This is a genomic window from Lederbergia galactosidilytica (assembly GCF_017873565.1).
Classification (GTDB): Bacteria; Bacillota; Bacilli; order Bacillales; family Bacillaceae_C; genus Lederbergia; species Lederbergia galactosidilytica.
Genome location: NZ_JAGGKH010000008.1, coordinates 1 through 115,343, shown reverse-complemented (window position 1 = coordinate 115,343; position 115,343 = coordinate 1). Strand labels below are relative to the sequence as shown.

Genomic DNA, 115,343 nt, shown 5'->3' with positions numbered 1-115,343 from the left:
TGGATTTATTTGGATATTAATCTAATCGCCGCTGTCCTGTTGATTACGGGTCAATTAACGATGAATGGTATATTTATTCAACCAACTGGGGGATTTTCCATCCCATTGCAGGGGCCTATTACGGGAGGGAGGCGCTTAGTTGGCAAATCTAATTCGAAAGTATCCACTTTTATAGTTGATTCCATTGACTTTATAATCGTCCTCTTGCTGATTTTTGGGCAAATCAGTGTTAGGGGTACATTAATTTCATCAGGCTATTTTTCTATTATCGTAAGTGGACCTATATTTGGTGCTCCTAAAACAGAAGTTTCAGAAGAGGCAAAGAAAGAGTTTTTTGAACATCTTGGGGTCTTTTTTAAGGGCGAACGGTCTTAACTTTGATCGTTAATGAAAGGAGGAAAAGGGTATGGCACTAACAGATATGCCGACGATAAAGCCATCTAAAGAGGCGCTATTTCTCGCGGCTGGTCTTTTAGCGTTTTTCTTATTTTTCTTTACTGATTACAAGGAATCTGATACAGAGCTTTCAAAGCATCAATGAAATTTTGGTTAGGTTTTATTAAAAGCTACTTTTGGTGCTTTTTCAAACCTTTGATAACTCACTTTTTATTGATCGCTCTGGCTCAATTTCATATTGGCAAAAACAGTTTCGAACCCATTTTCCAAAGGATGGGTTTTTTACACTTTCGGAATAAGGAGTGGCGCATATTCTACTAAAGGTTATTTATATTATTTTATTTGGAGGGGTTTATTAGTGGAAAAAGTAGATCCAAATCCATCAAAGCTTTGTCAGGAGTTCGCGAGAATACTTGGCTCCACCCCAAGTGTGGTCAATGGTGTCTGTACTGCAACTCGTTCCAGAACGAATCTTCATCCTGTTGTATTGGGTAGACCTGCAGAATCTTTCATGTTTGTTCCCCAGGCATTTTCATTTGAAAATATGAATAAAAGCGGAAAAGCGTTGTGTCTTGGAGAAACGGTTCTTCTCCAAGAAGAGGTCAATCCTTTTATGAGTAAGCTTCGTAAGCACGGCATTATTGTGACAGCTACACACAATCACTGGCTTTTCGATAAACCGCGTCTTATGTATATGCACTTTGAATCTGTCGAAGAGCCGCTCACTTTTGCCCGAAAAGTGAGGGATGCGATGCGAGTGTTGACTACGAAACAAATCAAGGTTGAATCTAGTTCCTATAAAGTTGAAGCAGATGCATCCGAATTTAGTTCCCATGAAATGGAAAGTAAAGATGACCATGATATGCAGGTTCAGATGGGCGGACCGTCTGATAGCAGCCTTTGTGATCAGTTTAGCCGAATTCTTAAAGGAGAAATGCATACATTTGAAGATGGTATATGCCTAGTGATGAGATCACGACATAATATTCAACCGGTCGTTTTAGGTAGACAAGGCCGCTCCTTTTTGCTCATTCCGCAGATGTTTACCTTTGAGTCTATGTCTGCAGATGGACGGGCACTTTGCGCCGGTGAAACTGTTATTCTCCAAGAGGAGCTCAATCCTTTTATCAGCAAACTTCGGAAACAAGGCATATTTGTCACCGCGTTCCATAATCACTGGTTATTTGAACATCCAAGACTCATGTATATACACTGGTTAGCCATCGATCACCCGCTGGATTTTGCCAGGAAAACTCGTAAAGCATTATGTGTACTCACTAATCGGCCGGTAAGGTTCAGAACTAGAACAGCAAAGAGGAGAAAATAAGCACCCCCACACATTCATTTTTAATTTATAGCAGCCCTATGAATACAACCAGCGAAGATGAGTGGACATGGATAATCATTCTATTTTTCAATCAAAATATATGCCGGTTTTCTCATAAAATGGGATGAGTCGTCCATTTATCTTTTAAACCTAAAACTATGCTGTCCAATAGCCAAAGCGGTGATATATGGCATTGAACTTTTATACTTACCGTTCAGGGCGAATAAGTCAGGTGAAAGGTGACTTTTACGGTTTTAAGCGCCCTCTTTATACAATCATACCCTCTCTTGCAGCATCTATGAAAGCTTGGATGATCGGGGAAAGCCATTTGTCTTTATGCCATCCCATTTGTGTGTAAACGTGCAAGTCAGGGATTTGCCATGGAAGGGCAACGAGTTCGCCTCGTTCGACTTCAGCTTTTGCTGTTATTTCTGGAAGAAAGGCAATGCCAATTCCCGTCATCGCACATTGTTTAATGGCTTCAGCATTTTGAAATTCCAGATGTGTAATAGTATCAATGCCCTCTTGCTCAAAGGATCGGTCAAACATAGTTCGATAGGTACAACCTTTTTCATTCGTCAAAAATACTTCTCCGTGAAAGTCTTCCAGCTTTAGTTCTGTTCGTTTTGTGAGTGGGTGGTCTGGGGCAGCGAAAAAACGGAAAGTTTCTTCCACCAATGGTTCGACTGCAATTCCTGTTGAGCGAATCGGTTCATCTAACATAAAGACGACATCTGCGGTTCCGTCAAAAAGCGTTTGTTTGAGTTGCTGATTAGGAACAGAGCGGAAGATAAGCCGTACTCCTGGGTAGCGTGAACGAAATAGCTGAAAGACAACTGGAAGCCGGTAGGCGCAAAGCACTTCGTTGGCACTGATCGTGATGGTGCCACTTAGGTCTTCATTGTCTAGAACAACACTACGAGCTTCGTCTAATTTGTTAAGAATGTCTTGGATATGAGTTAAAAAGCGTTCACCTGCCGTTGTGAGGACAAGCTGTTTACCTAAGCGATCAAAGAGACGAACACCCAGTTCTTCCTCTAATGCTTTTATTTGCATTGTGACATTGGAAGGAACATAGTTCAGGGCTTCCGCTGCTCGGGTGAAATTTAGTGTTGTTGCGACTGTGCGGAATGTGTTCAGTTGGCGCAATTCCATCATACTTCCTCCTTTATCTTCAATATTTTTGAATGCTACTTTGATTTTCCTTCACTTTTTTTGAGAGTAGCACAGGACTATACTAAGTACAAGAAATAATTTTAAATCTGTTTTATTTTGAAGGGAGCGAACAGTAATGATAGATTATGAAGTTTTTGATTTAGGTGACGTAAACTTGCAATCAGGTGGGACATTACCGAATGCATTTCTCGCTTATAAGACATATGGCAAATTAAATGAAAAGAAAGATAATGTTATTGTCTATCCAACTGCTTTTGGTGACCAACATGTTCAGAATGAATGGTTGATTGGAAATGGCATGGCCCTAGATCCGCAAAAATATTTTATTATTGTGCCCAATCTACTTGGTAATGGGTTATCTTCATCACCCAGTAACACGCCACCGCCATTCGATCGAGCCCATTTCCCACAGGTAACTATCTATGACAATGTCCAATTTCAGCAGCGGCTAGTGACCGAAAAATTTGGCATTCAAAAGATTGCTCTCGTAGTTGGCTGGTCAATGGGCGGCATTCAATCATTCCAATGGGGGGTAAGTTACCCAGATATGGTGGAACGGATTGCCCCTTTCTGTGGAGGAGCAAAGACTTGGCCGCAAACATATGTGGTCTTGGACGGAATGAAAGCTGCACTTATGGCGACAATCGGCTTCGATGTAAATAAACGAAACAACTTGACCCCGACAGATATGCGCGCTGTTGGCCGTGTCTATGCGGGATGGGGCGTATCACAGGCGTTTTACAGAGAGGAACTTTATCGGGAGCTTGGATATGATTCGTTGGAAGGCTTTGTGGCTGGGGTTTGGGAAAAGAGTTTTATGAAGATGGACCCACATAATGTTCTGGCGATGTTATGGACAGGGCAATTTGCAGATATTAGCGCAAATCCAACCCATAACGGAGATTTCGTTAAGGCCCTTAAAGGTATTAAAGCTCGTACCTGCATCATGTCTGGGAGTACCGACCTTTTCTGTACAGCGGATGAAAACAAATACGAAGCCAAGCATATCCCGCATGCGTCATTTCATCTTATCGAGTCGAATTGGGGCCATTTTGCTGGTCGTGGGATTAACGAAGCGGATAATAAATGTATTGATGACAACCTAAAACAATTATTGGCACTTAGTCCAAACGAATAGGTGATCGTTAAGCATTGGAGTGTCTTGCTAGGACGAATAGAAAAGTTAGTGTATGAATATATCAAGTTAAAAATATATTTAGTTGCTATATTTGCTTTGAAGGTCAATCAGATATTTTTGATTGGCTCTTTTTTATACATATAATTAAGGTCTTAGTTCCAATAAATGCATGAGGTGTCCTTGAACCATTCTCCTAATCTAAGTGTATGATTCACTACCTTGCTAAAACGAATGACCCAAATAATTTAGGAGGAAGTGGTTGTAGAATCCAGCGGGAGGAAAAACAGCGAAAATGAAGCTATATATGGGTTTCATAACTACAAGAATAAGCAGTAATGTTTATCCTGTCTTTTTTGCCTCTTTATCACATGCTAACAATAAAAGGAGATTTAGGGGAAAAGAAGAGGGAGTCTGGTACCATAAATAGCTCGAATCCTTATGTAAGAATCATTAATTATTATAATTAAAGTGTGAGTGTTGAGGCAGCCAGTTCAATCAGGATTATCGTAAATGTTATAATTGATATACTATCGATTCCTTCCATTATGATCATAATTCCGAAAAATGCTGGTAAAGTATCCGATACTTCATTAGCAAAAACAGCTCAAACACTGAATGAGGTTGCTCATTCATAAACTAGGGTATAAATAGAAATAGGATTTAATTCATTTTTATAATTTGGTACAAAGTGGAGGATTTCTTCATTCTTTACCGGGAAAAGGAGGCGAACTAGATGAAAAGTGAATTAATGAACATGCTAGAATCACGTAAAGAGGAAATCATTCATATCCGCCGTTCTTTACATGAAAATCCTGAGCTCTCATTTAAAGAGGAGAAAACAGCTCAGTATATTGCAGATTTCTATAAAGGAAAAGATGTTGAGATCCAAACGAATGTAGGGAATGGATATGGGGTGATCGTCACCATTAAGGGAGGCAAGCCTGGAAAAACAATTGGCTTACGTGCAGACTTTGATGCTCTTCCTATCATAGAAGAGACAGATGTTCCGTTTAAATCAAAGAATGAAGGGGTTATGCATGCCTGTGGTCATGATGGACATACAGCATACTTATTAGTTTTAGCTGATTGCCTCACTCAGCTAAAGGATTCAATTCCAGGTACAATTAAAATCATTCATCAACATGCGGAAGAGGTCCCACCAGGTGGTGCGAAAAGTATCGTTGAGTCTGGTTTAATTGATGATCTAGATGCTGTTTATGGGATTCATTTGTTACCAATGGGCCCTGCAGGGACAGTTGGCTACCATCCTGGGTTCTCTTTTAATGGACGAGCCTATATGAAATTGAAAGTGCAAGGAAGAGGTGGACATGGCTCATCTCCTCACTTGGCAAATGATGCGATTGTTGCGGCTTCCCATTTTGTTACAGCAGCTCAAACCATTATAAGTCGCAGATTAAGCCCTTTTGATATCGGCGTCATTACCATTGGATCTTTCGATGGAAAAGGCACATTCAATGTGATCAAGGATAGTGTGGAACTTGAAGGCGATGTTCGTTATATGACAAATGAAACAAAAGAAACGATTGAGCGAGAAATGAAGCGAATTGTCCGCGGGATTGAGGAGGAATTTGGCGTCAAATGTGAACTTACTTATACACCAGATTATCCACCATTATACAATGACCCTGAGCTAACGGCGAAGGTTGCAGCGAGCTTACGAAGCATGAATGATCCAGATATTAAAGAAGTGAGAGAATTTCCAGCATTGGCTCCATCGGAGGATTTTGCTTACTATGCTGAAAAATTCCCAGCCTGCTTCTTCTATATTGCCTGTACGCCAAAAGGAGTAAAAGATCCTTACTTTAATCATCATCCGAAATTTGATATTGATGAGGATGCCCTTCTTGTTGCGGCAAAAGCTGTAGGGCAAGTTGTTTGCAGTTATTATGAATTAGACTAATATGAAAATAACGCCAGGCGTAAAAACAAATGTGAATGTTTTTACGCCTGGCATTTTATTAAGATTGTTTTTGGAAAGCTAAAGTTTTATTTAAAAGCAAAGGAGTGTAAAAAGCGACGGTATCACTTAATGGCAGTACTTCGTCCGCAATATTTATATTTAAAACTTCTTTTAGATATTTTCTTCTCGTTTGAATTCTCTTCCAAACCTCTGGATAATTGTCTTTTAACTCAGATTGGAGAGCCTCATCTGCAATCGCAATCGGTTCTTCACACGATGCTCCTGCATACCCGGGAACACTAGGAATAATATCGACTTGAAATAATTGGCCGCTTTTAATAATGGCAGATGAATCTTCTGTAAATGGCGATGATAACCATTCCTCATCACCAGTAAAATGTCCTGGGTTTAACCACCAACCATAGTCTTCTTTAGGAAAGATATTTTCTATACGAGCGTACATATCTTTTCCGACTAATCCTATTTTAATGGTTTCTAACCAAGTCGCATAAGCAGTAAAATATGGTTTAGCTAAACGTTCAATATAGTCTTTTTGTTCATTAGGCAATTGTCCAGGCTCTTCCACAATATAACCAACACGACTACTTAATCCGCCTTTATAGCCGACAGTCAATGTAAAATTATCTTGAAAATCGACTTTCTTATCCCGTGGATAGATGATCGCATTTGTAAATCTATCACCTGTAGCGGTAATGGTTGTGACGGTGTTAGGTTGGCCATCCATTGCTAGGAAGGAGGCAATCTCCTTTTCGGTTTTTCCAACCTCGATATTTTGTAATGCTTGATATAAACCAGCTCCAGCTAAAGATGCCCCGTATTCATAATGGGCAATTTCGTTTGCATTATATAAGGTGCGAATGCCATCAATGGGTGATAGAAGTGCCGGTGAAAAATTGATTACTTTTCCTTGTGTAACATACTTTTTCAATTCATTTACGAAATAATAAGGGATATCGAATAAATCGCCATTTTCATAAACGGTGCTCGTAAATAACTTCCAGCCAATTAAGCCGATTTTTGAATCTGGGGAGATGTTTGCTTCTTCAAAATATCGCGCAAATTCCTTTTCGTTGATCATCGGTTGATTAGGCAAAGAGAAGTATGGAACGTGAATAGAATCTGCTTTAACTCGAGATTTGCTCGCTAACTTTAAATTTTCATTTCCTAGCAATAAATAGCTTTCTCCATTGTCATGAAGAACAAGGCAAGCTTCTTCAAAACGAGGAATAAATCCAGTAAAATATTCAAAATTGGCGCCATGTTCACGATCCGCATAAATAATCGCTGTATCTATCTGATATTGCTTCATTTTCTCTAAAAAGTTTTTGTGGCGTTTAGCTAAAGTCTCATCCGTTAAAATAACAGATTGAATATTAGTATGAATTTTTGGGGAAGTTACTTTCGATAATTGAATATTCATTTTCAGTCTCCTTTTATTCATCTACTGAGATGATATTGGTAACTTGACTCATTTTCTTGAAACTTTCATGATCCTTTGGCAAATCCGTTATGATATAGTCGAAATCTTTCACATCATTTATCTTATAAAGATGAGCTATCCCAAACTTAGACTTATCAGCAACCAGAACAACTTCTTTTGCTTGTTTGATAATCGCCTTTTTTGTATACGCATCGATCTCATCTGGAAGGGTAACACCTTGATCAAGGGTAATCCCTTCTGTTCCGATAAAAACAAGATCAAATTGAAAGTTTTTTATATAATCAATTGTTTGTACGCCTAAAAATCCTTGCGACAATTCTCTATACTCTCCAGGAACACTGAATAAAGAGATGTCTTCATATTTTGACAGAGTGGAAAGGACCATCAATGAGTTTGAGTAAAAAGTGCAATTCTCGGCCCTGAATATTTCCTGAGCGACAGCAAAAGTGGTTGTCCCTGTTTCGATAAATATAGATGAGTATGGTTTCACAAGCTGCTTACAATATTCACCTATAAGCTTCTTCCCATGTGCATTTACTTCACTTTTGATCGTCATCGGATACTCGGATAAATCCCTTTTTTTATACACAGCACCTCCATAAACGAGTTCCACATCGCCGCTTTCTGCCAATGCCTTTAAATCTCGATTAATGGTCATTAGGGATACATTTAACTCTTCTGCTAAATGCTTAGAAGTAACCTCACCATTTACTTTTACTTTATCTAAAATAAACACTTGCCTTTTTGTTTGGTTCAACATTTCCATCTCCATGACTATATACGCTTAATAGGTAATAAAAATAATTGCTTGAAACAGCTTTTTGGTTACCATTTGTAAAACTATTTATATTGATATTAACACAAGTTAACATAGTTATCAATTATATAAGTGAAAAACCATGAATAAACAACAATCAGTGTTATGTTTTGTTATAAGTAATCTATGAAGGTATAGATTGCTACACAAATCATTCCTTAAAAGATAGGGCTAAAGCAAAAAAGGAACAGCGCACTAGTCGCCGTCCCCGTTGCAGATGTGAAAGCAAAAAGTTGACCTAGCCACACATCTCAATTGTATATATTCAAATGCTCCTTACATTCTCGCCAGCAGTCAATATTCTAAAATGCCGCTAGGTAAAACATTGTCTGTCCCTAGCATTACTAGAATATTATACCTTCTGCATGACTCCAATCACCTTGCCATTAATTAATACATTATCTGCATCCATTGAAATTGGCTCATATTCTTTGTTTGCAGGAAGTAATAGAATCTGGCTACCCATCGGCATATATTTCTTCATGGTCGCATTTTGGTCAATGACAGCAATGACAATATCACCAGGATCTGCTGTCTGTTGGCGATGGACAAGGACGAAATCTCCTGGTCGGATGCCTTCTTCGATCATGCTATCGCCTGTTACTTGTAAGACAAATGTTTCCTCTGTTTGAATAACCCAATCCTCTGGAACATAAAGGAAATCTTGGTATTCCTCAACAGCCTCGATAGGAATACCGGCTGCAACATTTCCGATGATTGGTACTTGAATTGGCTGCCCCGGATCTTGCATTAAGTCGGTCGCTTGATCTTTAATTTCAATTATTTCAAGATCTTCTTTGTCCTGGAGATAATCATATACCTTATTGTTTCGTAAGTTTTTATAAATGCTTTTATATTTCGTTTCAGGTAAAAAGATTGGCTGACATTTTGGTATATCGTTAATTTCCTCGCCATTACGATCAATGATCATGGTATTGACTCCATCTGTTACGATACCATATTGAACATGCTTGGAAGTATTCATATAGCTAATCAGTTGATCCTTTGCATCAGCAATCCCAACCCCGAATTTTTTGACCTCAACAAAAATATAAGGTAGTTTTTTGTCGTTAACATGGATCATCACAGCGATATCTACATATCCACGCTTGGAAAATTGTTGTACCCCATACTCCACCTCAAGAAGAGAATCAGGGTATTGGTATGTCTGAATCAGTTGTTGAATCATCCACTGCCGAATCAATTCCTCTTTGCTATTCACATCTGCAATCTTATCGGCAAATTTGTATTCAGAAATAGCAATTGGTTGAAAAGGCCTTAACGCTGTATCGCGATTAAATCGTAACTGATTTGCATCAATCTCCTGCAAAAATTTGGATGGTGCTTTTACTGCACTCATATATAATAATTCATTTGCCCGCGTCATCCCTACATACAATAATTTACGTTCCTCGGTATTCACGGTTTCCTCATCTTCAACATCAACTTGAGCGGTATTAGGCAAGACACCATCATCTAAATGTGCGAGAAAAATGACTTTAAATTCTAATCCTTTGATCGAATGCATTGTGACCAAATTCACCGCTTCTTTTGCAAAGTCAGGCTTCCGATCATGCAAAATTTTAGTTGGAATTCCTTCCTTTTCGAGCCCGATGGCAATATCTTCAATAAGTCGTTTTTCCTTGGCGACAATGCAAATATCTTCTAGTCGATATTCCTGTTTTAATTGATTAATTTCTTTTTTGAAAAATTGCAGTTGATCCTCATTATTTAAGAAGAAACGATAGATTGGCGCATGTCCATGGCGATCGATTAAAGCTGGTTTGACATAATCAATGTTTCCAAGGATTTGCTCATCATGCTCAATAAGACCATAAGCTGCTTTGGAAATTTCAGTGGTGGTACGGTAATTTTTTGTTAATACACGCGCTCTACCACTCATATCATAGCCGATCGTTGTATATGCCCTACCTTTACCTAACCATGAATGTGAATAAATACTCTGCGTATTATCTGCTACAAACGTAATTGAACCATACGGTTTTTTAGCATGAATGGTTGTTAAAAATTGTAATTGGATTTTCGTTAGATCTTGGCTCTCATCAATGATAATATGCGTGTATTTCTTTCCTTCAACTTCCTCGGCTTGTCGTAATGCTAATAGATTCATTGTTTTAAAATCTACTAATCCCTTTGCTTCCAATAACTGATCATAGCGTTCTTTTAATTTGAAGATCGCCTTTCTTGTTTGTGAATTCTTCGTTAATTTTTGTGGTGTGTTTTGACCACCGGTTGATCGTCCGATCCGATCGATTTGTTGATATGTATCTTCATCAAGGATGCCGCATGATTTGATCCAATCAATCTCATCCAACAAAAAACTATTATATTTACGGGCAAGTAATTTTATATTAGAAAATTCCTCTTGCAATTGATCGATCGCCTGGTCGATGGTTGCATATATTATCCGACTGTCTAAAGTAACTTCAAGTCCAAGATTATGACGCTTCTTATAGCTATTAAAATAGCCAATCATAATCTGATTAATTGTTTTAATAGCAATATTCCGATTGCCATTTATCCATGTAGCAATATCGCCCTTTTCCTCATCTTCTAGTTTCTTATATTGGTATTCGATATAATTAAGTAGTGTCCGATTAAACGTAACAAGCAAAATATTATCATCATTTTCTTGACAATGATGTGTTTGTAAAAAGGAAATTCTTCGGAGCGCAACGGTTGTCTTGCCAGACCCAGCTACCCCCTTAATCAACATATGCCCATTAGGCTCTAACTCCACAATCTTTCGTTGCTCGACATTCAACTTCATCAGTATTTACCTCCAACAACAAAAACACAGTTTTATCCTAATTCTACCATAAGTAGGGTTAGGATAAAGGGGAGAATGGTGAGTAGGGGGCGGTATCAGACTGAAGGACATTCATAAGTTCTTATACTCTAACAATAGAATTTAAAGAAGTCTAAGAACAGATGTTAATATTGAAAGAAATTTAAATCTCTATTACCCCCTTTCAGGTAATTTGGAAGTCCCTTTTTTAACTAGAGGAACGACAATATTTGGTGTAAACTAGCTTTATATAGAGGTAGGTTAAATGAAGGGGATTGCTAGAGTTAACAATTAGTCAGGAAAGGATAATTTGACCGTTCTGTTTAAATATCCATCTTAAGTCAATAAACAAATCTTTGAAAATTCTATTTGAATGCGGATAATGATATTTTGAACTTTTTAGTTGCAACTTTATGAATGGGCTTTCTGATTGCTAAATTCAGCTACCTTCAAATACTTTTATAAAGTATTTTTAGAGCGGATTAAAATTGGTGGAAAACTCTATTGAGTGGAAGATACAAGCATTTAATATGAGTAAATATAAATTTAATACCTTGTAGAAAATGACAGCAGTGAAGGTGGCAATTATGATTCGCAACTCATCATTTTGGAATTCTCTTATTGTAAAGTTATTTTTAAGCATTTGTTTAATCCTAGTGCCTCTTATCGTAATTCTTATCATTAATAGTTTATATTCTGTTGATGTTATAAGAAATCAAGTTGCTCAATCTAATAAAAAAATGTTAAATCTGCATAAGAATGAGATTGAAAAGCAATTAGAAAGCATAGGTAATTATGTATACCAACTTTCTAATCAAGCAGAACTTTTAGTGCTTCAGGAAAATGAAAATACTGAATACAATGATTATGTGGAAGCAAAGCTTCGATTATATAGAATGATTTCTAATCAGGCGAATTTCTCTAGTCCAGTTGATTCTATATTTATTCATGCCCCATATTATGATGACATGATTTACACACAAAAATTTGGTGATAGCTATACAGAAAGATTCGAGGTATCAAATGAAGTAAAGCATTTATTAAATCAAGAAAGTGTTCCTAATGGCAAATGGAAGCTTTGGCAAGGGGAACAGCAAAATTATTTACTTTATATTATTCAAAACGAAGATGTTTCTGTTGGAGCATGGATCCATGTTGATAAATTAATCACACCTTTTAAGCATATTAATTATGGTGAGCTAGGGAGAACAATACTGACGACATTGGATTTTCAACCAATCAATCATGAAAAGTTTCTGCAAGCGGAAGAGGTTAAATTAAAGGAAAATTTACAACCTTACTTAATTAAAGGGAAACATGACAGATTTATTGTATTAAGTGAGCCATCATCATATGCTGATTTTAATATTGTGGCTTTAATCCCTGAACAAACTATTCTTCAAGAATTGCCTTTTATTCATCGTATCTCAATATATATATCAATTGGAGCTATTTTATTTTTAATATTCTTTGTTGTACTAATGAGAAATATAATTCTTACTCCTGTTTTGCAAATAGTCCGAGCAATGAAAAGGTTGCGTGAGGGCGATTTAAAGGTCCGCCTTCCCCAAGCAAAAAGCTCAACAGAATTTGAGATGATAAACGATTCTTTTAACCGAATGATCTCGGATATTCATCATTTGAAAATTGATGTATACGAGCAGAAGATAAATTTGCAAAAAACAGAATTAAAGCATCTGCAGTTACAAATTAATCCGCATTTCTTTTTGAACTCTTTAAATATCATATATAATTTAGCAACAGTAAAGGATTTCACTTTAATTCAACAGATGTCACAATCCCTATCAAATTATTTTCGTTTTATGTTTAAAAGTAATACATATTTTGTAAGCTTGGAAGATGAGATTGAACATACAGTAAATTATTTAAAGATACAGGAATTAAGATTTCCTGATGCATTCACCTATCATGTGGACATTCACCTTAAGTGGTATAAAGTTAAAGTACCGCCGCTGATTATACAGTCACTTGTAGAAAATACAATCAAATATGGATTAAATTTAGACGATTCCATAAAAATTATGATTAAAGTCTGGCAAAGAAGTTCTGAGGATGATTATATTATTATTCAAATTGCCGATACTGGTGAAGGCTTTTCAGATGAGGTCTTATCAATGCTAAAAAAAGACCATCCTTATATTACGGAAAACGGTGATCGTGTTGGCATCTGGAATATAAAAAGAAGATTAGAATTACTATATGATAGAAACAAAGCGAGTATTGACTTTGAAAATCAATTAGGTGCAACAATAACAATCAAATTGCCATTTAATTCGCGAGATTTAGATAGCGGAACTTCACTATAAACCACACAACATAATTAATTACTGAGTAAGAAAATGGCCTTTTCAAATTAGCCTTTTTATAGAAGGAACGGAAAATATTCCTGAAATTTAATTTTGTGCGAGGAACAGTCTGAAATAATTTTACCGCGGTCTAAGCCTTATAAGTAGCAGTGGAGTTACAACTTTTAAGATAACATTCTATGGTTTTAGAAAAGGTAGTCTTTTAGCCCTTAAGTTAAGGAAAAATACCAGCCCTTCACATAGCAAAGTTTATTTTACATAAATCCTGGGGGGATAAGAAATGAAAGGCTTTAATGTGCTTATTGTGGATGATGAAATCCATGCAGTAAGGGGAATCGTGGCAGGGATTGATTGGGAGGGATTGGGAATCTCGTCTTTATATACTGCCCATAATAAGAAGCAAGCACAATCTGTGTTTATGAATCATCATATTGATTTACTATTAAGCGATATAGATATGCCAAAGGGGTCAGGAATTGAGTTGTTATCATGGGTTAGGGGAAATTATCCTGAAACTGAAGCCATTTTTATTTCTTGTCACTCTGATTTTACATTTGCAAAAGAAGCTTTAAATTTAAAAACGTTAAATTATTTTTTAAAACCAATTGATTATCATGAATTAGAATTAGAAATAAAAGAAGGGCTTAGTAAAATACAGTCTAATCGGGACATGAATCAGGTAGAGGAGTCATATTTAAATCTTCAAAAAGTATATAAGTCAAATCAGGAGAAAACATTTTGGAAAAAGCTTGTTGATGGAGTTATCCCATCATCAGAAGACAATCTGAAAGAATATTTAGGAAGGTATGATATAAGTTTTGATGGACAAACACTCTTTCTACCTGTTTTAGCCCATATACGTTGTTCGAATAATGGTAAGTACTCAAATAAAACAAGGGATGAGAGGCCTTTTATCCGCTTTATCCGAAAAGAAGTAACTAAAAGTCAACTGGCAAAGACGATTATTCAATTGTCACCCAACCATTTATTATTCATTATACAAAAACCAAAAGTGATGAAAGACGAAGAGCAGATGATGAGTCAATTTGAACACATTGTCTCGCAAACCCAAGGGTTCCCGAATCACAGTGTGTGTCTTTATGTAGGAAGACAATCTCCTTTACATAAACTTGTTTCGGTTATTGATGAATTAAAAGAGCTAGATAAAAATAATATAGTCTATAAAAATAAAATAATTAGATTAGATGATTATAATGAGGGCTATTTTATACCAGAGCTGCCAAAATCTATTTGGATGGAACGGATGAAAACTGGTCCAAAGGAGAAAATTTTAGCTGATATTCAAAAATATATCGCATCATGGGAAACGCAAAATGTACATGTAACATGGAAATCCTTTCACCTATTTTATCAAGATTTTCTACAAATCATCTTTTATCTATTACAAACAAAAGGATTAGAAGCGAATAAAGTTTTCTCAAATAATTTATTGTTAAATGGCCTTGAAAATATAGATAGTGTAGAAGAATTTAAGGAGCATATTCAATTTATTTTAAAATTGTCTATGGAACAGATTCACCCACAACCAGATAATAGCAATTCAGTCATTGAACAAGTAAAGAAATTTATTGAAGAGTATAGCGGTGATCACAAATTAACAAGAGATGATATTGCAAATCATGTATATTTAAACCCAGATTATTTGACAAGGATTTTTAAAAAGAAAACTGGGTGTTCCATCTCGGCATATTTGCAGCGTGTAAGAATGGAAAAGGCCAAACACCTACTTATACACACTGAACTTCCAATCAGTACAGTATCTTTAGAATGTGGTTATGCTAATTTTTCTTACTTTTCTACACTATTCAAAAACTCAACTAACCTGAATCCGAAAGAATTTCGGAAAAAAGTTACTGGAAGAGATGCGTAATTAAAAAAGTGCGTGCCAACCTATAGGTACGCTTTTTTTGTTGTGCTGTGAGAAAAGTCTCAGTAAAAATTCATAATCTTCTAGTGATTTTGTCAAAAGGTCTGAAAAACAAAAGATAAATGTCGGATTATGAAAAGTGTATTGTTAGAAAACTTGCTATAGTTGTACAAAAGAAAACGCATTAAAGTTAGGGGGAATCTAAAGTGACACAAATTTTAAAATTTAGGAAAGTATTGTTTGCGATGCTCCTTGTGTCAGTATTGGTTATTTCGGGGTGTGGTGCATCTGAAGGCTCAAAATCACAAGGAAATGGTGAAAAACCTTACGAATTAACAATGGCATATATCGCATCTTCGAATGTAGAAGATGTTGAAAGTGTTCAGGAAGAAATTAATAAAATTACAAAAGAGAAAATCAATGTGAATGTAACATTATTACCTATCAGCGGGGGTGCATGGACGCAACAAACAAACCTTATGCTCACAGGTACAGAAAAGCTTGACCTCATTGTATCTTCATCATTTTATAACTATACAAGTCAAGCGGTAAAGGGGCAGTTGCTTCCATTAGATGAATTGCTTGAATCACATGGCAAGGGAATAACAGAAGAGATTCCAGAACATATGATTAATGCAACAAAAATCGACGGGAAAATTTACGGAGTTCCAAGTGTTAGAGACTGGGCATCAGATCATGGCTTCATTATGAGAAAGGATTTAGTAGACAAATATAATATTGATCTTTCTAAAGTGAACACAATTGAGGATATGGGAGAAATCTTTAAAATTATAAAAGATAATGAATCAAACGTAGATCCGATTGTTAATACGGGTGATTTACTTTCAACTGTTGAAACATATATTTATCCACATTTTGACCAAATAGGCAATAATATTGGCGTACTGGAAATGAAAGAGGATAACTGGACAGTGGAAAATCTATACGAACATCCAATTTATGAAGAAGCTGTCAATTTAGCAAGAGATTGGTATAAAGCTGGTTATATTATGAAAGATGCTGCTACTTCTGATGAAGTTGGCTATAATATCGTGAAATCTGGCAAAGGATTTGGATATTTTACAAATATGAAGCCTGGATTGGAAACTCAAGAGACAATCCGCTCGGGACATGAGATGGTTGCTATTAGATTTACGGAACCGTATCAATTCACGACTTCTGCTACAAGCTTTATGATGTCATTAGCAAAAAATAGTGAAAACCCTGAAAAAGCAATGGAGTTTATGAACCTTCTATACACTGATGCAGATATTATGAATTTATTAACATTGGGAATTGAGGGTAAACATTATGAGCTGAATGATGAGGGATTTGCTGAACAACTTGAAGATGGAAGTAACTACGTCTTTAATCAATGGTTAATTGGCAACAACTTCCTTACCCATGTTTGGGAAGGAAATGACAAAGATTATTGGAAAGAATTATCTACATTTAATGAAAGTGCAGTAATTTCTCCAGCATTTGGATTTAGCTTTAATGCAAATCCAGTAAAAACAGAGATAGCAGCCACGGCAAATGTTTTAGAACAATATCGTAAGGGATTAGAAACAGGTACATTAGATCCTGAAAAAGCATTACCAGAATTTATTAAGAAATTGAAAGCTGCTGGATCAGATAAGATTATCGAAGAAAAGCAAAAACAACTTGATGAATGGAGAAAGAACCAGTAAATCAAGTAAGAATGATACAAATAATTTAGAAAGAGACTGGGACATAATTAAAATGTTAACCTCCAAAGACGAACAATGCATTACCTTAGCGGAATATATTTTCGAGGCGGGTTATATGCACCATAGTAGTTCAATTTTTCCTTTGGTGAAGACACTTTTGTCCCAGCCTCTTTTATCTAAATACGGTTGATTCTATTTTGAAGAGGAGGTATGCGCCTTGGAACAAGTTTCAGTGATAAAACCTAAAAATAAAGAGCTATTAAAAACAAAACCCCGAAGAAGAAAAGCGAATTTTATTCGGTATCTTCCTTTATTCATTATGATGTTACCTGGAATAATTTATCTTCTACTAAATAATTATTTACCAATGCTTGGTTTAGTTATTGCATTTAAAGATGTAAATTATTCTGTTGGAATACTAGCTAGTGACTGGGTTGGTTTTCAAAATTTTAAATACTTATTTAGTACGAGAGATGCTTTTATCATCACGCGTAATACGATACTGTATAACGGTTTATTTATTGTTCTTAATACAATATTTGCTGTAGCTGCGGCGATTATGTTAAACGAGATTAAAAATAAATTTGCAGCTCGCTTTTATCAAAGTGCGATTTTATTGCCATTCTTAATTTCTATGGTCATTGTTAGTTATTTAGCTAATGCATTTCTAAGTACAGAAGTAGGCTTTCTAAATAAAACGGTACTTCCATTGCTTGGAATAGAGGATATTTCTTGGTATACGGAAGCTTCCTATTGGCCATATATCTTAACTTTTGTAAGTACTTGGAAAGGTGTCGGATTTTTATGTGTTATTTATTTAGCTGCCATTGTAGGGATTGATGAGGAATATTTTGAAGCAGCAACTTTAGATGGTGCTAATAAGTGGCAACAAATTCGTTTTATTACGATTCCATTAATTATGCCAATTGTTATCATGATGACCTTACTTGCAATTGGAAAGATTTTTTATTCGGATTTCGGGCTGTTTTTCCAAGTGCCAATGAACTCAGGAGCTATATATGATACGACAAATGTGATTGATACTTATGTTTACCGAGGGCTAATTCAGCTTGGGGATATTGGAATGTCTGCAGCTGCTGGGCTTTATCAATCAATTGTCGGTTTTATACTTGTATTATTATCAAACTGGGCAGTTAGAGTAAGAAGTAAAGATAATGCATTATTTTAATAAGAGGGTGATCAAATCATGGTAACATCAGACCGCATGACCCAGTTGGTTTCACATATTTTTTTGGCAATTCTTGCAGTTATTAGTATTATTCCTTTTATCATCTTAATATCTTCGTCTTTTACTAGTGAAGAGTTTATTTTAAGGGAAGGTTATAATTTTATTCCAGCTGAATTTAGTCTATCAGCATATGATTATTTGATGAACAATTCAGGGAATATTTTAAGAGCCTATGGAATTACAATTTTTGTTACGGTAGTGGGAACAATTGCAAGTTTACTAATTACGGCAATGCTATCTTATCCACTTTCAAGAAGAGATTTGCCATATAGAAATGCTTTAGCATTTTTCGTTTTCTTTACGATCTTATTTAATGGTGGGCTTGTGCCAACATACTTAGTTTACACTCAAATGTTTGATGTGAAAAATACTCTATGGGCATTAATTATTCCAAGTTTATTGGTAAATGGTTTCAATGTATTACTTATGAGATCTTTCTTTATAACATCCATTCCAGAACCTGTTATAGAATCAGCAAGAATAGACGGGGCGGGAGAGTTCAGGATATTTTTTGCTATTGTTCTTCCATTATCTTTACCGATTCTTGCAACAATCGGTTTATTACAAACAATTGTATATTGGAATGATTGGTTTAACGGTCTTATATATATTACAGACCCAAAAATGTTTAGTATTCAAAATATGCTAAATAGGATGCTCAGTGATATACAATTTTTAGCGGAGGGCAGTTTAGGCACAAATGCGAGTGAGGCGGCATCTCAAATCCCCAGTACCTCGGTAAGAATGGCAATTGCTGTAGTTGGGATATTGCCTATTATTGTGGCATATCCATTTTTCCAGAAGTATCTTGTAAAAGGAATTGCATTAGGCGCGGTAAAGGGCTAACCATTCAATTGATCGATACAAGTATCCATCATCAAGTTAAGTTTTAAAATTAAGCGGAAATATCGGAGGTAAATCGTTATGGGTTTGGAGTTTGGTTTACAATTATTTTCAGTGAGAGATGAATTACAAAAGGATTTTATTGGCACTTTAGAAAAGTTAGCTTTAATTGGATATAAAAATATAGAATTATTTTTTCATGGTGATGATCTAAAGGCTACGATTGGAAATTTGGAACCTGCAATTTTGAAACAGGAGCTTGATCGACTGGAGTTAAAGGCAGTTTCCGCTCATATAGCAGAAGAACATTTAGAGGTAAATAATGGAGAGAAAATAATTGGGTATTCAAAATTGCTCGGAGTTCAATCATTAGTTATTGCAATTGCCTATTTTAAAAATAAAGAAGAGGTTTTGGCCTTCTCTAAGAGGTTAAATGAATTTGGGAAATTGCTAAAAACGCATAATTTACAACTTTATTATCATAATCATTTTCACGAATTTCAGGAATTTGATGGTGAGTATGTGTTAGATACAATTCTCAAAAATACAAATGAAGATTTAGTAAAAGTGGAATTCGATACATATTGGTGTCTTAGAGGTGGGATAGACCCTCTTGAATATTTAAAAAAATTAGGTGGAAGATGTGACCTTATTCATCAAAAAGACTTATCTGCAGAAGTTGATACGATTAACTTATTTAATAAAGTTGGAAATGATTCGGTCCTTAATAGAGAATCTATGGTGAATGTGCGGAATACCGATGACTTTACAGAAATGGGTCAAGGAATCATGGATATCCCAGGTATCATAGAAACGTTTAGAAACAATCCAGAAGCAAAATATATTTTTGTTGAACAGGATTGGACAAAGCGGAGCCAAATAGAAAGTGTAGAGATAAGTTATCGGTATCTTTCCAAGTTTTTTAGTGAATAAAAATATATATTAAATATGTGGAGGCCGGGACTAATTAAAATGTTAAGTATCAAGGAAGAACGATGCATTACGATAGCGTAGAAATATTCGTAGGCTCTTGCAGGAGGGGGCGCGTCCTGTGGCCTACGCTGACACTAGAACATCGTGTTCGTCGAAAAGACATTGGTGAGATCGCGAAGCGGGATATATGCATTATTAGTTCGGTTTATCTCTGGTGAAAACACCTTTGTCCCAGCCTCTTCTTTAATTATTTGGGCATACAACCACCCTACTATTTTTACCTTCACCCATCTCTGCCCCTCTGTTATATTCCGTGTCCTATATAGTTGTAAGTAGTATAAATTTCGTTGTTCATAATCCTTTATAGACTTGTATCAGGACCAACTCCTTTATGATATCGACTTTACTATATTGAAATCCATCAATAGAAAGCGATTTTTGAAAAATTTTTTAGTATCTTCTAACATCCCCTTGTACATAAGGTAAAAACGTATTATAATAAGTATGTGATAAATATCACATACTTATTTCGCGTAAGAGATGTTTAGATACTGATCAGTTTTTTGTAAACATCTTTGAATGCAATCATTAGTCTTATTCCTCTGGTTGATTATTTTTGAATTTAGTAAGTTTTTCTTAAGATGTTGAGGGAATATTGCAAGTAAAGCTGTCTCCCACTGCATCTGTATAATGGTTGGACATAATTAGGTGGAATATGGAGGATAGCGGCTAAATATTAACATGCAAAGGAGTGTCATTCTCTCTTAAATGCAATATGGCAACAGCGTGAGAAGTTAATATTTTTAGATTAAAAGATCGGAATTTTTAAAGAGTTAAGTTTATTGGATAAGCCGGTAGGTCAGCAGTATTAATTTAGACATAATCTGGATTTATTATTTTACTAATCTTGCGATGTACATACTATTGGAAAGGAGCAATAAAATGTTGAATTTATTAGGTATAGTCGGAACAAACTCAGATCATTCTACGAATCGTCGATTGCTACAGTTTATTCAAAAACATTTTGCCGATCAGGCGAATATTGAAATCTTCGAAATAAAGGATTTGCCTGCTTTTAATAAGCCGAAGGATAGGAAAGGCCCTGTTGAAGTTCAACAACTTGCAGATAAAATTATTGCAGCAGATGGAGTGATTATTAGTACTCCGGAATACAACCATTCCGTACCAGCGATATTAAAGAGCACTTTAGAATGGTTATCCTATACGACTCAACCACTTATTGATAAACCAGTCATGATCACAGGGGCTTCATATGGGAAGTTAGGTTCTTCCCGTGCTCAAAGTCATCTGCGGCAAATATTGGATGCACCGGAATTGAAAGCACGAATTATGCCGAGTTCCGAGTTTCTAGTAGGATATTCATTACAAGCCTTCGATGAAAATGGTCATTTGAATGATGCGAATAAAATAGAAGAGCTTGAGGGTATTTTCCATGACTTTACACAATTTGTGGAGATTACGAATCAGTTAGTTAGCAAGAATCACTCCTATAAGAAAGTACAAAGGTTTTCATGGGAGGACAATTAATTAACTAGGAGGTTTATAGATGAAACTCGTTGGAATTGTTGGATCAAATGCTGATTTTTCATATAACCATCAATTATTAAATTACATCGCTCATAATTTTAAAACATTGGTTGATGTTGAAGTTGTGGATATTAAAGATGTACCAATGTTTAACCAATCAAATGATCAAACAAACAGTGCACCGATTCAGTATTTAAATGAAAAAATTATGGGAGCGGATGGTGTCATTATTGCCACACCGGAGTATAACCACTCTATCCCATCTGCATTGCAAAGTGTCCTTGAATGGCTATCGTTTAAAATCCATCCACTTGATGGGAAGCCGGTGATGATTGTCGGAGCGTCTTACGATGTTCAAGGATCTTCACGCTCTCAATTGCATTTGCGACAAATATTAGATGCACCTGGTGTGAATGCTGTAGTGATGCCAGGTAATGAGTTTCTGTTAGGTGAAGTGCATAAAGCATTTGATGAAGACGGAAATTTAAAAGATGGGGAAACAGCGAAATTTTTGGAAGGGTGTATTAAAAAGTTTATTCGCTTTATCAATGTTGTCAATATCATTGATGCACCTGAAGGCATGAAAGATCTCTCAAGTACAGAAGATTTATATGCTACTGGATCAATTGAGACAACGATCCAAGGTATCGACATGATGGCCGATGACTGGCTAGAGCAAGCTGCTGAAGCTACTGGTGCAGTCGAAGGTAATACGTATGTGAAACTAGATCGCGGTATTTTGACCGTAAATCAATTAAATCACTTTTTAAATTCAATGCCAGCGGAGTTAACTTATGCTGATAGCAATAACCAATTCTTGTACTATAATCATAAGATTGAGGCAGAAGACATGTTGGCATCTCGCCGACCGGAACAAGTTGGTAATCCGTTAGCAGAATGTCACCCTAAACAAGCTTTTAGCGGGGTGTCTTGGGTCATTCAACAATTGCGTAAAGGAAAACAAGATGTCGTCAAAACCCATGTACCAACACACGGACCAGACAAGTTTGTTGTTCATAACTATCAAGCCATTCGTGATGAAGAAGGTAATTATCTTGGAATTAACGAGTATGTACAAGATATTAAACCAATTATTGATTGGTATTTAGAACAAACAGGGCAACAATTAACAGGTGGTGACGTTGATGCCGTATCAGGTGCCACGTCTAAAGTAGATACCGTTTCAGGAGCAACGGCTAAAAATTAAGAACGAATAGAAAAGAGAGGTCTTTATGGCCTCTTTTTTCGAATTTATTACCGAGGTATAGTTACCTTTCGATTATCAAAGTATCCTTATACGAAGGGGGAGCATTATCACCATGCAAAATCGCGAAATACATATGATGGGAACGATTATCCAATTAGCGGTTCAACATCAGTATGCCAATTTTGTTTTGGATGAGCTGATTATGCAATTGAAAGAATATGAGCAACGCTTTAGTGCTCATGATCCTGCTTCAGAGTTAATGGAAGTAAATAAACATGCAGGAATTAAGCCGGTAAAAGTAAATCCTAGTTTGTATGAATTAATTAAAATCGGAAAGAAACATAGTACAGCTGCGGGGAGCTCTTTAAATATTGCGATTGGTCCCCTTGTGCAAGCATGGCGGATCGGATTTGAGGATGCCCATATTCCTTCAGAAGAGACTATTCAATCTTTGCTTAGCAAAACAAGCGCCCATGACATCAAGCTTGATGATGAAGCGCAAACTGTTTTTCTAAAACATACTGGTATGTTTATTGATTTAGGTGCTTTAGCAAAAGGATATATTGCTGATCTGCTTATCAATGATTTGGAATCTATGGATGTTCAGGCAGGATTAATTAATTTAGGTGGAAACGTCATGACCTATGGGAGGTCTCCAAATCAGGAGGATGGATACTGGCGAGTAGGAATTCAGCATCCTATGCTTCCCCGTGGAAATTATATTGCGGTTTTAAAAGCATTAGACCAATCTGTTGTGACTTCAGGAATTTATGAAAGGAAATTCACGACTAATAATCAAACCTACCATCATATTCTAAACCCCCATACAGGATATCCGATTCAATCAGACATTGCAGGATTAACCATTGTATCCAAAAAATCAGTTGATGGAGAAATATGGACGGGTCGTTTATTCGGACAATCACCCGACCAAATCATTGATACATTAAAACATGTAAAAGATGTAGCAGGAATTATCGTCACGAATACTGGCGAGCTTTATTATTCGAAATCGCTTGAACCTTATTTAATGGAAACAACCTCATAATCTAAATCTTTGTTAGGTTAGAAGGGGAAAACACAAAATCTCCAGATTCATTTTAGCGAAGATCCAATCAACTCACGAGAATTCAAGTATAGGAGAATTGGATACTTGCGTGTGTTGGGGGAGACCCCAACATTTAGATAAAGTCTAAAAATGTATAATATTAGTAAATAAAGAAGGGAGAATCTTTGAAAGTTTTCCATTCAATTCAATGTAAATAGACTTTAAACGATTGTAGCAATGGGCTGTCTGGTGACTTTTACTTGATAAAAGGCAATTTTATTCGAGATGATATAATCCGGTCTTCCACCTTTATGGGAATGTGCTTGCTTGAAGGCATCACTGTTTTTCCAGTTGTTAAAGGATTCTTGAGAGTCCCATCGCGTGCTGATGGTTACTTCATCATAATCCCGTAGTTTATCAGTAATCATTACTTCCAAGCCTAAAAATCCTTCCATGCTTTCAATTTTTCCTGTTTTGTCAAAGCGTTCTACTAATTTAACCTTCCCCTTTTTTAATTTTGGTTATATTATTTACGATAATCATCTATTTTCCTCCTTGTTTTTGGGATAATGAGTGGGAATCCCTCTTCAAATAAGACCCGTGCTTCTATATCATAAACGTCGCGCAGGAATCCAGATGTCAGCAATTTTTCTGGTTTCCCGCTATTCACAACATTTCCTTGTTTCATAGCAATCATAAAGTGACTGTAGGATACGGCCTGTTGCAAATCATGTAATACCATAATAATAGTCATTTGGTATGTTTCATTAATTTGCTGTAACAGTTCCATAAGTTCGTATTGGTGTGCGATATCCAAGTAAGTAGTTGGTTCATCGAGTAGAATAAGATTTGTTTTTTGGCCCAAGGCCATCGCTATGCGTACCTTTTGTTGCTCAACTCCCGAAAGGCTATGAAACATGCGGTCTGATAACCTCATTGTATTGGACATTTCCATAACCTCATCAATAATATTCTTATCCTCATTATTGAAACGCTTTGATAGAAGGCGCTTATAAGGGGCTCTTCCAAATGAAACAAGTTCTCTGACTGTAAGATCTGGTAACATCCCTTTAGATTGCGGCAACATTGCAAGTGTTTTAGCAAACTCCTTCGTCTTGTACTCTTTAGCAAGTTTTTCATGTATGTAAACAGAACCATCATCCGCCATTAGTAGTAGTAGCAGATGAAGTTCGCAAACTTGCTGAACAATCCAATCATTCGGCATTGCAGATCAATACAATCATTAACGATATTGAAAATGGAATTGAAGATTCATTGAGTTTTGTAAATCAAGGGGCAAACTCAACGAAAGATGGCCTAATACTTGTTAATGAAAGTGGAAAAGCCTTTGGAGAAATTAAGGATGCAGTTCTTGATGTCACAACAAAGATATCTGAAGTCACGATTGCAATGGATAATATGAAAAATCACATTGCGGAAGTTGTAACTCACATAGAGGAAGTTTCGCAAACTAGTATAGAGGTAAATGAATATTCGCAAAATGTTGCAGCATCTTCAGAAGAGATGAGTGCTTCAATGGAAGAAGTTTCATCAGTTTCCCAAGAGTTGGCTAGAATGTCAGTAGAATTAGAAGATGTTATCCAGCGATTTAAGTTGTAAAAGTATTATTAGGAAACAGCATTATTTTTAAAAGTGATTTGGCTGTCAAATGAACTATTTTTGTTTTAGACCACCTGCTTAGACAGGTGGTCGCTTATATTTTATGATTTTTGTACCCTTCAATCCTATAACCATGGGAATTCTTGAACTTCTACCGTTCCGTGACGGTAACTAGTGTTATGGTAGGAGGGCAACGCCCGATCCCTTATTTCCTCACAACAGGAATCCACATCTCACCAAAAAACAAGCCGTTTTGTTGTCCCATTTCAACTGTTGTATTTGGTCCGCCAACATAGGCAACATCTTTCGCCTCCAGTAATGCTTGACCAAAGGCAATACCAGTTAGCTTTTGACTCAGCTCCTCAGATGTTTCTCCTTCTCCTTTCACAACAAGGTATTCTCCTTGAGGAAATTGGATCAGTCTAGTTGCCTCTGGCAGGGATACTTCTGTCATGACACCAGCATAATGCATCATCTTGTTATTAACTGCTTCGTTCACTGCAAAAATGTAGTTGTTTGTCGCTATCGATTTTAAAGTATCGAGCCTACCATCTTCTCGAATAGCCTGCCAAAAGTCGGCCTTTTCCTTATTAATGCCTGCAAAGTCTGTGTAGTCACTTTTAAGCTCAGTTCCGAAACCTAAAACGGTAAAGCTGTCTTTTTCTACTATCGTATAATCTGCCATATTCAAAACCTACCTTTTTTAAAATTTATTCCGAATTAACTGGTAGTTAGACCTCACTTCAAAAATTTGGAGGAAACAAGATGATAAATGGGGTCAAACGTCAGTAAATCCTTGATTTGTACAACGAACTTTCAGTGGGGATGAAAAAACGTCACTCTCATTACCAAATGATTTGTCTTTCCACTTGATGAGTTTATAATAAGCTTAAATCATGTCAAAAAGTGATACTATTTAGGAGGCACGATGAAAAAAACTGAACGAATTAATATTATGATGCGGTATATAAACAATCGCGCCCACTTTACCGTTTCTGAGCTCATGCAAGAATTTAATATCTCTCGTTCAACCGCTATTCGAGATATTCGAGAAATCGAGGCGATGGGGATGCCACTTACCGCCGAAGTTGGAAGGGATGGCGGTTATTCTGTCTTACATAATGCTGTTTTACCCGTTGTACGCTTTACGGATAATGAGGTCAAAGCGCTTTTTATTGCCTTTATGGCTACAAGGAACCAACAACTTCCTTATTTAAAAAGTCGCCAATCTTTGGCTGAAAAATTATTAGGCCTCATTTCGGAGAACCAGCAAGATCACCTCGTTGTCTTAAATCAAATTTTGCTTTTTGCTGGGACGAACCCCTATAATCCTGACGTACTTGAACTTTCAGACCTGCCGCATCCCATGTTAGAGAAGCTTATCCAAACCCTTCTTTTGGATCGCTATTTATGGATAACCATCAAAGAAAAGAAGGGAATGAAGTCTTATCCCATTTACCTCTTGCATCTTTATCAAGAAAAAAGCCATTGGCTAATTGAGGGCATTGACTTAAAGAGAGACAAGGAAGAAATTTTCCCTGTTGATGATCTTACTCATGTCGAGCTCTACACGCCGAAAGAAAGATTAAATAGGGAAAAGCTTTTAGAAAAGTTAAGTAAGCAAGATGAAGGAATGAACCTTGTCCTTGAACTGGGCCCAAAGGCCATTACTCAGTTTAAAAAATACCATCCTTTAAAAGTTTCGCTCTCTTATACGAATCCCTACCAAACTACGGCTATTCTAAAGACGTATGTGAATGTTGACCATCTCGAGGATTTGAGCGAAATAACAAATTGGCTACTTTTTCTCGGAGATGATATTAAAGTCAGAGAAATACCCAAAGAGGTCTTAGGAAATTTACAAAAGAGAATAGATTTATCGCTGTGTAACTGGCAGTAAGACCCCCACTTCAAGAATTCGAAGGAAATGAAGAATTGTAAGTGGAGATCAACTGCCAGTAACGGCCCGATTGGTTCGGGCCTACAGGATGTAAGTCACGAGGGCGTTGCGACAGGACGTCGCGACTTTAGCTTTTGTACACCATCTATCAGTGGGGGGATGAAGAACCCCCCACTGATTGAAGTTTCTCTTTATTTTGCCCATAACCATTCACAGTTAAAAGTAAAATCTTATTTGACCATAAGTTGTTTCCCTTTTTATTAGTTGTAAACCAGAGGGGATAAAGAATGCTTATTTCCAATATAGGGGAGGACTAGTTAAAGTAGCACCTTGATTATATGTAAATTTTATTGGGGATTATAATGGAATAAAGGAGTAATTAGTTAAAGAATCCACTTTGAAAAAAATTAATCAAATCGGATTCTCTTTTTGTAATTTATATACTTTGTCTATAATAGGGTTTGCAATTGGCCTTCCATAATGACACCCGTTACTGTTAGGCCCTTTCTATTCGTTAATTATTTTTCTTATCCATCTTGCTGGAAAACGATATCATTAAAACCATAAAAACAGGCAATAAACTCCACAGGAGAAAGTTCCAATTTTGTGTTATTAAAGATAATACCAAGAAGACAAGGATTATAACTGAAACATACAGAGCGATTTTTCGATTTTTATTCACCATGCACCACCTCCCTTTCTAAACAATCAAAATGTTTCTTATTCATTTTAACACATACTTTTCCAATAATTGTTTTACTATATAAAAAATCCAATCTACTCTCCAGGATTGGCCCTATACTTGAATAAGATTAGCTAATCCTTAAACTAAGCAAAAAAAGGGAAACCTCGCAATCGGCAAGATTTCCTTTACATTTGAATTATAACTAGCAATTTTATTCAAAAGAACCGCTGAAATCTTAGCTTTTAAAAAGTTGTTTAACTATCACCATTCTACTGGTTCGTAATTTAATTCCTTAAATAACCGGTTTTTCTCCTTTTTAGTTAAATCTCTCCATTGTCCAATTGGAAGATTTCCTAAGTGGATATTCATGATCCGAATTCTTTGTAACCTGTATACCTCATAACCTAGCTCTGCGCACATACGTCGTATTTGCCGATTTAGTCCTTGTTTTAAAATGATTTTGAATTCATATTTCGATAGTTGTTCTACCTCACAGGGGAGGGTTTTTGTATTCAGTATTTTGACACCCTCAGACATTTTCTTCAAAAACTCAGGAGAAAGAGGCTTGTCAACAGACACAATATATTCCTTCTCATGCTTATTCTCAGCACGTAAAATTTCGTTAACGATATCACCATCGTTTGTTAGGAGAATCAAGCCTTCTGAATCTTTATCGAGACGCCCAATATTGAATATTCTTAATGGATGGTTCACTAAATCCACAATATTTCCCTTTACACCTTTTTCTGTTGTACTTGTTATGCCCACTGGTTTATTCAAGGCGATATAGACGTGATTTCTCGCGACATGAATAGGTTGTCCATTGACTAAAACGCGGTCCCCAGGATGAACCTGACTCCCGACAGTGGCACGTTTTCCATTAATCATTACATTTCCTTCTTCAATTAACCGATCTGCTCCTCGTCTTGATGTCTTCCCCGAGTCACTTATATATTTATTTATTCGCATTTTATCCAACCTTCATAAGATTATTGTTTCATTAAAATATAACAATACCCTACTTTTTAAAAATTATAAATCATTATTTGAAATTTATGGACTGCATGACCATTTCGACCTCTTGAATCATTATGGACAAAGTGACAAGTTTTGAAAAATTATAGATATGGCATCGGAGTAATACCTTATTTTCCAAAATTACCTGAAGAGAATTGCCTATTGCTGGCACTATCAGAAAAATGCTTGGATAAAATCCAAGCATTCGGATATTAATGCGTTGTACCACCAATTTCCTTTATATCTTCTTTTTCTTTAGCGGCAACGATTAGGGCTGTTTTTAAACCATGGACAATGGTATCAAGACTTAAGGAAGGTGCGCCGTTTTCCGTTGTTTGTTCGGGAATATACGGGATATGAATAAATCCTCCCCGAATAGTAGGCGCATGATTAGTTAAATAATGCATAAGTCCATAGAATATATGATTGCAGACGAAGGTGCCAGCTGTATTTGAGACGGCTGCCGGTATACCCGCGTTTTTCATTTCAAGAACCATCCGTTTAACGGGCAAGGTTGTAAAGTAAGCAGCAGGGCCATCTTCATCAATCGGTTCATCGATTGGTTGGTTTTGTTGATTATCAGGGATGCGGGCATCATCCACGTTAATGGCGATCCGTTCAGGAGTGACTTGTGTGCGTCCGCCTGCTTGACCTACGCAAATTACAATATCTGGTTGATGTTTTTCGATGGCTGAGATGGTCACTTCGATCGATTCGCGAAAAACTGTTGGCACTTCTTGGGCAATGATTTCGACATCATCAACAATGATCCCATCTAATTGTTTTACAGCTTCCAACGCTGGATTGACTGTATCTTTTCCAAATGGATCAAAACCTGTAATTAATACTTTTTTCCTCAATTGTTATACCTCCCATTTGATTAGAAAATACATAAGCACGATATTAAAGGCAAGCACACATAAAGCTGTCGGGATTTGTATACGAATAACATGGTTTTTATCTTTTAAATCCAATAATGCTGCTGGAACAATGTTGAAGTTCGCAGCCATTGGTGTCATCAATGTTCCACAATAGCCGGCAAACATCGAGATAGCGGCGATATGGTTGGGATCTGCATGAAATTGATGAATCAAAAATGGCAAAGCAATCCCAGCTGCCATAACCGGAAACGCCGCAAAGGCATTTCCCATAATAATAGTAAATATAGCCATACCCATACAAAATACGAATACAATCATAAATAAGTTGTTTTCTGGAATCATTTTCGTGATAAGATCAGCGACAACCGTTCCAACCCCAGCTTGTGTAAAAATCATCCCCAATGTAGCTAGAAGTTGCGGAAGTACGACGGCCCAGCCAATCGCTTCTAATAGTCGGCGTGATTCTTTTACAGCTGTGACGGGTGTATTTTTTGTCATGAACATTGCCACAATCATGGCGATGATACAGGCGATTCCTAATGCCACCAAGGTTGGATTAGAAGGATCTAATATGGCTAATGAGCCAATATTGCAGGGCCATCCTCTATACAAACAATTTAAAGAGGAAATTGAAGATGCTAAAATCCTACTAAACAATGAAGCTATTAAAGCTACAACGGCTGAAACAAAGCCATTCAACTATTATTCTAATGAAGAGTACTCTAAGTTATTTCAAATGGACGATAAGAATATCAAAAGTATCCGCAATAATGGGGGCCACTATAGTAGCGCTGTAATAGAAAAGGCCATTGATGGGGATTTAAAAACGTATTGGGAAACAAATAGAGGTAATTCCCAAGACTTCGTAAATGAAGTAGAAGTAGAGTTTAAAGAAGCTGTTGAAGTGAACCGTATTATATATGGAGCAAGGCCATCTGATAATAAAGGTTTTGCGGAAGAGTTTGAAGTCCATGGTTCTAAAACGTCTAAAGGAGATACATATCAACTTGTATCAACTGGAAAGCATAAGATGGTAAGTGGCTTGGTAGAGGCGAAATTCAAACCTACTACACTGAAGCGTGTTAAATTTAAGTTTAAGAAGTCTAATCAAAATTGGGCAACTTTATCCGAGTTAACATTTTATAAGAAAGATGTTATAGCGGATCAAATAGACGATCTATTTACAGACGGTTTAATGAATGAATTAAAGCCTGAGTATGCTTCCAAGAGCAAAATGGAGCAATTGGAAAAGGAAATTGCCAACCATCCATTGAAGAAAGAATTACAAGTAAAACTAGATATCGCTAAAAATATCCTGGATAGCGATAATGATGGTAATGAAGCCATCGTAGTAGCCTCTCAGCGAGGGGATCCTTCGGTAACTGCGCAAGCACACCAAATTGCTAGAACATCATTCTCTCTTGATACGTTTGGTAGATATGCAGCACTTGGAGAAACCATTCAAGTTTTTGTCGATGCAGATAAAAATGGCGTAATGCCGAATCTAGTATTAAGGCAAATAGCTCATAAGGATGGGTGGAGAAGATATCCATTACAACCAGGCTTGAACACAATTACTGCGCCAAGTCTCGAACAAATGGGTACTTCCGCAATTTATGTGGAAAACCGAGCTTTACCAAGTGAACAAGCTTTTGCTTCAAGAGTTCGATTGGTGGGTGGAACTAGTTTTCCTGTTTATTATCACGGAAAAACGGATCCAGTTCAGTTTAAAAAGGAATTAGAAAAGTACTTCAAAAAATTAGTACCGATGATAATGATTTTGCAAACGGCAAACCGAAGGACCTTGTCTACAATGTTGCAGAGCTTGTTTCCGAAAACAATACGATTGCAACTAGCGCCGCCGGTGCATTACAAGGGATAAAAGAAATGGAGGCAGTAGGACAAACCGTTTCCGATACGATGGATGGATGGGAATTAATGTGGACAGAATTCCAAAAAATCAGCGGAAACGTAGAGGATGATCTGGATCCCAGAAATCAATATTTTCCTGCAAAGTTTACTTCTCTAGTATTTATAAATGGCTCTTATGCCTGGTCCGGCGGAGGATACACTGGGTATAACGGAGGAGATACACCTAAAAGAGATAGTGGATTCTTTAAACAAATCGTGAAACCATTAGCCCTTGGAAATGACTGGGGTTATTACCATGAATGGGGTCATAACATTAATAACTCTAGGATGGAACATGTTGAGGTAACGAATAACCTTTATGCGGTAATCATGAGAAAAAAGATTAGTAACAGTAATGATGATCGAGCAGATTGGAATTTATTATTTAAAAGATTCCAAGGTGAAGAAGTAAATCACGGTTATTTTACGTACCTGGGTGTACTCTTACAACTTCAATTTTACTACGGAGAAGATAGTTATGGTAAGGCTTCAAGTGTTGCTAGGACTAACCCTGACGGAATTATGGATGGGCTAGATAATAATATGCAACGACTAGTCATCGGTTTTTCTGTAGCAACGGAAACAGATTTAACAGCATTTTTCGAAGACTGGGGATATGTACAAGCCACCGAAAAAATGAAAGAGAAAGTAGCTCATTTACCTAAACCTGAAGTGAAATTAGAGTATATGCATAGTTTAGGAAGGGATTATAAAGGGGCTGGCTTTTCGAAGGACGCAAAATTAACTGTCCATGCTGTAAAAACTGATACAGAGAACAAACAAATTACAATCACATATGGTGTCGATAAAGCGAATAGAGATGCCGCAATGGGTTATGAAATCATTAGAGATGGAGAAGTTATCGGCTATACAACGAACACATCGTTTGTTGATAAAAATGTTGATCTGGATAAAGTCTACCATTATGAAGTAGTAGCTTACGATAAAAAATTAAGTAGTTTAAAACCGGAAAAGGCAAATTCGAAGAAACCAATTTTATCTGTTGAAGATTATGTAACATTAAAATTGCGACAAGCTTATGATCCAATGGATTATGTAAAAGCAGCATCGTATTTAGGTAACGATATAACAAAAGATGTAAAGATAAAATCTAATAATATCGACATTACTAAAAGGGAAACTATAAAATTGTTTACGAAGTAGAAAATGCAGGTGTTAAAGAAACCAAAGCAGCAAATGTTAAGGTAACGAGTGATTATGCTTATCTCTCAGATATGAATGAACAGTCGGCTAAGATCGGATGGGGCGGTTTAAAAAAGGACTTAGCTCCTGCTGGAAGTGCCATTACGCTTCTTAGACAAGGATTAGATGCAACCTATACTAAAGGGTTAGGGACACATGCTCATTCAGAAGTTATCTATGATCTTCAAGGAGAAGACTTTGACTTCTTTGAAAGTTATATCGGAATTGATCAAGCTGTCAAAGCTCAAGCCTCCTCAGCAACATTTGAAGTCTGGGTTGATGGTAAGAAGAAATTTACGAGTGATGTATTTAGAGCAAATACTGAACGTGAATTTATCCGGGTGCCAATAACCGGTGCTAAAGAGATAAAACTAGTTACGACAGATGCGAAACAAAATGGAAATACAGCGGATCATACCGTATGGGGAGGTGCTAAGTTTACCTTAGAAAGTAGTAAACCTACACTTACTATACCTAAATCTGTTGCAACAAAAGTCGGTGTTCCAATTGATCTTCAAGCTTCTTATGAAGCAATAGACCCGGAAGATGGAGATTTAACAGACAATGTAAAAGTAAGCGGGATTGATAAGGTAAACTTTGATAAACCTGGGAAATATAAAATTACTTATTCTGTAACCGATAGTGATGGTAATAAAGTATCCAAGAAAAAAACAATTTCCGTAGTTAATATGGAGGATTTCGTGTACCTATCTGATATTGATTGGAAATCTACCCAAAATAGCTATACGGCACCTAAAAAAGATATTTCTATCAGCAATAACCCATTGAGATTAACGAATAAAGATGGAAATGAAATTGCCTATAAGAAAGGAATAGGGGCCCACTCTAATTCAACAATTGTCTATGATTTAACCAATGTGGATGCAGCCTACCTTAGCGCTTTTGTCGGTGTAGATCGGCAAATGTACGGTACGATTGGATCTATAGTGTTTCAAGTATATGTTGATGGTGAAAAGCAATTTGATAGTGGATTAATGAATTCCAAGGATCCACAAAAACTCTTTGAAGTAGATGTTAGTGGAGCGAAGGAATTGAAAATCGTTGTTACAGACGGTGGCAATGGTAATGGTTCAGACCATGCAACATGGGGAGATGCCAAATTATACCTAGCTAATATAGATGTCGATACAACCGAATTAACTGAACGAATCGAGCAAGCAAAACAATATGAGAAGGACAACTATACGGAAAGTTCTTATGATGCTTTGCAAGAGGCGATCAGTGAGGCTGAAAAAGCAGTAGGGAATGTAGAAACACAGGAAGAAGTCGCAGAAGCGGTCACGCTATTGCAGGAAGCTATTGACGGATTAGTGAAGGCCAAAGATCCAGATCCTGAAATTAATACAACCAAACTAACGAAGCTGATCGAGCAAGCAAAACAATATGAGAAGGACAGCTATACGAAAGGTTCTTATGATGCTTTGCAAGAGGCGATTAGTGAGGCTGAAAAGGTCGTAGAGAATGCAGAAACACAGGAAAAAGTCTCAGAAGCGATCAAGCTATTACAGAAAGCCATTGAACGGTTAGAAAGGATAATAGAGCCTGAACCAGATCCTAAGCCGGATCCAGAAATTGACATAACAGAGTTAGCTAAATTAATTGAACATGCAAAAGTATATGAACAAGAAAATTATACAGAAACATCATTTGCAGCATTACAAGAGGCAATTAGTCAGTCGGAAAAAGTGGTAGAGAAAGCAAAAACGCAGGAAGAAGTCACAGAAACGATTACTCTATTGCAGAAAGCCATTGATGGGTTAGAAAGGGCACCAGACCCTGAACCGGAACCTAATCCAGATCCAGAAATCGATACGACAGAGTTAGCCAAATTAATTGAACATGCAAGAGTTTATGAAATAGATAATTTCACGGAAACATCATTTGCAGCATTACAACAAGCGATTAGTCAGGCAGAAAAAGTGATGGAAAATCCGAAATCACAAGCTGAAGTGTCGGAAGTAATGATATTACTTCAGAAGGCCATTGATGAACTAGAAAGAGTGACAAAGCCAGAACCGGACCCTGAAGTGGATACAAGTGCATTATCTAAACTGATTGAACACGCAAAAAGTATATGAACAAGAACACTATACAGAAGGATCATATAGGGCATTACAAAATGCAATTAGTCAGGCAGAAAAAGTAGTGCTGAATCCAAATACGCAAGACGAAGTAATGGAAATGACTACAGTATTGCAGAGAGCGATTGATGGATTAGAAAGAATAATAAGGCCAGAACCGGATCCTGAAGTGGATACAAGCGAATTATCCAAACTGATTGAACATGCCAAGATTTATGAACAAGAGAACTATACAGAAGGGTCATATGCGGCATTACAAAATGCAATTAGTCAGGCAGAAAAAATAGTGCGGAATCCGAAAACACAAGAGGAAGTAGGAGAAGCGATTGTCCTACTCCAAAAAACGATTAATGGATTAGAAAAAATAGCAGAATCTGATCCAGAAGCTGAAGTAGATACGGGCGAGTTATCCAAACTGATTAACCACGCAAAAACATATGAAAAGGATAAATATACCGAAACTTCATACGGTGCTCTGCAACAAGCGATTAGCCATGCGGAAGCAGTGGTACAAACTGCGAACACGCAGAATGAGGTAACGGAAGCTATCACACATCTCCAAAAAGCGATTAATGGATTAGAAAAAATAGCAGAGCCAGAACCAGACACTAAAGTAGATACGGGCGAGTTATCCAAACTGATTAGCCACGCAAAAACATATGAAAAGGATAAATATACCGAAACTTCATACGGCGCCCTGCAACAAGCAATTAGCCATGCCGAAGCAGTGGTACAAAATGCTAGTACACAAGATGAAGTAACGGAAGCCACTAGTCTTCTTCAAAAAGCCATAGCCGGATTGGAGGAAGTAACGAAACCAGCACCGGAACCTGAAGTAGACACGGGCGAATTATCCAAACTGATTGAACATGCCAAGACATATGAAAAAGACAAATATACCGAGGCGTCATTTGGAGCTTTGCAACAAGCGATTAACCATGCGGAAGCAGTGGTACAAAATGTTAGTACACAAAGCGAAGTAACCGAAGCAATTACATTACTTCAAAAAGCCATGGTTGGGTTAGAAAGAGTAACAGATCCAAAACCAGATCCAGAGCATGAGATGAATACAACAGAATTATCCAAACTAATCGAGCACGCCAAAACATATGAACAGGAAACTTATACGGAAACTTCATATGCTCACTTGCAACAAGCGATTAGCCAGGCGGAAGCTGTAGTACAGAATGCGAAAACACAAGACGAAGTAACAGATGCCGTCACTCAACTCCAGCAGGCGATAGTTGGGCTAGAGAAGATAGTGGAGCCGACACCAAATTCAGAAGTGGATATGACAGAGCTAGAAAAACTAATTGCCAAAGCAAAAGCGTATCCTAAAGAGAACTATACAGCCGCTTCGTATGGTGTATTGCAGAAAGCAGTTAGTCAGGCAGAAACAGTAGTAGAGAAGGCAAGCACGCAAGAGGAAGTAATCGAAGCGATCAATCTTCTCCAGGAAGCGATTGAGGGATTAGAGAGAGTACCAGACACAAAGCCAGACCCTGCCCCAGTAACTCCAGAAGTGGATACGACGGAGCTAGAAAAACTAATTGCTCAAGCAAAGACTTATGGCAAAGAGGACTATACAGACACATCGTATGCTGTATTGCAAAAAGCAATTCGTCAGGCAGAAACTGTGCTGGAAGATGAAAAAACAGAAGAAACAATCGCCGAAGCAACTATTCAACTGCGGAAGGCGATAGCTGGGTTAGGGAAAATAGAAATTTCAAAACCAGACCCAACTCCGGTTCCAGAAGTGGATACGACAGAGTTAGAAAAGCTAATTGTCCAAGCGAAAAAATATAATAAAGAGACCTACACAGCAGGATCATATACTGCATTACAAAAAGCGATTAGTCAGGCAGAAGCAGTGTTAGAAAATGCTGAAACAGCAGAAGAAGTAAGGACGTCAATCACACAACTGCAGAAAGCGATTGAAGGATTAGATTTAAACGATTCTGAATCTGAACTAGCGGAAAAGCAACCTACCCAACTGCCAGGACAGTTATATGATTATGAGGTAGATGGGGAAAATGACAAATCTACTCATACTGGCCAATTACCAAATACAGCAACACAAAACTATAATTGGTTCATACTAGGCTTATTATTAGTAAGTGTGGGTTCGCTCATCTTGATAAGAAGACGAAAAGCTTAAAATGATTTGATTCAATCAGTCGTTGAAAGTATGGAATAACTAAGGTAAAATTCCAAACTAGAAAAAGAACGGTATCCAATAGAAATGGATACTGTTCTTTCCATTTTACAGTTGTATTGATTGAGCTTGCTTTAAGCATAGACCTTGATTAGACCTGTATTATAGGCTCCAATTTCATTTTGTTGGTAGAAGTTGGTTTAAGGTATACATACGGTAGACTTTATATCGTTTAGTTATTACATGTCACTTGTTGAAAGTGCAGGACCACAAGGGGAAAGAGCTTCGGAAAATCTATTCTCAGGATTAAAAAATCCGTATTTAGCAACCTCAGAGTGGGGCTGGCAAATAGATGCTGTTGGACTAAGGATCACCCTAAATAAATTATATGATCGTTACCAAGTACCTTTATTCGTCGTAGAAAATGGACTGGGTGCCATTGATAAATTCAATGATCAAGGTGAAATAGAGGACGATTATCGAATTGATTATTTGCGTGAACATATTGTCCAAATGAGAGAAGCAATGGAAGATGGCGTTGAATTAATGGGATACACTAGCTGGGGACCGATCGATATTATAAGTGTTTCAACTTCAGAAATTAGTAAGCGATATGGATTTATTTATGTAGATATCGATGATAATGGTCAAGGAACATTTAATTGAAGAAAAAAGAAGAGCTTTTATTGGTATAAAAGGGTAATAGAAAGTAATGGTAAAAGCTTATAGGTGAACGGCTAAAGGAATTAAGAAATATTGCTTTGAGTCCTATAAATTGCGAAGATAGCCGATTGATAGTATTTTATATAATGTATGTTGTTTAATATGTTTGCGGGATTGTGTACTAGTTACGTAAAGAAAATATGCAATCCATACGCACTTTTAGATTATTATTTTGCAGAGAAGGAGAATCATCATGGTAGAAAAAACATTTACAGTAATAGATAAGGCAGGTATTCATGCACGACCAGCGACAAATTTAGTAAAGGCAGCTAGTCAATTTCAATCAGAGATTACTCTAGAGTATAAAGGTAAATCAGCCAATGTGAAATCAATTATGGCGGTTATGGCTATGGGAATTGGTAAAGATGCTGAGATTAAAGTGAGTGCTGAAGGGAATGATGAAGAAGAGGCAGTGAATCATATCGCTGAAACTTTAAAAAATGAAGGGTTGGTTGACTAATGAGCGTACTTACGGGAATAGCTGCTTCAAGAGGGATAGCTATTGCGAAAGCCTATCGTTTAGTAGAACCGGATCTTACTTTTGAGAAGAAGACTGTATCAAATCCTGCTGTGGAGACGGACAGGCTCCAAGAGGCATTAGCCACTTCTAAAAAGGAGCTTGAGTTAATTAAAAATCAGGCAGAGGCAGAGCTTGGTAAGGATAAAGCAGATATATTTGAAGCACATTTATTAGTGTTAAGTGATCCTGAATTAATTTCTTCTATTGAAGATAAAATTAACTCAGAGAAGGTAAATGCCGAGCAAGCTTTAAAAGATACTACAGATATGTTTATTACAATGTTTGAACAAATGGATAATGAATATATGCGTGAGCGTGCAGCTGATATCCGTGATGTAACGAAACGGGTATTATCTCATTTGCTTGGTGTGGAGATTGTTAATCCAAGTATGATATCCGAAGAGGTTGTCGTTGTAGCCGAAGATTTAACGCCTTCTGATACAGCACAATTAAATCGTGAATTTGTGAAAGGTTTTACAACAAATATCGGTGGTCGTACTTCCCACTCTGCCATTATGGCGCGCTCGTTGGAGATCCCAGCTGTTGTGGGGACAAAAGAGGCAACACAAGAGATTAGTAATGGAGACATGCTGATTGTTGATGGTTTGCAAGGTGAAATTCATATTAATCCATCAACAGAAGTATTAGCAGAATATAAGGAAAAACAACAACAGTTTGAAGCAGAGAAGGCAGAACTTGCTAAGCTCGTCAATGAAAAGTCTGTTTCTGCTGATGGCCATCAAGTAGAGCTTGCGGCAAATATCGGTACACCGGAGGATCTTGAAAGTGTGCTTCATAATGGTGCAGAAGCAGTTGGTTTGTACCGAACTGAGTTTTTGTATATGGGACGGACTGAATTACCGACAGAGGAAGAGCAGTTTGAATCATATAAGAAAGTGTTGGAAGGAATGGAAGGTAAAACAGTAGTAGTTCGAACACTGGATATTGGCGGAGATAAAAACTTGCCATATCTTGATTTACCAGAAGAAATGAACCCTTTCCTTGGTTTCCGTGCCATCAGATTATGCCTTGAAGAGCAGGATATCTTCCGTACGCAATTACGCGCTTTACTTCGTGCGAGTGCATATGGAAATTTGAAAATTATGTTCCCTATGATTGCGACAATTGATGAATTTAGAGAAGCAAAGCAGATCTTAGAAGAAGAGAAGCAAAAGTTAGTGAGCGAAGGGATTTCGGTTGCTGAGCAGATTGAAACAGGGATTATGGTTGAAATTCCTTCAACAGCTGTAATGGCCGATCTTTTTGCTAAAGAAGTAGACTTCTTTAGTATTGGAACAAATGATTTAATTCAATACACAATGGCTGCTGACCGAATGAATGAACGAGTTTCTTATTTATACCAACCATATTCACCAGCTATTTTGCGCTTAGTCAAGATGGTTATTGATGCGGCTCATAAAGAAGGTAAGTGGGCTGGAATGTGCGGTGAAATGGCTGGAGATGAATTAGCAATCCCGCTTCTATTAGGTTTAGGTCTTGATGAATTTTCCATGAGCGCAACATCCGTTTTGCGTGCTCGTGCACAAATTGCGAAACTTTCCAAGCAAGAAATGGAAAACCTTGCAAAAGAAGCATTACAAATGAACAATACAGCTGATGTACTAGAAGCTGTGAAAAAGATTACCCAGTAACAAAATGAGGCTGGGATAAGACTAGAGTGTTAAGATCCAAGACGAACAATGCATTAGCTTAGCGAAGTATATTTCCGCAGCCGGTTATTGCACGATAGTAGTTCGGTTTGTTTTGGTGAAAACACTATGTCCCGGCCTCATGCCTTTTGGGGCTTTTTTGCAAAGAGAAATAGGGTTGAATTAGAGTTTTTCAAAGTGGCAAGCAATAGCAAACCTATTGTAGAAAGGTTGAGTCTACATCATTATTGCTAGTCTCTTGATAGGATGGAAAATCAGTAAATTCCTCTTCATTCCAAATCCATTTTCCTTTGTTATTTGCTTTATAGATATTTTTAGTGAATATATTATCTGTGTTTTTTGCATGCAAATTGACTAATAGGATGTTTGAATCGCTAGCAGTGACCGTGTTTTTTTCGATCCGATTATTTGCCACATTATATTGCATCAGTAGCTGTCCTCCGTCTAATCCTTTTGTGTCATTCCCGTAAATATTATTTTGAGAAATCGTTGAGTTTTTTGTCTTGCCACGTTTTTTGTCATACCCACCAAGTGAGATGCCAGTGAACATATTATTGTACACTTCATTATTCGTTATTTTGATTTGACTCGCAGATTTTCCAAAGTGTTCAGATGTAGCCTCAATGCCAATATCATTATGATGTACTTTATTATTTCGAATAGTAATATTACTTCCACCGTCAACATAAATTCCGCCAGCGGAGTAGTCATTCCCATATGCAGGATTTCCAAATGAAGAATTATGATCGACAATGTTATTCTCTACTACACCGTTTCTCACATAATCATTCTGTAGAGCTATTCCTTCATAACCGATTAAATCAATCCCGATATTATTATTTTTACGCACAATATTGTCGGCTATTTTAAATTCCTCCACATTTCCATTTAAAACAAGTGCCTCGCTTGCACCAAGTCTTAAATTTTCCACTATGTTTTCCAGTATTTGAATATCTTTTATCCCCTCAGTGCCATAAACGGCAATTCCATGGGCATTTCCATCATCCGCCCTTGTTTCAATATGATGAATATGGTTTTGTTTCAATCTGATATGGCTGCTACTGCCAGCAATGTAAATCCCCATAACGGTAGGTTCATCCTGTGTGGTTGCTAGTTCCTCTAGTGTAAATCCTTGAATAGTAATGTAATCCTTATTTTCGATCTTTATTAGGGCTGTATCTTCTTTTAAATCTTGTATATGACTCCCACTTATGATGACCTTCTCATTTTTGTAGTTCGTGAAGGTAATCGGCTTTGATGCCGTCCCACTATGTTTGATTGAAAGTAATTCATTGTATGTCCCTTTACGAACAAATACAGTAGTTCCTAGCTTTGCTCTCGTGGCTGCTTCGTTTAATGTACGGAGTGGGCTTGATTTAGTGCCTTCATTTTGATCATCCCCATCAGGTGAAACATAGAGAGAGAGATCTATCTTAGCTTCGGTAAAGGTTCTACTGTGAAAGAAAAAATAGAAGGAGATGATAAGTAATAAACAAGCTGTCACCAATATAAAAACCTTTATTTTCATAAAAAAACTCCTTAATTGTATGGGAAAAACGATTAAAAGCTTGTATTGGGTATAATACCACGAGATCAAGTAGAGGGGATAGAATTTTCTTAGCGATATCTAAAATTTCCTTCTTCATTTCTAGACTAGCGGGGGAGCACACTAGAATGGTGCTCCTTTAGACAAATGATTACGGGGTATATGGGGATTTCGTTCTAATCGTTTTATAAGTATTGCTGAGATTGTTAAGCATTGAACTAAAGGGATACAAATAGATGGTGACAACACATGTTTTAGCCTTTTATTGTCTTACCATGGACATTTTCCTTATGAATTACATAAGATGCTTTTATAAAATTATGAAAGGATTGAGGAAAGTGTACAATCAACCATATATGTATCCTTATTATGTTCCTGTACCAAGCTCTGCTTATAATGTGCAGCCTAGTAACTGGGCTTTACCTAATGGGCAAGGTGTTTATCCTGATCGCTCACCTTACAATAATGGGAATTTATTAACGGATTATGGTGGAAAACCATTTGTGGTTAACATCAATGAAGCAGCAAAGCAAAACGATACATTTCGTACAGCCCTATGGACTGGTACCCATTTACAATTAACGTTGATGAGTCTTAATAGTGGAGAGGATATTGGTTTGGAGATTCACCCAAATGTAGATCAATTCCTACGTATTGAACAAGGACAGGGAATTGTCCAAATGGGCAAAAGTAAAAATAACTTAAATTTCAGAAGAAGAGTATATGATGATTCCGCAATATTTATACCCGCTGGAACCTGGCATAATTTAACGAATACAGGCAATATCCCGTTAAAGTTATACTCGATATATGCCCCACCTAACCATCCGTTTGGAACTGTTCATGCTACAAAACGAGATGCTATAGCTGCAGAAGAAGGCTATCATAATATGAATCGGCGATAAGGTTAGAAAATCATTTGTATGTAATTAGGCTGATGACTGGAGAATACATTCGGTAATCTAGTATTGGTAAAAGGGAAAAGGGGGCTCTTTACGTATTTACAGGAGCCCAACTTCGTTAAAATAAACAGTTATACCAAAATAGCAAAATAAAACTTTAGAGAGGACTTAAACGAATTGAACAAACTAGAATATAAACATTAAATACATTCAGTTGTCTGACGCAATTGAGCTAGTAGTTTACCTCGTTGTTCGTGATCTTTCTTTCCATCCCCTTTATAGATTTTATATCCCCAAGCTGTTACCCCACTGATTTCAATGATTTCAAAGAGATAATCTGGTTCTTGAATGATCTCGAATATATCTCCAGGTTGAAAGTCATCTGGATTTAACATGAAGGATTGGACAAGCTCTATTTTTCGCGTATAGACGAGAATATGATTCGTCCTATCTTCCAACTGAGCTTGTTTTAATTTTTCCTTGAGAATTTCTACCTCTTCTTGTAATTGTTGATGCGAATAAGTTTTATATGGATGTGCCATTGGGTTGCTCCTTTCCTGATGTATCGTAACGTTGCAGTTAAACCTATCATGCCATAATAAGGAGCTTAGGCGCAATTTAGTCCTTTCGATATTTTCTCCTATAAAAAAAGACTATAGACGATTTACTCATCTATAGTCTGATGCATACTATTTTTTATAGAACCTCTAACTTCACTTCAATATTGCCTCTAGTAGCTTTAGAATACGGGCAGAATTGATGGGCTTTTTCGACTAAATCCTCAAGTTTATCCTTTTCAATGTCTGTTCCTTTTACTTGCATTGTAACATCTAGCTTGAAGCCTTGATCAGACTTATCTTTTAATAGACTTACATTGGCTGTAACCTCTGAGGAGAATTTGACCTTTTCTTTGCTAGCTACTAATTGTAAGGCACCATCAAAGCATGCAGCATACCCAGCCGCAAAGAGTTGTTCAGGATTCGTAGATTGGTCTAATTCTTTCGCCCTAGAGCTTCCTGGTTGGGCTGTATCAAATTGAATGACATTATCTGATGAATGGACATGGCCTTCACGTCCGCCTGTAGCAGTTGCTGAAGATGTAAATAGTACATCTGACATAAAAAACATCAACTCCTCAAATGAAATGTGCTCTACTCTTCTATTTACCCAATAGATGTGCCTTTATGCATAAAAATTAATTTTTCAAAGTAAAAAGATCGCTAACCATAACCAGGCAGGCTATTGGTAGCAATCTCTTTATGTCTTATTAATATCTAAATAACACGGCAATTAATTGATACCCTATCCCAACAGTCCAGAATAATACGGTATCCCCACGTTTAATTTTTCCATCTTCGACACCTTGGTATAGGGCAAGTAATGGACTGGTTGTCCCTGTGTAGCCAAACGTATCTCCGACATAAATCATCTGTTGTTCTTTTAACCCTAAGTTATCTCGCAATTTGTTCATATTAGAGATAGAGAATTGCGATAAGCAATAAGCATTTACTTCAGCTAATGTTAACCCGTTTCGCTCAACAAGCTCTGTAATGAGATTAGTCGCGTGCGGAATGGAGACATCACCAGGAAAAGGAAGCCACTGTACATAATCAATTTTCCCATTGTGTAGGTTTTTAGATAAACCATTTTTAGGGAAAGTAACTTTATCGAAATCAGCTGATTCAGTAAAGTACATAGAGTCGATTAATCCTATATTTTCCTCTTCAGTTTTCTCTAAAATAAGCGCTACAGCTACATCGCCAAAATTCGGATATGTAATCGTATCTGTCGGATCCATAATTAAAGAGGAAGCATCTGAACCTACAAGCAGAACCTTTTCCATTGAAGGGTTCGATGATAAGTATCTTGATGCTTGATCTAACCCTGTTGTCATGCCTGAGCAGTTTGCATTAAGATCAAGAATACCTGTTTTTCTACCGGCGCCAATCGCATGGTGTAGGACAACCGCATTTGTTGGAAAACTAAATTCTGGCACTTGGGAAGCGAAGATAATCATATCTAATTCTTCCGCATGCATATTAGCCTTTTTTAACACTCGCTTAGAAGCTTCAATCGCCATTGTGACGGAATTTTCCTCTTTGTTCTCAATAATATAACGAGTATTACGCCCGCAAATATTAACCAAAAAGTTGGTAAGGTCCACCCCTTGGGTTTTCTTGAAATGCTCTATATAAAAATCATTTCCTACTTTGTTTTTAGGATGGTAAATAGCCATCTCTCTAATTTTCACATTCGTCACTAAAATAATTCCCTTCGAATCTTACTTTTTCTTTATATTCAATTAATGGAAATCATAAAAATGGAGGTGTTCATAAAAAGGCGAGGTGGGGACAAAAAGTGTTATCACCAAAAAAACGAACTAAATAGTGCGATCATTCGCTTCAGAATTATACTCCGCTAAGGAAATGCATTGTTCGTCTTTGGAGCATCCCCAGCCCCCCTCTTAAACATTAAACAACGACAAATTCTACATTCGTCAGGCCAACTTCTCGAGCAATTCTATTTAATTGCATTTTAACGATTGAAGAAGTACCAATCTCAAAAATTACTTTATTGAAACCAGTAGATTGATAGAGTTTGTAGCAATCTTGTAATGCTGGAATTAACTCTTTTGTAACGACATTTAAATCACGGCAATCTAATACTAAGTTAAAATCAGAAGCATGAATAGAATTCACATTGTTATTGTAATCCTGAATGAATTGTTGAGCTTGCTCTGGGGTAAAGTTCCCTACAATTTCAATGTTCATTTCTTTTTTCTCGAGATTTAGATTCATTTTATAACTACCTTTAGCCATCCTATTATTTTCTCCCCTTTAAGTATGTAATCAGTAATAGTATTATTTTACTATAATTTCCTTATTTTGGGTAGTTTGCACTGCGTTAATTGGATGGATTAGTAGGTCATAAGTATTTGTGGGGATTATAATGTGTGAATGTACAGGTTATCGGGGATTTAGTAGTTATTTTTTATATGAAAACAATCGAAAAATAGCTTTTTCATTTTCTGCGTTTATTAGGACTACTTTCTGTTGTCATCTGAATCTAAAAACAAGACCATAGTTAAGAACCATGGTCTTTTTGCACAATCTTACTTTTTCACAGCATGAATATAATGAATTGTTTCAAAAGCGGTCAAATAATCATGGCGATTACGAAAATAAAGCTCATTTATTTTGTCGGGTGATAGATGTTCGTAAATGAGTAAGTTTGATTTTTCCAGTATTTTCTCTACTTCTAAGAGTGGGAAACTAGCTTTCATGGGTTCTCCACTAGCTTCGGCCATTTTTACCATATTTTCTACCCGATTGGATAGCCCCTTTTCTGTAAATAGCCTTTCATCAGCATAATCGAAAACGATTGAACTTCCAGCTGGGACCTGCGCAAATAATAATTCTAGCAATTTTGCAAACTCTTTCTTTGTTAAGTAATAAGAGACACCTAACAAGCTGAAAAATGTTTTATCATTCTTAAAGCCCTTTTCAATAAGATTGTCGTAAGCAAATGTGGTTGCGAAGTCCATTGGAATAAAATGAAGATTACTCGGTAAATTCTGATCAATTTCAGTGAGTCTTTCCTTTTTAAATGCCTGTGTTAATGGATGATCGATTTCAAATATTTCAAGGATGTTTTCCAATTCAGGCCGCCGTAAAGCGAATGTATCAAGGCCTGCGCCAAGTATCATATAATTTTTTATCCCAAGCCTGATTTCATTATCCAAGACGTTTTCGCAATACGCCGCACGAGCCAATGGAGTCGGAGATAGCTGTACTTGTGTAACCCACTTTAATATTTCCTCTGGTTGATCTTTATATATTTCTGCTATTTCTTTGTTGAAAAACGGAATACCTTGAATCATATTTTCTTTGATATCATGATATTCTTTACGGGTTATTAAATTTTCCGCCATAAAGTCATCAAAAATTTTTGGTGTATCGAATTGGCTATGATACGCTCTTCCAAATGCGGAAATGAGTGAGGTTAAACTGGATTCACCTTTTCTCACGCTAAGACACTCCTTCAAAAAAATAGGATTCCCTGGCCAGGGAATCCTATCATATAACATAAAAGTGCAACTGTAAATTATAGCACAAATAAATTATTTTGTCAATAATTTTTAAGGGGAAATTAACCAAAAAATAAGTTGCGGTCTTTAAAAAAGTTGCGCATATGTGTTAAAAATTTAGGTATATTGGGTGGCGAATATGACCATGTTCGAAAAGAATGACACCCTTCTTCATTCGCTGATTAGCCGAGCGTGAGGAATTAAATCATAAGTCTAAACTCGCGTGTGTTTGTACTGCTTTTTCGCGGATTGAAAAACATTGAATTTTATTTGGAGATACGAAGCAGCCCACATATACGGAGACTTCTACGGAAAGTAAGAGATCAGCAAGGCTCCGGAAGGTGAAGTCTAAGAAGCTATTGACACTCGCCCGCGGATAGCGCAGTATATGTGGGCTAGGATTTTACCACAATATGCCTTTCGGTTTTTCAATAGCCTGCGATTAACATCAGATTTAGACTCTGCTGTGTGAAGCGATGAAGTGGCTCAAATCAGCCGGTAAATTTAAGATTTTAAGCGTGTAAAAAACTTTATAATTGGTGAATTAGACAAGATACCCAAGCTCTAGCTATAAGGTTTTATTTCATCTAATTGGCCCTAATTTCTTGTCTGGTAAAGACGATATATCCGATTGTAAAGCACACGAGTGTGGCAGCGATAAGCCCTGTAATTTGTGGCCAAACTAGTAATAGACTTGCTTGTAGTTTTAATGGACTTGCAAGGGAACCGGCGACTTGTTCCATGGTAATCAGACTCATGCTTCTTGTCGTTGGTGATAGCAAAACACTTGTCATTTCTTGAAATAAGTAATTAGGCGAAATGCGATAGACGTTTAGAATGGCATTGTAACGTGATACATATTCCCCTTGTGATGTGGCATTCCCCAAATAAGAATTCGTAAATAGCTTTACAACAATAGAAAAGAAGACATTATAGAATAACCAAATTGCAATACTTGATAAAGCCGATGTTGCTTGTTGTTTAAAAATAACTGAAAAGAGAATCGACAAATTTAGCCAAAAGGCAATATAGACTATAATTAAAACAATAAAACTCATTACTCTTAAGAATTCATCCCAACTAGGGGTTATCCCTAGCATAAGGATACCAAAGGCCATCACAAGAAAACCGAGGGCAAAGAAAAGAATGATATTGATCAACAAAGCAGCCACGAATTTTGCATTGATCACATAGTCTCTGGGAATCGGTTGAGCCATTAATCTACTTAATGTACCTCTACTTCTTTCTCCATTGATGGCATCAAATCCTAAGGCAATCCCTAATAAGGGACCAAGAAAGCTGACAAACGATACAAAGGAAGGTAATGTTCCATCGGAAATTGTAAAGATTTGCAGAAATAAATAAGCATTTCGGCCAATTTGGCTAGCATCTTCATAGGATTCTAATGCATCTGAAATAGTAGACACCGCTGTATATAGAGAGCCAACGCATGTTAATAAGATAATTCCTAAGAGAATGATAATTCTCCAACTTGAAAGATAATCCGTAAATTCCTTCCCAACAAAGCCCCAGAATATATTTTTACTTACAGTATCTCTTTCTTTCGGATGTTTCGTTCTATTCTTTTCGGCCAATTTACCAACCTTTTTTTGAATATTAGCTAGGCTCATTTATTTCACGTCCTTCAAAATAACGATGGTAGATTTCATCCAATCCAAAATCCCTTCTAGTTAATTGATAAAGATCTGAGCCTGATTCAACAATTAACCTACTTATTAGTGGGGATATGTCTTCTTGGCAATGAATATCAAATTGATTGTCACGGACTTTTTCCAGCTTACTGACCGCTGACATTTCCTGAATGCTTCTAATTAGTTGATCATCAAATGGCGATGCGCTAACCTGGATAACTATGGAATCTTGGACAAAGAGCTGATGAATTAATTCTTCTATATTTCCTTGGGCAAGTAATTTTCCATCTACGAAAATACCAACTCGGTCACATACCTGTTGTACTTGATGTAAATGATGAGAAGATAATAGAACCGTAATCTTTTCCTTTTGATTTAGTTCCTGAATTAATTGAAGGAAGTCGCGTACACCTTCAGGGTCGATACCCAAAGTTGGCTCATCTAGAATAATAATTTCCGGGTTTTTAATCAGTACATCGGCAAGGCCAAGCCTTTGTCTCATTCCTCGCGAATATTCACCTGCTTTTTTATCAGCTGCATATGAGAGACCGACTTTCTTTAATAATTGGGTGGCTCTTTCTTTTGCTTCTACTTTTGGAATTCCATTTAATCGAGCTGTAAATAATAAGTTCTCGATCCCCGTCATATTTGTATAGAAACCTACATTATCAGGTAAATATCCTACTCTTCTTTTCACTTCAATTGGGTGCTTTGTTGAGTTAATGCCCGCAACTTTCACACTACCTGAAGTCGGTTCTGTTAAACCAAGCATCATTAAAATGCACGTTGTTTTTCCCGCACCATTTGGTCCAAGTAATCCGAACACTTCTCCCTTATGAATCGAAAGAGATAAGTGCTCAACGGCATTATGATTGTGATAGCTTTTTGTAATTTGCTCTAGCTCAATAATCGCTTCTGCCACCTTTATCTCCTCCCGTATTTTCTAATGATGAGATAGAGGCCAACAACTACTCCTGCGATAATAAGGATGGCGACAAATCCCCATAGGGTAGAGGTTTCAACCGACATTCTAAACGTAGCATCTGCACTCGCTTGATCTGCGGTAGCGCTAAAAGTCGTTACATAATCTCCGGCAATGGCATCCTTTGGAGCAGCCACCTTAGCTTTTATTGTTTTTGATTTGCCTGGTTCCAATTCTGCGATAGTTGATTCATCGAATTCTGTTTCCCAATTGGATGGCGTTTCAGCTGTGAGCTCGATATCTACCAATGGAGAAGTCCCCGTATTTTTGACTACTAATTCAATGGTTTTGTCACTACCAGCGTTGATCGTATCACTTAGTACCTCTGACTTTGTGCTAATCTCAACATCATAAGAACCGGTTACAACAGCTTCTAACTTTAATTCTGAACTTGAATCATTTGTAGCTGCTGTGATGGGGATTTCGTAAGTGTCCGCTTCTATGTTTTGCGGTGGTATGGCCTCTACTGTTATGTCCACGGATGTATTAGGTTCTAAAGAAACAGATGTGACAGAATTTGAGTCTGATAGAAAACGAACAAGCCAGCCATCTTTAACGGAACTGCTCAAAGTATAGCTTTGTGCTTCCTTCGTTTTATTGTTTAAGGTGACTGTATAGGAGAATGTTGAATCCGCATGTCCTTCTAAATTCGCTTGATCAGTTGTTAATTCCGATTTTAGTGAACCTTGTTCCTTGACCGAAATTGATAAAGGAACAGAAGATGGACTGTTGCCATCTGTAGCCACTAATTGAAATTCATGATCACCTTTATCAGCATCAAGTGGAACGGTAATTTCCACTGTTATCGGTGTTTCACTATTACCCTTTACTGATAACTCTTGTATATTTGTTCCATTCGAACTAATGGAATAATCCCATCCTTTTGGTAATCCTTCCATTGAGAAAGACATTGTTTGAATGGATGATCCATTATTAATAACATCTACATCATATTTGGTTTTTTCACCTGGTGAGGCTGTAATTCCTGTGTAAGCCGAAAATAATGAGATATTGTCCATGGCAAAGGCCCGATCCAATGGCAGTATGGCCCCAACTACAATAATTGCAATAGCAAGCAATGAAATGAACCTTCTTTTAATCATTGTTTTATCCCCCTGTTTTTGTTATTCATAATGGATACGCAGCCCATTTCATTTTGGATTTGTCTAAACCGAAAAAAATTGTAAAATATGATTAATGATTATGCTATAAGGAGGATCAAACGGACTAGGTTGGCATTTGGCCGAAGATTTTCTATTAAGATCTTTGCTAGGGGGGTATATATCATGAAGGATAATCGAGAAAGTATCCATTTACTTCAAAGTATCTCTCAAGGTTCTCGTCATGCCTTTGATATCTTTTATGAAAAATATATTCAGTTTGTTTATAACATCGCCTTCCAGTATACAAAGGATCACGGAGAAACCGAGGATCTTTGTCATGATATCTTTCTGGAAGTCTTACAGAAATCAGATCAATATAATCCCACCAAGGGTAGCGTAAGAGCGTGGCTGGCGGTTAAAACAAAAAGCCGCTCATTGGATCGCTTGCGCAAAAAGAAAGCATTATTAACAAATAGACTTGAAGAGTTATTGAATGGAGAAGAAAAAGGTGCAGATGTTGAATTTCTTGCCCAATTAGAGCAATCCATTATTATGGAGGCGTTAAAGTCTATTCCAAATGAGCAACGAGAAGCGATTATTCGCTCTTATTTTCAGGGGGAAACCCATAGAGAGATTGCAAGCACTATGAATAAACCATTGGGTTCTATCAAGTCACTTATTCGATATGGTTTAAATAATATGCGCAAACAGAAATCGTTACTCCATTGGGTTCAATCAGGTGGGGGTGAAAAGAATAATGGCATGTAAACGACCTATAACTGAACAGACAATCGTTGATTATGTGTTGGGTAATGTACCAACGAAGAAAGCAATGGAGGTAAGTACTCATTTAGCTGAATGTGAAAGCTGCCAACAAACATTTAAGCACTGGCAAAGTATGTTACTTTCAGACAAAGAGCAGTTCTCCACCCCATCTCCGTTACTAAAGGAAAAGATATGGGATAGTTTGGAAACAAAACGAAAAGAAGGGATGTCTCTTTCAAGCAAAAAAGTCTTTTCTATAGCCGCAATGGCTGCAATTGTTTGTTTATTTGTCGGTCTCTTTTATTATAATCAAAATAACTCGGAAGAGGGTTCTGTTCATATTGCACAATATAATGAGGCGAATATACGGGATTTTCAGGGTAAACCTGATACTCAACAATTGAATATTATCCCGGTGTCTAACAGGGAAAAGGTAGAGGGAAATATATGGATTAATCAAATGACAGACCAAATGTTTTTAGAAGTAGATGGATTAAGACCATTGAATGATCAGGATTACCAGCTATGGATTCTTTATAATAACGATGATATCCAGCACAAGGTTATGCCGATTGAAGATGGCTCAACTCGAATCCTTATTCAAGGTGAGGATTTCAGCCGTTTGAAGAGAATTAAGGCGAGCATCGAACCAAAAGGTGGGAGCATTGTCCAAACTGGTCCGGATACTTTTATCGTTGAGGTTAAATATTAAAATCTTTTAAATTGAGAATATCAGTATTGCCTGGAGGTGAGTAGAGGCATCATAGTCTCATGCTCACCTTATTTTTATGTTGAAAGCAAAGTGGTGTTACTTAATAAGCTCCTTATGAATGGGCCAAACTCATAACTATAGTTATAAATCACAACTAAATTGCCAAAAGGATCTTCACAATAGACCATGCGATATGTCACTTCTCGAAAGTAAATAAAGGGAGGGGAGAATTGTAAGCAAAGAGATGGATAAAAAAATGCTATTCTGCAGCCTTACTGTTTGTAAAAACCAGTAATCGTAGTTTTACTATATTGGACTTTTGGCTGACTTATTTGTTTGATAGTGTTAGAAGAAGGAGATTTTTTAAGTCAATATGGATATAGGATGGTGACGAGGCGATGGCACCGATCAAGATATTAGTAGTAGAAGATGAGTTTGCGATTAGTCAGGTTTTAAAAGTCTATTTACAAAAACTACAATTTGAGGTTGAACAAGCTTTTGATGGAGAAGAAGCCTTGAGAAAATTCCATGAAGCTTATCCTGATTTGGTTTTATTAGACGTTATGCTTCCTAAGAAAGATGGTTGGGAGGTTCTAGAAGAAATTAGAAAAGATAGCTACTGCCCGGTGATTATGCTGACTGCACTCGGTGATGTAAATTATCGTTTGGAAGGATTAGATAAGGGGGCAGATGATTATATTCCAAAACCATTTGTTGCAGATGAAGTGGTAGCGCGGGTGAAGGCAGTCCTTAGGCTTTCAAGAGAAGATCATACAAATCCGCTAAAACGATTTGGTCAATTAGAAATTAATCTTAAAGCACATCAAGCTCACGTGATTTATCTGTGCTATTATTTTTGGCGGGATTATGACCAACTTACAGAACAATGCCAAACAAGCTATGGATCAAGCGGGTGAGATCGAAGCTACACTCCATGAGGATGAAGCACAGATTTTGATTGATGTAGAGGATAGTGGAAAGGGTATCCCAACAGAAGAATAACCCTTCATTTTTGAACGATTTTACCGGGGAGAAGGGAAAAAATATCAAGTAAGAGGTCTAGGGTTAGGATTGTCTCTGAGTAAAATGATCGCCCAAGCTTTGGGTGGCGATCTAGTTTTATTAAAAAGCTCGCCTGACGGGACAGTCTTTCGATTATATGTACCGAAAAGTAAAAGCTGAGATTGAAGCTACTGCTTTACTTTTGAAATAAAAATGTAGGCATCATCTAAGCAATTTTATAAGCGTGAATAGGATAGTTATGAAAAAAGGGTCGAGTGGTTCCGCGAGTAGAGCTTAATAAATTATGGGGGATTTTCCCAGGATGGCTACATAAAATGCTGATCTAAGTCCCGGACAACGTGCATATTATTCGCAATGATCATGTAGCGTCTTGTTATCGCCCCGAATCGTTGGAGATTTTTCCAAAACGGGTATGTAAGCCTCTAAACCAAGCAAAATTTTCCGAAATTATGCTCATGCTTTTCTCTTCAAAGGAGAAATTTGTAAGTATCGGACTGATACCTTTTCTAGTTATGGAGGAATTTACAGAAAACCATTTTATAATGATGATTGTTACGCTGTTCTTTAAAGAGGATAGCTCTTAGAGCGCCGACTTGATCCTAATATAGAAGGTAGGAGGGGGAGACATGTATACAATTGGCCAAGTAGCCAAATTTTTAGGAGTTTCACGAGATACCTTAAAATTTTATGAGGAAAAGGGGTTAGTCAAGCCGAGGCAAGATCATGGGAATGGGTATAGAAAATATAATCATTTTGATATCTATGATATAACAACTGTGAATTTCTACCGCGAATTAGATATAGAGGTCAGAAAAATCCAGGAGTTGAGAAAAGGTAAAAATATCGAAGAAATCACATCAATATTAGAAGAGAAAGAGCGAGCTGTCATTGAGGAGATTGAATATAAACAACTTCTGTTAAAAAAGTTGCGAATCGTAAAGGAAGATTGTGAAAAAATTAACCAATACCTAGGGACATTTACGATAAAAGCAATGAAGCCTTTCAAAATCAAAGGAAAAATTGAGCATTTTACTGCGTATGATGAGTTTGGAACGTTAAAAAATAATACAGATAGCTTGAAAAAGGCTGTTATTTTAACCTCTTTAAGAAGGGTCATACATTTTAACGAAGAGGGGATGATAGACGATCAGTTTATCATTGTAAAGAAGGTAGAAAATCTTGATCAATCAGAAGAAGGTGAAATAATTGCTCATCCAAAATGTATGTATACCGTTATTGAAGATGGGCGTTGGTCAACGGATGGAGGCAGTATTGACGATGATGTGGGAGCAAGTATAAGAAGAGAAGCAAAGAACAGTGGTTATGAACTATTAGGCCTCGTCTATATCAATCTATTACTGACAACCTATGAAGATGATCTTGGGCGTGTATTTTTAGAAATCTATGCACCGATAAAGTAAAACTCCAATTAGTAGGGTATGACTGCCTGATAATGACGGATAGAATAATGAAAAGATGTATTGACCTGTGTGTTACTCCTAGGTTTAAGCTGAGGATATTCGTAAGTATAAGCAGTTTTATACTTTCGAAATACTTAGTTTAAAGTAGGGGTAGTATGAAGAGAGATAAGAAACTAAAAAATCCAGTGGCCAGTTTTATCCTACTAAGCAATATCATTTTTTTTCCACTTTTTTGTCTAGTAGGAGTCATAAGCATATTAGAATTTCCTGCTTGGATTTTTGATATGGTATTCTGTGTGTCGTCTTGGTCCTCAACATTTGCTTTTGTAATTTTATTTAAAAAAATCTTTCCAGATCAGAGTTTGATAAAATTTGTAAAGGATCAATTTAAGAAGAAACTTAAACCTTCCATAATTGTTATTGCAAGTATGATCCAAGCCGCCATATTTTTGATCATTTTATTTCTAATCTCGCAAAATCAAGAAGTTGGTTCCACATTTACCATTTCCTCATGGGGAATGCTGACCTATTTCTTTTTTAAAAACCTGCTAGCAGGGCCACTAGGAGAAGAATTAGGATGGAGAAGTTTCGCCCAGATAGAGTTGCAGAAGCAGCATTCGCCATTAAAAGCCTCGATCATTATAGGGTTTTGGTGGGGAATGTGGCACCTCCCCATCTGGTTTACGACAGGTTTTGTCGGGATTGATCTGATCAAGTATATCCTTTTCTTTATGATTGCTCTCATATCTACTAAGATCATTATGACAGCATTTTACAACTTAAATCAGAATTTAATCATTCCGATCATGATCCACCAATTTTTCAATTTTTATATTGGCTTAATCAATGGGAATATGATTGATTTAATTATGTATAGCGCTATTTTTTATTTAGTCGCGGCAGTGTTAATGATCGTAATCAATCCTAAAAATGTATTGTATGGAGATTCTTAAGTAATTTTAATCGGAAAAAAGGTGCTTTTTCTTTATAATACGGGAATTAGGGATTATTGGGGAACGCTAACGAATGAGCAAAAGAGTTTACAATTCGTTGGTCATTTGCCTTGTTAACTAGCAATCTTATTAGCGAAAAAGCTGGAGGGTATCGATCTTACCCTTCAGCTTTTTTTTTCAATGCTAACTATCCGATTAATTTAATTCTTCGATTGAATCTTCATTTGTTAGAAGTAAATATTCCTTTTGACCATGCAAGAAATAATAAAGAATAATGGTCGTAAGGACTAATATTCCCATAATGATATATAAAGTACTATATCCTGTTAGCGGAATGATAAACCCTAACAAGTATGGACCGAAGCCAAGTCCAGCATCTAAGGCGATATAGTAGGTTGATGTGGCCAATCCCATTCGATGTGGTGGCGTCATCTTCACGGCAATTGCTTGTGTTGTTGATTGCATATTTCCAAAACCAAGACCAATCAAAGCACCGGCTAATAATAATAGGATACTATTTGCTACTGTACTTAACAGTAGTAATCCTGCTTCAAATAAAATGAAGGCAGGATACATGACAGAGTTTGCTCCTTTCACGTCCATTAAACGTCCAGTGAACGGACGTGATACTAAGATTGCTACGGCATAAATGACAAAAAACAGACTTGCTGCATCCACTAAGTCAATCTCAATGGCATAGAAATTAATAAAGGAGAGAACACTGGAATATCCAAGTGATATGAGAATCACAACGAGGGCAATAGGTAAGGCTTTTGGTTCCACAAAATCGGATAGCTTCCACCTCTTATGGCTAATTTCCTTCATTGGTTTCTGTACTTCGGGGATTTGAACAAATAGGGAAATAATCAAACTAATAAGGCCTAGTGCCAAACAAAAACCAAAGATCGATTCATAACTGGTATGTTGGCTCATATAAAGGCCGATAAAAGGGCCAATAGCTGTAGCTAGTGTAATACTCATACTAAAGAATCCAATGCCCTCACCTTTTCGCTCACTAGGTATTACCTCAGCGACAATGGTTCCTGTTGCGGTACTAGCCATTCCTAATGCAATACCATGTAATAAGCGAGTGATCAGTAAAACAATAATTCCTGCATGGATAAAATATAAAAAGGAAGTCAAAATAAAAAAGATCAGACCAAAATATAACATTTTCTTATTGCCAATCGATGTAATCATCCGGCCAATGAACAAACGACCTATTAGCGTTCCAATAATAAAAATGCCCGTGACGAGGCCAGCCTGGCTTTCCGAAACGTGAAATTCCTCCACCGCATAAACGGCCATTGTGACTAACAATAAATAAAAAACTAAGTATAAGAAAAAGTTAGCCGCTGATACGATTGCAAAGTCTTTCGTCCATAATTTTGAGCTCGATGGCTTCATAGCTCCATCTCCTTACTTTATCAGGTTGCTTCTCACTCTCTCCATAATTTGGATAATATCCTGTTGTTCTTCTTCTGATATACCTTTTAAACAATCCTCTTCAAACTGATCAATGGTGACACGAACTTGCTCGTAAATGCTTCTGCCAAGCGATGTTAATTGCATTCGTTTTTCGCGTTTATCTTTGCCTGCTATCTGTTCTACATATTCTAATTCCACTAAACGGGCAAAGGTTCTTGTGATGGTCGGCTTCTCTACACCTTGATAATTGGCGATTTCTACAAGTGTCGCTGAGCCAAAATTATATAAATAGTACAAGATCGTCCATTGTGCACGATGTAGATTATGTTTGCTCAATTCTATATTTAGCTGATTTTCAAACGGACGATATAACATTATTAATTGATAAAAGACCTTTTGTGCAGATTGTATGAGATTCACCTCCATAAGTGGTTACCCTGGATAATAGTTATCTTAGGTAACTATAAAACAGTAACATCTGTTCTTACTAATGTCAAGAGTAGAATTTAGGACTTTTCCAAAATGGAAATCCCTATTAAATCAAGCTTCTTTGTGCAGAAAGATGTGCATGTAAAAATATTCCATGAGCATTTTAGTGCAAACGATTGCACTAAAAGGAGATAAATATTATAATAGGGAAGTTGACCAAAAAGACTTTATGACAATAATCAAGCTATTTATTATGACTATTTGTAATGAAGGGTTTTGATATTCCTAATGATATATTTAAATTTATGAAAACGTTGTGCAAACGGATGCGCTTATTTCTGTAATATAATAATGTACATTGAACTACTTTGAGTGATTAAGAGAATTTTAGGAGGGCATCATGATACAGGAACAAGAACAAACAAATAATACAACTACTGGACATCGATTACCTAATCTCCCAATTAGTACGATTTGGTTAATAAGTTTCGGGTTTTTAGGTGTCCAAATGGCCTTTTCTTTGCAAAGTTCAAATATGGGGAGGATTTTCCAAACGATTGGTGCCGATCCACATACTCTAGGGTTTTTCTTTATTTTGCCGCCTTTAGCAGGGCTAATCGTTCAACCTTTAGTCGGGTATTTTTCCGACCGTACATGGATGCCGAGACTCGGCCGCCGAATTCCCTATTTGCTTGTTGGGGCGATCGTAGCAGTAATTGTTATGTGTTTACTGCCGAATGCTGGTAGCTTTGGTTTTAGTTCAATGGCTGCCCTTACTTTTGGAGCCATCACTATTTTATTTATGGATGTTTCTTCCAATGTAGCCATGCAACCTTTTAAGATGATGGTTGGAGATATGGTGAATGAGGAACAAAAGGGTTTTGCTTATTCAATTCAAAGTTTTCTATCGAATAGTGGTGCTGTATTAGCATCTGTTTTTCCATTTGTTTTGACAATGATTGGAATATCAAATAGTGCACCTAAAGGGGTTGTCCCGCAGTCTGTCGTTATTTCCTTTTATGTGGGTGCTGTTGTTTTGATTCTCTGTAGTCTTTTTACCGTTTTTAAAGTGAAAGAATATACACCTGCTGAATATGCAGCTTATCATGGAATTAAAGAAGAAGATAATAAAGAAAAAGTAGGATTTTTTACATTACTTCGTACCGCTCCAAAGGTTTTCTGGACGATTTCACTTGTTCAACTATTCTGTTGGATGGGATTTCAGTATTTATGGACATATGGTACAGGTGCTGTAGCGGAGAACGTATGGAATACAGTTGAGCCATCCAGTGCCGAGTATCAAGCGGCAGGGAACTGGTTCGGGATATTGTCAGCTGTACAATCAGTTGCAGCGGTTCTATGGTCACTCGTCTTAACACGAGTACCAAATGATAAAAGAAAACCTGCCTATGCGTTTAGCTTATTACTAGGTGGAGTCGGCTTTGGGTCTGTCTTCTTTGTCCACCACCAAGGATTATTGCTAATTTCATTTACGTTAATTGGAATTGCCTGGGCGGCAATGATGACATTCCCGTTCACAATGCTTACGAATGCTTTGTCAGGAAAGAATATGGGCACATATTTAGGTTTATTTAATGGTAGTATTTGTTTACCGCAAATTATTGCTTCCTTCTTGAGTTTTGCATTGTTCCCAGCTCTTGGTTCCTCAATGCCAACAATGATTTTAGTTTCGGGCATTTTATTGGCGGTTGGTTCTTTAAGTGTTTTTGTTATCAAAGAAACATCTGCCCACCATTGATATTCAATCAGTAAAGCGAGTTTCACCGTTAATGATAACAAATTACTATGGACGCTTGACAATAATATAAAAATGAGCAATCTTTCAGTGAAAACCTTCAGACTTAGCTATAAGTTTGAAGGTTTTTTCATCGATAATGGAGGTGATATTAAAAAGGATTAGCAAATAATAACTTAGGAGCGACTTTTTCCATTATTCCTCATAAATTCCATTCATAAATCCATACTAAACAATATGTCATTTGCTTAATCGTTTAATATGGAGGCCAAAATGAGAAAAAAACAGCAATTAAGTAAAAAACTCCCTTTAACATTAGATGAGCTTGAGCAATCTTTACAAGAGGTATTCACCAATAATTCGGATCTATTATTTTCAAGGTATCAACATTATGGAAAGAAATTTGCTGTTTTTTATATTCCTTATATTGTTGAAAGTGGAAAAGTTGAAGAGTTCATATTATCGCCATTACTTAAGAGGGAGATGAAATGGACAAATCTAACAATCCTAAATGAAATTCCGCTAGGAAGTGGCGAAATGCTGACTTCATTAGACGAGGTTTTAGAAAAGGTCGTAAAGGGACAAGTGTTTATCTATATCGAAGGGGAAAAGAAGGTTATTTCCTATGTCCTCCTTAATAAAGAAAAGCGCGGTTTAGAAAAAGCAGAAACGGAGTCTCTAGTTCTTGGACCTAAAATAGCCTTTACGGAGTCACTTGTTACTAATATGAATATTATCCGTTGGAAGATACGTTCTAACGATCTTGAATTAGAGGAATTAGTAGTCGGAAAAAGTATTCCGGCCGATGTTCGTCTAGTATATATGAAGTCTGTAGCGAATGAGGAAGATGTTCAAACGATGCGGCAAAGGATTCAAGATTTAGATGTCGATTTCGTAGAAGATAGTACAGTATTAAAGCAATACCTAGAGGATAATACGGTTAATCTATTTCCGCAATTTAATATAACTGAATTACCTGATCGCTTCGCGTATGATATTTCACAAGGGAAAGTCGGTGTATTGGTTGAAAATAGTCCGATTGGGATTATTGCACCTTCAACTTTTTTTAGCTTTCTTGAGTCAACAGAAGATCGTTATATGCGCTGGCAAGGGGGTTCTGTTTTTCGAATTCTTCGGTTTATAGCAATGTTTTTTGCGATTATCGTAACACCTACATATGTGGCAATTGTTACATATCAATATGGTGTCATCCCAACCCAGTTGTTGATTTCAATTGGGGAATCTCGGGCGGCTGTACCTTTTCCACCGTTATTAGAAGCCCTTCTCTTAGAGTTCTTGATCGAGTTTTTGCGGGAAGCAGGAGTAAGACTGCCGACGAAGGTCGGGCAAACAATGGGGATTGTGGGCGGAATTGTCATTGGACAAGCTGCGGTTGAAGCAGGTTTAACAAGTAATATTTTGATTATCGTCGTGGCAATGAGTGCATTGGCTTCCTTCACTTTTCCTAATTACTTATTTGGGACATCTGTCCGTATTATCCGCTATCCCTTCATTTTCTTAGCTGGAATTTTTGGCATCATGGGGATTATGTTTGGATTATGTATGCTAATCATTCATTTATTAAGGTTAACATCATTGGGGAGACCATATCTTGTCCCACTTTATCCTTTACGGCTGAAGGACTTTAATAAATCACTTTTTCGCCTGCCATTACAGTTTGAAAGTAAGCGAATGGAGGCATATAGACCAAAAGATGCCAAGCGTTTTTCAAAGAGTGAGGCAATGAAAAAACGAGATATCGATGAGTAGGTGGATAGATGGAGATCAATGTAAACGTCAAACCTAGATTACGATTCCGTGCTTTTTACTTGTTTTTTATTATTTATGGTATTCAAACAGGGGTCGGAATTATAGGAGCGCCACGCTATATCTTCCGAGAGGCAGGACGGGACGCATGGCTATCCGTTATTATTGCCTTTTTAATGCAAATTATCGTTGCGTACGTGATGTTACTTATTTTAAGGCAATATAAAAATGCTGATATTTTTGGTATTCAAGTTGATCTTTTTGGTAGGTGGATTGGAAAAATCCTTGGAACTGTTTATATTGTTTATTTTGCTGCTAGTTTATTCTCAATTATAATCACGTATATTGAAGTGATTCAGATATTTCTTTATCCGACCTTACCGGCTTATGTCATCGGTTCACTTTTACTAATTGTCATTGTATATGCTGTTTTAGGTGGGATCCAAGTTGTGATCGGAGTAATGGTTATTTTCCCCTTTTTAATACAATGGCTTCTCATTTTATTGTATGACCCAATATCAAAAATGGATTGGCTTCATTTATTGCCAATGTTTCAAACGTCGATTCCTGAATTATTAAAAGGGGCTAAAGCCACAACATATTCTCTTTCTGGTTTCGAAGTTTTGTTTGTACTCTATCCATTTATTGATAATAAAGAAAAGGCCAAGTTACCAATCTTTTTAGGTATGGGTTATACATCTCTTCTCATTTTTAGTATGACTGTTATCGTACTTGGTTATTTTAGCTTAGAAGATTTAAGTGAAGTTGAATTTTCCGTTTTAGCAATATATAAAAGTGTGTCATATACGTTTATTGAACGGCTTGATTTTATCGTTGTAGCTCAATGGATGTTTGTTATCATGCCGAATTTAGCCTTACTTATGTGGGCGTTAACTTATGGAGTGAAACGGCTATATAGGGTTCCACAAAGAACAATGGTGTATGCAGTAGCCATTGTAATTTTAATTTTAGTGAGTGTTATTAAATATGAAAGAGTCATCAACCAGTTAGTAGATATCATTTCAGAAGTTGGATTTTGGCTTATTTTTGTTTATCCACTCATCATATTACCACTTGTTTGGATTAAGAAGAAATGGCGAAAACATAAAGGAAGTGCTCCGACATGAAGGTAAAATTGTTTATGCCCATTTTGTTATCTATTTTTTTACTTGGTAGCTGTATCCCAAAACAAGAATTAGAAAACCTTGGAGTAATTAATGCGCGTGGTGTTGATATTAGAGAAGACGATCAATACGAAACAACAATCGTGATCTTTCAGTTTGAAGAACAATCCAATGAAATTACCAAAATTGTCTCTGGAAAGGGAAATACGATCAAAGGGGCTGCTGAGAATGCCAATTTGGAAACAAACTTCCAATTAGCACCTGGGAAAATTGAATTGGAAATATACGGGATGGAGGCAGCTAAAGAAGGTGTCTTTCATTCCTTAGATACATTAAACCGTGATGCAAACTTACCAGATACGACTTTTTTATCTATTAGTAAGACGTCGGCAAAGGAGATAATTACCGTTCAGGAAAAAGATATTTCAATGAATATTGGTCAATTTTTGCATGGGTTAATTAAAGAAAACTCTCGGAAAAGTGAATTTCCTAGAGTCACGATCCAAGACTTTTTGAGGAGTTTCTATGATATTGGTATAGATCCGATTTTACCCGTGTTTGCACTTGAAGGAGATAAACCGAAAATTACCTCAATCGCTATTTTGCAAGATGATAAATATGTAGGCGAAAGACCTGCTGATGAAATCCTATTTTTTAACCTTTTGAAAACACCTATTAAAGATAAGTGGTTAGAGGTAACAATCCCGATGGCTCCTTTTGAACAATATATAGAAAAAGAAGTGAATATTCATCAGAGAAAAGAAGTGTTACATACTGCTTTCAATATATTGAAAACCAAGAGTAGGACTACATTAATAGATAAAGAAAATTTACATTTTGAAACAAAACTTAGTCTTGAAGTAGATTTATTTGAACTATCAGAGAAAGTCCTTTTAGAAAAACCAGAAGTCGTGAAATTAATAGAAAAAGAAGTGGAAAAGAAATTAACAGCACAATACGAGGAAATATTAGAACAATTGCAAGAACAAAATGCAGATCCTTTTGGATATGGAGTTATATATCGGATTAACCAAAAGGATGGAAAACTAGGAAGAAAGGAGTGGCGAGCTAAGTATCCGATGATTAAAGTTGACTTTAAAATAGAGACAAAAATTACCCGACACGGAACAGTCGATTAAACGTATGCCGATATTGAGAGGAAACGATACTCGATGAAAGGGGGCCTGTCTCCTATTGTATGAATAGGGAACAGGCCATACTTTTTAGGGATATAAAAAGTCATTTAAAAAATAAGGAACCTTGCTTTGATAATATGCTTTACGGTTATCAATGTATTTTTTAATTTCTTCAAAAAATTCTTCTGCGAGGATGGGGTATTTTACTGTGCGTACTTGATCTAATAGAGAGTTATGCTTAATAACAGTATCAATACTAGTTAGTAAACTATTAACTATCTTTTGAGAAGGGTGAATCCCCATTATATCGAAAAAGATTTGTTTATCTTCATCCACATTCAACAGATGGTACGGTAATTTCATATCAATATGAATTCCGTCTACTAATTGTTCTTGATATAGATGAGTAATTTTTTCGTGATAAACCCCACTTGTAGTGACAATAATCTTCCCAGAAAATAGAGTGCGCACCATTTTTAGTAAATAATCAATCTCGTTTATTTTATTGAGCAAAAATTCGCCACCACTAAACATGATTGCATCGAATAGATATCCTGATTTCTTGAGGTAATCCAAAAGATTATCGACAGTCTTGTATTTTTTCGGTGTTGTCGCAATGATTTCATCATAATTGTGGCAACCATAACAGTGTAGTGGACAGCCTGATAGTGAATGCACCAATAAGGTTGTGTGTCCAGGTAAATCATTAAATGTTCGAATAAGATGATCGTAAAATTGCATAGGAACTCAGACCCTTTCCCTAGTAATGCAAAATATCCTTAATTTGGTCCCCTTTTAGCCGCTTTCGCGCATTCCAGTCATGTCTTCTTGCCTTGGACCAGAAGTTATACTTTCCTTGGTAATATCCTTTTTCATCAACATTTATATGATTGCGGGCAATCATTTTTAAATAGCCAATCACTCTACTGAAAGTTGCGATATCCAGTGAATCGCAAGTGGGACATTTTTGGATGTTTTTAGCATCTTCTGCAATGAATTTCTGGCCACATTCCATACAGGAAGTGATAGTTGGTGTTAATGTAATATAATTTATTGGTTTCTCAAAAATTTTATCTACATAACGGGCTAATTTTCTAGGTGCTACCTTGGACTCCAAAAAATGATGTAATATGCTTCCTGAAGTAGCATAACCTTGAAATTCCGCGCTGTTTTCCAATTGCGCAAGAAAATCTTCCTCAGAGAAGGGAGTCATACATCCACTTGTAAGATATGGATTTTCTCCTTCACCTTGCACAAAGATATTACGCTTGCTTTCTTTAGCCCATTTTAGATCATGTCGAGCAAGTTTGATGGCTGCATTTTCAGCAGGGGCGTATTCAATTCCACAAGCTACTTTATCTCGGACAATAAAATCATTAACAATATCTGTCATATATTGCATTAAATCATGGGCTATTAATTTCCCCTTTTCATCTTTGATTCCGGCAGGAAAGCCAATATTGATGATACCTTCATTCATTCCCGTTACAGCGAATACGTTAAAATAGTTTTTGAGATTCCTATTATAGGAGAAGAATGTTGGATACAAATCTTTATTAAGTTCAAGCCATTTGCGTTTTGCCATATGAGCATCTTGCATGACTTCCATATATTCGCGCATTTTTCGCTTTAATAGTGGTAAATCATGGCCAAACTCTAATAAAAGACGGTTCATGTTTAAATTTAGAACTTGAACGGCACCTGTTGAGCCTGTCGAGGATCCAAAGACACCTCCCCCAGCCTTTGATAAGGTTTCTAAATTAATTTGTAATCGGCAGCAGAGGCTTCGGCTGACTTCTGGATCCTTTGCCTGGATTGTTGGATTAAGTTGTTTATAATAAGAATCTTCAAATGGTTTTGTTTTAAAGTTTTCGAAATAAACGCCACCCCAGTTGTACATTTTATCTAAAAGCTCCAAAAACAGCGGATTTTCGTAATTGAATTGATCATCAATTTGTACAGTCAATAAAGGGAAAGTAAAGGGAATTCCCTCATTTCCCGTCCCATCACTCATTACATCAATAATGGCTTGATTAATCCGATCAAAATAAATACTTGGTAGATCCTTATATTGAAAGGACCGTGGTTTACCACCAATAACAACATATTCATTTTTAATTTCCTCGGAAGGTTTCCCGAATTCCAATGTAATATTAGAAAAACTACTCTGCGCTCCAGAACGAAGTGGCATATTTAATTCCCAAATTACACTCTGGAAAAGCTGTTTTAATTCATCATCTGTGTATATGTATCCTTGCTCTTTTTCATCAAATAAATAGGCGGCAGCAATCGTAGTAAGTTGAGCCAGCATCACCGCGCCTGAGACTTGCTGGGAAATTAGAGTTACTACATTGCTAAAATGGCGAAGGAGAACAGGTAATCGTTTTGCTGGTTTTGATGAAATCATATTTTTCGCAAGAGAGGGAATCCCTTTTAAAGCAATATCCAAACAACTGATGGAAACACAATATGGTGCAAGTTGTTTATCATGTACATAGACGATCCCTTGGTCATAGAGTTCTTTAATTTTTGAGGGCAAAACACGGGAAAATAGATACTCCTCTTCTGCATGGTTTGTTATATTATGGCGTAATAATGGAAGGGAATAAACATAATTACTATTCTCTCTTTTTAAATAGTCAGCCCTCGAGTCGTCTGCATGGGATGTAAACTTATTAATAATTTCCTCTGTGTTTTGGAACATCAATTATCACTCCTCGTTAATGTTATCCGGTATTTGCTAAGTTTTACTTTCCTCCTAGTTTGAATGGAATAACTTTATATTGGATAATTCTAGTTATTCCCTCCGGATACAAAAAACATATTAACACAATATATAGTATAAAAATGTGATATAAATCACTGTATATTGTGTTTTTTATGATGCTGAATTGGAGGTCATGCCCTTGAGTTTTGTACAAAGATAATATATGGAGAGGGGATATAAAGAAGGGAGAAACATTTAGGGGATGCTCTAAAGCAAGCCCGTAATGAACAAGTCAAGTGCTGGAATTTTAGCCAACATCAGATTTTCGGTTTACATTCATAGGGCCAGTCCGCCAAATTGGTCTTTTTATCATACTGAAGGACTGGACTGACCCCATAGGAAAGGGAGAATTTAATTTCTCCCGCCGCGAGCATTCGATCTAGCTTTGCCCTTTTGTTGTTCGGGTGGTCTTTTCGCGATGTTATTTCTTTTTTCTTTATGTGCCTCAGAATCCTTAACCATGCTATTCCCTCCCTACCTTTTAATAATTGTTGTTTTCTGCTATATCAATTGCAGTAAGAATCAACAGCACTTATTGGTAAATAACAATAAATACGAAATGTTATCATATCCTGAAATCCTAGGATTATTCTCGTTACCAAGAGGGAGCGGCCTATTGATTATACGCTTTAACCCTTTACCAGAGTGGGGGACTGTCCCCTGTTTTAGAATGAAGTAATTTAAAGGAGGCATACTAATATTATCTTTTTTCAAGGTAGGAGGGATTAGCTTGGGTAAAGGTAAGAATACCTTGTCGGTCTTTGCTTTAGGTGGTTTGAATGAGGTTGGGAAAAATATGTATGCAATCGAATATGGAGAGGATATTGTCCTGATTGATTGCGGCAATAAGTTTCCGGATGAAAGTTTGTTAGGTATTGATTTGATTGTTCCTGATATCACTTATTTACTAGACAATAAGGAAAAGGTAAGGGCATTAATTGTTACTCATGGACATGAAGATCATATTGGGGGTATTCCCTTTTTCTTAAAACAATTGCCTGTTCCTGTTTATGCGACTCGGTTTACCCTTGGATTAATTGAGCTTAAATTGAAGGAACACAAACTATTACGTGAAAGTAAATTAATTGAAATCAATCCTAATTCGAATGTGAAAATCGGACAAATGGAGATTAGCTTTTTTAAGGTATTTCATAGTATCCCTGATTGTTTGGGAATTGTATTTCACACACCCGAAGGAAATATTGTACATACGGGGGATTTCAAATTTGATTTAACACCGGCAAATAAGGAGTATTCAGATATTCACCGAATGGCGGAAATTGGAAAAGAGGGTGTCCTGCTTTTATTATCGGAGAGTACGAATGCGGAACGTTCTGGTTTTACACCATCTGAACAGATTGTCGCTGGACATTTAGAAGAAGCCTTCATGAAGGCGGATGGGAAAGTGTTTGTGACAACATTTGCCTCTAATGTCAGCCGAATTCAGCAAGTTGTACATGTAGTCCAAAAAACAAATCGGAAACTCGTATTACTTGGAAGAACGATGGTTAATGTTGTGAAAGTGGCGATGGAACTTGGAATTTTAACTGTACCGGCTGGAATGATTATTGAACCACAAGAAGTCAATGAAATGTCCCCTGAAAAGATCGCTATCCTTTGTACAGGAAGTCAAGGTGAACCATTGGCAGCACTAGCCCGTCTATCAACTGGGGATTTCCGCGATGTTGATGTCTATCCGGGGGATATGGTGATTTTTGCAGCGGGCCCTATACCTGGAAATGAACGAGGAATAACGACTATTGTTGATAATTTGTATGAGCTTGGAGCTAATGTTATTTATGGATCGGGAAGTACATCAGGGATGCATGTTTCCGGGCATGGTTATCAAGAAGACTTAAAATTAATGCTAACTTTAATGAGACCGCAATATTTTATACCGATTCATGGAGAATATCGGATGCTTTACCACCATCGTTTATTAGCAGAATCGGTTGGGGTCGAAAAGGGAAATACGTTTATTTTGAAAAATGGCGAAGTCTTGGATATAGAAGAATCGATTCCTCGTCAGCTTCGCACCATTCCTGTAGGAAATACCTATATAGATGGCGGTGAAGTTGGCGACTTGGAGTATGTATTGCGTGATCGCAAGCAACTTTCCGAAGATGGCATGCTAATGATTATCATTACAATAAATAAAGAGGACGGGGAGCTTCAAGCCGACCCAGAAATACTTTCCCGTGGTTTTATGGATGAGAACTTTGCAAAACTACGGAAAGAAGTGAATCGTATCACAATGGAAACAATTCAAGAACTACAAATAGAAAAGCGAATTAAACGAAACGTCATCAAAAAACAAATTAAGAAAAACACCCGACAATATATATATAAATATGCAAAGAAAAAGCCAATGATTGTTCCAATCTTGATTGAACTTTAAATCACGGGGAAAAATCATGGGGACAGTCCCCTAGCACGTTAATGCTTTACCACGGTGGGGGACTGTCCCCATATTGTCCCCATATTTTATTTAACCGCTCCTTCTGAAATGCCTTTGATGATATATTTTTGTAGGAACATGTAGACTAGAATGATCGGGATGATGGCGATCACTAGGGCGGCTAATGCGAGATGCCATTGTTTGGAATATTCGCCAAAGAAGTAGAACATTTTTAATGGGATGGTGTACATTCCTTGTTTGTTGATGACTAGGGATGGCAATAGATAGTCATTCCAGAACCAGATGGCATTTAAGACGATGACTGTGACGGTTGTGGATTTTAACATTGGCAGAATAATATGCCAGTATATTTGAAATCGATTGCACCCATCCATAATTGCGGCTTCGTCTAATGCCATTGGGATGCCTCTTAAGGCACCAAAATAAAGAAAGACGGCCAAACTGGAGCCTAGCCCTAAATACATAATAATTAATCCAGCACGATTTAACATATCGAATGAACCGAAAATTGACACAAGCGGAATCATAATCGATTGAAAGGGAATCAGCATACAAATGGCAAAAAGAAAATAAATTGCTGAACTAGTTTTCCCTTGGCGTCTTGATAATGCGTAAGCAGCCATAGATGTAACGATACAAATAAGAAATATGCTGCATACTGTGATGAACAATGAATTAAAAAAGCTTTTGACAAAATCTAAAGCGATAAAAGCTTCAGTATAGTTCTCTAACGTTCCTTCGGTTGGGAGGCCAAGTGTATTGGCAAAGATCTCTGATTTCGTTTTAAAAGAATTTACGATTACTAAATAAAATGGATAAAACCAAAATAATGATAAGAAGATGCCTAGTACAATCAGGCCGATTTTTTTACTCCTTTGTCGCGCAATCATATGTCAATCTCCTTTTTCCTTGTCATATATAATTGGATGACTGAAATAATGGTGATAATGAGTAAAAAGATAATCGCTTTTGCTTGGGCATAGCCCATATCTTGGACTTTGAAAGCCGTATCATAAATGTTCATCGTAGCCATTTGTGTTGAATTGAAAGGTCCACCGGCAGTTAAGGCCATATTTTGATCATAAACCTTAAAGGCATTGGATAATGATAGAAATAAGCTAACGGTGAATGCTGGAGCAAGAAGTGGAAATTTTACTTTCCAAAACCGTTGCCATCCATTGGCTCCATCGATGGTTGCGGCTTCGATTAGTTCCCCTGGGATATTATTTAAAAACGAAATATAAATAATCATAATATAGCCACTCATTTGCCAAACAAATAAGATAACTAAGCCCCAAAATCCTGTTTCAGTATCTGACAGCCAACCTTTAAAAAAATCCACTCCTGTTAAACTAGCAATCCCTACAAAAGCCTTTAGAAAGATAAATTGCCAGATAAATCCAAGGATAATGCCACCAATCAAATTAGGCATGAAAAAGACTGTTCTAAAAATCGTATTAAATTTCCCCATTTTCTGGGTTACAAATAATGCCAATAATAGGCCAATAATGTTGATTCCAATAACAGAGGCGACTGAGAATCCCCCTGTAAATAAAAGGCTATAGAGGAATTGATCATCTTTAAATAGGTTAAGATAGTTGTCAAAGCCAACAAATTCTTTTACCTGAAAGCCATTATATTCTGTTAATGAATAATAGACACCTTGAATAAAAGGTATGACTAAGACGATTACTAGTGCTAACAGACTCGGTGCTAAAAATACCCAATATGTGGAATGCTTCATTTTCATCCCGTTCACACCCTTTCTTTTCAATCCTTTACGGGCAGGGCAGTATCCTTTTCTCTAATAGGAACTCCTGCCCATGCTCGTTAACGCATTTCTTTAAACTTTTCGCTTGCTACTTTTTCAAGCTGCTCCCATGTGATATCACCGTTTAGATACTTTTGATATTCAGGGAAAAAGGCAGTTTGGTTATATCCATTTGGATATTGGTTATGAGCCCATACTCTTGATTTACCGTCTAATAGCATTTCATATACTTCTTTTGATACAGGGTCTTGAATACTTTCCGCTTCATAACCCTCTTGGGAAGGGATATATTTAAATTCCTCAACAATTTGTTCTTTTCCATAATCAGATGTATACATCCAGTCAATAAAATCCTTGGATGCTTCGACGACTTCATCATCTTTCTCTTTGTTAACTCCCCAGAACCAGGATGGTCCAGCACTAATATAGCCTTGGTCATCTTGATCAACAAATAGTGGCAAAATACCTAGTTTTTCTTGAGAAAATTCCGGATCCAGACTATCGAGTGTAGGTACAATCCAGTTTCCTTGGTGGATGATGGCTACTTTATCGTTTGTAAACAGCTCTTCAACGGATGTACTATAATCAAGTGATAGAATCGGTTGTACGTTATATTCATTTAGTAAATCTGTATATTCCTTCATTCGTTCTCCATATTGAAAAGTTAATTCATCTGTCTCATAGGCAGCGGTTACATCATTATCAAACTCTGGTGCTGTAAAATGATTAGAAAATTGCCCAACAACCCAATCCTCTTTCCCACTAAAACCGAAAACAGCTTCAAGACCAAGCTCTTCCTTTTTACTATCGATTGTCTCAACTGCTTTGACAAAATCTTGGTAACTCTTTATGGACAAGGGATCAACCCCAGCTGAATGAAATACTGCCTTGTTTATCATCCAACTGAAACCTTCGATATTTAATGGTACTCCGTAAGGGATACCATCAATCGTAGCACCTTGAAGTGTTCCTTCAATGGCTGCTTTAGCTGATTCCATTTCTGATACATCTAATAAATAGTCCTGGTATTTTTCAACATCTGATAGACCACCTAGCAAAAAAATTGCCGGCTCTTCATTAGCTGAAAACTTAGCTTGCAAAGCGGAGGAAGCATCTTGTCCGCCACCTACTGTTGTTAAATTAATGTCGACGTTTTCATTTTCGCTCTCATATTTTTCAATAATTGCTTCTAGCTGATCTTTTGTCTCAACTTTAATATTGAAAATATCAATGACTAACTTGTCTTTTCCATTATCACTGCTGTTGGAACATCCTATTAGTATGGCTCCGCATAGGAGTACCGTACTTAAACCCATTATCACTTTCTTCACTGTGTATTCACTCCCACTTTTACTGTAATCTTTCCACTTCTAAATAGAATTATAATGATAAAAATGGAGCAATAATTGCACAATAACGACAAACAATAGTACAATTATGATAATTTGCTAGGTGGTGATAACAGTCAATAGAGATAGATTGCTTGAGGAACGGGAACATGGAGATTCAATGTTTCCATTTTGCGTTTATGATGTTGACTATTTGGATGGTCAAGTTATCTTTAATTTGCACTGGCACCCCGAACTAGAATTTATTTATGTAGAAAGGGGAAAGATCCAATTACAGATAGGGACAAAGCAGTATAGCTTGTCTGAAGGTAATGGCTTTTTTATCCCAAGTGAACAATTACACGCAGCCTATCCATCATCCATTCATTCGCCTTTTAAAATTTATGCAATCGTATTTCATCCTGACTTGCTAAGAAGCTTTGCATATGACTTAATTGAAGGTAATTACTTAGAAATGGTCGGAAAGCTGTTCCATTGTGAGTTAAAAAGTACAGGGACAGTGGAAGAAAAGGAAATGCTTCGAATACTAGAAATGGTGATCGCAGCCTATATGGGTAAAGAAATTACTTATGAACTAAGAGTAAAGGGTTATTTATATATTCTATTAGGGGATGTATTGAAAAAGCAGGCATCTCTCATCCAAAAAGAGGGTCCTAAGCAAATAGATGATACGAAAACAATATTATTAAAAAAGGTACTTCGATATATAGATGAAAATTACCCAAAAAAACTGACGGTAAAGGACCTAGCTTCACAAATTCAAATGAGTGAAGGTCACTTTAGCCGCCTTTTTAAATCGTTTGTTCGTATGACAGCAATGGAATACATCAATACGATCCGAATTAATAAATCTTGTATTTTATTACAAAAGACTGACCGAAAATTGCTTGATATCGCTCTAGATGTAGGATTTCAAAATCAAAGCTACTTCATCCGATTATTTAAAAAGCAAAAGGGCTGTACGCCTAGAGAATACAAAGCAAAAATGAAAAATTCCTCCTGTTAGCTCCTATTTAGAGTCTGCATTTGTTGCTAGTTTTATCGACACCACAATCCTACTCATGTCTTTGATGATTCCAGCATAAAGGTTTACCAGCATTATAAATTTATTATATTGGAAGGGAATATTTGCTTTAGCGGGCCCTTCCTATTAGAAGTAGAATATTAGCAATAAAGATAGACATTGAAATATAGAGGATGGGCCACTTCCATAGGTTGCGGTTTTTATCACTAATATCAGCCCTATAGCAATGGGTTGTAGCCTATCACTTCATGAGGGACGTATTTCATGAGCTGTATAAAAAATTATCAGATCTTGAAAAAAGAGAAGTCCCCAGGCAATTTAAAACTGCCTGGGGACTAGCATATATTTGCCCTTATTCCCAAATTTCATTCGCCGTTTCGACGACAAATCTCAACTTTTCCCATTGCTCTTCTTCTGTTAAGATATTGCCATGATGTGTGGAAGCAAAACCACATTGTGGGCTTAGGCATAGTTGTTCTAGTGGAACATATTTCGTTGCTTCTTGAACTCTAGCCTTAATGGCTTCTTTATCCTCAAGTTGTCCGGTTTTGGAAGTCACTAGTCCTAGTACAACTCTTGGGCCACCTTTAGGTATATATTTAAGCGGTTCAAAGGATCCTGAGCGTTCATCATCATATTCCAAGAAGAAACCATCGACTTTTTCATTGGCAAAGACGATCGGTGCGACAGTGTCATAGCCTCCGGAGAAGGAGTAGTCAGAGCGATAGTTTCCTCTACATACATGGGTTGTCACGGTTAAATCTTCTGGTTTTCCCTCAAGAACTCCATTCACTACACGTACTGCTAATTCAGCTAGATATTTCTTTTCTGCTGGTGGGAAATCAGCTGTTGCAATGACCGCTAAATACACATCATCTAATTGAAGGTAACGAATGCCAATTCGATAAAATTCATGGATCGTCTCTTTATAAGCCTGAATAATATCAGGTGCAAACTCCTCAAAGTCTTTATACTGGCCATTAATAATGTTCGGATGAAAGAATTGGTTTGGACTAGGAATGGTAAATTTTACGACAGCCCTGTCTCCTACTATCTCTACTAGTTCCTTTGCTTGTTGGAAGAATGGATGGTTGGGGTTATAGGCAACTTTGTCAACAAGTCTTACATCATAAGGATCTGTTTCTTGATTTGAAAAATTATATCCTTGTTCTGGAATATAACCCTCAGCTCCTAATAGGTGTTCCATAAAAGTAGAATGCCACCAATCACGGCCAAATTCTCCTTCTGTTACGACTTGCAATCCAGCCTCAATTTGTTTATCAACAGCACGTTTAATTTCTTGCCTTTCAACCTCATGAAGTTGTTCAGCTGTGATCTTTCCAGCTTTATACTCATTTTTGGCTTTTTTGAGACTTTCTGGGCGTAATAAACTTCCCACTTGATCGGCCCTAAATGGTGCCTTGACTAATGTTTGTGTCATGTAATTTCCTCCTTCTCGTACCGTTTATCTTTAAATTGAGTATACCTTGAAAAATAGCTATAAGGTTACATATAAAACTTATGTCATGTTATAACTATAGGCTATAACAGATGTTCTTTATAAAACGCCCAACTTGCGATTTCCTTTACACTAACGATTAATAACGAACTCCTATTTGGGTATGGAGTATATTAAATATGTATTCGTATATTGCTGAACTGCTCCCGCTTCTGAAAATAGAGTGACAGAATGTGCAATATATCGTATACTTTATACTAAAAGGGATATGTAAGGGGGATGACCGTGCCGATACCTTCAGATCATTTAAAACCAATTCGGCTAACAGCGAAGGAATCAGCTTTTAGTCAACTACAACAATGGATTATTGAAGGGACCCTACAGCCAGGAGAAAAATTGAATGATACAGAATTGGCGAAAGCTCTTGGGGTTAGTAGGACACCTGTTAGGGAATCATTGCAGTTGCTCGAAGTACAAGGGCTTGTAAAAATGTATCCGGGTAAGGCCACTCAAGTAACGGAAGTGGATAGAGAATCCATTAAAGATCTATTACCACCCTTGGCAGCATTACAGTCTCTATCTGTTGAATTAGCTATCACACATTTAACAGATGAAATCGTGACTTTACTAGAAGATACAAACGAACAGTTTGCGAAGGCAATTCGATCAGAAAACTATTATTCTGCTTTGAAATTAGATGAAGACTTTCATCAAATTATTGTTGATACGGCAAACAATTCGTATATACAATCGATGCTATCATCATTACAGCCACATGTAAGTAGACTATTTTTTTATAACTCCATTATTTTAACCGAGAAATCTATCGCTGAGCATGCTGACATTATCGAGCTCATGAAGAGCGGTGAAGGTGCGAAGGCCTCATCTATCATGAAAAACAATTGGTTACGCGCAATTGAGGAATTTCGTACTTCCAAAACATAATGAAGAAGTAAGACAAGATGGCTCAAGTAACGATGATGTGAACAAGAATGCAAGATGCCGGTCTTAACGATTAAGTATCCCCTTGTGAGCGAAGGGGAATCGAGCATCCAAAGACTTTATAAAAACAATTTATTTTCCAATTGGGTTATATCGCAATTGCTCTCAATTATGATATAGAGGCTGGGACATAATTAATATGTTTAGCATCAAAGACGAACGATGCATTACCATGGCGAAGTATATTTTTTGTTTGGGTTATATGCACTTAGTAGTTCGGTTTTTCTTTGGTGAAAACATATTTTGTCCTAGCCTCTTTTCAATTGTAGTTATGTAAGGTAGCTGGGAGTAAAACTGTTCATATTTCAAGTTCGCTGCCCTGAAAATTTTTGGGGGATGGTTTCCAAAAACATGTTTATATAATTCCTTTGCAGAGTTGAAGGAATATAGTGAATTTGCTATATTGAGTTTAATTTGTGTAAAAAGGGGGTGGCTACACGATGAAGGAAGAAACAACAAAAAAGCAGCCTGAAATTAAAACTGATTTTCGTTATGCTATCGTAGCAGGTTGGCTTATTATCCCGGCGCTTATGATTCTGTTTAATCTAGTTACAGTGATGTATGTTATCTTCACTTACAACCCGGCAAATTTAGGCGGTTATGATTTATTTGTATATATATCAGACTTCATTCTAGCTTTCTTTTATCTATTCATAATATACACATGGGTTAAACGGAAAAAAATTTTGCCAAAATTAATGATCGTAATTTATATCCTCGACATTCTATTATACTTGCCTGTCATATTTATGGGAGCACAAATGGATTGGATCTATATACTAATTAGTGCCATCTGGATCGGATATTTTATCAGATCGAAACGTGTCAAGGCAACTTTCATCAATTAAAGACAGTTTGCTGGATGATTATATTAATCAAAAAATCTAATCCAGCATCTGGTTTTCCGTAAGATTAATATATTGAATTAGTAGTTTATTGAGCGTCCTCTGATTTTAGATAATGTTTTTATTCATACTTCATCATATAATGATTGTTATTTATCTCCATTTCCTTCTGAGCTGTATATACCTTTTATCATTCACTTCTGATGTACCCCCCTCAAAAAAGTTTAATTCCATCTGAATCAACTCCCTCTCACTGAAGATGCCCATTTTTATTTAGATTGAAAAAACCCTATAAATAGACTCTCACAATGTCTACTTATAGGGCACAGTGTTGTGCTCGTACTCAAATTTACAAGGATGAAGCTCTTTAATACTGATGAACTCCATGTTTCACTTTATTTTGTGCTCCTGCTTTGGATGGACCTATTATGCGAATGACAATTGCAGTAATCAAAATAATAATTAAGGCAGGTAGGAGCCAGCCAAGCCCTTTATCATACATAGGTAGCACATTTTCATAGAACGTTATGAATGGTGTCATCCAGCCAAAATAATCGATTTCCAATGATTTACAAAGAGCTTTCAATCCATCAAAAATACTAATTAGGAATGTAACAATAGTTGTTAACACATAAACAATACGTTTATGCCGAAATAATGGAGAAAGAAAAGCTAAAATCATTAATACAATGGCTAATGGATAAAGAAACATCAAGACTGGAACTGAGAATGTAATAATATTCGTTAAGCCAAAGTTAGCAAATGCAAAGGTAAGGACAGCGAAAAATATAACCCATGACTTATAGCTGAATCTTGGAAATAGCGTCTGGAAATATTCTGCACAGGCGGTCGTTAAACCGATGGCAGTCGTTAAACACGCGAGTGTGATTAGGATCGCCAACATAACCATACCGAAAGCTCCAAAATAATAGGAAGTTGCATTGCTTAGGACTGGTCCGCCATTATCAAAAAATCCAAAGGCTTCTGTGCCCGTTGCACCCATATAGGCAATGCCAACGTAAATAACACCGAGTAATGTGATGGCAACTAGACCAGACTTTACTGTCGCTCTGAGGATACCGCCCTTTGAAGTAATGCCAAGTGAACGAACGGAATTGATGACGATAATCCCAAATACAAGGGACGCGAGTGCATCCATTGTGTTATATCCATCGAGAAACCCAGTTACAAACGCACCATCTGTATAATCCCCTGCAGGCGCCTGCATAACCCCCATTGGTTTAATAATCACTAACAACAATAGAACTGCAAGAAGAATGATAATGCCAGGGGCTAAAAGCTTGCCAACATTATCAATAATTTTTGCTGGATTTAAGGAAAACCACAGAGTAGCAGCAAAAAATAAAAATGAAAAAATTAGTAATCCACCTTGCTGAAAATTGTCACTTACAATAGGAGCAATTCCCACTTCATAGGCAACCGTACTAGTACGTGGTGAGGCGAAGAATGGCCCGATCGTTAAATATAAAAGACAAGTAAAAAAAACTCCATAGGTGGGACTCACTCTACTAGCAAGCTCTTGTAGATTTCGGCTTCCGGAATATCCCATCGCCAAAATGCCAAGTAAGGGCAAGCTGACACCGGTAATTAAAAATCCTAATACAGCTGGCCAAAGATTTGTGCCAGCATTTTGCCCTAACTGGGCTGGGAAGATGAGATTTCCCGCTCCAAAGAATAGAGCAAATAACATAACGCCGATCGCAATATATTTTGAAAAAGGTAATTGTTCTTTTATCAAAGCTGTCCCCTCCATAGCTGACTAGACTTTTTTGTTTCTAGCTATATGCAATATATTAGTGAAGTCTATAATACTATCTTTTATTATAAAATACAATATATTACGGCGAAATTTTTAGATAATTGTATTTCCTGCAATTCTGTAATGTAGTATTTATCTAATTCAAAAAGCTCATAGATTGTTGTAAAAAAGATTTGTCTTAAATGAGACAAGTCTTCTATGCATCATATGGAATAAAAGTTAGGTATAACGATTGAGATAAAACGATATATCGTTTATAATTATCGATATAATAATGAAGGAGGGCTAAAATGAGGAAACGGAGAGGGTTTATTCCTTTGGCTATTTTGCATTTGTTGGCAGAAGAGGCAATGCATGGCTATCAGATTATGAAGGAGTTGGAAGAACGCTCTGGCGGTGCTTATTCGGCAAGTGCGGGAACGGTTTATCCTGCCCTTCAGGAATTAATGGATCAGAATTTCATTGAATTGGATACAGCTTTGGATAAAAAGGTTTATTCCATCAATGAGAGTGGCCGAAAGCGGTTAGAGGAGATGGCGATCCATGAGGAAGGCGATTTCTGGGTTGAATGGAAGGAGCGGATGATTTGGAGGAATTCCAAGGAGTCTATGCAACTTAGGGCGGCTGTGAAGGAATGGGAAAAAGAACTTCGAAAAGCGATGAAACAAACACGTGGAAATCCAGAAGGTGCAGTAGAGTTAATTGCCCTTATCGATGAAATGACCAAGCGTTTAAAAGAGGATGATCAAAAGTTCCGGCAAAAATGACACACGATATAACGGTATAAAGGAACTTTAACTAAGTGCCGACACATCCTTTGTCAAACGTCGAAGCCATCACTTCCCATGTAAGCACGTTAGCTTGCTTCCTCACTTTTTAGAAGAGAAAAGCACTCTTCCCTCGTACGATATAAGGTCGGGAAGCTTTCTTTGTGCTCTTCCACGTCCTAAGGCAACGTAGAAGTCAGCACAACACGCGCAAGTCCGTTTCGAATTTTCGACGTACAGGATGACTAGTGTCGGGCATTTGCGATTGACGTCAGCATTTTAGCTAACTTGTCCTTTTTATCCTTCTTTTTGAACCCGCACTAAAACAGAAAAATATGTAAGGGGACACTTCATGATTTCGATAAAAAAGTTATTAAGATTTATGAAACCATATACCGCCTTTGCAATTTTAGGCCCGTTTCTAATGTGTATAGAAGTTGCGATGGATCTTTTGCAACCGACATTTATGCAGAAGATGATTGATGTAGGAATTGCCAATCAAGATAATAGTTATGTGATTAAGTTGGGTCTTATTACGTTATTAAGTGCTTTGATTGGTTTAATCGGAGGAGCGGGAAGTTCCGTTTATGCCGCAAAAGCAGCTGTTCATTTTTCAACCGATATTCGGCGAACGGTGTTTAAGAAGACTGAGCGATTTTCAAATCAAAATATCGATAAATTTGGAACAGGGAAACTAATAACCATTCTGACAAATGATATTTCAACCTTACAACAGGCAGTTATTATGACATTACGTATTTTTGTTAGGGGACCTTTACTCTTTGTCGGGTCGGTTGTCATTGTCTGGTTCACAGCTCGAGAACTATTCCCGATCTTGTTAGTCTCCATTCCAATTTTGATTGCCTTTATCTACTTTTTCTCGGTTAAATCCGGAAAGCTTTTTACGAAGGTTCAACAGGCGATGGACCAAGTAAATACTAAACTTCAAGAAATGCTTGCAGGCATCAGGGTGATTAAGGCATTTGATCGCCATGAGTATGAGAAGGGCCATTTTAAGACTGTGAACGATTTACTAACTAAGCGCAATATGACGGCTGAGCAGCTTATTCTTACATTAATGCCGATTATGATGTTTGTTGTCAATATGGGGATTGTGGCAGGTCTTTGGTTTGGGGTGATCAAAATCAATGAGGGCACTCTGCAAGTGGGAGTTATTTTAGCCTTTATCAATTACCTAAACATTATGATGAACGGCTTAATGAGCAGTAGTCATGTGTTAATGCAGATTGCTCGTTCTTTCCCTTCGGCGGAACGGATTGTTCGTGTGCTGGAGACAAATATTGATATTACGGAAGGAACGGATCTAATTAACCACCATGAGATCCAGGGAGAGATAGAATTTTGTGATGTATACTTTAGTTATAGTAAAAACGGCGAGTATGTATTAAAAAATATTTCATTTACTGCGAAGGCCGGGGATACGATTGGGATTATTGGTTCAACTGGTAGTGGAAAATCGACATTAGTTAAGCTTATCCCCCGTCTATATGATCCTGATGTAGGTGAAATTTTGATTGATGGAATCAATGCGAAGGATTTATCACTTGAGCCACTCCGCTCAGCCATAGGGTTTGTACCACAAAAAGCAATGTTGTTTTCTGGCACGATTGAAGAAAATTTCCGTTTCGGAAAAGAGGATGCAACTGAGGAAGAGATGGATATCGCGGCTCAATCGGCGGCTGCTAGCGAATTTGTTGATCGGTTAGAAGGGAAATATGAGTATCGATTGATGCAGGGTGCAACCAATTTATCTGGAGGACAAAAGCAACGGTTATCGATGGCTCGTGCGTTTATTCGCAAGCCGAAGATTTTAGTTCTGGATGACTCAACTTCAGCAATTGACGCGTTATCAGAGTTTTCGGTGCAGCAGGCATTAGCAAGGGACTTTTCTGAGGGAACGGTATTCATTATTGCCTCTAAAATTTCCTCTATTATCGATGCAGATCAGATACTAGTTATGAAGGATGGAATGATTGAAGCAAGTGGGCCACATAAAAAATTATTAATGGAAAGTGATGTATATCGTGATATCTATCATTCTCAAATTGGGGAGGAGGTTAAATCTGTATGAGTAAACCGACTGCTTCACAATCGGCATCAAATATAATGGGAAGGGCGCGGGGGCCTCGGGGATTTAGTGGTCCTGTTGTCAAAGCGAAGGATCCAATTGGAGCAATCAAGCGAATTTGGCGTTATATGGAAAGGCAAAAGGTTGCCCTTATTGCTTCGATTATTTTTGTTATTATTACTACTTTATTAGGACTACTTGCCCCATATTTGATTGGTGTGATTGTTGATGATTATATTATTCCCAAAGATATCAGTGGTACATTGCGATTCGCAAGTATACTTGCGATCATTTATTTGGCAACAACTGTGTTTACGTGGCTTCAAAATTTTATGATGGTAAGAGTTTCATTGGAAACAATTCGGAAAATGCGTCAGGACTTGTTTGATAAGTTTCAAACATTATCTCTAAGTTTCTTTGATAAACGTCAACACGGGGATCTGATGAGCCGAGTTACGAATGATATTGACCAATTGAATAATGCATTAAGTCAAAGTGTAATCCAAATTTTTTCTTCTGTGTTAATGGTGACAGGTGTGGGGATCGCAATGTTTTCTATGAATTGGGTTCTCGCCATTGTTACACTTCTCGTTATTCCGTTAATGATTTTTACAACGAAAAAACTAATATCATATAGTAGTAGTTATTTTATCAAAAGGCAAACGGATTTGGGGGAATTAAATGGTTTCATTGAAGAGTCGATCTCAGGCAATGAAGTGATCACACTTTTTGGAAAGGAAGAAAAAATTGATCGGCAATTTTCAGAGGTCAATGAGCGATTACGTCATTCGGCGATGGCAGCTGATACGGTTTCCGGCTTTCTCGGGCCAGTCAATAACTTTATTAATAACTTAGGGCTTGGTTTTGTCATCGCGATCGGCGCGGTGATGACAGTGAATGAGCTAGCTACGGTCGGAATCATTGCTGCTTTTGTGACTTACTCACGCCAATTCTTTCGTCCAATTAATCAACTTTCAAATTTATTGAATACATTCCAGTCAGCAATCGCGGGCGCTGAGCGGGTATTTGAGGTGATGGATGAGACACCTGATTTAGTAGATAGAGAGGAAGCCGTAAATGTCGACAGATTCGTAGGCAATGTGGAATTCTCCCATGTTCATTTTTATTATGATGCAGGGAAGCCGATTTTGAAAGATATTGATTTTCAAGTACAGGCAGGAGAAAAAATTGCGCTTGTTGGTCCGACAGGATCTGGGAAGACAACGATTATTAATTTATTAATGCGGTTTTATGATGTGACTGAAGGCCAATTAAAAGTAGATGGAAAAGACATTCGTGATTATTCCTTAAGTGCCTTGCGAAAAAGAGTTGGAGTTGTACTACAAGACACTTTCTTATTTTCTGGATCGATTATGGAAAATATTCGCTATGGGCGTTTGGAAGCGACAGATGAAGATGTATTTGCAGCTGCTAAAATGGCTTCTGCTCATCATTTTATTAAACATTTACCTAATGGCTATCATACAAAAATTACGTCTGGAGGATCTAATTTAAGTCAAGGACAACGTCAACTACTGGCGATAGCACGAGCGATCTTAGCCGACTCCGATATTTTAATATTGGATGAAGCTACCTCAAGTATTGATACTAATACAGAAATCGAAATTCAAAAAGGAATTAATCGACTAACCGAAGGAAGAACAAGCTTTGTGATCGCCCACCGTCTAAAGACGATCGAAAACGCCGACCGCATCCTCGTTATTCATCAAGGAAAAATCATTGAGTCTGGTACACATCAGGAGCTTCTGCACAATAAAGGTTTTTATTATGATATGTATGAAAGCCAATTTAATCGGGGACTGTCCCCTCACGCGTTAAAGTATTAACACGTTGGGGGTCAGTCCCCACTTAAGGAGAATGACAATGTTGAAATATACGCTTTGCTTTATTAGAAAGGGAAGTAAGCTACTATTGTTGAACAGAACAAAAAGTCCAAACATGGGCTTGTGGAATGGTGTCGGCGGGAAAATCGAGGAAAATGAGACTCCGATAGAAGGAATATTGAGGGAAGCATGGGAAGAAACGGGGATTGCTCTAGATACAGTCATTCATGCTGGAAATGTAACGTGGAAAAGTGACCAAGCAAACTCGGGAATGTATTTATTTCTCGCTGACTTACCAGAAGGAGTAGAAACTCAAACACCACTTAGCACTAGAGAGGGAATTCTTGAATGGAAAGAGATTGATTGGATCTTGCACCCCGATAACAAAGGGATTGTAGATAATATTCCCATCTATCTAGCTAAAATTCTAAACGGACAAATAGACTTAGAGTACAAATTTACTTATAAAGAAGATATTATGGTCAGATATGAGATAGTTAAATTGGATAATCAGAAGGACCTTGTCAAAATTTGAATATGGGGCCTGTCCCCCAATGTGTTAAAGCATTAACATGGTGGGGGACAGGCCCCTATAAAATGTTATAATAGAAGAAGAGAAGATTGCGGCTTTGTAAATAAGCAAAGTGGCTAAGGAGTTGGACTTCAAATGAATAAGAAGGATATAGCTGATATACGGAAACAGTTCAAATTGGATAATGATCTGTTAAAAATACATGATATTTTCAATGTTTATATAAGGAAAGAGAGTAGTGAGATTTATCATCAGGAGAGCAATCCATTTCCAATGTTGGAGCGGGAGCAACAGGAGTTGTTTATGGCAAATTTTAAGAAGGTATTGACTGGAAAGGTGGATCAAAAGCTGTTCGAAGTGAGGTTTCAAGAGCAGGCAGAAGATCATACCCAAGTCATTCTCTATGAGGCACTCAATATGGATGATGGGGATTGGGAAAAGTCCATGCTTCAGATTGTGGAAAAGATGTTTAAGGATGTTGAATATGAAAAGGATATGGTCGTGTCTTTTATTCGGGGAGAATATTTTAAACCGACGAAGAAAAGTAATGATGAAGCGGAAATAAGCGATCGCGATGAGGTCTATTTACATCCGTTTATTCTTTGCAGTATGAATCAAACAGATCAACCGAAAAAATCTCTTGTTTTTGATTATATTGAAAAAGAGTTTAAGGCAAGTGTCGCCGTTGATTCTATTATCAACCTAAAATCCCCTGTAGCCGGATTTTTATTCCCGTGCTTCACTGAGAACTCGGCTGATGTGAACCATATTCTTTATTCAGCTGGAAAGAAACTTGATTATCATTTTATTGAAAATGTTCTAAATGGCGAAGAGATCATGACAGCTGAGGACGATAAGGCTGTTTTTGAGGAAATTGTCAAAGAAGTCGTTGGAGAAGAAGTTGATACAAGTACACTATCCAATGTGTATGAAGAAATTAATCGGATTATCGATGAAGAGGAGGAAGACGAAGCACCTAAACTGGATTACAAGGACGTGGAACGCGTTTTAAAAGTGAGCGGTGTGGAGGACGTTGATACTGATAAAGTAGAAATGGCCTTTCAAAAAGTTATCGATGATGAAAAATATGAAATGAAAGCAAGCAGTGTCATCCCAAGTTTTGCATCGAAGTCGATTAAAATCCAGACTAAGGTCGCCAATATTGCCATTAGCCCTCAAGATATAAAATATGTAAAACAAGTGAATTATAACGGCAAACGCTGCCTCTTAATTGAGGTGGATGAGGACACTTTCATTGACGGCTTTAAAATTATCCCAGAAACATCTTTGAGTTATTAGAAAAGTAGTAAGCTATATTATTTTAGAATAAACCAGTTATACTTTGAAAACGGAATGTAGCCAAAGACATTTTTGACTTTGGCTACATTTTAAACTAGATAATTAATCTTTAACATCGCTGATACTGAAGGGCGTTTTGACATGTAGGATATTTGCATATTTTTCAGGAGAATTTCACGTTAATTTATTAATGTACTTTAGAGATTATTAAATGCCTAAGGAAAGAGGTTGGGACAAAAGTGTTTTCACTTAAGAAAAGTCCGAACTACTAGCGTGAAAATAACCCGTTTCGGAAATATACTTTGCTTTCCGAAGGCCTACAGGATGTGGGGCATGCAGGCGTTACGACGTACAAGGAAGTACGAGTGTAGGTGAAGCAACAGGAAGTTGCGCTTTGAGCCTGCCGCCAGGACGGCGCGAACTTAGCCTTCTGGGGTCTTGCCGAACTCTTACTTCCTGTAGGAGTTTACGTAGATTTCCTTCGCTAAGGTAATGCATTGTCCTCTTTTAAGGCTTAGCATTTTAGTTATATCCCAGCGCCCTTTTATAAACATTTACCCCTCATCCACAATTTCTTTTAAAATTTCATAGGAGCGTTTTTGTTTGTCTGGATCAAATATATAGGATACAGCCATGATTTCATCCACATTGTATTGATCTTGAAATTGTTTGAATTGTGCTCGGACGGTTTCTTTATCCCCCATAAATGTGAAGCTGCTCATATTGGAGGCAATCGCCTTTTCATGCTCATTCCAAAGTGTGTCCATGTTGTTAACGGGAGGGCTAAGTTTCATGGATGAGCCTCTTACAACATTTAGAAAGAATTGCTGCATCGTAGTGGACTCACGTTCGGCCTCTTCGTTCGTTTCAGCGGCAATCACATTTAGACAGACAATCATATAAGGTTTGGCTAAATACTCTGAAGGCCGGAATTCGCTTCGATAAATTTCAATCGCATCGGCCATCCATCTTGGTGCAAAATGAGAAGCAAAGACATAAGGCAATCCCAATCTTGCCGCTAAATGAGCAGAATCTGGAGAAGAACCTAGAATATAAATTGGTATATTTGTTCCTATACCAGGAAAAGCCTTCACAGCGCCTTGCTTTTCTTCTGGGCCAAAATAAGTGAGTAAAGATTTTACATCGTCAGGGAAAGTATAGACGGTGTCACTTTTTGAACGTCTTAATGCATTTGCTGTTAACATGTCTGTCCCGGGAGCACGACCAAGACCTAAATCCAAACGACCAGGGTAAATGGTCTCCATTGTTCCAAATTGCTCAGCCACAACTAATGGAGCATGGTTTGGTAGCATCACTCCACCGGAGCCTACGCGAATTTTCTCCGTATGTTCTAATGTATGTTTGATTAAAATGGATGTCGCAGAACTGACTAATGTCGATGTATTATGGTGCTCTGCAATCCAATAGCGTGTATAACCCATTTCTTCCGTAGCCTGAGCCAGATCCACCATGGAATCAATTGCTTCCTTTGGCCCTTGGTCTTGTCTAATCGGCACAAGATTTAAAACGGAAACTGGAATTTGTATGTTTGACATTGTTCAATTTCCTTTCCTGTTGAAGTTGGGCATAGCCCCTTATCCCTAACTATCGTAACAATAATGCGCGGGAAAAAACATCGAAATGCTCGACGGCTTTATCAAGTCCTTTGCTTATATAATATAGAAACGAGCCGTTTCCAAACTTGAATTAAAGGTCCGCTACTGTAGCGCACCTATGAGTTAGCAATGATAAGTTTTGTGCTGGTATCCTTAAAAGCAGTGATAAATGTTTCATGTATGTGTTGATCGGTCACAATATAATCTACTTTTTCGAGTGGTGTAATGCCGACCGTGACATCCTTCCCGAACTTTGTGCTATCCGCCGCCACATAGATTTCACTAGATAACGAAATGATATTTTTGCGTGTGATGGCTTCTTCAATATGATAATCGGAAATCCCCTTTTCGAAGGTAATGCCACTTGCACATATAAAGGCCTTTTGGATGTTTAATTGATTGAAGTTAAATAAGTAGTCATATGTAACAACAGATTGTTCCTCTTTTCTTACCTTCCCACCTATCATAATCAAATCGAGATTACTGTTCATCAGTTCCAGTACAACCGGAACTGAATTTGTGATGACCGTAAGTTTCCGTTTATTTTTAATATATTTAGCAATTTGTAAAGTAGTTGAACCACTATCCAAATAAATACAATCCCCATCCTGAATATATTCACTACATGTTTGAGCAATACTATTCTTTTCCTCAATATGGCTAATGAGTCGCTTATCCATAGAGGATTCGGCTAAGGGAGACTCAGCTAATTTTACTCCACCATATATTTTTTCAATTTTTCCTTGTTTTGTTAGTATGTTTAAATCCCTTCGCAGTGTATCAATGGAAATGTCTAGTTCTGTCAACAACTCCTTGATCTTCATTACCTTTTTAAACTTTAACAACTCAATGATTTTCTTCTGTCTTTCGAGAGGAAGCATACTATTCACCCATTTATCATTCTATTTTATAAATACTCTATATATTTAGTTTACTGGTGACCTACCCTACTTTCAACAGCATTTACAGAAAAAATATGTATAACTGTATAAAAATAATGCTAAAAACACTAATGAATTATGCAACATTTAATGAAAATACATGCAACATTTACATACCTTTTACAAAAACCTTTATCAAAATTGATATTTTGAAAATATACTAAATATGTGGTCAAGGAGGTGAGTTCGTTTGCTGAAACTGCAAAATATAAGCAAACGATATAATGAAAAAGTCGTTAGAAAATATTAATCTTGAGATTGAGTTAGGCGAAATTGTCTCGCTGCTGGGTCCAAGTGGGAGCGGAAAAACAACTTTATTAAACATTATTTTAGGACTAACGAAAATGGATCAGGGCAGCATCCTCTTTAATGGTCATGATGTGAGTTATGTAGCTATGAAGAATCGCGGATTTAATATTGTTTTTCAGGATTATGCTCTATTTCCGCATTTAAACGCGTATGACAATATTGTGTATGGCCTAAAAAACAAGAAGAACCTTGTATCCGAGCAGGAAATCAGGGAGTATATCGAATTTTTAGAGTTAAAGCCGCATTTAAAAAAGAAGATCGGTGAGTTATCAGGTGGTCAGAAGCAAAGAGTAGCTTTGGCAAGAACATTAGTGATGAAACCAAAATTATTATTATTAGATGAGCCTTTAAGTGCTTTGGATGGTGTGATCAAAGAATCGATAAAGGAACGTATTCAGCTAATTGCTAGGGAATTTAAGCTCACAACCATTATTGTGACCCATGACCCCGAAGAGGCTTTAACATTATCGGATAAAATTTTAATTATTCAAAATGGAGGGATTTCACAGTTTGGTACGCCGCAACAAATTATCCAGCAGCCAAGTAATGAGTTTGTGAAAGAGTTTATACTGAAGCAATTACATATTAAAAGGCAAAACATTTATCAATTATTTGGTGAACAATATGCATAGTGTTCGACCAGAAATAAGGGTTATGTATCCACTCATTTTATGTGGATTCGCTGTTTTTCTCATATCGCCTTTAGGTTTTTTATTGATTCAATCTTTCACAACAAATGGGGGATTATCATTAGAGAATTATCTTTCGATTTTATCGAATCAAAAATTAATTGAATCAATTGGAAATAGTATAAAGGTTTCAAGCCTTGCAGCAACGATCACCACAATATTGGCTTTTATGTTAGCATACACTGTCCACAATACGAGGGTATACCGTCCAATAAAGATAGCCATTAAAACAGGGGTTTTGCTGCCAATGTTGCTTCCAACTATTACATATGGATTTGCAATTATGTATTCCTTTGGAAACCAAGGAATCATCACCAAGCTATTTGGCCAAAACTTATTTGAGATATACGGATTTAATGGTTTATTAATTGGCTATTGCTTATATACACTACCGCCAGCCTTTTTGCTCATTCATAACTCATTTCAGTATGTGGATAGGAAATTTATAGTTGTTTCAAAGCTTATGGGGGATGGGACGGTAAGGAGCCTTATGAATACAACAATTCGCCCCTTATTAGGCGCAATTGGTGGGACCTTTGTTTTATCCTTTATCTTAAGTTTTACAGATTTCGGTATTCCCGCTTCCATTGGAGGAACGTATTCCGTTGTTGCGACAGGGCTATACCAAGTAATGCTTGGCTCAATTCCAGATTTCCAACAAGGTGCAGCCATTGCTGTTTTTATGTTAATTCCCGCTGTGTTTGGTGTATTGCTTTTACAATATCTTGATAGATTCAATTTTCAATATGATAGTTTTAGTGATATCGACCAGTTTCACCATAGAGGAAGAGATCTATTCTTTGGAATCTTTTCATCTGTGATTCTTCTATGTATGTTGGCTATTTTTATCGTTATGTTCGTTGCTCCAATGGTTCATAGTTATCCTTATAATTTACATTTCACAGGAAAGCATTTTGCTAGTGTCCTCCAATCGAGCGATCTAGTGAATGTCTATAAAAATTCTCTCATTGTCGCGGCACTCACAGCGATCTTTGGCACTTTTGTAGCGTATAGCGCCGCTCTTCTAAATGCAAGAACAACTGTAAAGGGAAAGGGGGCACTCGATGTAATATCGATGCTGACTAATACTGTACCAGGGATGGTCCTCGGAATATCATATTTACTATTATTTAATGGGAGTAACTAAAAAGGCACTTTACTGATCATTGTGCTATGCACGATTATTCATTATTTTACTTCCCCTTATTTAATGGCCAAAAATGCGTTGACCAAAATGAACCCTTCATGGGAAACGACGGGCGAATTATTAGGTGATCCTTGGTTTAAAACGGTTTGGCGAGTTATATTGCCAAATTCCATTCCTACAATTTTTGAAATGGTGAGTTATTACTTCATTCATGCAATGGTAACGATTAGTGGCGTTATATTCTTAGTGACGGCTGAAACATCTGTTGTCGCAAGCAAAATGAAAGAGTTGCAGCATTTTGCCAAATTTAATGAGATCTTCGTGTTATCAATTTTAATCTTTATTACGAATTTAACCGTGAAACTGTGTTGTAATCTTTGGCAAGCTAAGTTGTCCGATAAGATTCAAGCAAGAAGAATGTGATTATACGAATTGGAGGGATATGTATGTCTGGAAGGATGCGGAAGATCTGGTTGTGTCTCATGATCGGGAGTTTCGTATTAGCGCTTGTTGGGTGTAGCCAAGCAGGGGCTGTACCAGGTGGAGAGAAAAAGGTCGTGATTGTTACAAATGGTGATGAAGAAGCGGTAATGGCAATGGAAACGGTCTTAAAAGCAGCAGGTTATGAGGGACAATATATTGTTCAATCGTTGGGAACTTCGGAATTAGGGGGGAAACTTATTGCCGAAGGAGACCAAATTGAGGCTGATTTAGTGACAATGAGCTCTTATTTCCTTGAAACTGCACAAGAAGAGCATCAAATGTTCAAAGATCTCACTTTCACAACTCAGTCTTTGGATGAATACCCGGCGTATCATACACCTTTTTTAGCGAATACGGGAGCTCTTTTCGTCAATACAGAAGTGCTCAAGGAGAAAGGCCTATCAATGCCTAAATCGATAAGGGATTTAACCAAACCAGAATTTAAAGGACTTGTATCGATTCCTAATATGATGGATTCTTCGACGGGATGGTTACTAATTCAAGCTATCCTTGCTGAGTATGGAGAGAGTGAGGGAGAGAACTTACTTCGTGATTTACTGGTGAATGTGGGACCGCATCTTGAAAGTTCGGGGTCAGGTCCTTTAAAGAAAGTACAGGCTGGCGAGGTAGCAGCTGGCTTTGGGCTTCGCCATCAAGCGGTTCTTGCGCAGGAACAAGGGATACCAATTGATTATATTGATCCAATTGAAGGGAATTTTTCTCTCATTGAATCAATCGCTGTTGTGAATAAAGAGGAAGAAAAGGCAGAATTGGCGATGGAAATGGCGGAAGTAATTGTAAATGATAGTAGAAAAGAGTTGCTTAAAGACTACCCGGTTGCTCTATATAAAGGAGAAACAATTAGCAATGTCCATAAACCAGCTTACACAAAGAAGTTTGAAGTGCCACTATCTGTTGAGTTATTAAAACAACATCAAGAGTTCTTTCAGTCTGCCAAATAAGCGAAAAGGAGAATGAATAATATGAAATTATTAACCCCTGGCCCTTTAACAACAACTTCCACGGTTAAAGCGGAAATGCTATATGACCGGTGTACATGGGATGAAGATTATAAAGGAATTACTCAAAAGATCCGGTCTCAGCTTTTGGAACTTGCAGGCGTTTCTATGCATGAATACACGGCTGTCCTTATGCAAGGAAGTGGAACTTTTGTTGTTGAATCCGTGCTCCAAACGGCGATGAGAGATAAGGATAAGGCATTAATTATAACAAATGGGGCATACGGGGAACGAATTGTTAGAATCGCACAGTACATGGGCCTTCCATTTCATGAATATCAAGTAGGATATGATCAATATCCATGTGAAGCGGACATCAAAACTATATTAGAAGAAGATCCAGCTATTACGCATATGATTATGGTCCATTGTGAAACAACAACTGGAATAATAAACCCAATTGACATGGTTGCAAAACTCTCGAAGGAATATGGAAAAGTATTAATCATTGATGCCATGAGCAGTTTTGGTGGGGTCGAGTTGGACGTGTCCTTCCTCAGGATTGATTATTTAATCAGCAGTGCTAATAAATGTATTCAAGGTGTACCAGGCTTTGGCTTTGTGATCGCTAAGCTAGAAGAATTACTAGGATGTAGTGGAAACTCTCGAAGTCTGTCTCTAGATTTATATGATCAATGGAGGGAAATGGATCGAGATGGCAAATGGCGCTATACATCTCCAACACATGTTGTTGCTGCTTTCTCAAAAGCTTTAGATGAATTAATAGAAGAGGGCGGAATTTCTGCTAGACATTCACGTTATCGAAAGAATAACCAAATTTTAAGAAAGAGACTGGAAAAGGCTGGAGTACGAGCTTATATTGCGGAAGAAAAGCAGTCACCGATTATTACGACCTTTCTTTTTCCATATGAATCTTTTAATTTTGAGGACTTCTATGTTTATGTAAAAGAAAGAGGGTTTGTTCTTTATCCAGGGAAATTAACCAATTTTAATACATTTAGGATTGGGAATATTGGCGAAATTTATGAAGAAGATATTTTAGTATTATGCAATATTATCGAAGAATATATGGGAGTGTTGTCAAAATGAATAAAGTTGAAGGTGTGATTCTTGACTGGGCGGGAACTACGGTTGATTTTGGCTGTTTTGCCCCTGTTAATGTATTTATTGATATTTTTAAAAAGAGCGGTATTGAGGTGACGATGGAGGAAGCAAGGGCGCCAATGGGCATGTTGAAAAAGGACCATATTCGTGCAATGCTTTCAATGCCTAGAATTTCTGCATTATGGGAAGAAAAGTTTGCAAGAATGTTTGGTGAGGAGGATGTGGAAGATCTCTATGCTGAATTTGAGCCCGCTCTCCTCTCTTCATTAAGCAAGTATACAGACCCAATTCCAGAAGTGGTGGAGACAGTTGCACTTTTAAAAGACAAGGGCCTAAAAATTGGCTCCACAACAGGATATACCCAAACGATGATGGATATTATTGTACCTAGTGCTTTGGAAAAGGGCTATCAACCAGATTTTTATATTACACCAGATGAAACAAATTCTTTCGGAAGACCCTATCCTTATATGATTTATCGTAATATCGAATTTTTGCAACTATCAGCTTCATGGAAGGTAGTGAAAGTAGGGGATACAGTCTCGGATATAAAAGAAGCCGTTCATGCAGGTGTTTGGGCGGTAGGTGTCCTGGTTGGAAGCTCTGAAATGGGTCTGAGTCATGCTGAATTTGAAGCATTAACTAAGGCTGACCAGAAGGTAATTATTTCGGAAACAGCAGAAATCTTTTTAGAAAATGGTGCTGATTTTACAATTCGATCAATGTGTGAACTACCTGCGCTCATTGAGAAAATCAATTTCCTCGTTTCAGAGGGGAAAAGGCCTGGTACAAAGTAAATTGTCCCATACCGCCTTTGGAGTAACTTCCAAGGGCCTTTTTCCGTTTTACAATAAAACAGGCTGAGAGGTAATATAATCTTTCTTTCGTTTAGATGCAGAAAAAACGAAGACAGTGTTCGACGACTTTTAACTTAATACGTAGTCTAATAAAACTTGTTTATTATTGCTTCGATAGAAGCTGGGCAGGACAGTATTACGCACTTATTGTTATTCTTCACTTTATTTGTAATTCCTTGTTAGACCAATAGAGTGAAAGCTTTGAATAACAGTTCCTTGCGTTTTTGTTCCGAAAATGCTGACAAAGTATTCTACTATGATATAATCTTAATATAAATAATTTATATATATATATAAATAGTTAAGCATTGATATAGGAAAGGTAAGTTCCTAGGTTGTGTGTTCACATGATGTGACACTTAAAGGGGAACGCTTACAACAATCTTCAAATCTTAGGGTTAAGGATATGGTAAAAATGAGTAACGAACAAACGAAAACAGACGTTATTTTAATTGGTGCCGGGATTATGAGTGCGACTTTGGGAACACTTCTAAAAGAACTAGCACCAGATTGGGAGATTAAGGTTTTTGAGAAACTTGAAAAGCCGGGAGAAGAAAGTTCTAATGAATGGAATAACGCAGGAACGGGCCATTCCGCGCTGTGCGAACTTAATTATACCGTTGAAAAACCAGATGGTTCTCTCGATATTAGTAAAGCGATTAAAGTAAATGAACAGTTTCAACTATCCAGACAGTTCTGGGCTTATTTGGTCAATCGTAATCTAATCCACAATCCAAACGACTTTATCATGTCTCTACCGCATATGAGTTATGTGCAGGGAGAAAAAAATGTAAACTTTTTGAAAAAGCGTTTTGAAGCCCTTTCCACGAATCCTTTGTTTGAAGGGATGGAGTTTTCTGATGATCCGGAAATATTGTCGGAATGGGTGCCGCTCATGTTACAGGATAGGACTTTAAATGAACCGATTGCGGCAACAAAGATCGACTCTGGGACAGACGTTAATTTTGGAGCTTTAACGCGCATGTTGTTTAAGCACTTACAAGCACATAATGTTGAACTCAACTATAAACATAGTGTGAACAATATTAAACGTACGAGTGATGGTCATTGGGACTTAAAAATAAAGAATCTCGACAGTGGTATTGTTGAACACCATAAGGCGAAGTTCGTCTTTATCGGGGGTGGGGGTGGAAGCTTACATTTACTTCAAAAATCGGGTATTCCTGAAGGGAAGCATATTGGAGGATTCCCGGTAAGTGGATTATTCATGGTATGTAATAATCCTGAAATTGCAGAGCAACATCATGCAAAAGTATATGGAAAAGCAGCGGTTGGAGCTCCACCTATGTCGGTTCCACACTTGGATACAAGATATATTGATAATAAAAAGTCATTGCTATTTGGACCGTTCGCTGGATTTTCGCCGAAGTTTCTTAAAACAGGATCGATCTTTGACTTGATCACTTCTGTGAAACCGCATAATGTTTTGACAATGTTAGCGGCTGGTGCAAAAGAAATGTCCTTGACGAAATATTTGATCCAGCAGCTGATGTTATCGAAAGAGCAACGTATGGAAGAGTTACGTGCATTTATCCCAAATGCTAAAAGTGAAGATTGGGATTTAGTCATAGCTGGCCAACGGGTACAAGTGATTAAAGACACCGTCACGGGTGGTAAAGGAACATTGCAATTTGGTACAGAAGTCGTAAGTGCCGAAGATGGTTCCATCGCAGCATTGCTTGGTGCTTCTCCAGGTGCATCCACTGCTGTACATGTTATGCTTGATGTTATAAATAGATGTTTCCCACAACATATGAAAGAATGGGAACCAAAAATACAGGAAATGATTCCCTCCTATGGCATATCACTAGTGGAAAATCCAGAGCTTTTCCGGGAACTCCATGCTTCGACAGCGCAGGTGCTTGGTCTAAGTGAAAGCATTGTGAATCAAACTCATAACGTATCTGGAGGCACAAGGGTTTTGGAAAAAGCGTAAAAGTATAAAAAGAACCTTTCAATTTAGGAAGGTTCTTTTTCATGGAGATTAATAGAATCAAAGAATTTAAATTATGATCGCTTGAATAGTAACCAAAGATAAAACAAGCCAGTTATGAGAAAAGCGCACCATAAGTTCCATATAGCCCCGAAATAGAGGACGAGTGTACCTGCGCCAACACCTAACATAAATATCCCGATTCCCGACAACAAAGTATAAAAGGTCTGTAGGGCCTCTGAATCTTTATTGAAAATGGCTAGATAAAGATTATTCATTAAGTTTTTTGTATTGCCAGTCATAATCCCGTTGTTCATGTTGGTGGATTTGATTTTGCGAAAAATCGTCAATTCATATCCGGCTAATAACCCCAACAGGAACCCAATTAAGGAAGGGCCAATATGTTGCTGAATAAGTGCAATGAACAAGAGGAAAACAGCCTGAATTAGAAGGTATATCCGATACTTTTTCCAGTCATGTTCTTTAAAATGTTCAATAATCGCTTGCCCGAAAAAGGCGCCTAAGGCAAAACCAATAAAGGCTGATACATGGATCATCGCTTCCCAAAAGTGGCCACCAAATAGTTTTGCAACAAGCACCACCATATTACCAGTTTGGGCACTTGCAAACACACCGTCCCTAATAATAAAGGTATAAGCATCGATAAAACCCATAAGAAAGGTAGAGAAGGCCGTCAAAATAGTTAAAATTCTATTTTGGTCTATATCATGTTGCTTTTCCAAACATTTAACCCCCTTATGTGGAAGAATCTACTTACATTTCGCACAAAAGCTAAACAATTTTATTATAGAATAGGGAAAATGGAAAGTCGATTGTTTTAAAATGAATGGATCATCCAATTAGGGGAAGGATTTCTTGCTGAATTGCTTCATAGTTGTCTTTCTAGAAATGGATTATGATTCAGTTTTTAGTTTGATATTTTCTTTGGCTAATCCCGCTAAGTTCTGCACATTAGCGTTAATTTCTTCCATAGTTGCCGTTAATTCTTCAATGGAAGCAGACTGAGAATCAGATTCTCCGCTTGTTTTTTGAATATCCTTATTTAGACTTGCAATAATTTCTTTAATTCCATTTATAATGGATTGTATTTCCTCAACTTGTTTCTTAGACCCTGCTGCCATTTTTCTAATTTCATCTGCTACAACGGAAAAGCCTCTTCCATGTTCTCCAGCACGAGCTGATTCAATAGCGGCATTCAGTCCAAGTAAATTGCTTTGATCGGCTATTCCTTTTACGACCCCTGCCACATCTTCAATCAGTTTCAAGCTATTATTTACATCATGGGATTTTCCAGAAATATGAGCCATGTTTTCTGCCAATTGTGAGATAGAGGTAGCCATCTCTAAAACGGTTTTCGTTACCTCATCGACTATAATCGATAGATTGCCTGCTACTTCAGATAACTGATTTGCTTTATCGACATTTTGACCGATGCCAACCCCCCCAATGACCTTTCCCTCTTCATCTCGAAGTGGTACAGCATGAGAAATTAGACTTACACCTAACAATTCAGCAGGTACAATCATAGCTTGGTTTGTATTCTCGCGGATAGCCTTGGTAATGATATCTCCTTCAATTAAGGGATCTCCAGGTGCGACGTTTAATGAAAATGTTTTTGCAGGGAAGTTCATAACTAATTTTTCGGTATCATAAATACCGATTGTAATATCTTCATTAACAAGTGTTTGTATATAAGGTCCAACATTTATGAAAGCTTGTATTAATGGGTGAAGGTCTGTCTTACTAATCGTTGTCAAACTATTTCCTCCTAGTAAAAATAGTATCTCTCCCATAAATATCGGTTATTTTCATTGGAATTTAAATTTTACTCCTACAATGCTTGAAGGGGATGGGAGGATTTTGCCTTATAGCAACTATTTGCAAGCGAGCTTATACCCGTGTAACATGGGGGCAAGTACATAGGAAATTGAAGAATTTTTATAAGGTGGAGAATGCTATGACAATCATTAATAACCAAATTATTTTAGCTGAGAGACCAAATGGTATGCCTGATCAGAACACTTTTCGATTTGTTCAGCAAGATGTGGGCGAATTGAAAGAAGATCAAGTACTTGTGCGAACTTTGTTTGTTTCTGTTGATCCATATATGAGAGGGAGAATGCAGGATGCGGAATCATACGTAGAACCATATAAGGTGAACGAAGTCATTGAAGGGGGCGCAATTGGTGAGGTAATCGATTCTAGGTCTGGTCGCTTTCAGCAAGGGGATGTGGTCATCGGAATGTTTGGTTGGCAAGAGTATTATGTGGCCACTGACAAAGAACTGAGGAAAATTGATCCATCCCTTGCACCTATATCCACTCATTTAGGAATATTAGGTATGACAGGTTTAACGGCCTATTTTGGTTTGCTTGATATTGGTCAGCCGAAAGAAGGGGAGACAGTTGTTATTTCTGGAGCGGCAGGTGCTGTCGGTTCTGTTGTTGGCCAAATTGCCAAAATAAAGGGAGCACATGTCGTCGGAATTGCCGGTTCTAATGAAAAAGTTCAATATTTGAAAGAGGACTTAAAATTTGATGAAGCAATCAATTATCGGTCAACGGATAATATGGAAGCTGCTTTAAAAGCGACTTGTCCGAATGGGATTGATGTGTATTTTGATAATGTTGGGGGAGAGATCTCGGATGCAGTGTTCACCCAATTAAACCGATATGCACGTATCCCTGTTTGCGGAGCGATTTCTGCATATAATTTGGAGAAGCTTGATTTGGGGCCGCGTGTCCAAACTATGCTAATTAAGAAAAGTGCATTAATGCAAGGATTTACTGTTGGAAATTATGCTGATCGTTTTAATGAAGGGGCAGTGCAGCTTGGCCAATGGTTACAAGAAGGAAAATTGAAATATCGCGAGACGATTAAAGAAGGTTTTGAGAATATCCCAAATGCATTCCTTGATTTATTTAAAGGGAATAATGTTGGGAAATTACTTGTCAAAGTGGCAGATCACCAATATAGGAAGTAAATTATTTTAGGTAAGTTTGATAAAGAGGCTGGGACAAAAGTGTTTTCGCTTGAGTAAAGTCCGAACTATTAGCGTGAAAATAACCCACTCCGGAAATATACTTCGCTTCCGAAGGCCTACAGGATGTGGGTCATGCAGGCGTTGCGCCAGGACGGCGCGAACTTAGCCTGCTTTCCCTAGTGTCAAGCATCCTCAGGCTTCGCCTTCCGGGGTCTTGTCGAACTCTTACTTCCCGCAGGAGTCTACGTATATTTCCTCCGCTAAGGTAATGCAACATTCGCCTTTGAGGCTTAGCATTTTAGTTGTGTCCCAGCCTCTTTTTACAAAATTCTGTAACACAGAAACTCTTAAATTAGAAATCCCATTTTCTTTGCCTCAAATGTAAGCTCATCTCTAAATTTCGGATGGGCAATGTTAATTAATAATTTTGTTCTTTCGAAGATGCTTTTACCCTTTAATTGGGCGATTCCATATTCTGTTACAACATAATCAACATCATTTTTTGAGGTTGTTACAACAGAACCTGGGGCAAGAGTAGGCTGGATTCTAGAAATGGTATCATTTTTGGCTGTTGAATATAGACAGATAAAGCCTTTGCCATTCTTTGCAAATCGAACACCGGCTCCGAAGTCAGCCTGTCCTCCAGTGGAACTATAATATTTACCGGCAACAGTCTCGGATGCACATTGTCCGTAGAAATCAATTTCTGTAGATGCGTTGATCGCAACCATCTGGTCTTCTTGGGCGATGATGCGTGGATCATTTACTTGATCAACTGATAACATTTTAATTCCCTGGTTTTGATCCAAGAAATTATATAGCTTTTTTGATCCTAAAGCGAAGGTAGCGACCATTTTCTCTTTATGCGTCTTTTTCTCTGTTCCAGTAATGGCTCCATGTTGGACTAAATCGTAAATTCCATCTGTAAGCATCTCCGTATGGATTCCTAAGTTACGGTGGTGCCGTAATAAGCCGACGACAGCGTTCGGAATTCCGCCAATGCCTACTTGTAAAGTAGACCCATCATCAATCCTTTCTGCGATATAAGTTGCAATTTTTTTGTCGATGTCCCTTACGGGGATTTCTGGCAACTCGTGCAAAGGTTGATTATGATGGAGAAAACCTTCCACTTGTGAAATGTGAATTTTGTTTTCTCCGACCGATCGCGGTACATATTCATTTACTTGAATAATAAATGGAGCCTTACCAATAAAATGAGCTGTATAATCGGCTTCCGTGCCTAAGGAAAAATACCCATCTTCATCCATAGGGGATGTTTGACAGATAATCACAGGATTTACTGTGACACTCGTTAATAATTGCGGCATTTGATGAAAGTGGTTAGGCATTAAATCACATTTCCCTTTTAAAAAAGCCTTTCTTGCAAATCCACTCATAAAATAAGAAACATAGCGGATATTTGGATGTTCCCCCTGTATGTATTGGCGATTTTTCATCTCTAAAATTTGATGTATTCTTAAACTTGAAAATACATTAGGATTTTCGTCGATTGCAGTTAATAAATAATCAGGCTCGCCATTCCCCATAGCGACAATCACATCACGATGTTTACCTATGATAGTTAATAATTCAGCTAAATCTTTTTCCTTCTCTCCGATGGTCATGTCCGAACCGTCCTCCTACGTTGATGATAATAGAAATATACCAACTATTAGGACCTGGTGTCAATTTGGGGTCTGTCCCCCAGCGTATTACCGCTTTAATTGGATGGGGGACAGTCCCCTTCATAAAAGAAGAAGCTAATTAATATGATACGAGAGGGTGAGTTTTAGTTTTTAAAACTAATAATTAAGGAGTGATGGTGGGGATAGTGAGTAGAGAGATGTCGAAAGGCTAGACTGCAAGATATGTTTTATAGTGATTGTCTTACGGGGTTTTAGCAAAGGGCCTGACCCCCATTGCGTTAATACTTTATCACAATGGGGGACTGTCCCCGTATTAAATAGATGCCTCGTATATAGATTGAACAGCTTTTTGCAGAGTAGTGTTAAATTCCTCTTCGGTTTGGTCATTGTTTAAGTCTTGACTGAGGGCACGAGAGAAACTGGCGATGAGGCCCTGATTTTCTTTTAGTTTTGCATTAGCTTCGTCTGCGGAGTAACCACCGGAGAGGGCTACGACCCGAACGACTTTTGGATGATCAATTAATTCCTTATACAAGTTGGCTTTTGTAGGAATTGTGATTTTGAGCATAACATTTTCATTATCTTTTAATTGGTTGAGATGGTTTAATAGTTCTGTTTTTAAAAAGTCTTCGCATTTTTCTTTGTCTTGACTATGAATATCAACTTCAGGCTCGATAATAGGGACTAGTCCAGCCGCAATAATTTGCTTACCGATCTCAAATTGCTGATCAACTACAGCTTTAATTCCCTCAATATTTGCTTCTTTAATAACAGAGCGCATTTTCGTACCAAAAATATGACGCTCATTTGCACGTTTGAGTAGATCTCCAAGACCTGGGTTTGGCTTCATCAGTTGCACACCATTTGCCTCTTGATCAAGCCCTTTATCGACTTTAAGAAAAGGAACGATCCCTTTCTTTTCAGCTAAATAATCAGCGGTATACATATCTTCAATTTTACTATTCATGGTCTGCTCAAATAGAATAGCGCCTAAGATATAATTTGAATCAAAAGCAGGTGACGTAATAATACGTGTTCGCATTTTGTGAACTAAGTCAAACATTTCACTTTCATTTGAATAGGCATCCTCTGAGATACCATAAGCGGCAAGCGCCTTAGGTGTACTCCCTCCACTTTGGTCTAGTGCTGCGATAAAACCTTTTCCATTTTTGATTTTCTCAAACTGACTCTGGTTCATCATAACCACTCCTTTATCCAAATAGTGTCGTCTTGTACCTCAGAATTTAATCTTCCTACCATTATTTTAGCACTATTAAAAGATTGGTTATACTTATATGCACAGGGGTGAATGGCTATTAGTGAAAGAGATGCACTAGGTGCTCAATAATATGGAAGGAATTATATTGTAAAAACGCCTGGATGTTAAATCTCCCCTTAGTAAGTCGTCAAGGAACTCACTTTTTGAAGCCAATACGTAAATGTAAGCAAAGGTGTAAGCGCATCTTCATTTGCTTCGTATGCAGATGTAAATAACCCGTTCTCATTATTCCATAAACGTTCAAAATAGTTGTCTACATCCTTCATTATTGGGGTATTTGGCTTTGCAGTAATTGCAATATCATTTTCTAAATTCAAATCATCGAGATTTCTGGTCGTATGGTTGGCGGAACCACCGATTATCACACTTTTCTCCTGTCTTTTAATGTACAATAATTTTGTATGATATTGATCTTGTTCGGATTCGTACCAGCGGATGGTAATGCCCTTATCTTTTACTAACTCAGAGGCAACAGGCAAGTTAGGTAATCCTGTCTTTTGGTTACCGAAGGCCACTTTGTTCGGATCAAGTATAAGATTGATTTTAACTCCTCTGTCGCTTGCCTCATGGAATGCATTAATGACATCTCTATTGGCAATATAAAACATACCTGACCAAATAATATCTCCTTTTTTCGTATCGTTAATCTCCTCTACGAGATGTTTAAGGATCTTACCTTCTGTAAGGTATTGAACGGTAATCTCCTTTTTTTTAGCAGCCTTTTTCTCTGGAATGTTGATTTGGGTTTTTCCCCCGGAATAATCAATGACAGCTTGTTCAGCTTCAATCATATCCGAAATGATTTCTCCAGATACCTTAAAGCCAATATTGGAAGCAAAGCCGCTCTCATTATGAGGATTGGCTGAAGTGACAAGTGCACTTTTTTCTGTAATTAACACTTTTCTGTGATTCGCTTTTACATTGAATAGCTCTAGATATGACCGTATCGTAAAAGGGGGGGCTTCCTTTGCAAAAGGATTCGGTAACCACCCAGTTCCTTTTTGCCCGAAAGGCTGAAATAAAAGCCGCCATACAGAAGAGTAAGGTTTGTTGGAATCCCGCAGTTTACTAAGATTCGTTAGTACCACTTCAATATCATTATCTTCGAGTAATTGTACATGTTTTTCTTTATAAGAATGATAGCCATTATTGATTGGGTCCGTAATAAATACTACTTGTAACTTCGGATATCGTTGTTTTTGTTTAACTAATGCCTGTGTCAATTTGCCGCTTAAATCCGGAAAGTTCCTGTCTTGATCTGTATAATCATTAAATAAAAACATATCTACGACAACTATGTCCTTGGCCTCACTGATCATTTTAAAGGCTTCAGCAAATATTCCCTGTTCACTCGTCACTTCTCCATTTGTTTTTTCATATGTAAGATCTTTTAAAAATTCCACATTATCTGTGTAATAAATATCTCCTTCATATGACAATCCAGGGGGGAGAGATTTAAGATGATTATAGATTCCTATAGTGATAACTACCAAAAAAAAAGTAGTGAACAATATCAACTTTATTTTCTTTCTATTTCTATGTTCATCAGAATCCATATACACGCGCCCTCCTTCTTCAAATTTGTTTTCCCCCAGTTTGTTCAATAAAACATTTTCTAAAATTAAACTTACTAGCAGAGGCTGGGAGATAACTAAAATGCTAAGCCTCAAAAGCGAATATTGCATTACCTTAGCGAAGTATATTTCCGGAGTGCGTTATATTCACGCTAATAGTTCGGACTTTACTCAAGCGAAAACACTTTTGTACTAGCCTCAGCGCTTTCAGTTTCTTCTAGAGAAAGATACTATGAGTAGATGTTTTGTCTATTAAACTATTCTCCTTTACTTCAAGAGCTCCTTGCTCGCAACTTTTGTCAACTCTGTTAAGACTTAAAATGTGGAGGGAAATTTGCTGAAAAGGCGCTAATTCTTGATGTTAAATGAGAGAGGGAGTTAGGAGCGCAACTTGATAGGGTGTTTTGGATACAGATAGAGTTCGATCTATGCTAGATAAAAATTTTATATTAAAGTGCTCATTGGATCTTAATCATTTGGCTCTCTCCCGGATATTACAGTCTATGTAATGTGGTAAGCTAAGGGGACGAGGAGATTGCTTGAATTATGCTAGTTTAGGAATAGGATTTGAAGGAAGGCATACTTTTTTAAGTTTAGAAAAGTGCCTTGAGAAGTGTAAAGTTGTTTTAAAGAGAGAAGCTACCAGTTTGGCTTGGCTTCCCTTGAATAATCTATGGTAGCGGGAGCTCACTTTTGCTTATCAGCAGTTAGTTTAGCTTTTGCTTATCAATTACCAGCAAAAAAATCCCAAAGTTCGAGTTGCAGAATTATCTGCATTTACTTTGAGATGTAGAATGCGTGGGATTTACTAGCTAATGTCAATAAAAGAAAAACTGCTGGAAAGGAGTTTCCAACAGTTTTTCTTCTACATTAATTCCGTACGAGATAATCAAAGGCGCTTAAGGATGCAGTGGCACCAGATCCCATCGAAATAATAATTTGCTTAAATGGGGCAGTTGTACAGTCACCTGCAGCAAATACGCCAGGTACATTGGTTTCTCCACGCGGGTTCACCACAATTTCCCCGAACTTATTGCGCTCAACGGTGTCGCCAAGCCAATCTGTATTTGGTACAAGACCGATTTGAACAAATACGCCGGATAATTCGATATGTTGTTCTGTTTCTGTGTCACGTTCAATGTAAGTAATCCCATTGACACTGTCTGATCCGGTAATTTCCTTTGTTTGTACATTCTTTAGGACCGTTACATTTGGTAGTTTGTAAAGACGATCTTGAAGAACAGAATCAGCTTTCAATTCAGGCATAAATTCAAGAACTGTGACATGTTTCACAATGCCAGCAAGGTCAATAGCAGCCTCAATCCCGGAATTCCCACCGCCAATAACGGCTACGTGTTTTCCTTCAAACAATGGGCCATCACAGTGAGGGCAGTATGCAACACCTTTGTTTTTGAATTCAGCTTCGCCTGGTACACCAACATTACGCCAGCGTGCGCCTGTTGAAAGGATGACGGTCTTACTTTTTAGTACAGCACCGTTTTCCAATTCGATTTCAATATGGTCTTTCTTTTCTAACCGTTTTGCACGTTGTAAATTCATGACATCAATATTGTATTCTTTCACGTGCTCTTCAAGATTTGCAGCAAGTTTTGGACCTTCTGTATGATTCACACTAATAAAGTTCTCGATGCTAGCAGTGTCCAAAATTTGACCACCAAAACGGTCAGCAACAATCCCAGTACGGATGCCTTTACGTGCTGCATAAACAGCTGCACTTGCGCCTGCTGGTCCGCCACCTACTACAAGTACATCGAACGGATCTTTATCAGCAAATTCAGAGGCATCTGGAGCACTTCCAAGTTTTGCGAGAATTTCTTCAAGCGTCATCCGTCCATTACCAAATGGCTCACCATTCAGGTATACAGTAGGTACAGCCATAATATTTTTGCTTTCCACTTCTTCCTTATATGCTGCACCATCAATCATTGTATGAGTAATATTAGGGTTAAGAACACTCATCGTATTCAACGCCTGTACAACATCAGGACAATTTTGACAGCTTAAGCTAACATAAGTTTCAAAGTGATAGTTTTCTTGAATTGCTTGCACTTGATCGATGACTTTTTGATCGACCTTAGGTGCTCTTCCACTTACTTGAAGTAAAGCAAGGACAAGTGAAGTAAATTCATGTCCAAGTGGAACGCCAGCAAAAGTAATCCCAGTCTCTTCACCGATACGGTTAACACTAAAGCTTGGTGTTCTCTCAAGATCAGCGTGTTCTACTTTAATGTGAGCAGACATAGTCGCTAGCTCGTCCACAAGATCAAGCATTTCGCGGGAAACTTGATCAGTTCCCGCGCTCACTTTAAGTAAGATGTCGCCTTCCAACATTTGGAGGTATTGGGCTAATTGTGCTTTGATATTTTCATCTAGTAGCATTTAATGCACTCCTTAAATCTTACCTACAAGATCAAGACTTGGTTTTAATGTTTTAGCGCCTTCTTCCCATTTTGCCGGGCAAACTTCACCAGGATTGTTGCGCACATATTGAGCTGCTTTAATTTTTCCAACAAGCGTGCTTGCGTCACGGCCGATACCATCAGCATTGATTTCAGCAGCTTGAACGATACCGTCTGGGTCGATAATGAATGTACCGCGTTGAGCAAGACCAGCTTCTTCATCTAATACATCAAAGTTGCGAGAAATAACTTGTGAAGGGTCACCGATCATTGTATATTCAATTTTACTAATTGCATCTGAGTGATCATGCCATGCTTTATGAACAAAATGTGTATCCGTTGAAACGGAATAGATTTCAGCTCCAAGCTCTTTTAGTTCTGCATATTGATTTTGCAGATCCTCAAGTTCAGTAGGGCAAACGAATGAAAAGTCTGCTGGATAAAAGCAAACGACAGTCCATTGTCCTTTAAAATTTTCTTCTGAAACTTCAATAAATTCACCGTTACTACTGTTGTATGCTGATGCTTTGAATGGTAGTATTTCTTTTCCAATTAAAGACATATGCTATTCCTCCTAATGTATTTTAATATTTTCCATTACTAACTATAATTATTCTAATACAACAGTAATTATCATATACAAGCGAATTTTTGTCAAATTATATCTATTCTTTAAGAATTATCCATTAATTTGTCAATAGAAGTTTATATAAAAACCGTTTTTATCTATTCACTTCTTGCCAATCACAGAAAATTAGGAAGGAGCGTAATGTCTAGTAAAAAGTTTTAATTCTCAATTACTGTATATGTTTCTCGATGTATTAATTGATTTTACCTCTATTCTTTCCAAGAGGTAGGTTATCTACTCATTGAAGACCCCCGCGGCTATAAAGGATTCACACTGTGTTGGTTTTGAAAGATGGTTAAAAGTAGCCACCTGAGCACAAATTTATTATCCTACTGCCCTATTCTATATTCTCTCCACTTAAATCTTTCAGTTGCTTTTTTCTTATTATTTCAGTATTATTTAGATGTATAATAGTTAGATATCTAACTATATTAGACCAGGATAATTCTTTTTAGATGAAGGGATTCTATGGTTGAACAAGGGAACTCCTATTGATTTTTTGAAAGCATATTCTTCTAGAAGTAAAGATGAACGAATTTATTCCTCTATGAGGAGAGCTTTGTAAAAAGTAAACTTAGCTTTTGAAAAGGAGAATTCTAGAGTGAGAAGGGTAGAGAATAAAGTAGCGTTATTAACTGGGAGCGCTTCGGGAATTGGCTTGTCTACAGCAAGATTAATGGCAAAGGAAGGGGCCAAGGTTGTTATTGCTGACTTCAATTTAGAAGGTGCCCAGCAAGCGGCAGAGGAGATTAGAACTCAAGGTGGTGAGGCTGTCGGCATATTTATTGATGCCGCTGATAGTAAAACAATTGAGGAAGCCGTTGAATTTACTGTTCATCATTATGGGAAAATAAATGTTCTTTTTAACAATGTGGGTCTTACGAACTTGCAGAAGGATTTAGATGTAGTGAATATTGACTTGGATGAATGGGATCGTCTACTGAATGTGAACCTTAAAAGTGTATTAATGGGAAGTAGATTAGCAATTCCACATATGATTGAGGCGGGTGGAGGTTCAATTATTAACACAGCTTCAATGGCCGGCTTTTATGGGGATGCGATTCGTGCAGCATATGGAGCGTCAAAAGCTGGTGTTATCAATTTAACGAGATATATTGCGACTCAATATGGTAAAAACAAAATTCGTTGCAATGCGGTAGCACCGGGATTGATCCTAACTCCTGCGGCCAAAAGAAATATGGATCCTGAAGTATTGGATATTTTTGAGAAATACAATGCATTGCCTTATCACGGTGAAGCAGACGATATTGGTTATACAGTGCTTTTCTTGGCTTCAGACGAGTCTAAATTTATTACGGGGCAAACGATTCAAGTTGAAGGTGGACATTATATGGGAAATCCTAGTAGTCCTGACTTTAGAGAATATATGAATAAAGCTAAGACGGAAGGACAGGTTTAGTGTTGAGATTGATTTCATCAATCAAAGAAATGCTGACCTTTGAATTAAAAAGCCAGGAAGTAAAATAATAGTTGGTAATAGAAAGGGGAATAAAAATCATGAAACTGAGTGGGAAAGTTGCGATTGTGACAGGTAGTGCCTCTGGTATTGGTAGGGGGATTGCTCTAGCAATGGCTAAAGAAGGCGCCCATGTAGCGATTGTTGATATAAATGAAGAAAAAGGGGAGGAAACTCTTGCTGATGTTAATCAATTAACAGAAGGCGCCCTGTTTATAAAAGATATTTCTAAGAAGGAAAATGTTTATGAGATTGTTATGGCAGTTACCGAAAAGTTTGGCAAGATAGACATCTTAGTGAATAACGCGCATGTTTCTAGACAAGCATCATTTATAGAGACAACAGAAGAATTACTTGATTTATCATTTGGAACAGGATTTTACCCTACCTTCCATTTTATGCAAGCAGCCTATCCTGAACTAAAGAAAGCTCAGGGAAAAGTGATAAACTTTGCTTCAGGTGCTGGACTGGATGGACAGGTGACACAAACATCTTATGCGGCTGCTAAAGAAGCGATTCGTGCTATTTCACGGGTTGCAGCTAATGAATGGGGACCTGAGGGGATTAATGTGAACTTAATTTCTCCAATTGCCCTAACTCCTGGCGTGGAGCAATGGCGTGAAAATGCCCCAGAACTGTACGAGGCCATGCTTAATCGCATTCCATTACGGCGTCTAGGTGATCCTGAGCAAGATATTGGCCAAGTAGCGGTATTTTTAGCAAGTAATGACTCTGACTATATTACAGGTCAAACAATTATGGTTGATGGCGGTTCTATTAAATTACGTTAAGGAGTGATTTTCATGGGAAGATTAGACAATAAAGTAGCCATTATTACGGGTGGAGCATCTGGTATTGGGGAAGGTATGGTTGATTTATTCAGTCAAGAAGGTGCGATTGTTATTGCTGCAGATATTAACGAGGAAGCACTTGAAAAAGTCAGTCAGAAAGACAATGTATATGGTATGAAACTAAATGTAGCTTCTGATGAAAGTTGGGCTGCTTTTGCTAAGGAGGTAAAAGGGCGATTTGGTCGAATCGATATCCTTGTGAACAATGCGGGTATTTCTTCAGAGAAGGCTTTTACAGACATTGACCTCGATGATTGGCAAAAAATGATGTCTATTAACGGATTTGGCCCATTTGCTGGTATGAAACATGTGGCTCCATATATGGCAGAACAAAAGAAAGGTTCTATTGTGAATATTTCATCCTATACGGCACAAATTGGTCAAGGCTTTAACCACTATTCTGCTTCTAAAGGAGCGGTCCGTGCCATTTCAAAGGCAGCTGCTACGACATTTGGTAAACAAGGTATACGTGTAAATGCCTTATTCCCGGGTATTATTGAAACACCAATGACAGAAGCTTTAAGCACTTCGAAGGAATTACTAGGTCACCTCATCCAAGCTACACCTCTTCAACGATTAGGAAAGCCAGCAGATATTGCAAGTGCAGCATTATTTTTAGCATCTGACGAATCATCTTATATCACTGGGGCTGAACTAGTGATTGATGGTGGATTCTCAGCTCAATAACATGTTAAGGTATTGATCAGTTGAAACAAGTGGGGAAAGATTGTTTTTCTCTACTTGTCTTTTCTGCTTTTTTAGGAAGTAGAACCGTAATAATATATAGTTTTGTAAGGATGGACTGGATCCTAAGATAAGAAAGGAGGGAAACTAATGAGGGAGCAGACGATTTTTGAAATTATTCACAATATGGATAAAGTGACCAATAATTTAATTATCCAGTGGAATAAAATTTTTTATGAAGATCTCGGTGTTTCGCATATTCTCGTGTTAGCTCATTTAATTACAAATGGGAAAAGTCGACCATCTGATATAGCTAAAACACTTGGGCTGACCCCGCCGACGTTAACCCATTTATCAGAGAAGCTTGTGCAGAAAGATTTGGCCAATAGGGTGGTTGATTCTACTGATCGTCGAATTGTTTATCTCGATATAACGGATAAAGGAATTGAAATGACTAAGAGAGCAAACATAGAAGGACAAAAGCTTCGTAGAAGTTTATTTGAGAAGCTTACTGATGAAGAAAGACACCAATTATTACATATTTATAAAAAGCTTAGTAACCCTTCATAATATTATGAAAGGGTTTTTGAGCGATATAGGTTGGGTTTGTAGGAAAGTTTCATTCATCAAAGAAAAAATGTTCCTAGGGAAATAGCAAAGTCTGCCTTATAATAGAGTTAGGTAGTTTTACATAATAATATAGGCGGGAAAAAAATGAGCTTAATCATATTGTATGTCACAAATATGCTCGGGTATATGCTTGTAGCATTACCATTCTATATAATAGGGCGGATTGTCTTTGTGAAAAGAATGAGAAGCCAAGTAAATTTATGGCGCGAATTAGTTTTAGGCATGTTTGTTCTATATATGGTTGGATTAGCTTCTCAAACGATTATTCCTCAATGGAGTGCTGGAATTCTCGCTGAAACAGGGGAATTTTATTTTGATGTCTATTTACGAAGCGCTCAAGTAAACCTTATTCCCTTCCGTACCCTCAATGCGTATTTTTTTCATACATATACCTATGTAGATAATTGGAATAGCGTATCACTGGTGAATATTATTGGAAATAGTTTTTTGTTTTCCCCTATTGGTTTTCTGATGCCCTGTCTTTGGAAACGTTGGCAAAGCTTAAAAAGGATTTTATGGATTGCGCTTGGAGTGACTTGTACCATAGAATTCATTCAGTTGTTTATTGGACGCAGTACGGATATTGATGATGTCATTTTAAATACGGTAGGTGTCATGCTGGGGTATGGCTTATTCGCTATTGTTCACGCTAAATGGGATGCTAAATTAAAAAGAGCAGGATATTCACCATATTGAGGGGAGATTTTATGTCTATCACCATGCATAATTCCCCAAAATTCTATGGTATGATCATACATACCTTATAAGCGTATACGACATATAAAAATAAGGAATGAAGGTGGACAATATGGATAAGACGGAAGGCAAAGTTACGCACAGACCAGTAAAAGAAAAAGAACAGTTAGTGAATCGATTAAAGCGTATTGAAGGCCAAGTTCGCGGTATTCAAAATATGATTGAGAATGATCGTTATTGTGTGGATATCCTTACACAGATCTCAGCCATAAATGCCGCGATGAATAAGGTTGGCCTTCAATTGTTAGAAAGGCATACTCAGCATTGTGTATCAGATGCGATAAAGGATGGAAACGAGGAAGAGGCCATTCAAGAATTGATGGATGTGTTTAAGCGATTTACAAAGACCTCTTAAAAACCGGTCATGTGCTGGTTTTTGTTTTTGCTGCTTGAATTGTAAGGTTTAGCGTGAAAAAAGTGAAAGATATTATTAAAGAGCAAGGATGTGACATAGCCTAAATGCTAGGTATGATAGAAACTGCTCAAAGAGATCGTGCCGGTTGCCGTGCATGATCTCTTTCTTAAGGGAACGAAATTTCGTTGCAAAGGATAAATAAACATTATTGTCCATTTTATCATTGCTTATTAATGATCAATACACGAACATTTTTGTTAAAGGAGATTGAATTGTTAGTCAATGCATTTCCTTAACTTAGTTGTTCGGATTTGAATGCTAAGATCTCTATTATGAAATTGATTCTATTAGTAACTGATTATACAACTGTTAAAAGTCCATAGTAATATGATTAAAGGAATCCCTTAGTTCGATTAGTTCGTATAAATCATGAAGGAGGTGCGATTATTTAGTGGTTTTTCGCTCAAAAATAGATGTCTTTTATGTTAATTTTATGCTGATAGTAGTACTCATTATTGCTTTGGGATCATTATTTCCCTTATTTATTGAGGAAGTTCGGAATGAATGGATAGCGGTTTTAATATTGGTTTCAATATTTATTGTTTTGGTAAGTTTTATTCTATGGACAAATTTTACAGTTAAGTATATTTTTTACCGAGACTATTTATTTATAAAGGGTGGGCCGTTTAAAAGTAGAATTCCATACAAAAATATAACTGAGGTATCACGCACAACGGCGATTTTTACGGGACACAGAATAATGTCGTCAAGAGACGGGCTTGAAATTTTCAACAAAACGACTTTTTTGGGGAGTATAAAGATTTCACCGAAAAATAAAAGGGAGTTTATTATCGAGCTTAAAAAAAGATGTCCTAATATAAAGATAAGAGAATAGAAATTTGTGATGCCCTTCTTAATATATGGACAGTTGTGTAATTGGATGTTTGGCAGTTTTGACAGAGTACAACTTCCTTCTGCTAATTGTGAAAGGTATTTCACTCACTTTTCAAGATGCCTGAAACTAAAATAGATCGTAGTCCCTTTTCCTATATAAAGCTAGAAAAGAAATTATCGAAGGAGAGTTAAGTGATGAACAAAATACATAATAAAATATGGATTCTACTGCTACTATTAACCGTTCTCATGATGAGTGGTTGTGGGAAAGAGGAAAAACCGGAAAGCAATAATATGCAGGTAGAGAAAAATCCGATTGTTACCATTGAGATGGAAGGTGGGGGGACGATTAAAGTAGAGTTAGAGCCTAATGTAGCGCCTAATACAGTCGCAAATTTCGTTTCTCTTGTGGAGGATCAATATTATGATGGTCTGACTTTTCATCGTGTCATCCCTAGTTTCATGGTTCAAGGTGGTGACCCCGACGGAAATGGTACAGGCGGCCCCGGCTACAGTATTGCAGGTGAGTTTTCAACGAATGACTTTGAGAATAATATAAAACATGAGCGTGGTGTCATTTCAATGGCTCGATCCCAAGATCCTAATTCCGCAGGCTCACAGTTTTTTATTATGGTAGCGGATGTTTCACAACTTGATGGAGATTATGCTGCTTTCGGGAAAGTGACAGAAGGAATGGATGTTGTCGATCAAATTGTCAGTGTTGAAAGGGATGCAGTAGATAAGCCACTGGAAGAGCAAAAAATGAAAAAAGTAACAGTTGAAACATTCGGTATTACCTATCCAGCTGTAAAGAAAGTCCAATAATGCAGTATGACGATTGTGACTGTGCTTTAGCTGTATGTCTATAAAACAGGCGTTTTACGCCTGTTTCATAGTGTTTATGAAAATATAAATAGCTGAAACACTGTTATGAGTAAAAAATAAAATGTCTAATTAAAAATACATCTGAATAAGCTAGATGATATGTCACTTTATTTATTTCTTTTATGTCTTTAGTGATAATACCTTTATTTTTCAAAGGAATTATTACAGTTATTATAGAATAATTAGTGTAAGACTTTAAAATTAAATGAAGTGGAAGGGGGAGAATAACATGGATAAAGTGAAGGACCTTAATCGGGAGAATATAAGGAGTTTCTTAGAAACAGTTCATGTAGAAACAGGTGAGAGGAAAACTTTAGCGGTATTTAATCAAATAATTGAAGCGCCTAATTGGACAAAAGATGGAAAGTTACTTTATAACAGTGGTGGAAAACTGTATATCTTTGATATTCAATCTAATGAAAACACTTTCATAAACTCAGGGTTTGCTATCTCCTGTAATAATGATCATGTTTTATCTCCTGATGAAGAATATATTGGGATTAGTCATCATACTCATGAAGATCGACAATCCCGTATTTATATTTTACCACGAGATGGCGGAGATCCGACTCTCATTACTCCATTGGGACCTTCTTACTTACATGGATGGTCTCCTGATGGTAGGGAGTTATCATACTGTGCTGAGCGGAATGGTCAATATAATATTTATACCATTCCAGTAATTGGAGGAGTAGAGAAACAATTGACTTTTACTCCAGGATTAGATGATGGTCCCGAGTATTCATCAGATGGTCGTTATATTTGGTTTAACTCAACACGCACTGGCCTTATGCAAATATGGCGAATGAATACTGATGGAAGTGAGCAAACCCAAATGACATTTGAAGAAAGTAATAATTGGTTTCCTCATATGTCTCCTGATGGCCAATATGTTGTGTATATCGCGTATCGGAAAGGTGATGTAGAACCTGATGATCATCCAGCTAATAAGAATGTTGAGCTTCGTTTAATGCCAAGTACCGGTGGTGAATCGCGTATGCTCGTAAAGTTATTCGGAGGTCAAGGAACGATTAATGTTAATTCGTGGTCACCAGATAGTAAACAATTGGCTTTTGTAAGCTACGAGCTTTATTAAAAGCAAAACCCCATGATTTTTTTGCGACCCAAAGAACCTGTCTGAAAAAGTAGAGTGGGCTCTACTGCAGCCTATTCTGTGTGAGGTGCATGTTGAGAATCATATGAATAAATTAACTGAAGAGCTGTATAGCTTGTTGCCGCAAACCAATATAGTTGAAGGGGAAATTGTAGAATGGATGACTTGTGATCGTGGAATAGATGGCGGGTTTGTGGACACTTATTTGATCTTGACAAAAGATTCGCTTTATCGATTTACCAATGTTCATGAGAAGAAAAAAGAAAAGATTTTTAAAGGATTTAAGGTATTCACTCAAAAAGAAAAGAAGCACATCCCTTTAGAGATAAGCAAATTTCACATTGATCAATTTAAGGTAGAAAGAGTTAACAGTATTCATATTGTGAATCTAGTAGCCTCTGGCCTTATTATTATCAAAGCTCCAGAGGAACGAGCGCTTGCGGCTGTTACAAATGGGCAGATGGCGACGGCGGCCAAGTTTGTTTCAACCTTTATGGAAATAAAGAATGATGAAGCGATCGAGCGCCATGAAGAGGATGACACAAGTGTAAAGTCCTGTCCTACATGTGGAATGATTTATCCGGAAGAGGGGAGGCAAATCTGTCCAAAATGTCTCAAAAAAGGCGCTATATTTACAAGACTACTAGGATTTACAGCTAATCATAGATGGTCCATTTTCTTCATTATATTATTTATGGTCCTCAACTCTGCAACAGGCCTTGTGATCCCTTATTTCCAAGGGACTGTCTTATTTGATCAAGCGTTAGGTGGAACAGGCATATTTGCGGGGAAAATTACACTCGTAATTATGTTGATTATTCTTTTTCGAACATTGTCTTTAGCTTTTGGGATTTTATTTGGTGTAATCAATGCCCGAATGGCCGCTAATATTGTCTTTGATTTAAAAGCAAATATATTCACCTCAATGCAACGATTATCATTATCGTTCTTTCAGCAAAAACAGACAGGTCAATTGATGACAAGGGTAAATGATGATGCAAATGAGCTACAGTTTTTCTTTGTCGATGGGATCCCTTATTTTATTGTCAATGCAATGAATATTATTGGTGTCACAACGATACTGCTCGTAATGGATTGGAAACTGACCCTCGTTTGCTTGGTTCCATTGCCATTTGTCGTTCTATTGATCCGCTCGGTTTTTCCGAAATTATGGAGAATGTCTTGGAAAAGGCATAGGAAGGCAAGTGCGATGAATTCCATAATTAGTGATACGGTTCGTGGTGTAAGGATTGTGAAGGCATTTGGAAAGGAGAAAGTAGAGATTGATCGCTTTCAGGGAGCAAACGTTTCCTTTTCAGATGCTGAGCAGAAGTTGAATAAACTGAATAGTACCATTTTTCCTATCATTAATATGCTAACTCAGATTGGTGGTGTTTTAATTTGGGCTTTCGGCGGTTGGCGAGTGATGGGGGGAGGATTGACATTTGGAGAGATCATGACTTTCATTACGTATATTTACATGTTATTTGGTCCAATTCAATTTATGAATGACATTGCTGGTTGGTGGTCCTATTGTATGTCGGCAGCACAGCGGGTTTTTGAGATTCAAGATGCCGTGCCAGAAATTACTGAAAAGGAAGATGCTCTCCATCTAGAAAAACTTACAGGCGATGTTGTAATTTCAAGGTGTAGTTTTCATTATGAAGCCAATAAACCGATTTTACGAGATGTATCATTACGAGCAAATTCAGGGCAAATGATAGGCATTGTGGGTCCTTCAGGGGCGGGGAAATCGACGTTGGTGAATTTGATTTCACGGATCTATGAAGTGAATGAAGGGGAAATTAAACTCGATGGAATTAATGTAAAGGATCTTACATCTGATACATTGCGAAAACATATTGGTATTGTCTCGCAGGAAGTGTATGTTTTTATTGGCACGATTGCAGAAAACATTGCTTATGCAAATCCAGAGTGTTTACTTGAAGATATTATCCATGCAGCTAAAGTGGCAAATGCACATAATTTTATTATGAATTTACCAGACGGGTATGATACGGTCGTGGGCACTGGTGGCTATAATTTGTCGGGAGGTGAAAAGCAACGAATCTCGATTGCCAGAGCCATTTTACATGATCCGCAAATCTTGATACTAGATGAAGCTACGGCATCGCTAGACACAGAGACGGAATTACAGATTCAGGAGGCTCTTGAGTCTCTGGCACAAGGGAGAACGACAATTGCGATTGCCCATCGTTTATCGACATTGCGAAATGCTGATTACTTGTATGTGATGGAAAATGGGCGAATTGTTGAGGATGGAACCCATGAGACACTTATGAAGAATGATGGGATCTATGCGGGCATGGTGAAAAAACATGAAGAAGCGTTAAAGATGAAAGAGGCGATTTAAATGGCAAAGCTTAATATAGAGAGGCAGAGTCATGAAAGCAAATCAGACCTAGCAGAGGCAGCAAAGATAAATTATTTAACCGAACAGAATGCCATGTTTGTGGAAAATGATGGCCGTATGTTGTCAGTCCATGTTGAGCAAAAAGTATATTCTGCCGTCTATTTATATTGTTCTTTTCCCCATCGGAATAATCGTATCTTTATTTCAGTTCGAACAGATGAAAATGAAGAAATTGGCATCATAAAAAGCTTAGATGATTTTTCAGATAAAATAATATGCTTGCTCGAAGAACATATTAACTTACGTTATTTTGCGCCAGAAATTATAAAAGTAAATAAAATTACCGAAGAATTCGGTTATTCCTATTGGGAAACAGAGACCACCTCTGGAAACTGTTATTTTACAGTCCGGATGGGAAAAGGAAATGTTACTGCTGTCACAGCCGTTAAAATATTAATCACCGATGTCGACGGTAACCGCTTTATCATAAAGGACTTAACAGCCCTTACAGATAAAGAATACCGCATGGTCGAAATGTGCATGACATAAAGAAAAGCGAAAGCGCCCGTTTAGCGATGTACAAATTTAAAGGCTTCTGACGAGATAAAGGAAACACAACGAGCCAGGGGTGAGTTGATGTTGACTTATCGTAGGAAGAAGGCGTAAATTTGCTAGTCGCTGGGCGCTACAGCTAGCCAAAGAAAAGCGAAAGCGCCCGTTTAGCGATGTACAAATTTAAAGGCTTCTGACGAGATAAAGGAAACACAACGAGCCAGGGGTGAGTTGATGTTG

The 115,343-nt window shown here is 37.3% G+C and carries 95 protein-coding genes and 6 pseudogenes (1 of these 101 running past the window's edge); 63 read left to right on the top strand and 38 right to left on the bottom strand.

Annotated elements, in window-relative coordinates; all coding sequences use genetic code 11:
* From J2Z23_RS10255 to J2Z23_RS10250, 3 genes are all read left to right on the top strand, one after another.
* On the top strand, positions 1-375 hold the 3' portion of the coding sequence (locus J2Z23_RS10255; protein WP_209973850.1) for a hypothetical protein. It extends 21 nt beyond the left edge of the window; the window shows 375 of its 396 coding nt (coding positions 22-396); the start codon falls outside the window, past its left edge; it ends in the stop codon at positions 373-375.
* A gap of 31 nt (positions 376-406) precedes the next feature.
* Positions 407-541: a hypothetical protein gene (locus J2Z23_RS22595; RefSeq protein ID WP_274380096.1), complete on the top strand. Its 135-nt coding sequence runs from the start codon at positions 407-409 to the stop codon at positions 539-541.
* Between the two features lie 213 nt (positions 542-754).
* The gene (locus J2Z23_RS10250) at positions 755-1,723 is read left to right on the top strand and encodes a DUF1259 domain-containing protein (protein ID WP_209973848.1); all 969 of its coding nucleotides are present in this window, start codon (positions 755-757) and stop codon (positions 1,721-1,723) included.
* A gap of 267 nt (positions 1,724-1,990) precedes the next feature.
* Here the strand turns inward: J2Z23_RS10250 and J2Z23_RS10245 are convergent, their stop codons facing one another.
* Complete coding sequence (locus J2Z23_RS10245) at positions 1,991-2,878, bottom strand: LysR family transcriptional regulator (RefSeq protein ID WP_209973846.1); 888 nt, start codon at positions 2,876-2,878, stop codon at positions 1,991-1,993.
* Positions 2,879-3,017: 139 nt separating this feature from the next.
* Between J2Z23_RS10245 and J2Z23_RS10240 the strand changes: the two genes are divergently transcribed.
* The 3 genes from J2Z23_RS10240 (at position 3,018) to J2Z23_RS10230 (ending at position 5,958) form a co-directional block, all read left to right on the top strand.
* On the top strand, positions 3,018-4,037 hold the full coding sequence (locus J2Z23_RS10240) for an alpha/beta fold hydrolase (RefSeq protein ID WP_209973922.1): 1,020 nt from the start codon (positions 3,018-3,020) through the stop codon (positions 4,035-4,037).
* A 470-nt stretch (positions 4,038-4,507) separates the two neighbouring features.
* Positions 4,508-4,672 carry a hypothetical protein gene (locus tag J2Z23_RS10235; RefSeq protein WP_209973844.1) on the top strand — a complete coding sequence of 55 codons (165 nt, stop codon included), beginning with the start codon at positions 4,508-4,510 and terminating at the stop codon, positions 4,670-4,672.
* A gap of 98 nt (positions 4,673-4,770) precedes the next feature.
* A complete protein-coding gene (locus tag J2Z23_RS10230) occupies positions 4,771-5,958 on the top strand; it encodes an amidohydrolase (RefSeq protein ID WP_209973842.1) in 1,188 nt (395 codons plus the stop codon).
* Between the two features lie 58 nt (positions 5,959-6,016).
* Here the strand turns inward: J2Z23_RS10230 and J2Z23_RS10225 are convergent, their stop codons facing one another.
* The 3 genes from J2Z23_RS10225 to lexA form a co-directional block, all read right to left on the bottom strand.
* A complete protein-coding gene (locus tag J2Z23_RS10225; RefSeq protein ID WP_057981583.1) occupies positions 6,017-7,399 on the bottom strand; it encodes a M24 family metallopeptidase in 1,383 nt (460 codons plus the stop codon).
* A gap of 13 nt (positions 7,400-7,412) precedes the next feature.
* Positions 7,413-8,177: a DeoR/GlpR family DNA-binding transcription regulator gene (locus J2Z23_RS10220; protein ID WP_057981847.1), complete on the bottom strand. Its 765-nt coding sequence runs from the start codon at positions 8,175-8,177 to the stop codon at positions 7,413-7,415.
* Between the two features lie 412 nt (positions 8,178-8,589).
* Positions 8,590-11,028 (bottom strand): transcriptional repressor LexA, encoded by a 2,439-nt coding sequence (lexA, locus tag J2Z23_RS10215; protein WP_209973840.1) that lies wholly within the window; start codon positions 11,026-11,028, stop codon positions 8,590-8,592.
* Between the two features lie 581 nt (positions 11,029-11,609).
* Here lexA and J2Z23_RS10210 point away from each other — a divergent pair.
* The 6 genes from J2Z23_RS10210 to J2Z23_RS10185 all read left to right on the top strand — a co-directional run bounded on the left by J2Z23_RS10210 (position 11,610) and on the right by J2Z23_RS10185 (position 19,977).
* On the top strand, positions 11,610-13,373 hold the full coding sequence (locus J2Z23_RS10210; protein WP_083492282.1) for a sensor histidine kinase: 1,764 nt from the start codon (positions 11,610-11,612) through the stop codon (positions 13,371-13,373).
* A 280-nt stretch (positions 13,374-13,653) separates the two neighbouring features.
* Positions 13,654-15,264 (top strand): response regulator transcription factor, encoded by a 1,611-nt coding sequence (locus J2Z23_RS10205; RefSeq protein WP_057981586.1) that lies wholly within the window; start codon positions 13,654-13,656, stop codon positions 15,262-15,264.
* 203 nt (positions 15,265-15,467) lie between these two features.
* Positions 15,468-16,952, top strand: a complete 1,485-nt coding sequence (locus J2Z23_RS10200) for an extracellular solute-binding protein (RefSeq protein ID WP_057981587.1) — start codon at positions 15,468-15,470, stop codon at positions 16,950-16,952.
* Positions 16,953-17,271: 319 nt separating this feature from the next.
* The gene (locus J2Z23_RS10195) at positions 17,272-18,141 is read left to right on the top strand and encodes an ABC transporter permease (protein WP_083492302.1); all 870 of its coding nucleotides are present in this window, start codon (positions 17,272-17,274) and stop codon (positions 18,139-18,141) included.
* Between the two features lie 18 nt (positions 18,142-18,159).
* Complete coding sequence (locus tag J2Z23_RS10190) at positions 18,160-19,047, top strand: carbohydrate ABC transporter permease (RefSeq protein ID WP_057981588.1); 888 nt, start codon at positions 18,160-18,162, stop codon at positions 19,045-19,047.
* A 78-nt stretch (positions 19,048-19,125) separates the two neighbouring features.
* On the top strand, positions 19,126-19,977 hold the full coding sequence (locus tag J2Z23_RS10185; protein WP_057981589.1) for a sugar phosphate isomerase/epimerase family protein: 852 nt from the start codon (positions 19,126-19,128) through the stop codon (positions 19,975-19,977).
* 134 nt (positions 19,978-20,111) lie between these two features.
* Here the strand turns inward: J2Z23_RS10185 and J2Z23_RS10180 are convergent, their stop codons facing one another.
* Positions 20,112-20,264 (bottom strand): hypothetical protein, encoded by a 153-nt coding sequence (locus J2Z23_RS10180; protein ID WP_165589554.1) that lies wholly within the window; start codon positions 20,262-20,264, stop codon positions 20,112-20,114.
* A 655-nt stretch (positions 20,265-20,919) separates the two neighbouring features.
* On the opposite strand from J2Z23_RS10180, the gene J2Z23_RS10175 reads away from it, so the two are divergent.
* The 3 genes from J2Z23_RS10175 (at position 20,920) to J2Z23_RS10165 (ending at position 23,780) form a co-directional block, all read left to right on the top strand.
* Positions 20,920-21,525 carry an NADPH-dependent FMN reductase gene (locus J2Z23_RS10175; protein ID WP_209973839.1) on the top strand — a complete coding sequence of 202 codons (606 nt, stop codon included), beginning with the start codon at positions 20,920-20,922 and terminating at the stop codon, positions 21,523-21,525.
* Positions 21,526-21,544: 19 nt separating this feature from the next.
* Positions 21,545-22,732 carry an NAD(P)H-dependent oxidoreductase gene (locus tag J2Z23_RS10170; RefSeq protein WP_209973836.1) on the top strand — a complete coding sequence of 396 codons (1,188 nt, stop codon included), beginning with the start codon at positions 21,545-21,547 and terminating at the stop codon, positions 22,730-22,732.
* Positions 22,733-22,844: 112 nt separating this feature from the next.
* Positions 22,845-23,780: an FAD:protein FMN transferase gene (locus tag J2Z23_RS10165; RefSeq protein ID WP_209973834.1), complete on the top strand. Its 936-nt coding sequence runs from the start codon at positions 22,845-22,847 to the stop codon at positions 23,778-23,780.
* A 221-nt stretch (positions 23,781-24,001) separates the two neighbouring features.
* Here the strand turns inward: J2Z23_RS10165 and isdG are convergent.
* Positions 24,002-24,323, bottom strand: a pseudogene (gene isdG, locus J2Z23_RS10160) (heme oxygenase).
* Positions 24,307-25,005, bottom strand: a complete 699-nt coding sequence (locus J2Z23_RS10155; RefSeq protein WP_209973832.1) for an ABC transporter ATP-binding protein — start codon at positions 25,003-25,005, stop codon at positions 24,307-24,309. Before J2Z23_RS10155 ends, isdG begins: the two are co-directional and overlap by 17 nt.
* On the opposite strand from J2Z23_RS10155, the gene J2Z23_RS10150 reads away from it, so the two are divergent.
* On the top strand, positions 25,005-25,400 hold the full coding sequence (locus J2Z23_RS10150) for a methyl-accepting chemotaxis protein (RefSeq protein WP_057981596.1): 396 nt from the start codon (positions 25,005-25,007) through the stop codon (positions 25,398-25,400). The genes J2Z23_RS10155 and J2Z23_RS10150 overlap by 1 nt on opposite strands.
* Before the next feature lie 205 nt (positions 25,401-25,605).
* On the opposite strand, the gene J2Z23_RS10145 is transcribed toward J2Z23_RS10150, so the two are convergent.
* On the bottom strand, positions 25,606-26,085 hold the full coding sequence (locus tag J2Z23_RS10145) for a GyrI-like domain-containing protein (protein ID WP_057995128.1): 480 nt from the start codon (positions 26,083-26,085) through the stop codon (positions 25,606-25,608).
* A 243-nt stretch (positions 26,086-26,328) separates the two neighbouring features.
* Here J2Z23_RS10145 and J2Z23_RS10140 point away from each other — a divergent pair, with 243 nt between their 5' ends.
* Complete coding sequence (locus J2Z23_RS10140) at positions 26,329-27,300, top strand: helix-turn-helix transcriptional regulator (RefSeq protein ID WP_057981598.1); 972 nt, start codon at positions 26,329-26,331, stop codon at positions 27,298-27,300.
* A 946-nt stretch (positions 27,301-28,246) separates the two neighbouring features.
* On the opposite strand, the gene rluF is transcribed toward J2Z23_RS10140, so the two are convergent.
* The 3 genes and pseudogenes from rluF to J2Z23_RS10125 all read right to left on the bottom strand — a co-directional run.
* Positions 28,247-28,954 (bottom strand): 23S rRNA pseudouridine(2604) synthase RluF, encoded by a 708-nt coding sequence (gene rluF, locus J2Z23_RS10135; protein WP_057981599.1) that lies wholly within the window; start codon positions 28,952-28,954, stop codon positions 28,247-28,249.
* A 260-nt stretch (positions 28,955-29,214) separates the two neighbouring features.
* On the bottom strand, positions 29,215-29,862 hold the full coding sequence (gene pcp, locus J2Z23_RS10130; RefSeq protein WP_057981600.1) for a pyroglutamyl-peptidase I: 648 nt from the start codon (positions 29,860-29,862) through the stop codon (positions 29,215-29,217).
* 3 nt (positions 29,863-29,865) lie between these two features.
* Positions 29,866-30,471: pseudogene (locus J2Z23_RS10125) on the bottom strand (5-oxoproline transporter, DUF979 family subunit); the annotation flags it as partial.
* On the opposite strand from J2Z23_RS10125, the gene J2Z23_RS10120 reads away from it, so the two are divergent.
* From J2Z23_RS10120 to ptsP, 7 genes and pseudogenes are all read left to right on the top strand, one after another.
* Positions 30,380-31,765: a discoidin domain-containing protein gene (locus J2Z23_RS10120; RefSeq protein ID WP_128747473.1), complete on the top strand. Its 1,386-nt coding sequence runs from the start codon at positions 30,380-30,382 to the stop codon at positions 31,763-31,765. The pseudogene J2Z23_RS10125 and the gene J2Z23_RS10120 overlap by 92 nt on opposite strands.
* Positions 31,729-32,958 carry a M60 family metallopeptidase gene (locus J2Z23_RS10115; protein ID WP_338018426.1) on the top strand — a complete coding sequence of 410 codons (1,230 nt, stop codon included), beginning with the start codon at positions 31,729-31,731 and terminating at the stop codon, positions 32,956-32,958. The genes J2Z23_RS10120 and J2Z23_RS10115 overlap by 37 nt, the downstream gene beginning before the upstream one ends.
* Positions 32,943-35,096, top strand: coding sequence for an NPCBM/NEW2 domain-containing protein (locus tag J2Z23_RS10110; protein ID WP_338018425.1), 2,154 nt, complete (start codon positions 32,943-32,945; stop codon positions 35,094-35,096). Before J2Z23_RS10115 ends, J2Z23_RS10110 begins: the two co-directional genes overlap by 16 nt.
* Positions 35,074-37,257, top strand: a complete 2,184-nt coding sequence (locus tag J2Z23_RS10105) for an LPXTG cell wall anchor domain-containing protein (RefSeq protein WP_209973826.1) — start codon at positions 35,074-35,076, stop codon at positions 37,255-37,257. The genes J2Z23_RS10110 and J2Z23_RS10105 overlap by 23 nt, the downstream gene beginning before the upstream one ends.
* 207 nt (positions 37,258-37,464) lie before the next feature.
* Positions 37,465-37,983, top strand: a pseudogene (locus tag J2Z23_RS10100) (family 1 glycosylhydrolase); the annotation flags it as partial.
* 187 nt (positions 37,984-38,170) lie between these two features.
* Entirely contained in the window at positions 38,171-38,437 is a 267-nt protein-coding gene (locus J2Z23_RS10095; RefSeq protein WP_057981606.1) for a phosphocarrier protein HPr, read from the top strand.
* Positions 38,437-40,149 (top strand): phosphoenolpyruvate--protein phosphotransferase, encoded by a 1,713-nt coding sequence (ptsP, locus tag J2Z23_RS10090; RefSeq protein ID WP_209973823.1) that lies wholly within the window; start codon positions 38,437-38,439, stop codon positions 40,147-40,149. Before J2Z23_RS10095 ends, ptsP begins: the two co-directional genes overlap by 1 nt.
* Before the next feature lie 214 nt (positions 40,150-40,363).
* On the opposite strand, the gene J2Z23_RS10085 is transcribed toward ptsP, so the two are convergent.
* A complete protein-coding gene (locus J2Z23_RS10085; protein WP_057981608.1) occupies positions 40,364-41,695 on the bottom strand; it encodes a right-handed parallel beta-helix repeat-containing protein in 1,332 nt (443 codons plus the stop codon).
* Between the two features lie 356 nt (positions 41,696-42,051).
* Here J2Z23_RS10085 and J2Z23_RS10080 point away from each other — a divergent pair, with 356 nt between their 5' ends.
* Positions 42,052-42,618, top strand: a complete 567-nt coding sequence (locus J2Z23_RS10080) for a cupin domain-containing protein (protein WP_338018422.1) — start codon at positions 42,052-42,054, stop codon at positions 42,616-42,618.
* Positions 42,619-42,815: 197 nt separating this feature from the next.
* Here J2Z23_RS10080 and J2Z23_RS10075 read toward each other — a convergent pair whose 3' ends face one another.
* The 8 genes from J2Z23_RS10075 to J2Z23_RS10040 form a co-directional block, all read right to left on the bottom strand.
* Positions 42,816-43,157, bottom strand: a complete 342-nt coding sequence (locus J2Z23_RS10075) for a DUF1811 family protein (RefSeq protein WP_057981609.1) — start codon at positions 43,155-43,157, stop codon at positions 42,816-42,818.
* 154 nt (positions 43,158-43,311) lie between these two features.
* A complete protein-coding gene (locus J2Z23_RS10070) occupies positions 43,312-43,734 on the bottom strand; it encodes an organic hydroperoxide resistance protein (protein WP_057995141.1) in 423 nt (140 codons plus the stop codon).
* A 148-nt stretch (positions 43,735-43,882) separates the two neighbouring features.
* A complete protein-coding gene (locus J2Z23_RS10065; protein WP_064467589.1) occupies positions 43,883-44,875 on the bottom strand; it encodes a ketoacyl-ACP synthase III in 993 nt (330 codons plus the stop codon).
* A 211-nt stretch (positions 44,876-45,086) separates the two neighbouring features.
* Positions 45,087-45,413, bottom strand: a complete 327-nt coding sequence (locus tag J2Z23_RS10060; RefSeq protein ID WP_238456054.1) for a hypothetical protein — start codon at positions 45,411-45,413, stop codon at positions 45,087-45,089.
* Between the two features lie 314 nt (positions 45,414-45,727).
* Complete coding sequence (locus J2Z23_RS10055) at positions 45,728-46,642, bottom strand: class I SAM-dependent methyltransferase (protein WP_064467590.1); 915 nt, start codon at positions 46,640-46,642, stop codon at positions 45,728-45,730.
* 647 nt (positions 46,643-47,289) lie between these two features.
* Entirely contained in the window at positions 47,290-48,333 is a 1,044-nt protein-coding gene (locus J2Z23_RS10050; RefSeq protein ID WP_209973819.1) for an ABC transporter permease, read from the bottom strand.
* A complete protein-coding gene (locus J2Z23_RS10045; RefSeq protein WP_057981613.1) occupies positions 48,320-49,276 on the bottom strand; it encodes an ABC transporter ATP-binding protein in 957 nt (318 codons plus the stop codon). Before J2Z23_RS10045 ends, J2Z23_RS10050 begins: the two co-directional genes overlap by 14 nt.
* Before the next feature lie 2 nt (positions 49,277-49,278).
* Complete coding sequence (locus J2Z23_RS10040; protein ID WP_209973817.1) at positions 49,279-50,439, bottom strand: COG1470 family protein; 1,161 nt, start codon at positions 50,437-50,439, stop codon at positions 49,279-49,281.
* 183 nt (positions 50,440-50,622) lie between these two features.
* Between J2Z23_RS10040 and J2Z23_RS10035 the strand changes: the two genes are divergently transcribed.
* The 6 genes and pseudogenes from J2Z23_RS10035 to J2Z23_RS10010 all read left to right on the top strand — a co-directional run bounded on the left by J2Z23_RS10035 (position 50,623) and on the right by J2Z23_RS10010 (position 55,313).
* Positions 50,623-51,207 (top strand): RNA polymerase sigma factor, encoded by a 585-nt coding sequence (locus tag J2Z23_RS10035; RefSeq protein ID WP_057981615.1) that lies wholly within the window; start codon positions 50,623-50,625, stop codon positions 51,205-51,207.
* Positions 51,197-51,916 carry an anti-sigma factor gene (locus J2Z23_RS10030; protein ID WP_057981616.1) on the top strand — a complete coding sequence of 240 codons (720 nt, stop codon included), beginning with the start codon at positions 51,197-51,199 and terminating at the stop codon, positions 51,914-51,916. The genes J2Z23_RS10035 and J2Z23_RS10030 overlap by 11 nt, the downstream gene beginning before the upstream one ends.
* 398 nt (positions 51,917-52,314) lie before the next feature.
* Positions 52,315-52,743 (top strand): annotated as a pseudogene (locus J2Z23_RS10025) (response regulator transcription factor); the annotation flags it as partial.
* Between the two features lie 40 nt (positions 52,744-52,783).
* Positions 52,784-53,098: pseudogene (locus tag J2Z23_RS10020) on the top strand (ATP-binding protein).
* Between the two features lie 467 nt (positions 53,099-53,565).
* Entirely contained in the window at positions 53,566-54,360 is a 795-nt protein-coding gene (locus tag J2Z23_RS10015; RefSeq protein WP_057981618.1) for a MerR family transcriptional regulator, read from the top strand.
* 155 nt (positions 54,361-54,515) lie between these two features.
* Positions 54,516-55,313 carry a CPBP family intramembrane glutamic endopeptidase gene (locus J2Z23_RS10010; RefSeq protein ID WP_209973812.1) on the top strand — a complete coding sequence of 266 codons (798 nt, stop codon included), beginning with the start codon at positions 54,516-54,518 and terminating at the stop codon, positions 55,311-55,313.
* Positions 55,314-55,508: 195 nt separating this feature from the next.
* On the opposite strand, the gene J2Z23_RS10005 is transcribed toward J2Z23_RS10010, so the two are convergent.
* Positions 55,509-56,720, bottom strand: a complete 1,212-nt coding sequence (locus tag J2Z23_RS10005) for an MFS transporter (RefSeq protein ID WP_209973810.1) — start codon at positions 56,718-56,720, stop codon at positions 55,509-55,511.
* 12 nt (positions 56,721-56,732) lie between these two features.
* Positions 56,733-57,167 (bottom strand): MarR family winged helix-turn-helix transcriptional regulator, encoded by a 435-nt coding sequence (locus J2Z23_RS10000; RefSeq protein ID WP_082881191.1) that lies wholly within the window; start codon positions 57,165-57,167, stop codon positions 56,733-56,735.
* A gap of 403 nt (positions 57,168-57,570) precedes the next feature.
* On the opposite strand from J2Z23_RS10000, the gene J2Z23_RS09995 reads away from it, so the two are divergent.
* From J2Z23_RS09995 to J2Z23_RS09980, 4 genes are all read left to right on the top strand, one after another.
* Positions 57,571-58,929: an SLC45 family MFS transporter gene (locus J2Z23_RS09995; RefSeq protein ID WP_057981621.1), complete on the top strand. Its 1,359-nt coding sequence runs from the start codon at positions 57,571-57,573 to the stop codon at positions 58,927-58,929.
* Between the two features lie 270 nt (positions 58,930-59,199).
* Complete coding sequence (locus J2Z23_RS09990) at positions 59,200-60,696, top strand: spore germination protein (RefSeq protein ID WP_209973809.1); 1,497 nt, start codon at positions 59,200-59,202, stop codon at positions 60,694-60,696.
* A gap of 8 nt (positions 60,697-60,704) precedes the next feature.
* Positions 60,705-61,820, top strand: a complete 1,116-nt coding sequence (locus J2Z23_RS09985; RefSeq protein ID WP_209973807.1) for a GerAB/ArcD/ProY family transporter — start codon at positions 60,705-60,707, stop codon at positions 61,818-61,820.
* Positions 61,817-62,956 (top strand): Ger(x)C family spore germination protein, encoded by a 1,140-nt coding sequence (locus J2Z23_RS09980; RefSeq protein ID WP_064467598.1) that lies wholly within the window; start codon positions 61,817-61,819, stop codon positions 62,954-62,956. The genes J2Z23_RS09985 and J2Z23_RS09980 overlap by 4 nt, the downstream gene beginning before the upstream one ends.
* A gap of 84 nt (positions 62,957-63,040) precedes the next feature.
* Here the strand turns inward: J2Z23_RS09980 and J2Z23_RS09975 are convergent, their stop codons facing one another.
* Both J2Z23_RS09975 and nrdD read right to left on the bottom strand, forming a co-directional pair.
* A complete protein-coding gene (locus J2Z23_RS09975) occupies positions 63,041-63,694 on the bottom strand; it encodes a 4Fe-4S cluster-binding domain-containing protein (protein WP_057981626.1) in 654 nt (217 codons plus the stop codon).
* 19 nt (positions 63,695-63,713) lie between these two features.
* A complete protein-coding gene (gene nrdD / locus J2Z23_RS09970; protein WP_209973804.1) occupies positions 63,714-65,657 on the bottom strand; it encodes an anaerobic ribonucleoside-triphosphate reductase in 1,944 nt (647 codons plus the stop codon).
* A gap of 793 nt (positions 65,658-66,450) precedes the next feature.
* Here nrdD and J2Z23_RS09965 point away from each other — a divergent pair.
* Positions 66,451-68,118: a ribonuclease J gene (locus J2Z23_RS09965; protein WP_209973802.1), complete on the top strand. Its 1,668-nt coding sequence runs from the start codon at positions 66,451-66,453 to the stop codon at positions 68,116-68,118.
* An 86-nt stretch (positions 68,119-68,204) separates the two neighbouring features.
* On the opposite strand, the gene J2Z23_RS09960 is transcribed toward J2Z23_RS09965, so the two are convergent.
* From J2Z23_RS09960 to J2Z23_RS09950, 3 genes are all read right to left on the bottom strand, one after another.
* On the bottom strand, positions 68,205-69,029 hold the full coding sequence (locus J2Z23_RS09960) for a carbohydrate ABC transporter permease (RefSeq protein WP_209973800.1): 825 nt from the start codon (positions 69,027-69,029) through the stop codon (positions 68,205-68,207).
* Positions 69,026-69,889 (bottom strand): carbohydrate ABC transporter permease, encoded by an 864-nt coding sequence (locus tag J2Z23_RS09955; RefSeq protein ID WP_057981630.1) that lies wholly within the window; start codon positions 69,887-69,889, stop codon positions 69,026-69,028. Before J2Z23_RS09955 ends, J2Z23_RS09960 begins: the two co-directional genes overlap by 4 nt.
* A gap of 80 nt (positions 69,890-69,969) precedes the next feature.
* The gene (locus tag J2Z23_RS09950) at positions 69,970-71,241 is read right to left on the bottom strand and encodes an ABC transporter substrate-binding protein (RefSeq protein WP_064467602.1); all 1,272 of its coding nucleotides are present in this window, start codon (positions 71,239-71,241) and stop codon (positions 69,970-69,972) included.
* A 124-nt stretch (positions 71,242-71,365) separates the two neighbouring features.
* Between J2Z23_RS09950 and J2Z23_RS09945 the strand changes: the two genes are divergently transcribed.
* Positions 71,366-72,265, top strand: coding sequence for a helix-turn-helix domain-containing protein (locus J2Z23_RS09945; protein ID WP_209973798.1), 900 nt, complete (start codon positions 71,366-71,368; stop codon positions 72,263-72,265).
* A 370-nt stretch (positions 72,266-72,635) separates the two neighbouring features.
* On the opposite strand, the gene J2Z23_RS09940 is transcribed toward J2Z23_RS09945, so the two are convergent.
* A complete protein-coding gene (locus J2Z23_RS09940; RefSeq protein ID WP_209973796.1) occupies positions 72,636-73,724 on the bottom strand; it encodes a 5-methyltetrahydropteroyltriglutamate--homocysteine S-methyltransferase in 1,089 nt (362 codons plus the stop codon).
* 303 nt (positions 73,725-74,027) lie between these two features.
* On the opposite strand from J2Z23_RS09940, the gene J2Z23_RS09935 reads away from it, so the two are divergent.
* Both J2Z23_RS09935 and J2Z23_RS09930 read left to right on the top strand, forming a co-directional pair.
* Positions 74,028-74,687 carry a GntR family transcriptional regulator gene (locus tag J2Z23_RS09935; RefSeq protein WP_057981634.1) on the top strand — a complete coding sequence of 220 codons (660 nt, stop codon included), beginning with the start codon at positions 74,028-74,030 and terminating at the stop codon, positions 74,685-74,687.
* A gap of 497 nt (positions 74,688-75,184) precedes the next feature.
* Positions 75,185-75,592 carry a DUF2569 family protein gene (locus J2Z23_RS09930; RefSeq protein WP_064467603.1) on the top strand — a complete coding sequence of 136 codons (408 nt, stop codon included), beginning with the start codon at positions 75,185-75,187 and terminating at the stop codon, positions 75,590-75,592.
* Positions 75,593-75,956: 364 nt separating this feature from the next.
* Here the strand turns inward: J2Z23_RS09930 and brnQ are convergent, their stop codons facing one another.
* Positions 75,957-77,345: a branched-chain amino acid transport system II carrier protein gene (gene brnQ, locus J2Z23_RS09925; protein WP_209973920.1), complete on the bottom strand. Its 1,389-nt coding sequence runs from the start codon at positions 77,343-77,345 to the stop codon at positions 75,957-75,959.
* 314 nt (positions 77,346-77,659) lie between these two features.
* Here brnQ and J2Z23_RS09920 point away from each other — a divergent pair, with 314 nt between their 5' ends.
* The 5 genes from J2Z23_RS09920 (at position 77,660) to J2Z23_RS09900 (ending at position 83,900) form a co-directional block, all read left to right on the top strand.
* A complete protein-coding gene (locus tag J2Z23_RS09920; RefSeq protein ID WP_057981636.1) occupies positions 77,660-78,136 on the top strand; it encodes a PadR family transcriptional regulator in 477 nt (158 codons plus the stop codon).
* A 352-nt stretch (positions 78,137-78,488) separates the two neighbouring features.
* Positions 78,489-80,228: an ABC transporter ATP-binding protein gene (locus J2Z23_RS09915; RefSeq protein ID WP_057981637.1), complete on the top strand. Its 1,740-nt coding sequence runs from the start codon at positions 78,489-78,491 to the stop codon at positions 80,226-80,228.
* A complete protein-coding gene (locus J2Z23_RS09910; protein WP_420798619.1) occupies positions 80,225-82,072 on the top strand; it encodes an ABC transporter ATP-binding protein in 1,848 nt (615 codons plus the stop codon). Before J2Z23_RS09915 ends, J2Z23_RS09910 begins: the two co-directional genes overlap by 4 nt.
* A 37-nt stretch (positions 82,073-82,109) precedes the next feature.
* Positions 82,110-82,604 (top strand): NUDIX hydrolase, encoded by a 495-nt coding sequence (locus tag J2Z23_RS09905; protein WP_064467604.1) that lies wholly within the window; start codon positions 82,110-82,112, stop codon positions 82,602-82,604.
* Between the two features lie 132 nt (positions 82,605-82,736).
* Positions 82,737-83,900: a DUF4317 domain-containing protein gene (locus tag J2Z23_RS09900; RefSeq protein WP_057981639.1), complete on the top strand. Its 1,164-nt coding sequence runs from the start codon at positions 82,737-82,739 to the stop codon at positions 83,898-83,900.
* Positions 83,901-84,454: 554 nt separating this feature from the next.
* On the opposite strand, the gene J2Z23_RS09895 is transcribed toward J2Z23_RS09900, so the two are convergent.
* Complete coding sequence (locus tag J2Z23_RS09895) at positions 84,455-85,456, bottom strand: LLM class flavin-dependent oxidoreductase (RefSeq protein WP_057981640.1); 1,002 nt, start codon at positions 85,454-85,456, stop codon at positions 84,455-84,457.
* A 176-nt stretch (positions 85,457-85,632) separates the two neighbouring features.
* Positions 85,633-86,397 carry a DeoR/GlpR family DNA-binding transcription regulator gene (locus J2Z23_RS09890; protein ID WP_057981641.1) on the bottom strand — a complete coding sequence of 255 codons (765 nt, stop codon included), beginning with the start codon at positions 86,395-86,397 and terminating at the stop codon, positions 85,633-85,635.
* Positions 86,398-86,647: 250 nt separating this feature from the next.
* Between J2Z23_RS09890 and J2Z23_RS09885 the strand changes: the two are divergent.
* From J2Z23_RS09885 to J2Z23_RS09860, 7 genes and pseudogenes are all read left to right on the top strand, one after another.
* Positions 86,648-87,398 (top strand): annotated as a pseudogene (locus J2Z23_RS09885) (ABC transporter ATP-binding protein).
* Positions 87,391-88,602 (top strand): ABC transporter permease subunit, encoded by a 1,212-nt coding sequence (locus J2Z23_RS09880; protein ID WP_338018421.1) that lies wholly within the window; start codon positions 87,391-87,393, stop codon positions 88,600-88,602. The pseudogene J2Z23_RS09885 and the gene J2Z23_RS09880 overlap by 8 nt, the downstream one beginning before the upstream one ends.
* 21 nt (positions 88,603-88,623) lie before the next feature.
* Positions 88,624-89,025 (top strand): ABC transporter permease subunit, encoded by a 402-nt coding sequence (locus tag J2Z23_RS22720; protein WP_338018420.1) that lies wholly within the window; start codon positions 88,624-88,626, stop codon positions 89,023-89,025.
* A gap of 23 nt (positions 89,026-89,048) precedes the next feature.
* Positions 89,049-90,047, top strand: coding sequence for an extracellular solute-binding protein (locus tag J2Z23_RS09875; protein WP_238482702.1), 999 nt, complete (start codon positions 89,049-89,051; stop codon positions 90,045-90,047).
* A gap of 12 nt (positions 90,048-90,059) precedes the next feature.
* Entirely contained in the window at positions 90,060-91,154 is a 1,095-nt protein-coding gene (gene phnW / locus J2Z23_RS09870) for a 2-aminoethylphosphonate--pyruvate transaminase (protein WP_057981645.1), read from the top strand.
* A complete protein-coding gene (gene phnX / locus J2Z23_RS09865; protein WP_057981646.1) occupies positions 91,151-91,966 on the top strand; it encodes a phosphonoacetaldehyde hydrolase in 816 nt (271 codons plus the stop codon). The genes phnW and phnX overlap by 4 nt, the downstream gene beginning before the upstream one ends.
* A gap of 475 nt (positions 91,967-92,441) precedes the next feature.
* Positions 92,442-93,983, top strand: coding sequence for a malate:quinone oxidoreductase (locus tag J2Z23_RS09860; RefSeq protein ID WP_209973793.1), 1,542 nt, complete (start codon positions 92,442-92,444; stop codon positions 93,981-93,983).
* A 71-nt stretch (positions 93,984-94,054) separates the two neighbouring features.
* Here the strand turns inward: J2Z23_RS09860 and J2Z23_RS09855 are convergent, their stop codons facing one another.
* Both J2Z23_RS09855 and J2Z23_RS22585 read right to left on the bottom strand, forming a co-directional pair.
* Positions 94,055-94,723: a YoaK family protein gene (locus J2Z23_RS09855; RefSeq protein WP_209973792.1), complete on the bottom strand. Its 669-nt coding sequence runs from the start codon at positions 94,721-94,723 to the stop codon at positions 94,055-94,057.
* A gap of 171 nt (positions 94,724-94,894) precedes the next feature.
* Positions 94,895-95,794, bottom strand: a complete 900-nt coding sequence (locus J2Z23_RS22585) for a methyl-accepting chemotaxis protein (protein ID WP_082881192.1) — start codon at positions 95,792-95,794, stop codon at positions 94,895-94,897.
* Positions 95,795-95,958: 164 nt separating this feature from the next.
* Between J2Z23_RS22585 and J2Z23_RS09845 the strand changes: the two genes are divergently transcribed.
* A complete protein-coding gene (locus J2Z23_RS09845) occupies positions 95,959-96,984 on the top strand; it encodes an NADP-dependent oxidoreductase (RefSeq protein WP_064467609.1) in 1,026 nt (341 codons plus the stop codon).
* Positions 96,985-97,331: 347 nt separating this feature from the next.
* On the opposite strand, the gene J2Z23_RS09840 is transcribed toward J2Z23_RS09845, so the two are convergent.
* From J2Z23_RS09840 to ahpC, 5 genes are all read right to left on the bottom strand, one after another.
* A complete protein-coding gene (locus J2Z23_RS09840; protein WP_057981651.1) occupies positions 97,332-98,609 on the bottom strand; it encodes an acetyl-CoA hydrolase/transferase family protein in 1,278 nt (425 codons plus the stop codon).
* A 334-nt stretch (positions 98,610-98,943) separates the two neighbouring features.
* On the bottom strand, positions 98,944-99,828 hold the full coding sequence (locus J2Z23_RS09835; protein WP_057981652.1) for a fructose bisphosphate aldolase: 885 nt from the start codon (positions 99,826-99,828) through the stop codon (positions 98,944-98,946).
* A gap of 197 nt (positions 99,829-100,025) precedes the next feature.
* Positions 100,026-101,348, bottom strand: coding sequence for a phospholipase D family protein (locus J2Z23_RS09830; protein ID WP_238482701.1), 1,323 nt, complete (start codon positions 101,346-101,348; stop codon positions 100,026-100,028).
* Between the two features lie 1,005 nt (positions 101,349-102,353).
* A complete protein-coding gene (ahpF, locus tag J2Z23_RS09825; protein ID WP_057981654.1) occupies positions 102,354-103,883 on the bottom strand; it encodes an alkyl hydroperoxide reductase subunit F in 1,530 nt (509 codons plus the stop codon).
* A 12-nt stretch (positions 103,884-103,895) separates the two neighbouring features.
* Positions 103,896-104,465, bottom strand: a complete 570-nt coding sequence (gene ahpC, locus J2Z23_RS09820) for an alkyl hydroperoxide reductase subunit C (RefSeq protein WP_057981655.1) — start codon at positions 104,463-104,465, stop codon at positions 103,896-103,898.
* Between the two features lie 667 nt (positions 104,466-105,132).
* Here ahpC and J2Z23_RS09815 point away from each other — a divergent pair.
* The 11 genes from J2Z23_RS09815 (at position 105,133) to J2Z23_RS09765 (ending at position 115,100) form a co-directional block, all read left to right on the top strand.
* Positions 105,133-105,951 carry an SDR family NAD(P)-dependent oxidoreductase gene (locus tag J2Z23_RS09815; protein ID WP_057981656.1) on the top strand — a complete coding sequence of 273 codons (819 nt, stop codon included), beginning with the start codon at positions 105,133-105,135 and terminating at the stop codon, positions 105,949-105,951.
* 98 nt (positions 105,952-106,049) lie between these two features.
* Entirely contained in the window at positions 106,050-106,799 is a 750-nt protein-coding gene (locus tag J2Z23_RS09810; protein WP_057981657.1) for an SDR family NAD(P)-dependent oxidoreductase, read from the top strand.
* A gap of 12 nt (positions 106,800-106,811) precedes the next feature.
* Positions 106,812-107,546: an SDR family NAD(P)-dependent oxidoreductase gene (locus J2Z23_RS09805; RefSeq protein WP_057981658.1), complete on the top strand. Its 735-nt coding sequence runs from the start codon at positions 106,812-106,814 to the stop codon at positions 107,544-107,546.
* A gap of 147 nt (positions 107,547-107,693) precedes the next feature.
* Positions 107,694-108,113, top strand: coding sequence for a MarR family winged helix-turn-helix transcriptional regulator (locus J2Z23_RS09800; protein ID WP_057981659.1), 420 nt, complete (start codon positions 107,694-107,696; stop codon positions 108,111-108,113).
* A 144-nt stretch (positions 108,114-108,257) separates the two neighbouring features.
* Positions 108,258-108,869, top strand: a complete 612-nt coding sequence (locus tag J2Z23_RS09795; RefSeq protein ID WP_209973787.1) for a VanZ family protein — start codon at positions 108,258-108,260, stop codon at positions 108,867-108,869.
* 112 nt (positions 108,870-108,981) lie between these two features.
* Positions 108,982-109,284, top strand: a complete 303-nt coding sequence (locus J2Z23_RS09790; protein WP_057981661.1) for a metal-sensing transcriptional repressor — start codon at positions 108,982-108,984, stop codon at positions 109,282-109,284.
* Between the two features lie 451 nt (positions 109,285-109,735).
* Complete coding sequence (locus tag J2Z23_RS09785; protein ID WP_209973785.1) at positions 109,736-110,179, top strand: PH domain-containing protein; 444 nt, start codon at positions 109,736-109,738, stop codon at positions 110,177-110,179.
* Positions 110,180-110,373: 194 nt separating this feature from the next.
* Complete coding sequence (locus J2Z23_RS09780; protein WP_057981663.1) at positions 110,374-111,003, top strand: peptidylprolyl isomerase; 630 nt, start codon at positions 110,374-110,376, stop codon at positions 111,001-111,003.
* A gap of 289 nt (positions 111,004-111,292) precedes the next feature.
* On the top strand, positions 111,293-112,159 hold the full coding sequence (locus J2Z23_RS09775; RefSeq protein ID WP_064467611.1) for a TolB family protein: 867 nt from the start codon (positions 111,293-111,295) through the stop codon (positions 112,157-112,159).
* 103 nt (positions 112,160-112,262) lie between these two features.
* A complete protein-coding gene (locus tag J2Z23_RS09770; RefSeq protein ID WP_057981665.1) occupies positions 112,263-114,551 on the top strand; it encodes an ABC transporter ATP-binding protein in 2,289 nt (762 codons plus the stop codon).
* Positions 114,552-115,100, top strand: a complete 549-nt coding sequence (locus J2Z23_RS09765; RefSeq protein WP_057981666.1) for a DUF1854 domain-containing protein — start codon at positions 114,552-114,554, stop codon at positions 115,098-115,100.
* Positions 115,101-115,343: the final 243 nt, after the last annotated feature.

What these genes read in the sequence shown, in the direction of transcription:
- J2Z23_RS09960 (WP_209973800.1), bottom strand. Translation starts at nt 69,029, where the DNA reads ATGATTGCGCGACAAAGGAGTAAAAAAATCGGCCTGATTGTACTAGGC.
- J2Z23_RS22585 (WP_082881192.1), bottom strand. Translation starts at nt 95,794, where the DNA reads ATGGGAGAGATACTATTTTTACTAGGAGGAAATAGTTTGACAACGATT.
- J2Z23_RS09770 (WP_057981665.1), top strand. Translation starts at nt 112,263, where the DNA reads ATGAATAAATTAACTGAAGAGCTGTATAGCTTGTTGCCGCAAACCAAT.
- J2Z23_RS09985 (WP_209973807.1), top strand. Translation starts at nt 60,705, where the DNA reads ATGGAGATCAATGTAAACGTCAAACCTAGATTACGATTCCGTGCTTTT.
- J2Z23_RS10095 (WP_057981606.1), top strand. Translation starts at nt 38,171, where the DNA reads ATGGTAGAAAAAACATTTACAGTAATAGATAAGGCAGGTATTCATGCA.
- J2Z23_RS10005 (WP_209973810.1), bottom strand. Translation starts at nt 56,720, where the DNA reads ATGAAGCCATCGAGCTCAAAATTATGGACGAAAGACTTTGCAATCGTA.
- J2Z23_RS09790 (WP_057981661.1), top strand. Translation starts at nt 108,982, where the DNA reads ATGGATAAGACGGAAGGCAAAGTTACGCACAGACCAGTAAAAGAAAAA.
- J2Z23_RS09880 (WP_338018421.1), top strand. Translation starts at nt 87,391, where the DNA reads ATGCATAGTGTTCGACCAGAAATAAGGGTTATGTATCCACTCATTTTA.
- J2Z23_RS09840 (WP_057981651.1), bottom strand. Translation starts at nt 98,609, where the DNA reads ATGACCATCGGAGAGAAGGAAAAAGATTTAGCTGAATTATTAACTATC.
- J2Z23_RS22595 (WP_274380096.1), top strand. Translation starts at nt 407, where the DNA reads ATGGCACTAACAGATATGCCGACGATAAAGCCATCTAAAGAGGCGCTA.
- J2Z23_RS09810 (WP_057981657.1), top strand. Translation starts at nt 106,050, where the DNA reads ATGAAACTGAGTGGGAAAGTTGCGATTGTGACAGGTAGTGCCTCTGGT.
- J2Z23_RS10145 (WP_057995128.1), bottom strand. Translation starts at nt 26,085, where the DNA reads ATGGCAGATTATACGATAGTAGAAAAAGACAGCTTTACCGTTTTAGGT.
- J2Z23_RS10070 (WP_057995141.1), bottom strand. Translation starts at nt 43,734, where the DNA reads ATGTCAGATGTACTATTTACATCTTCAGCAACTGCTACAGGCGGACGT.
- J2Z23_RS10075 (WP_057981609.1), bottom strand. Translation starts at nt 43,157, where the DNA reads ATGGCACATCCATATAAAACTTATTCGCATCAACAATTACAAGAAGAG.
- J2Z23_RS09800 (WP_057981659.1), top strand. Translation starts at nt 107,694, where the DNA reads ATGAGGGAGCAGACGATTTTTGAAATTATTCACAATATGGATAAAGTG.
- J2Z23_RS10225 (WP_057981583.1), bottom strand. Translation starts at nt 7,399, where the DNA reads ATGAATATTCAATTATCGAAAGTAACTTCCCCAAAAATTCATACTAAT.
- J2Z23_RS10060 (WP_238456054.1), bottom strand. Translation starts at nt 45,413, where the DNA reads ATGAATCTAAATCTCGAGAAAAAAGAAATGAACATTGAAATTGTAGGG.
- J2Z23_RS10085 (WP_057981608.1), bottom strand. Translation starts at nt 41,695, where the DNA reads ATGAAAATAAAGGTTTTTATATTGGTGACAGCTTGTTTATTACTTATC.
- J2Z23_RS10165 (WP_209973834.1), top strand. Translation starts at nt 22,845, where the DNA reads ATGCAAAATCGCGAAATACATATGATGGGAACGATTATCCAATTAGCG.
- J2Z23_RS10230 (WP_209973842.1), top strand. Translation starts at nt 4,771, where the DNA reads ATGAAAAGTGAATTAATGAACATGCTAGAATCACGTAAAGAGGAAATC.
- ptsP (WP_209973823.1), top strand. Translation starts at nt 38,437, where the DNA reads ATGAGCGTACTTACGGGAATAGCTGCTTCAAGAGGGATAGCTATTGCG.
- J2Z23_RS09915 (WP_057981637.1), top strand. Translation starts at nt 78,489, where the DNA reads ATGATTTCGATAAAAAAGTTATTAAGATTTATGAAACCATATACCGCC.
- J2Z23_RS09955 (WP_057981630.1), bottom strand. Translation starts at nt 69,889, where the DNA reads ATGAAAATGAAGCATTCCACATATTGGGTATTTTTAGCACCGAGTCTG.
- J2Z23_RS10205 (WP_057981586.1), top strand. Translation starts at nt 13,654, where the DNA reads ATGAAAGGCTTTAATGTGCTTATTGTGGATGATGAAATCCATGCAGTA.
- J2Z23_RS09930 (WP_064467603.1), top strand. Translation starts at nt 75,185, where the DNA reads ATGAAGGAAGAAACAACAAAAAAGCAGCCTGAAATTAAAACTGATTTT.
- J2Z23_RS10030 (WP_057981616.1), top strand. Translation starts at nt 51,197, where the DNA reads ATGGCATGTAAACGACCTATAACTGAACAGACAATCGTTGATTATGTG.
- J2Z23_RS10155 (WP_209973832.1), bottom strand. Translation starts at nt 25,005, where the DNA reads ATGCCGAATGATTGGATTGTTCAGCAAGTTTGCGAACTTCATCTGCTA.
- J2Z23_RS09975 (WP_057981626.1), bottom strand. Translation starts at nt 63,694, where the DNA reads ATGCAATTTTACGATCATCTTATTCGAACATTTAATGATTTACCTGGA.
- J2Z23_RS10185 (WP_057981589.1), top strand. Translation starts at nt 19,126, where the DNA reads ATGGGTTTGGAGTTTGGTTTACAATTATTTTCAGTGAGAGATGAATTA.
- J2Z23_RS10040 (WP_209973817.1), bottom strand. Translation starts at nt 50,439, where the DNA reads ATGATTAAAAGAAGGTTCATTTCATTGCTTGCTATTGCAATTATTGTA.
- J2Z23_RS09860 (WP_209973793.1), top strand. Translation starts at nt 92,442, where the DNA reads ATGAGTAACGAACAAACGAAAACAGACGTTATTTTAATTGGTGCCGGG.
- J2Z23_RS10190 (WP_057981588.1), top strand. Translation starts at nt 18,160, where the DNA reads ATGGTAACATCAGACCGCATGACCCAGTTGGTTTCACATATTTTTTTG.
- J2Z23_RS09910 (WP_420798619.1), top strand. Translation starts at nt 80,225, where the DNA reads ATGAGTAAACCGACTGCTTCACAATCGGCATCAAATATAATGGGAAGG.
- J2Z23_RS09795 (WP_209973787.1), top strand. Translation starts at nt 108,258, where the DNA reads ATGAGCTTAATCATATTGTATGTCACAAATATGCTCGGGTATATGCTT.
- J2Z23_RS10210 (WP_083492282.1), top strand. Translation starts at nt 11,610, where the DNA reads ATGACAGCAGTGAAGGTGGCAATTATGATTCGCAACTCATCATTTTGG.
- J2Z23_RS09890 (WP_057981641.1), bottom strand. Translation starts at nt 86,397, where the DNA reads ATGCTTCCTCTCGAAAGACAGAAGAAAATCATTGAGTTGTTAAAGTTT.
- phnX (WP_057981646.1), top strand. Translation starts at nt 91,151, where the DNA reads ATGAATAAAGTTGAAGGTGTGATTCTTGACTGGGCGGGAACTACGGTT.
- J2Z23_RS09940 (WP_209973796.1), bottom strand. Translation starts at nt 73,724, where the DNA reads ATGACACAAACATTAGTCAAGGCACCATTTAGGGCCGATCAAGTGGGA.
- ahpC (WP_057981655.1), bottom strand. Translation starts at nt 104,465, where the DNA reads ATGTCTTTAATTGGAAAAGAAATACTACCATTCAAAGCATCAGCATAC.
- J2Z23_RS10035 (WP_057981615.1), top strand. Translation starts at nt 50,623, where the DNA reads ATGAAGGATAATCGAGAAAGTATCCATTTACTTCAAAGTATCTCTCAA.
- J2Z23_RS09895 (WP_057981640.1), bottom strand. Translation starts at nt 85,456, where the DNA reads ATGTCAAACATACAAATTCCAGTTTCCGTTTTAAATCTTGTGCCGATT.
- lexA (WP_209973840.1), bottom strand. Translation starts at nt 11,028, where the DNA reads ATGAAGTTGAATGTCGAGCAACGAAAGATTGTGGAGTTAGAGCCTAAT.
- J2Z23_RS10120 (WP_128747473.1), top strand. Translation starts at nt 30,380, where the DNA reads ATGAACATTGCCACAATCATGGCGATGATACAGGCGATTCCTAATGCC.
- J2Z23_RS09905 (WP_064467604.1), top strand. Translation starts at nt 82,110, where the DNA reads ATGTTGAAATATACGCTTTGCTTTATTAGAAAGGGAAGTAAGCTACTA.
- J2Z23_RS10140 (WP_057981598.1), top strand. Translation starts at nt 26,329, where the DNA reads ATGAAAAAAACTGAACGAATTAATATTATGATGCGGTATATAAACAAT.
- J2Z23_RS09845 (WP_064467609.1), top strand. Translation starts at nt 95,959, where the DNA reads ATGACAATCATTAATAACCAAATTATTTTAGCTGAGAGACCAAATGGT.
- J2Z23_RS09980 (WP_064467598.1), top strand. Translation starts at nt 61,817, where the DNA reads ATGAAGGTAAAATTGTTTATGCCCATTTTGTTATCTATTTTTTTACTT.
- J2Z23_RS10245 (WP_209973846.1), bottom strand. Translation starts at nt 2,878, where the DNA reads ATGGAATTGCGCCAACTGAACACATTCCGCACAGTCGCAACAACACTA.
- J2Z23_RS09900 (WP_057981639.1), top strand. Translation starts at nt 82,737, where the DNA reads ATGAATAAGAAGGATATAGCTGATATACGGAAACAGTTCAAATTGGAT.
- rluF (WP_057981599.1), bottom strand. Translation starts at nt 28,954, where the DNA reads ATGCGAATAAATAAATATATAAGTGACTCGGGGAAGACATCAAGACGA.
- J2Z23_RS10010 (WP_209973812.1), top strand. Translation starts at nt 54,516, where the DNA reads ATGAAGAGAGATAAGAAACTAAAAAATCCAGTGGCCAGTTTTATCCTA.
- J2Z23_RS10170 (WP_209973836.1), top strand. Translation starts at nt 21,545, where the DNA reads ATGAAACTCGTTGGAATTGTTGGATCAAATGCTGATTTTTCATATAAC.
- J2Z23_RS09780 (WP_057981663.1), top strand. Translation starts at nt 110,374, where the DNA reads ATGAACAAAATACATAATAAAATATGGATTCTACTGCTACTATTAACC.
- nrdD (WP_209973804.1), bottom strand. Translation starts at nt 65,657, where the DNA reads ATGTTCCAAAACACAGAGGAAATTATTAATAAGTTTACATCCCATGCA.
- J2Z23_RS10015 (WP_057981618.1), top strand. Translation starts at nt 53,566, where the DNA reads ATGTATACAATTGGCCAAGTAGCCAAATTTTTAGGAGTTTCACGAGAT.
- J2Z23_RS09920 (WP_057981636.1), top strand. Translation starts at nt 77,660, where the DNA reads ATGAGGAAACGGAGAGGGTTTATTCCTTTGGCTATTTTGCATTTGTTG.
- J2Z23_RS09990 (WP_209973809.1), top strand. Translation starts at nt 59,200, where the DNA reads ATGAGAAAAAAACAGCAATTAAGTAAAAAACTCCCTTTAACATTAGAT.
- J2Z23_RS10050 (WP_209973819.1), bottom strand. Translation starts at nt 48,333, where the DNA reads ATGAGCCTAGCTAATATTCAAAAAAAGGTTGGTAAATTGGCCGAAAAG.
- J2Z23_RS09875 (WP_238482702.1), top strand. Translation starts at nt 89,049, where the DNA reads ATGTCTGGAAGGATGCGGAAGATCTGGTTGTGTCTCATGATCGGGAGT.
- J2Z23_RS10000 (WP_082881191.1), bottom strand. Translation starts at nt 57,167, where the DNA reads ATGGAGGTGAATCTCATACAATCTGCACAAAAGGTCTTTTATCAATTA.
- J2Z23_RS10195 (WP_083492302.1), top strand. Translation starts at nt 17,272, where the DNA reads ATGATGTTACCTGGAATAATTTATCTTCTACTAAATAATTATTTACCA.
- phnW (WP_057981645.1), top strand. Translation starts at nt 90,060, where the DNA reads ATGAATAATATGAAATTATTAACCCCTGGCCCTTTAACAACAACTTCC.
- J2Z23_RS09775 (WP_064467611.1), top strand. Translation starts at nt 111,293, where the DNA reads ATGGATAAAGTGAAGGACCTTAATCGGGAGAATATAAGGAGTTTCTTA.
- J2Z23_RS10175 (WP_209973839.1), top strand. Translation starts at nt 20,920, where the DNA reads ATGTTGAATTTATTAGGTATAGTCGGAACAAACTCAGATCATTCTACG.
- J2Z23_RS09805 (WP_057981658.1), top strand. Translation starts at nt 106,812, where the DNA reads ATGGGAAGATTAGACAATAAAGTAGCCATTATTACGGGTGGAGCATCT.
- J2Z23_RS09835 (WP_057981652.1), bottom strand. Translation starts at nt 99,828, where the DNA reads ATGAACCAGAGTCAGTTTGAGAAAATCAAAAATGGAAAAGGTTTTATC.
- J2Z23_RS09765 (WP_057981666.1), top strand. Translation starts at nt 114,552, where the DNA reads ATGGCAAAGCTTAATATAGAGAGGCAGAGTCATGAAAGCAAATCAGAC.
- ahpF (WP_057981654.1), bottom strand. Translation starts at nt 103,883, where the DNA reads ATGCTACTAGATGAAAATATCAAAGCACAATTAGCCCAATACCTCCAA.
- J2Z23_RS09995 (WP_057981621.1), top strand. Translation starts at nt 57,571, where the DNA reads ATGATACAGGAACAAGAACAAACAAATAATACAACTACTGGACATCGA.